The sequence below is a fragment of the Sphingobacterium siyangense genome (assembly GCF_023277505.1).
Lineage (GTDB): Bacteria > Bacteroidota > Bacteroidia > Sphingobacteriales > Sphingobacteriaceae > Sphingobacterium > Sphingobacterium siyangense.
Window position 1 is genome coordinate 2,651,093 of sequence record NZ_CP080574.1, and the last position, 115,343, is coordinate 2,766,435.

108 protein-coding genes (2 of these 108 running past the window's edge) are annotated in these 115,343 nt (G+C 39.8%); 68 read left to right on the forward strand and 40 right to left on the reverse strand.

The features are described from left to right. On the reverse strand, positions 1-282 hold the 5' end (the start) of the coding sequence (locus tag K2F45_RS10660) for a helix-turn-helix domain-containing protein (protein ID WP_248933525.1). Its footprint begins 597 nt before the window's first position; 282 of the gene's 879 nt are visible here — the first part of the coding sequence; the start codon lies at positions 280-282; its stop codon lies beyond the left edge, outside the window. 477 nt (positions 283-759) lie between these two features. Between K2F45_RS10660 and K2F45_RS10665 the strand changes: the two genes are divergently transcribed. Together K2F45_RS10665 and K2F45_RS10670 are read left to right on the forward strand one after the other, a co-directional pair. Beyond that, complete coding sequence (locus K2F45_RS10665) at positions 760-1,644, forward strand: AraC family transcriptional regulator (protein WP_248933526.1); 885 nt, start codon at positions 760-762, stop codon at positions 1,642-1,644. A 131-nt stretch (positions 1,645-1,775) separates the two neighbouring features. Continuing rightward, the gene (locus tag K2F45_RS10670) at positions 1,776-2,927 is read left to right on the forward strand and encodes an iron-containing alcohol dehydrogenase (protein ID WP_248933527.1); all 1,152 of its coding nucleotides are present in this window, start codon (positions 1,776-1,778) and stop codon (positions 2,925-2,927) included. 153 nt (positions 2,928-3,080) lie between these two features. Here the strand turns inward: K2F45_RS10670 and K2F45_RS10675 are convergent, their stop codons facing one another. Beyond that, the gene (locus K2F45_RS10675) at positions 3,081-3,494 is read right to left on the reverse strand and encodes a hypothetical protein (RefSeq protein ID WP_088161191.1); all 414 of its coding nucleotides are present in this window, start codon (positions 3,492-3,494) and stop codon (positions 3,081-3,083) included. 12 nt (positions 3,495-3,506) lie between these two features. Next, positions 3,507-4,286 (reverse strand): AraC family transcriptional regulator, encoded by a 780-nt coding sequence (locus K2F45_RS10680; RefSeq protein WP_075992143.1) that lies wholly within the window; start codon positions 4,284-4,286, stop codon positions 3,507-3,509. A 92-nt stretch (positions 4,287-4,378) separates the two neighbouring features. Here K2F45_RS10680 and K2F45_RS10685 point away from each other — a divergent pair, with 92 nt between their 5' ends. From K2F45_RS10685 to K2F45_RS10710, 6 genes are all read left to right on the forward strand, one after another. After that, the gene (locus K2F45_RS10685) at positions 4,379-4,630 is read left to right on the forward strand and encodes a hypothetical protein (protein WP_075992144.1); all 252 of its coding nucleotides are present in this window, start codon (positions 4,379-4,381) and stop codon (positions 4,628-4,630) included. Then, positions 4,617-5,951, forward strand: coding sequence for a TolC family protein (locus K2F45_RS10690; protein ID WP_088161192.1), 1,335 nt, complete (start codon positions 4,617-4,619; stop codon positions 5,949-5,951). Before K2F45_RS10685 ends, K2F45_RS10690 begins: the two co-directional genes overlap by 14 nt. Before the next feature lie 10 nt (positions 5,952-5,961). Further along, a complete protein-coding gene (locus K2F45_RS10695; RefSeq protein WP_075992146.1) occupies positions 5,962-7,008 on the forward strand; it encodes an HlyD family secretion protein in 1,047 nt (348 codons plus the stop codon). A gap of 2 nt (positions 7,009-7,010) precedes the next feature. Further along, on the forward strand, positions 7,011-8,600 hold the full coding sequence (locus tag K2F45_RS10700) for an MFS transporter (protein WP_248933528.1): 1,590 nt from the start codon (positions 7,011-7,013) through the stop codon (positions 8,598-8,600). A 274-nt stretch (positions 8,601-8,874) separates the two neighbouring features. Next, positions 8,875-9,462 (forward strand): Crp/Fnr family transcriptional regulator, encoded by a 588-nt coding sequence (locus K2F45_RS10705; protein WP_248933529.1) that lies wholly within the window; start codon positions 8,875-8,877, stop codon positions 9,460-9,462. Between the two features lie 54 nt (positions 9,463-9,516). Next, positions 9,517-10,224, forward strand: a complete 708-nt coding sequence (locus K2F45_RS10710) for an MBL fold metallo-hydrolase (protein WP_159728437.1) — start codon at positions 9,517-9,519, stop codon at positions 10,222-10,224. Between the two features lie 90 nt (positions 10,225-10,314). Here K2F45_RS10710 and K2F45_RS10715 read toward each other — a convergent pair whose 3' ends face one another. After that, positions 10,315-10,785, reverse strand: a complete 471-nt coding sequence (locus K2F45_RS10715) for a DinB family protein (protein WP_088161196.1) — start codon at positions 10,783-10,785, stop codon at positions 10,315-10,317. A 124-nt stretch (positions 10,786-10,909) separates the two neighbouring features. Here K2F45_RS10715 and K2F45_RS10720 point away from each other — a divergent pair, with 124 nt between their 5' ends. Then, positions 10,910-12,550 (forward strand): hypothetical protein, encoded by a 1,641-nt coding sequence (locus tag K2F45_RS10720; protein ID WP_157698425.1) that lies wholly within the window; start codon positions 10,910-10,912, stop codon positions 12,548-12,550. A 187-nt stretch (positions 12,551-12,737) separates the two neighbouring features. On the opposite strand, the gene K2F45_RS10725 is transcribed toward K2F45_RS10720, so the two are convergent. Together K2F45_RS10725 and K2F45_RS10730 are read right to left on the reverse strand one after the other, a co-directional pair. Further along, a complete protein-coding gene (locus K2F45_RS10725; RefSeq protein ID WP_088161198.1) occupies positions 12,738-13,679 on the reverse strand; it encodes a hypothetical protein in 942 nt (313 codons plus the stop codon). Between the two features lie 9 nt (positions 13,680-13,688). Then, complete coding sequence (locus tag K2F45_RS10730) at positions 13,689-14,168, reverse strand: hypothetical protein (protein WP_075992154.1); 480 nt, start codon at positions 14,166-14,168, stop codon at positions 13,689-13,691. A 274-nt stretch (positions 14,169-14,442) separates the two neighbouring features. On the opposite strand from K2F45_RS10730, the gene K2F45_RS10735 reads away from it, so the two are divergent. Continuing rightward, positions 14,443-15,189, forward strand: a complete 747-nt coding sequence (locus K2F45_RS10735) for a nucleotidyltransferase domain-containing protein (protein WP_075992155.1) — start codon at positions 14,443-14,445, stop codon at positions 15,187-15,189. Further along, positions 15,186-16,253 carry a DNA polymerase beta superfamily protein gene (locus K2F45_RS10740; RefSeq protein WP_088161199.1) on the forward strand — a complete coding sequence of 356 codons (1,068 nt, stop codon included), beginning with the start codon at positions 15,186-15,188 and terminating at the stop codon, positions 16,251-16,253. The genes K2F45_RS10735 and K2F45_RS10740 overlap by 4 nt, the downstream gene beginning before the upstream one ends. A gap of 122 nt (positions 16,254-16,375) precedes the next feature. On the opposite strand, the gene K2F45_RS10745 is transcribed toward K2F45_RS10740, so the two are convergent. The 9 genes from K2F45_RS10745 to K2F45_RS10785 all read right to left on the reverse strand — a co-directional run bounded on the left by K2F45_RS10745 (position 16,376) and on the right by K2F45_RS10785 (position 24,015). After that, positions 16,376-17,140, reverse strand: coding sequence for a LytR/AlgR family response regulator transcription factor (locus K2F45_RS10745; RefSeq protein ID WP_075992157.1), 765 nt, complete (start codon positions 17,138-17,140; stop codon positions 16,376-16,378). Then, the gene (locus K2F45_RS10750) at positions 17,121-18,137 is read right to left on the reverse strand and encodes a sensor histidine kinase (RefSeq protein WP_248933530.1); all 1,017 of its coding nucleotides are present in this window, start codon (positions 18,135-18,137) and stop codon (positions 17,121-17,123) included. The genes K2F45_RS10745 and K2F45_RS10750 overlap by 20 nt, the downstream gene beginning before the upstream one ends. A 120-nt stretch (positions 18,138-18,257) precedes the next feature. Next, on the reverse strand, positions 18,258-18,656 hold the full coding sequence (locus tag K2F45_RS10755) for a DoxX family protein (protein ID WP_075992159.1): 399 nt from the start codon (positions 18,654-18,656) through the stop codon (positions 18,258-18,260). A 26-nt stretch (positions 18,657-18,682) separates the two neighbouring features. Beyond that, complete coding sequence (locus tag K2F45_RS10760; protein ID WP_248933531.1) at positions 18,683-19,726, reverse strand: alpha/beta hydrolase; 1,044 nt, start codon at positions 19,724-19,726, stop codon at positions 18,683-18,685. A 43-nt stretch (positions 19,727-19,769) separates the two neighbouring features. Next, positions 19,770-20,210 carry a hypothetical protein gene (locus tag K2F45_RS10765; RefSeq protein ID WP_248933532.1) on the reverse strand — a complete coding sequence of 147 codons (441 nt, stop codon included), beginning with the start codon at positions 20,208-20,210 and terminating at the stop codon, positions 19,770-19,772. Next, positions 20,207-21,187 (reverse strand): heme-binding domain-containing protein, encoded by a 981-nt coding sequence (locus tag K2F45_RS10770; protein WP_248933533.1) that lies wholly within the window; start codon positions 21,185-21,187, stop codon positions 20,207-20,209. Before K2F45_RS10770 ends, K2F45_RS10765 begins: the two co-directional genes overlap by 4 nt. 127 nt (positions 21,188-21,314) lie before the next feature. Next, complete coding sequence (locus K2F45_RS10775; RefSeq protein WP_075992163.1) at positions 21,315-22,088, reverse strand: DUF1223 domain-containing protein; 774 nt, start codon at positions 22,086-22,088, stop codon at positions 21,315-21,317. Positions 22,089-22,121: 33 nt separating this feature from the next. After that, the gene (locus K2F45_RS10780; protein ID WP_075992164.1) at positions 22,122-22,580 is read right to left on the reverse strand and encodes a protein-disulfide reductase DsbD N-terminal domain-containing protein; all 459 of its coding nucleotides are present in this window, start codon (positions 22,578-22,580) and stop codon (positions 22,122-22,124) included. 136 nt (positions 22,581-22,716) lie between these two features. Next, positions 22,717-24,015 carry an epoxide hydrolase family protein gene (locus tag K2F45_RS10785; RefSeq protein ID WP_075992165.1) on the reverse strand — a complete coding sequence of 433 codons (1,299 nt, stop codon included), beginning with the start codon at positions 24,013-24,015 and terminating at the stop codon, positions 22,717-22,719. Between the two features lie 378 nt (positions 24,016-24,393). On the opposite strand from K2F45_RS10785, the gene K2F45_RS10790 reads away from it, so the two are divergent. After that, complete coding sequence (locus tag K2F45_RS10790) at positions 24,394-25,341, forward strand: alpha/beta fold hydrolase (RefSeq protein ID WP_248933534.1); 948 nt, start codon at positions 24,394-24,396, stop codon at positions 25,339-25,341. Positions 25,342-25,758: 417 nt separating this feature from the next. Here K2F45_RS10790 and K2F45_RS10795 read toward each other — a convergent pair whose 3' ends face one another. After that, complete coding sequence (locus tag K2F45_RS10795) at positions 25,759-25,980, reverse strand: hypothetical protein (protein WP_075992166.1); 222 nt, start codon at positions 25,978-25,980, stop codon at positions 25,759-25,761. Positions 25,981-26,295: 315 nt separating this feature from the next. Between K2F45_RS10795 and K2F45_RS10800 the strand changes: the two genes are divergently transcribed. Beyond that, positions 26,296-27,153, forward strand: a complete 858-nt coding sequence (locus tag K2F45_RS10800; RefSeq protein ID WP_248933535.1) for an AraC family transcriptional regulator — start codon at positions 26,296-26,298, stop codon at positions 27,151-27,153. A 76-nt stretch (positions 27,154-27,229) separates the two neighbouring features. Further along, positions 27,230-27,946: an FAD-binding oxidoreductase gene (locus K2F45_RS10805; RefSeq protein WP_248933536.1), complete on the forward strand. Its 717-nt coding sequence runs from the start codon at positions 27,230-27,232 to the stop codon at positions 27,944-27,946. Between the two features lie 193 nt (positions 27,947-28,139). On the opposite strand, the gene K2F45_RS10810 is transcribed toward K2F45_RS10805, so the two are convergent. From K2F45_RS10810 to K2F45_RS10820, 3 genes are all read right to left on the reverse strand, one after another. Further along, positions 28,140-28,985 carry a sialate O-acetylesterase gene (locus K2F45_RS10810; protein ID WP_157626030.1) on the reverse strand — a complete coding sequence of 282 codons (846 nt, stop codon included), beginning with the start codon at positions 28,983-28,985 and terminating at the stop codon, positions 28,140-28,142. Between the two features lie 14 nt (positions 28,986-28,999). Then, positions 29,000-29,557 carry a TetR/AcrR family transcriptional regulator gene (locus tag K2F45_RS10815; RefSeq protein ID WP_075992168.1) on the reverse strand — a complete coding sequence of 186 codons (558 nt, stop codon included), beginning with the start codon at positions 29,555-29,557 and terminating at the stop codon, positions 29,000-29,002. Between the two features lie 728 nt (positions 29,558-30,285). Further along, positions 30,286-30,744 (reverse strand): tetratricopeptide repeat protein, encoded by a 459-nt coding sequence (locus tag K2F45_RS10820; RefSeq protein ID WP_248933537.1) that lies wholly within the window; start codon positions 30,742-30,744, stop codon positions 30,286-30,288. Positions 30,745-30,897: 153 nt separating this feature from the next. Here K2F45_RS10820 and K2F45_RS10825 point away from each other — a divergent pair, with 153 nt between their 5' ends. After that, positions 30,898-31,335: a PD-(D/E)XK nuclease family transposase gene (locus K2F45_RS10825; RefSeq protein ID WP_248933538.1), complete on the forward strand. Its 438-nt coding sequence runs from the start codon at positions 30,898-30,900 to the stop codon at positions 31,333-31,335. Positions 31,336-31,818: 483 nt separating this feature from the next. Beyond that, entirely contained in the window at positions 31,819-32,205 is a 387-nt protein-coding gene (locus K2F45_RS10830) for a hypothetical protein (RefSeq protein ID WP_075992173.1), read from the forward strand. Positions 32,206-32,495: 290 nt separating this feature from the next. Here the strand turns inward: K2F45_RS10830 and K2F45_RS10835 are convergent, their stop codons facing one another. Next, entirely contained in the window at positions 32,496-33,404 is a 909-nt protein-coding gene (locus K2F45_RS10835; RefSeq protein ID WP_075992174.1) for a hypothetical protein, read from the reverse strand. 213 nt (positions 33,405-33,617) lie between these two features. Between K2F45_RS10835 and K2F45_RS10840 the strand changes: the two genes are divergently transcribed. The 21 genes from K2F45_RS10840 to K2F45_RS10940 all read left to right on the forward strand — a co-directional run bounded on the left by K2F45_RS10840 (position 33,618) and on the right by K2F45_RS10940 (position 67,110). Continuing rightward, positions 33,618-33,935 (forward strand): hypothetical protein, encoded by a 318-nt coding sequence (locus tag K2F45_RS10840; RefSeq protein WP_075992175.1) that lies wholly within the window; start codon positions 33,618-33,620, stop codon positions 33,933-33,935. Positions 33,936-34,521: 586 nt separating this feature from the next. Beyond that, positions 34,522-35,940 carry an NADP-dependent phosphogluconate dehydrogenase gene (gndA, locus tag K2F45_RS10845; RefSeq protein ID WP_075992176.1) on the forward strand — a complete coding sequence of 473 codons (1,419 nt, stop codon included), beginning with the start codon at positions 34,522-34,524 and terminating at the stop codon, positions 35,938-35,940. Positions 35,941-35,948: 8 nt separating this feature from the next. Next, positions 35,949-37,430: a glucose-6-phosphate dehydrogenase gene (zwf, locus tag K2F45_RS10850; protein ID WP_075992177.1), complete on the forward strand. Its 1,482-nt coding sequence runs from the start codon at positions 35,949-35,951 to the stop codon at positions 37,428-37,430. Between the two features lie 17 nt (positions 37,431-37,447). Further along, positions 37,448-38,158, forward strand: coding sequence for a 6-phosphogluconolactonase (gene pgl / locus K2F45_RS10855; protein WP_075992178.1), 711 nt, complete (start codon positions 37,448-37,450; stop codon positions 38,156-38,158). 132 nt (positions 38,159-38,290) lie between these two features. Further along, the gene (locus K2F45_RS10860) at positions 38,291-39,409 is read left to right on the forward strand and encodes a TlpA family protein disulfide reductase (protein WP_248933539.1); all 1,119 of its coding nucleotides are present in this window, start codon (positions 38,291-38,293) and stop codon (positions 39,407-39,409) included. 160 nt (positions 39,410-39,569) lie between these two features. Continuing rightward, positions 39,570-39,854, forward strand: coding sequence for a hypothetical protein (locus K2F45_RS10865; protein ID WP_075992179.1), 285 nt, complete (start codon positions 39,570-39,572; stop codon positions 39,852-39,854). Positions 39,855-39,885: 31 nt separating this feature from the next. Further along, positions 39,886-40,677 (forward strand): hypothetical protein, encoded by a 792-nt coding sequence (locus tag K2F45_RS10870; protein ID WP_248933540.1) that lies wholly within the window; start codon positions 39,886-39,888, stop codon positions 40,675-40,677. A 190-nt stretch (positions 40,678-40,867) separates the two neighbouring features. Continuing rightward, positions 40,868-41,461 carry an RNA polymerase sigma factor gene (locus tag K2F45_RS10875; RefSeq protein ID WP_248933541.1) on the forward strand — a complete coding sequence of 198 codons (594 nt, stop codon included), beginning with the start codon at positions 40,868-40,870 and terminating at the stop codon, positions 41,459-41,461. Positions 41,462-41,550: 89 nt separating this feature from the next. After that, positions 41,551-42,633, forward strand: coding sequence for a FecR family protein (locus tag K2F45_RS10880; RefSeq protein ID WP_248933542.1), 1,083 nt, complete (start codon positions 41,551-41,553; stop codon positions 42,631-42,633). A 67-nt stretch (positions 42,634-42,700) separates the two neighbouring features. Then, positions 42,701-45,742 (forward strand): SusC/RagA family TonB-linked outer membrane protein, encoded by a 3,042-nt coding sequence (locus K2F45_RS10885; protein WP_248933543.1) that lies wholly within the window; start codon positions 42,701-42,703, stop codon positions 45,740-45,742. 11 nt (positions 45,743-45,753) lie between these two features. Then, the gene (locus tag K2F45_RS10890; protein ID WP_248933544.1) at positions 45,754-47,445 is read left to right on the forward strand and encodes a RagB/SusD family nutrient uptake outer membrane protein; all 1,692 of its coding nucleotides are present in this window, start codon (positions 45,754-45,756) and stop codon (positions 47,443-47,445) included. 6 nt (positions 47,446-47,451) lie between these two features. Next, positions 47,452-49,458, forward strand: coding sequence for an FAD-dependent oxidoreductase (locus K2F45_RS10895; RefSeq protein WP_248933545.1), 2,007 nt, complete (start codon positions 47,452-47,454; stop codon positions 49,456-49,458). Positions 49,459-49,464: 6 nt separating this feature from the next. Then, positions 49,465-51,114 (forward strand): FAD-dependent oxidoreductase, encoded by a 1,650-nt coding sequence (locus K2F45_RS10900; RefSeq protein WP_248933546.1) that lies wholly within the window; start codon positions 49,465-49,467, stop codon positions 51,112-51,114. A 31-nt stretch (positions 51,115-51,145) separates the two neighbouring features. After that, positions 51,146-52,984 carry a carbon starvation CstA family protein gene (locus K2F45_RS10905; protein ID WP_248933547.1) on the forward strand — a complete coding sequence of 613 codons (1,839 nt, stop codon included), beginning with the start codon at positions 51,146-51,148 and terminating at the stop codon, positions 52,982-52,984. Positions 52,985-53,228: 244 nt separating this feature from the next. Beyond that, entirely contained in the window at positions 53,229-57,215 is a 3,987-nt protein-coding gene (locus tag K2F45_RS10910; protein WP_248933548.1) for a hybrid sensor histidine kinase/response regulator transcription factor, read from the forward strand. Between the two features lie 169 nt (positions 57,216-57,384). Next, positions 57,385-60,513, forward strand: coding sequence for a SusC/RagA family TonB-linked outer membrane protein (locus tag K2F45_RS10915; protein WP_248933549.1), 3,129 nt, complete (start codon positions 57,385-57,387; stop codon positions 60,511-60,513). 4 nt (positions 60,514-60,517) lie between these two features. Beyond that, positions 60,518-62,095 (forward strand): RagB/SusD family nutrient uptake outer membrane protein, encoded by a 1,578-nt coding sequence (locus K2F45_RS10920; protein WP_248933550.1) that lies wholly within the window; start codon positions 60,518-60,520, stop codon positions 62,093-62,095. Positions 62,096-62,118: 23 nt separating this feature from the next. After that, positions 62,119-63,045 (forward strand): DUF5017 domain-containing protein, encoded by a 927-nt coding sequence (locus tag K2F45_RS10925; protein ID WP_248933551.1) that lies wholly within the window; start codon positions 62,119-62,121, stop codon positions 63,043-63,045. A gap of 83 nt (positions 63,046-63,128) precedes the next feature. Further along, positions 63,129-64,397, forward strand: coding sequence for a glycoside hydrolase family 88 protein (locus K2F45_RS10930; RefSeq protein WP_248933552.1), 1,269 nt, complete (start codon positions 63,129-63,131; stop codon positions 64,395-64,397). Position 64,398: 1 nt separating this feature from the next. Next, positions 64,399-65,808 carry an alpha-L-fucosidase gene (locus tag K2F45_RS10935; protein ID WP_248933553.1) on the forward strand — a complete coding sequence of 470 codons (1,410 nt, stop codon included), beginning with the start codon at positions 64,399-64,401 and terminating at the stop codon, positions 65,806-65,808. 60 nt (positions 65,809-65,868) lie between these two features. Further along, positions 65,869-67,110, forward strand: coding sequence for a glycosyl hydrolase family 28-related protein (locus K2F45_RS10940; protein ID WP_088161236.1), 1,242 nt, complete (start codon positions 65,869-65,871; stop codon positions 67,108-67,110). Positions 67,111-67,304: 194 nt separating this feature from the next. Here the strand turns inward: K2F45_RS10940 and K2F45_RS10945 are convergent, their stop codons facing one another. Next, the gene (locus K2F45_RS10945) at positions 67,305-68,600 is read right to left on the reverse strand and encodes an outer membrane beta-barrel protein (protein WP_248933554.1); all 1,296 of its coding nucleotides are present in this window, start codon (positions 68,598-68,600) and stop codon (positions 67,305-67,307) included. A gap of 61 nt (positions 68,601-68,661) precedes the next feature. Between K2F45_RS10945 and K2F45_RS10950 the strand changes: the two genes are divergently transcribed. The 10 genes from K2F45_RS10950 to K2F45_RS10995 all read left to right on the forward strand — a co-directional run bounded on the left by K2F45_RS10950 (position 68,662) and on the right by K2F45_RS10995 (position 81,159). Further along, positions 68,662-69,195 carry a helix-hairpin-helix domain-containing protein gene (locus K2F45_RS10950; RefSeq protein WP_248933555.1) on the forward strand — a complete coding sequence of 178 codons (534 nt, stop codon included), beginning with the start codon at positions 68,662-68,664 and terminating at the stop codon, positions 69,193-69,195. A gap of 69 nt (positions 69,196-69,264) precedes the next feature. Beyond that, complete coding sequence (locus tag K2F45_RS10955) at positions 69,265-69,717, forward strand: hypothetical protein (RefSeq protein WP_248933556.1); 453 nt, start codon at positions 69,265-69,267, stop codon at positions 69,715-69,717. Positions 69,718-69,939: 222 nt separating this feature from the next. Further along, a complete protein-coding gene (locus K2F45_RS10960) occupies positions 69,940-70,890 on the forward strand; it encodes an Rpn family recombination-promoting nuclease/putative transposase (protein ID WP_248933557.1) in 951 nt (316 codons plus the stop codon). Positions 70,891-71,901: 1,011 nt separating this feature from the next. Beyond that, the gene (locus K2F45_RS10965) at positions 71,902-74,745 is read left to right on the forward strand and encodes a PAS domain-containing hybrid sensor histidine kinase/response regulator (protein ID WP_248933558.1); all 2,844 of its coding nucleotides are present in this window, start codon (positions 71,902-71,904) and stop codon (positions 74,743-74,745) included. A gap of 138 nt (positions 74,746-74,883) precedes the next feature. Continuing rightward, on the forward strand, positions 74,884-75,843 hold the full coding sequence (locus K2F45_RS10970; protein WP_145330374.1) for a helix-turn-helix domain-containing protein: 960 nt from the start codon (positions 74,884-74,886) through the stop codon (positions 75,841-75,843). Between the two features lie 90 nt (positions 75,844-75,933). Next, a complete protein-coding gene (locus tag K2F45_RS10975) occupies positions 75,934-77,127 on the forward strand; it encodes an MFS transporter (protein WP_075992199.1) in 1,194 nt (397 codons plus the stop codon). 178 nt (positions 77,128-77,305) lie between these two features. After that, on the forward strand, positions 77,306-77,674 hold the full coding sequence (locus tag K2F45_RS10980; RefSeq protein WP_248933559.1) for a nuclear transport factor 2 family protein: 369 nt from the start codon (positions 77,306-77,308) through the stop codon (positions 77,672-77,674). 133 nt (positions 77,675-77,807) lie between these two features. Next, complete coding sequence (locus tag K2F45_RS10985) at positions 77,808-78,563, forward strand: helix-turn-helix domain-containing protein (RefSeq protein ID WP_075994746.1); 756 nt, start codon at positions 77,808-77,810, stop codon at positions 78,561-78,563. 35 nt (positions 78,564-78,598) lie between these two features. Next, on the forward strand, positions 78,599-79,750 hold the full coding sequence (locus K2F45_RS10990) for an FAD-dependent oxidoreductase (protein WP_248933560.1): 1,152 nt from the start codon (positions 78,599-78,601) through the stop codon (positions 79,748-79,750). Between the two features lie 356 nt (positions 79,751-80,106). Continuing rightward, positions 80,107-81,159 (forward strand): DUF5694 domain-containing protein, encoded by a 1,053-nt coding sequence (locus K2F45_RS10995; protein WP_088161254.1) that lies wholly within the window; start codon positions 80,107-80,109, stop codon positions 81,157-81,159. 349 nt (positions 81,160-81,508) lie between these two features. Here the strand turns inward: K2F45_RS10995 and K2F45_RS11000 are convergent, their stop codons facing one another. Further along, positions 81,509-82,651, reverse strand: a complete 1,143-nt coding sequence (locus tag K2F45_RS11000; protein ID WP_075992204.1) for a TlpA family protein disulfide reductase — start codon at positions 82,649-82,651, stop codon at positions 81,509-81,511. A 180-nt stretch (positions 82,652-82,831) separates the two neighbouring features. Between K2F45_RS11000 and K2F45_RS11005 the strand changes: the two genes are divergently transcribed. Then, positions 82,832-83,005: a hypothetical protein gene (locus tag K2F45_RS11005; RefSeq protein WP_157626040.1), complete on the forward strand. Its 174-nt coding sequence runs from the start codon at positions 82,832-82,834 to the stop codon at positions 83,003-83,005. Here the strand turns inward: K2F45_RS11005 and K2F45_RS11010 are convergent. The 8 genes from K2F45_RS11010 to K2F45_RS11040 form a co-directional block, all read right to left on the reverse strand. Then, positions 83,002-83,850, reverse strand: a complete 849-nt coding sequence (locus K2F45_RS11010; protein ID WP_145330388.1) for an alpha/beta fold hydrolase — start codon at positions 83,848-83,850, stop codon at positions 83,002-83,004. The genes K2F45_RS11005 and K2F45_RS11010 overlap by 4 nt on opposite strands. 42 nt (positions 83,851-83,892) lie before the next feature. Next, complete coding sequence (locus tag K2F45_RS11015; protein ID WP_075992207.1) at positions 83,893-84,366, reverse strand: PaaI family thioesterase; 474 nt, start codon at positions 84,364-84,366, stop codon at positions 83,893-83,895. Positions 84,367-84,433: 67 nt separating this feature from the next. Next, positions 84,434-84,964: a DinB family protein gene (locus K2F45_RS11020; RefSeq protein ID WP_075992208.1), complete on the reverse strand. Its 531-nt coding sequence runs from the start codon at positions 84,962-84,964 to the stop codon at positions 84,434-84,436. A 10-nt stretch (positions 84,965-84,974) separates the two neighbouring features. Further along, complete coding sequence (locus tag K2F45_RS11025; RefSeq protein WP_248933561.1) at positions 84,975-85,514, reverse strand: hypothetical protein; 540 nt, start codon at positions 85,512-85,514, stop codon at positions 84,975-84,977. A 140-nt stretch (positions 85,515-85,654) separates the two neighbouring features. Then, on the reverse strand, positions 85,655-85,783 hold the full coding sequence (locus K2F45_RS27360) for a hypothetical protein (protein ID WP_276521452.1): 129 nt from the start codon (positions 85,781-85,783) through the stop codon (positions 85,655-85,657). A 15-nt stretch (positions 85,784-85,798) separates the two neighbouring features. After that, positions 85,799-86,251 (reverse strand): VOC family protein, encoded by a 453-nt coding sequence (locus K2F45_RS11030; RefSeq protein WP_145330392.1) that lies wholly within the window; start codon positions 86,249-86,251, stop codon positions 85,799-85,801. A 52-nt stretch (positions 86,252-86,303) separates the two neighbouring features. Beyond that, a complete protein-coding gene (locus tag K2F45_RS11035; RefSeq protein WP_248933562.1) occupies positions 86,304-86,738 on the reverse strand; it encodes a GNAT family N-acetyltransferase in 435 nt (144 codons plus the stop codon). 98 nt (positions 86,739-86,836) lie between these two features. Next, positions 86,837-87,433 carry a TetR/AcrR family transcriptional regulator gene (locus K2F45_RS11040; protein ID WP_201668677.1) on the reverse strand — a complete coding sequence of 199 codons (597 nt, stop codon included), beginning with the start codon at positions 87,431-87,433 and terminating at the stop codon, positions 86,837-86,839. 206 nt (positions 87,434-87,639) lie between these two features. Between K2F45_RS11040 and K2F45_RS11045 the strand changes: the two genes are divergently transcribed. Together K2F45_RS11045 and K2F45_RS11050 are read left to right on the forward strand one after the other, a co-directional pair. Beyond that, entirely contained in the window at positions 87,640-87,900 is a 261-nt protein-coding gene (locus K2F45_RS11045) for a hypothetical protein (RefSeq protein WP_088161260.1), read from the forward strand. 229 nt (positions 87,901-88,129) lie between these two features. After that, complete coding sequence (locus tag K2F45_RS11050) at positions 88,130-89,671, forward strand: DHA2 family efflux MFS transporter permease subunit (RefSeq protein ID WP_248933563.1); 1,542 nt, start codon at positions 88,130-88,132, stop codon at positions 89,669-89,671. A 216-nt stretch (positions 89,672-89,887) separates the two neighbouring features. Here the strand turns inward: K2F45_RS11050 and K2F45_RS11055 are convergent, their stop codons facing one another. Together K2F45_RS11055 and K2F45_RS11060 are read right to left on the reverse strand one after the other, a co-directional pair. Then, complete coding sequence (locus K2F45_RS11055; RefSeq protein ID WP_145330396.1) at positions 89,888-90,769, reverse strand: DJ-1/PfpI family protein; 882 nt, start codon at positions 90,767-90,769, stop codon at positions 89,888-89,890. Between the two features lie 305 nt (positions 90,770-91,074). Next, the gene (locus tag K2F45_RS11060) at positions 91,075-91,353 is read right to left on the reverse strand and encodes a hypothetical protein (RefSeq protein WP_248933564.1); all 279 of its coding nucleotides are present in this window, start codon (positions 91,351-91,353) and stop codon (positions 91,075-91,077) included. A gap of 383 nt (positions 91,354-91,736) precedes the next feature. Here K2F45_RS11060 and K2F45_RS11065 point away from each other — a divergent pair, with 383 nt between their 5' ends. The 9 genes from K2F45_RS11065 to K2F45_RS11105 all read left to right on the forward strand — a co-directional run bounded on the left by K2F45_RS11065 (position 91,737) and on the right by K2F45_RS11105 (position 100,294). After that, a complete protein-coding gene (locus tag K2F45_RS11065; protein WP_075992216.1) occupies positions 91,737-92,393 on the forward strand; it encodes a response regulator transcription factor in 657 nt (218 codons plus the stop codon). Positions 92,394-92,476: 83 nt separating this feature from the next. After that, entirely contained in the window at positions 92,477-92,962 is a 486-nt protein-coding gene (locus K2F45_RS11070) for a CinA family protein (RefSeq protein WP_248933565.1), read from the forward strand. 440 nt (positions 92,963-93,402) lie between these two features. Next, positions 93,403-94,005, forward strand: coding sequence for a DMP19 family protein (locus tag K2F45_RS11075; protein WP_248933566.1), 603 nt, complete (start codon positions 93,403-93,405; stop codon positions 94,003-94,005). A 16-nt stretch (positions 94,006-94,021) separates the two neighbouring features. Continuing rightward, positions 94,022-94,495 carry a hypothetical protein gene (locus K2F45_RS11080; RefSeq protein ID WP_248933567.1) on the forward strand — a complete coding sequence of 158 codons (474 nt, stop codon included), beginning with the start codon at positions 94,022-94,024 and terminating at the stop codon, positions 94,493-94,495. A gap of 551 nt (positions 94,496-95,046) precedes the next feature. After that, a complete protein-coding gene (locus tag K2F45_RS11085) occupies positions 95,047-96,048 on the forward strand; it encodes an L-histidine N(alpha)-methyltransferase (protein WP_075992229.1) in 1,002 nt (333 codons plus the stop codon). Between the two features lie 12 nt (positions 96,049-96,060). After that, positions 96,061-97,254, forward strand: coding sequence for an ergothioneine biosynthesis protein EgtB (gene egtB / locus K2F45_RS11090; protein ID WP_248933568.1), 1,194 nt, complete (start codon positions 96,061-96,063; stop codon positions 97,252-97,254). Between the two features lies 1 nt (position 97,255). Further along, positions 97,256-98,176 carry an ABC transporter ATP-binding protein gene (locus K2F45_RS11095; RefSeq protein WP_248933569.1) on the forward strand — a complete coding sequence of 307 codons (921 nt, stop codon included), beginning with the start codon at positions 97,256-97,258 and terminating at the stop codon, positions 98,174-98,176. Further along, positions 98,173-99,738, forward strand: a complete 1,566-nt coding sequence (locus K2F45_RS11100) for an ABC transporter permease/substrate-binding protein (protein WP_248933570.1) — start codon at positions 98,173-98,175, stop codon at positions 99,736-99,738. Before K2F45_RS11095 ends, K2F45_RS11100 begins: the two co-directional genes overlap by 4 nt. Before the next feature lie 283 nt (positions 99,739-100,021). Further along, positions 100,022-100,294: a hypothetical protein gene (locus K2F45_RS11105; RefSeq protein ID WP_248933571.1), complete on the forward strand. Its 273-nt coding sequence runs from the start codon at positions 100,022-100,024 to the stop codon at positions 100,292-100,294. A 67-nt stretch (positions 100,295-100,361) separates the two neighbouring features. Here K2F45_RS11105 and K2F45_RS11110 read toward each other — a convergent pair whose 3' ends face one another. The 3 genes from K2F45_RS11110 to K2F45_RS11120 form a co-directional block, all read right to left on the reverse strand. Then, complete coding sequence (locus K2F45_RS11110) at positions 100,362-100,856, reverse strand: hypothetical protein (RefSeq protein WP_248933572.1); 495 nt, start codon at positions 100,854-100,856, stop codon at positions 100,362-100,364. A gap of 182 nt (positions 100,857-101,038) precedes the next feature. Further along, a complete protein-coding gene (locus K2F45_RS11115) occupies positions 101,039-101,827 on the reverse strand; it encodes an Fpg/Nei family DNA glycosylase (RefSeq protein WP_248933573.1) in 789 nt (262 codons plus the stop codon). Between the two features lie 10 nt (positions 101,828-101,837). Next, positions 101,838-102,038, reverse strand: a complete 201-nt coding sequence (locus K2F45_RS11120) for a DUF2188 domain-containing protein (RefSeq protein WP_248933574.1) — start codon at positions 102,036-102,038, stop codon at positions 101,838-101,840. 93 nt (positions 102,039-102,131) lie between these two features. Between K2F45_RS11120 and K2F45_RS11125 the strand changes: the two genes are divergently transcribed. From K2F45_RS11125 to K2F45_RS11135, 3 genes are all read left to right on the forward strand, one after another. Beyond that, positions 102,132-102,314 carry a DUF3606 domain-containing protein gene (locus K2F45_RS11125; protein WP_075992235.1) on the forward strand — a complete coding sequence of 61 codons (183 nt, stop codon included), beginning with the start codon at positions 102,132-102,134 and terminating at the stop codon, positions 102,312-102,314. Between the two features lie 4 nt (positions 102,315-102,318). After that, entirely contained in the window at positions 102,319-102,576 is a 258-nt protein-coding gene (locus K2F45_RS11130; RefSeq protein ID WP_075992236.1) for a hypothetical protein, read from the forward strand. A 119-nt stretch (positions 102,577-102,695) separates the two neighbouring features. Next, positions 102,696-103,142: a hypothetical protein gene (locus K2F45_RS11135; RefSeq protein ID WP_075992237.1), complete on the forward strand. Its 447-nt coding sequence runs from the start codon at positions 102,696-102,698 to the stop codon at positions 103,140-103,142. A 26-nt stretch (positions 103,143-103,168) separates the two neighbouring features. On the opposite strand, the gene K2F45_RS11140 is transcribed toward K2F45_RS11135, so the two are convergent. Next, positions 103,169-103,636 (reverse strand): hypothetical protein, encoded by a 468-nt coding sequence (locus K2F45_RS11140; RefSeq protein WP_075992238.1) that lies wholly within the window; start codon positions 103,634-103,636, stop codon positions 103,169-103,171. Between the two features lie 343 nt (positions 103,637-103,979). Here K2F45_RS11140 and K2F45_RS11145 point away from each other — a divergent pair, with 343 nt between their 5' ends. Both K2F45_RS11145 and K2F45_RS11150 read left to right on the forward strand, forming a co-directional pair. Next, complete coding sequence (locus K2F45_RS11145) at positions 103,980-104,216, forward strand: hypothetical protein (protein ID WP_075992239.1); 237 nt, start codon at positions 103,980-103,982, stop codon at positions 104,214-104,216. A 147-nt stretch (positions 104,217-104,363) separates the two neighbouring features. Further along, positions 104,364-104,621: a hypothetical protein gene (locus K2F45_RS11150; protein WP_145330417.1), complete on the forward strand. Its 258-nt coding sequence runs from the start codon at positions 104,364-104,366 to the stop codon at positions 104,619-104,621. 5 nt (positions 104,622-104,626) lie between these two features. Here the strand turns inward: K2F45_RS11150 and K2F45_RS11155 are convergent, their stop codons facing one another. Continuing rightward, a complete protein-coding gene (locus tag K2F45_RS11155; RefSeq protein ID WP_075992241.1) occupies positions 104,627-105,580 on the reverse strand; it encodes a helix-turn-helix domain-containing protein in 954 nt (317 codons plus the stop codon). An 83-nt stretch (positions 105,581-105,663) separates the two neighbouring features. Here K2F45_RS11155 and K2F45_RS11160 point away from each other — a divergent pair, with 83 nt between their 5' ends. Together K2F45_RS11160 and K2F45_RS11165 are read left to right on the forward strand one after the other, a co-directional pair. After that, positions 105,664-106,836, forward strand: a complete 1,173-nt coding sequence (locus K2F45_RS11160) for an FAD-dependent monooxygenase (RefSeq protein WP_248933575.1) — start codon at positions 105,664-105,666, stop codon at positions 106,834-106,836. A gap of 3 nt (positions 106,837-106,839) precedes the next feature. Then, the gene (locus K2F45_RS11165) at positions 106,840-107,235 is read left to right on the forward strand and encodes a hypothetical protein (protein WP_248933576.1); all 396 of its coding nucleotides are present in this window, start codon (positions 106,840-106,842) and stop codon (positions 107,233-107,235) included. Positions 107,236-107,519: 284 nt separating this feature from the next. On the opposite strand, the gene K2F45_RS11170 is transcribed toward K2F45_RS11165, so the two are convergent. Continuing rightward, complete coding sequence (locus K2F45_RS11170) at positions 107,520-112,028, reverse strand: AAA domain-containing protein (RefSeq protein ID WP_248933577.1); 4,509 nt, start codon at positions 112,026-112,028, stop codon at positions 107,520-107,522. 262 nt (positions 112,029-112,290) lie between these two features. Here K2F45_RS11170 and K2F45_RS11175 point away from each other — a divergent pair, with 262 nt between their 5' ends. After that, complete coding sequence (locus tag K2F45_RS11175; RefSeq protein WP_248933578.1) at positions 112,291-113,037, forward strand: hypothetical protein; 747 nt, start codon at positions 112,291-112,293, stop codon at positions 113,035-113,037. Positions 113,038-113,118: 81 nt separating this feature from the next. On the opposite strand, the gene K2F45_RS11180 is transcribed toward K2F45_RS11175, so the two are convergent. Continuing rightward, positions 113,119-113,646, reverse strand: coding sequence for a DUF4468 domain-containing protein (locus tag K2F45_RS11180; RefSeq protein WP_248933579.1), 528 nt, complete (start codon positions 113,644-113,646; stop codon positions 113,119-113,121). 152 nt (positions 113,647-113,798) lie between these two features. Next, positions 113,799-114,038 carry a hypothetical protein gene (locus K2F45_RS11185; protein ID WP_248933580.1) on the reverse strand — a complete coding sequence of 80 codons (240 nt, stop codon included), beginning with the start codon at positions 114,036-114,038 and terminating at the stop codon, positions 113,799-113,801. Positions 114,039-114,243: 205 nt separating this feature from the next. On the opposite strand from K2F45_RS11185, the gene dinB reads away from it, so the two are divergent. After that, a protein-coding gene (gene dinB, locus K2F45_RS11190) for a DNA polymerase IV (RefSeq protein WP_248933581.1) crosses the window boundary here: on the forward strand, positions 114,244-115,343 show its 5' portion. Its footprint extends 82 nt past the window's final position; the window shows 1,100 of its 1,182 coding nt (coding positions 1-1,100); it begins with the start codon at positions 114,244-114,246; its stop codon lies beyond the right edge, outside the window.

The following is a 115,343-nucleotide window of genomic DNA, read 5'->3' on the forward strand; positions in this document are numbered from 1 at the left end:
TTCCGAAAACAAGCATGTATAACCTGCATAGGTCGTAGAAATGGTTTCCCAGGAATAGGGGATATGCGGGTTCCCAAAAAATAGTATCGTGCCTTCTTGTTCAAAGCTTTTATCTGCGTAATGAATCTTACTTTTACCAGTTGTAAGGCATATTTTAAAGAAATCTTTACGACTATAAACACGTGTAGCATTACTGTCATCCTCAATCTGAAATGCTTTAAAACCCTGCAATCTCAGTTCACTATTGAATTCAGAGACACTTCGGACTATTTTTGTTTCCATAGAACAAAGTTAAGAAATTCAAATATAACGTTGTATTTAGTGCAAAAACAACCTAAATAAACGGCTGTATTATCTCAACGGCTGTATTATCACAGTGCTAAACTCGACCTTTTTTAATTTTATCAAACCAATCACTTCAAGCATTTGTCTATTTATTGACGATCGATTCAATTTAGGAAGTTTAGTTTCGGTTGGTTTAATTGTATGGTCAGGTTTAAGGCCTGGCCATTTTTAAGCTTAGGTTTAGGGATTGGGCTTTTAGAAAGTATACTCCGATCCATAAAGAATTCGTTTATAATTTAGTTAAGGGGCTAGTCGAAAGATTAGTCCTTTTTTTTAAAATTAATGAACAATTCTCACTGGATAACGTTCATTGAAGAGCTTCGAATGTTCTGATGTGAAGGAGAAAAATAGGCTTTCTATTCACGCTAGCTTGACGAAAAAGTAAATTTGACGAATTCAGAATAAATGCTTATCATGGCCTCTATGATAGTTTATCATCTAAAAGATATACAATATAAAGCTGAAAGGGCGATCACCCCTTTTCATATTTTTGATTTGGACAGGGAAGCTCTCGCAGCTTATAGAGAACCTCATACAAAAGACCATTTTTGCCTTTTGTTTGTTAAAAAAGGTCGGCTCAATCTGCAGGTGGAAGACCGCCGTTATACCGTCAATGCACCTCATATATGTGTCATCTTTCCCGGTCAGCTCTCCGCCAAAGAGTTGCTAAGCGACGACTTTGAAGGCAAATTGATCCTGTTTGACGAAGTACTATTCTGTTCGGATATCCTGAAAAACGAATTGAGTATTTACAACTACAATATCTCCGTAAAGCTCAATCATATTGAATTGCCCGAGGCAGAAACCTCAGAAATAGAGATGCTGCTGGAGCAGGTCGAAAAATCATATCAGGATTTAACATCGATCAAGAAGGAGCAAGCGCGTTTCTACATCAAAATCATCTTACTCAAATTGGTGGAATTTGTCCATACCAAATGGGGAAACAGCCAGCTCAGTAATGAAAACGCAAAGATCTATGGTAAATTTCTGGAATTGTTGGAAAGGCATTATAAAACGGAGCGTACCGTGGGCTGGTATGCAGAAAAATTACAGCTGTCTCCAAAAAAGTTAAATGAAATTACCCGCAAGATTGCAGGACTGACCTCTATAGAAACCATTCATGCGCGGATTATGAATGAAATCAAACAATTGCTGCTGTTATCCAACTACTCGCATAAGGAGATTGCCTTTGAACTCGGATTCAATTCACCTGCGGCACTGAACAAGTTTGTGCGCGCCAAACTGGACGAAACGCCAACCAATCTGCAGCAGCAATTGGCGCAAATGTATAAGACTTAAGTCTATTATGCGATTTGATGCGTTTCTGTCCTGTGGTTGTTTGGATCAAATGTATATCATATCGTAAGTAAAGTATAACATTTGCCTTCCCGGGCACAGTAACTTTGCATCAGAAATTTAATGTAAAATATATGAGCAAGTTATTTGTTGCCAGCGAAGTATTCCACGGGGCTGGTACATTGTCGGAATTGAAAAATCTAACTGGAAAAAAAGCCATCATCGTAACTGGTGGTCAATCCATGAAAAAAAGCGGAACTTTGGACCGTGCCATAAGTTATTTGACCGAAGCAGGATTGGAAACTGCTGTTTTTGACGGTGTCGAAGAAGATCCATCATCGGCGACAAGCCTTCGAGGTGCTGCAGTGATGACTGATTTTCAGCCCGATTGGATCATTGGTCTAGGAGGTTGCTCTGCAATTGATGCGGCAAAGATGATGTGGGTGTTTTATGAATATCCCGATGCAAATTTTGAAGCGATGACCCAACCTTTTAACGTGCCAACATTGCGTCAAAAGGCTAAATTCATTGCCATTCCATCAACAAGCGGTACAGGTACGGAAACCACAGGATTGGCTGTGATTACTGATCGGGAAAAAGGAGTGAAGTATCCAATCGTATCGTATGAATTGACGCCGGATATCGCTATTGTCGATGGAGAGATTTGTGCCACGATGCCTGCACATATTACCTCCAATACTGGTTTAGATGCTCTTACACACTGTGTGGAAGCCTATGTGTCCAACATCGAAAATAACTATGCCGATGCCTTGGCTAAAGGGGGACTGGAAATTGTTTTCGAAAATCTGGAAGAGGCGGTCAATAACCCGACAAACATTAAAGCACGCCAAAATATGCACGATGCATCTTTTATGGGCGGACTGGCTTTCAACAATGCCTGGTTGGGTATTGTCCACTCTCTCTCGCATCAGGCAGGTGCACTCTACGGCGTCCCTCACGGAGCTTCCAATGCGATATTCTTGCCTAATGTGATCCGTTTTAATCAGACAGCTACAACAAGATATCCTGATTTGGCTAAACTTGTCGGTAGAGATTCGGCCGAAGGATTGGCACAGGAAATTGAAAAACTAAGAGCTGCGGTCAACAATATTGGCTCCCTTAAGGCATTTGGCATTTCCAAGGAAGACTGGGAAAAAAATCTGGATTATATGGCCCAAAATGCTTTGCAAGATCCATGTACTGGCTTTAACCCGCGTAAGCCTAGCCTACAGGACCTAAAAGACCTTTATAGCGCTTGCTACGAAGGTGTGATTTACGAGAATTAATCGAACAGACCACAGAAAGCGGTTGTAGCGAAAGTGCGCAATCGCTTTCTTCTGAATAAAAAGCACTGCTCCAGCTGAAACCGCAACCAATATCTTATAAACGAAACTAAGTTTCAATCGTTTAAAATAAAAGATGCTGTATCGATAAAGATGCTATCGATTGAGGATGATCGCCATTTTGTCTTCTTCGGGCATGGACATGACCAGTACTTGGGGAATAAAGCAATACGCTATTCCATCAATCTTCGAGATATCCATATCGACATAGTTAATCATGGAATCAATTTTAACCCCGTATTTTATAAGAGAAGAATAAAGTTCATTGGTCACCTTTGTTGCTTGCTCAATGCCGCCCATGCATTCAATTATACGGGGCGATGTTTGACTTAGAATACCTTCGATATCTCCGGAAATAGACGCTTTTGTCATGGTTGAAAGTGCTTCCCTAAACTGCGGATCTTTTTGAGCAGAGCTTATATGGTGAAAAATAGTAAATAATGTAATTAACAAAAATGTTCTTTTTCGCTGAATGTTTTTAAACTTGTTGAACCAATTGTTGCTTTGCATAATGGAAAGAGGCTATTTCGTTTTAAATTCCGTAGGTCTCATATTGGTGAGCAGATAAAAGTTATTGCTAAAAGCCGCTATATTTGAATAGCCAATCTCGTAGGCAATCTCAGTCATATTGAAATCTGTATCGTTGATTAATTCCATTGCCTTAATAATTCGTAGCATTTTTAAGTACTGAACAAATGTAATGTGCAATTTATGCTGGAATAATCTGGTGAGACTGCGAACACTCATTCCTGATTGCTGAGCAATCATCGCTAAACTTAGATTTTCATTTAACCGATTTCTAAAACTGTCGATTATGGTATTGAGCCTTTGATCGTCTGTTGTAGGAAGTTGTATGGAGAATTTTTTGAGATTTTCTTTTGATAATACGCCTTTCAGCGTATTTAAAAATTCATACTCCCACGAACCTTTGTAATAATCACCTTGCCACTTCTCACTAAATGAGAGCATTTCTGCCAGGAGCTTACTCACTGGATAAATGCCCAATTCCTCATAAAAATTACCAGCACTTTCTTCCGGAAAATAGATATTGATAATAAACAGGTCCTGCGTATTGAACATCAGGTTGTGCCGATAATTTTTTGGTATCCAAATATAATGATTTGAGGGAATATAGAAGTCCTTTTCGTCAGTCTGCAAGTAAGCAATCCCGCCATAAACTAATAACAACTGAGCTTTATTGTGCTGGTGAGCAGGCAAACGCTGCTCCGTTTGCTGTCGCATCACGAGGATTGAATCAGGGTTTTGATCAACAATATGTATTATTTGACTAAGAATTTCCATGTGGCCAAATTTAATAAATATTAGGCTAATTATATGAAACCATACTTCGCCATGCTGGATAATTTTGCCGTGTAAATAATAGTAAAGTCATTATGAAATATAAAATTATAACATCTCACAAAGATTTTAAACTTGAAACACAAGCTCAAAAATCTGATAATAAATCACATCATTCAGATGAAGAAATTGACAGTGCATATATCTTCTGGTTTGCTTATGGGTATAACTATGCTTTTATGCCAATGGTAGATTTAACTTTTGCCTTTGATGAATTGAAAAAGATCGTAAAACCATGGCTAGTAAAAGGAAAGAAATATATAAAGAAAACCGATGAAACAATATAGAACAGTCCCTATTTTGGGCATATTGTTAGCCCTATTTGTACAATCACTCTATGCCCAGCATATAGAAAATGCGCGGGTATTAAGTTTGGAAGAAATTTGGAAAGTAGCCGAAACAAATAACCGTCAACTGAAACTATCCGACCTACATCTCCAGCAGAGCAATTTAGAAATATTGGAAGCGAAAGACCGTTTGTTGCCGGAACTTTCGGTTGGTGGAGATGCAAAACTCAATTCCAAATTCCTGATCTATGACAATGGATTATTTTCTTCTCCACAGGATGTGCCTGTAAAAGGTTATGGTTATGGCGTGGGTTACAACCTGAACGTCAATCTTTACAATGGTGGTAAAGACAAAAGAAACATTGTCATGAAAAAGGAAGAAGCGGTACGCATACAATATGAAGTTGATCTGCAAAAGCACAGTGTAAAATATAATGTTGCAGCGGCTTACTTTGATCTATACAAGTTTCTGCATTTCCATGATTTTCTTGATGCAGAAATCGGCGCAGAAAAAAAACAACTGGCACTCGTAGAAAGCCTGCATAAAAACGGCACTGTGCTAAAGAGCGATGTATTGAGAACCTCCGTAAAATTAGCTCAACTGGAGCTCAGCCTTTCTGATGTTACGAAGAAGATTGAAATCGCTAAACAACAGGTCAATATCCTGATGGGGCGTGAAAATGATGCTGAGCTGGCAATAAAATACCAAGATACAATCGAGTTAAGCGCTATCACTGAAGGTGACTATGAGGATTATGTAGACATCGCTTTTAACAAATCGCCGGCATACAAGATCGCCTATAGCACTGTCAAATTGAGCGAAATGAACATCAAGCAGGTAAAAGCGATGCTGTTACCTAAAGTCTCCTTGTATTCAACTTACAATTACACCTATCCGCAGATTTCATTCTATCCGTATTCTAATGATTTATGGGGATTTGGTCAGACAGGGGTTAAAGTCCAGTTTTCTATCGATAATCTATACAAAAGCAAGCATTCCATCGCTCATGCCCAAGTGGTCAGTAATGAGGCAAGAGAAAAAGCGAACATTAAAAAAGATGAAATCTATCTTCAGGTAAAAGAAGCTTATTTGCAGCGGCAACAGGCTTTGGAGAGTATGGAAACAGCGGAGCAAAATATCATTAAAACCGCCGAAACTGTTCGTGTTATCAGAAGTAGCTACATAAACCAGGAATCACTTCTTACCGATCTTCTAGAAGCCGAAAATGCTTTACTGGAAGCTAAGTTTAATCTGACAACGGCACAAACAAACGTCAAACTTACGCATATCAGGCTATTGGCAATTATCGGAATTCTTTAATACAAATATCATGAACAAAAATAAAACAGATAAAATTGTTGTAAGCTTAACCAAATGGTTTGGTATCACATTATTCGTAGGAATCATTATTTGGGCAGTAGCTTATTTTTTTGAGGGATATCGCTATGAACAGACCAACGACGCTCAGATTGATGCCTATCTTTCCCCGATAAACGCAAAAGTAGGGGGCTATATCCGTAAAATATATTATAAGGACAATCAGCAGATTAAAAAGGGCGATACACTTGTGGTGATTGAATTGGATGAGTACGGGCTGAAAAGAGATGCTGCGTCCGCAGAACTCATGAGCTCACAGGCAAAATTACCGATCTTGGCGGCAAGCGAAGGAACGCAGGTTAAAAGTATTGCAGTCATCAAAGCCCAATTGGGAGGTGCTAGAGCGCGATTGAATCAGCAGCAAAAAGAATTTGACCGGTATAAAAATCTACTGGCGGACGAATCGACCACACAACAAAAATTCGACAACATCAGTGCTACTTTATCCATCACCCAATCAGATTATGACCAGACAAAAGCTTCTTTACAGGTCGCCGAATCTAAACTAAACGATTTCAGGGTACAGCGCAATGCCATAGAGGCAGAGATAAAGATAAAAGAAGCACTTCTCGAAAGACAAGAATTGGACATTAGATATACCGTTATCACAGCACCTTTTGATGGACAAATTGGGAAGAAGACCATTCAGGCAGGACAACTGATACAGCCCGGACAGACTTTGGCATTCTTGGTGAACAGAGCCGAGGAAAAGTGGGTAATGGCAAATTTTAAGGAAACACAGATTGGGAAATTCAAAATCGGTCAAGCGGTATCTGTTGAAGTCGATGCTTTTCCAAATGAAAAATTCACAGGTACAATCGAATCCCTTTCGCCAACCACAGGCTCCCGTTATTCGTTGCTTCCGCCAGATAATGCTACCGGTAATTTTGTTAAAATCATCCAACGTATTCCTGTTCGGATTAAACTGACCGATATGTCCGAAAAATTAACTAAGCTTTCTGCCGGAATGAATGCGAATGTTTACGTTTTAAAAAACTAACGATGCAAGCACATAAAATACCAATTTTTAAATCCTGGGTATCAGAATGGATGGCAAGGTCCGTCATATTTGCTATTCTCATGAGCAGTCTGTTTAGTTTTGCCTTTTACGGAAGTCCGGTTGCTGCGATGGGCTTTTACGGAATACAAGCTACCGATGTACAATATGGTATGGTCGTTATTTATGGTTCTACCGTAGCCTTTCTGGCTCTGGATTTTAGAATCGTAAAATATTTCGCACCAAGGGAATATCTACTGCTGGCACTTGCGGTAAATGCACTATGTGCTGTGGTCTGTTTTTATTTCAGAGATTGGGCATTATTTGTTTTCTGTCAGTTTTTGCAGGGTATTACCTGTGCATTGATGTCGGGAATTGTGTTACAGCTTATTTTTCCACGGTTACAGTCTGTACGTGCCCGTGTGATTGCTTATAGTCTCCTTTATGGCAGTATACAAATCGCTGTACCATTTTACTCCATCTATATCAGTGTCGTCATTCATTTCTTTGATTTCAACTGGATATTCTACGGATTTATTATTGTAGTCATTATGCTGACATGTGTTGTTTTACTTACCATGAACAGTAAGGCCCGGTTTACTAGAAAAATACCTCTGTATCAGGTGGACTGGATAGGCTATTTATTTTATGTGTCTTTTATCTTGATAGTTGGATACATCCTTGTGTACGGACGACAATTGGGATGGTTTGATAGTTCATTAATCAGTACACTTTGTTTAGTTAATTTAATTATTCTTTCTCTTTTTATTAGCAGAGAATTGAAACTTAAGCGACCATTAATCAATTTACAGATCTTTAGAACAAAGAATTTCGTTATTGGGCTTTTGCTTCTTTTTACCTTTTATATCTTTAAAGGAAGTACTGGGCTTGCCTATGGTTATCTTGAAGCGATTTTAGGAAACCATCCACTGAGTACCATTCCGATATGGATTGCCGTAATTGTTGGAACTGTTTTGAGTATGTTTATCATTTCCCGATTTGTCTTGATGGGCTATAACCTGATCCGGATGATTATTGTTGGTTTTGGGTTGATGGCAGTATATTATGCCTATATGATACTATTTGTTTCTGTACAGGGCGAAACAGCCGATTTCCTTCTGCCCATGTTTATTTATGGTGTGGCAACAGGTGTATTGTTTGTTCCGATTGTTTCATTTGCGGCATCGTCGGCGCCTTCCAAAATCGCCGTCCATGCCTCTCTGATTGGTATATTTTCAAGGTTCATAGGCTTTACAGCTAGTCTGGCACTTAATAATGAGCTTCAATTATTTGCAAAATCATCCGTAAGGGAAAAGGTGCGGGAATCGCTCACCGAAACCAGCCCTCAATTGCCTGTTACCTTACTGCATATTCAAAACCAGTACATAAATGCAGGCAGTGATATGTATACGTCAAAAACAGTATCTTCCGGCTATTTTAATCAAATGATCGGTCAGCAAATATTGGCTCGCGCTATCAGGGACTATTATGATCTGATGTTGACAGGTTTGATTTTTGTCATCATTATTCTGCTGCTTTTGCCTCAAATTCAACATGTTGTTTTGAGATTAAGAAAAGGAAATGTTCCTTATTAAGGTATTGTTATTTCAGAAATTATCAAAGCAAAGTATTATGTAATTCCAAGGCCGGGATCGAACACTTGGCGCATGAGCCTATAGGCTACAAGATTACGCAACCGATTTCGTTTGAAGGAAATTTTCTGATCCCAAATTTTATAAATAATTTGTCGTAATGACGCCTTTTTTAGCAGTCAAATGTGTTAATGCAATTATTCTTAATTTTGTATGCCGGATTTGGTATAGGCTCCAAATTTTTTAAGATCAGCAATAGAGGACAAAATAAGATGATATGACGGATGTGCTTGAAAAATATCTATTCTCGATAGAGATGTTGTCTGCTGACGAAATAAATTTTTCTGTTCAGTTCTTCAAATCACTTGGTTTGAAGAAGGGTGATTTTTTTATTCATATGGACGAACCCTGTCGTCATATTGGATTCATATCCTGTGGTGCGGTAAAAGCATATGCTATTGACAAGGAAGGTAAAGAAAATATAACCTGCTTTAAATTTGAAAATGAATTTGTAACCTCATTCCCTGAGTTTGTCGCTCAGGAAAAATCCAGAAGGAGCATCAGGGCTGTGGAAGATAGTATAATCCATAGGATAAGCTATACTGATTATCAATACCTGCTTGGTCAAGTGAATTCTTGGCACAAGGTTATACAAGCTGTGATGGAACGGGAATATAGCCAAAAGGAACAATATCTCCTGAATTACAATAATAAGTCAGCTCTGGATAAATATCACTATGTTCTTTCGAATGAACCCAAGCTTGTTCAGCGCATAGCGACACAGGACCTGGCATCCTATTTGGGCATTACACAGAGATCTCTTACACGGGCGAAGGGACAAATACACAGCCCCAAAGTATTATAGGACAAATGTCCTTATGTATTTCTGTTCAGTGATATAGATTTGCACAAAAAAGCTATGTTACATCAAATTGCCCAAGAAGTGTTCCATGTTCCATTGATGCCACGAAACAGTATCAACTGCTATATTGTAGAGGGTGTATTGGTTGATTGTGGGATACGAAGTTCATACAATGTGCTGAAGGATGCCCTTCAGAAAATACCTGTCCACCAACATGTACTTACGCATGCGCATGCAGACCATCAGGGCTGTAGTGATCAGCTCTGTGATGAGTTTGGAATACCTTTACTTTGCCATGGAAATGAAGTGGCTAGGACAGAAACAGGTATGGTAACCAATGACTACCCAAATCCCAAACATTGGATCGCAAAACTTCAACAAAAATACTGGGCAGGACAGGGTCACAAAGTCGACGGTACACTCGTTGAAAATGATAGCATCGGAAACTTTCGGGTCATAGAAACTCCAGGTCATTCAAGCGGTCATATTTCTTTATTTCGTGAGCGAGATGGTGTATTGATAATCGGGGATGCCGCTACAAATATGAACCTGCTCACAACAGTGACTGGCCTAGGGCTCCCTCCAAAAATATTCACGTCGGATCAACAGCACAATATTAGATCGCTTCAGAAGTTGGCAGGACTGAATCCCTCCATCATATGTTTCGGTCATGGCCCGGTGATGCGAAATACGGACCGAAAGTTTGAGCAATTTGTAGCGGAATGCGTATCGTTGTTCAATTCGCGAACCACGGCCCCTGTATGAAAGTAAAAAACAAAATAAGAAGTTCCTTATTTCTTGAGATGCTCTAGTGAATTTTTCAAATTCAGAACTTTTATGAAAACTGGAAACATCTCATTGCCTTAGAAGTTTTAAGTAAGTTAATATTATTCCGCTGTGCTCGGCTTCGTGAAAGTTAGCCGCTTGAAGCGCCTGGATGTGATTATTGATGGAGAAGCCAATTGGTAAGCTGAATGGTTGGTATTCAACAAATATACCCGATGCTAAATCTTTACTAAGTTGGTTTACTGTATAAAGCAATAGATGTTTTATTTCATCAAGGTCTGGCGTATTTTTCCAAGTACGCGGTGCAGTTCCAATTTTGAACGTTTCCATAAAATCCTGTGATATATGCATTGGAAGTCCACTACGCATATACATATGTCGCTGTTGGGAAGTGATACAGTGACCAATTTGCCAAACGATATTATTGTTAAAGCTTTCTGGAATCTTAAATAATATGTTATTATCAACTGTTTCTATTAATTGTAATAACCTGGTTCTGCTAGCTTTTAAAATTTCAAATTCAAATAATTCATTCATCATAGTATTGGTTAATATTTTAAATTAATTTAATAAAATCATTGTGAATTTCGTCTGATATGCATATATTAACTAGTAAATATTCAAAGTCCTGTTAATAAATGTTCTAAACCAAAATCTTATAATTGTGATTCATCTCAAACTAAATATACACTGTAAGATTTTGGTATTTATTTTTTTTCTTTCTAGCTGTACACCTGTAAATAGACCAATAGCTAAATTAAATAAGTTTACTCAAGGGGGAATGAATCAATTGACAAATGATTCATTAGGACTAAAGATTGATTTCTATGGGAACGCAAACCTCGGATCTAAGTATATAGATTTAAAAGATGTCAGGTCTGTTTTTCGAAAGAGAAAAATAAAGTTTCCATCAAAGAATATTGTTTTGTGGGGTACATATGATGTGACAAGAAACCCGATGTATTTTGTGGGTAGTTTGGAAACTTTTTTAAATGTCTCAAAGTTCACTGCAGATACTTCTATGTATCATTGTATTTATTATCGAAGTATTCAGAAAAATAGAGATAATATAATAAGTAGTGTAGCGATCCCATATAAAAAAGATTCATTTCTTTTGATTAGCGAGGTTAGGACGGAAATCACCGATATGCAAGAAAGTGCTAAGGATGTTTTAAACAGCATAAAAACTTCATACAATTTTTTGGCTTACGGAGCAAAATTTGTCGAGCAAAAACCAGATGAAGAACCCGATTATTTTAGTATAGCTGAATCAGCTTTTAAAGATAGGGGATATGTTAACTATGTATATCCAAGAGATACCTTAGAAAAGCTTGTTCTGGAAAACGAAAACAGCCAATTTGCGAACGAATTATTTAAATCATATAGTTCGTTTCTTGGTGAAAGTGTTCAATATGATAGCGCGACTAAACAAGAACAACAAGCAGTCGAAAAAACGGCTGTTACAATCGACGAGATAGTCGAAAAAATTAAGGCACATCGAGTGCTTATGTTTAATGAGAATCATTTACAACCACGCTGCCGTTTGTTAATCAATCTTTTGCTACCAAAACTTTCCAAAGAAGGTTTTAATGTCCTGGCTTTAGAAAGTCTATCCGAAGATGAAGACCGGATTAATAGATTGGGATTCCCAAATGTTGAGAGTGGATTTTACACTAGGGACCCTAATATGGCGAATCTCATTAGAACGGCAAGAATTTATGGCTTAAAAGTGATTGGATATGAAGATTTTGGCAATGCAAGTCAAAGAGATCTTCAACAAGCTAAGAATCTTATTCAAAAAAGTGAAATCGCTACAAAAAATCAAGTTAAAGTTATTGTATTAGCCGGAGGAGGACATATTGAAGAGGGGGATACCGGAGAAAATAAAAGTATGGCTCAGTATTTTAAGAAACTGACTAAAATTGATCCCTATACGATTAATCAAGTTAAATTTTTAGCTATGCAAGAAATTAACGATTCAATATACGTTATGGATAACAAGGTGTTGAATGGTAATGACTTGTATTTATCAAATAATCTGAATAGCGATAAAATAGTGATTGGATCCAATGATTTAAATCGAAGATATCTTCTATTAAGTACTGATTCGACCAAATCAGGCAAATCTGCCATTTACATCTATCATGAAAAGGAATATCAATTGGATAAAACAGCGATCCCAGTTTACTTGTCACTTTCTCAAGAGGATTCATTACAGATAGAGCTTCCAAAGGGAATATATAGATATCTCAAGAGAGATTACTATGGGGCTATAATTCATCAAGAAATTATTGAAGTGGAATGATAAACTGATATGAGTTTTGGTCAGAAGAACTGGAAGCCGCAACTTATCGGTGTATTTTGGGAGCACTGTAAATTTTTTCTTGAAATACTTCTTCATTTAAATCATATCAATCTTGAAGGGTAATTCAAATAGATAACCAATAGTTAAACTTAGGAGTCCGCTTTTAAATTTAGGCATTAAAATTAAATTACTCAGCGATCATCACCTTTTCCTCCCTGATATTATTTAGAAAATCCGTGTATTTTATGGGTAGCTTTTTTCTGTGGTAATAAAAATAGAAGTCAAATGAGCCCCCGATGATTCCCTTATCCGGAGCATATACAAATCGATCAATTCCTCGCTCAAAATCATAATTATACTCATGTTGTGTCCAATCGACATAGGTCCAAAACTGATATCCCGTTCCATGCTGTGCTAAGGTGATTTTTTTGGATAGGTATTCTCTTCTGTCCCGGGACCAATCTAAAAAGGAGAGCGGGTCTTCACCTATCAGATATAAAGGGAATTGTAAACTAGGATAAGCGCCTTTAAAAATTTTTTCGAATTGAAGTACACTATAGGTCGAATCTTGGGTATTGATAGTCCCATAGACATTCGTAAAAGCTTGCGGACGATTGCGGACTGCATAAAACTGTAACAAACAATACTTTGGTGCATAGTAAGTATCTCCTTTTTTTATAATTAGCTTATACGCATTATAATACTTTGTTGTTTGCTTCACCGTGTTGTTGAAGTACGATAACGTATTTTTTTTATGAAGCTCTTCCAGATCTTTAAAGTTAATCATTGAAGAACGAACAGTATCGGGGTTGATTTCATACCAATCTTCTGAACCATCTAAATGAGGTAGAATGGAAAATAGCATGATATTATAATCATGTTGTCCATTATATATACCCTTGTTACCAATAAACGTCTGTACCCTACTCATTACATTAAAAAGATGCACTTCACGCTTGATCTTATATAGCGGATAGGTGTTTAACCTAAAGGATGACGTTACAAACTCTTTGGTATCTTCTTCAAAAAGGAAATATTTGGTCTGACTAAATCCTTCAGTATAGAATAATAGGTAGATAACGATCAACCAAATTTTATTGCACTTTGTTCTAAGCTTAACAATGTTCATTTTTGACTGTTATTTGAATTCACCATCCCATTTTAAAGTGATTCTGTTCCCTGCATTGGTCTCGAATTTTAAAATTTCTCTATTCCCATATTTTTTGGTTACCAATGTTCCCTTGGTAACGTTGATTCTGTCGGTTTGTCCGTAATCTTCCTCTAATTTATAGGATACATCTATAGCATTATTTTTCACAATCGTTGAGACAGAATTGATAAAATAGCTGCCAGAAGAAAGTTGATTGTTACGGGTAAAGAACAGTAATTTTATGCTATTTTTACTAGTCGCAGAGCTAAAAGTGTACAGATGATTTATTCCGTCTACTAGCTTACCATCAACAATTAGATTTCCGATCGATGTTTGTTTAGATCCCTTATCAAAGGCATAAATAGCTTTGTTTACTGTAATTGTACCTATGCCGTTTTCTTTTTCTTCGTTTTTTTTACATCCGGTAAAAAAAGAGACTATAAAGATGACTGGAAATAAAAATTTCATATATGGTTTTATTGGGAAACTCAAATCTATATATTATTGAGTATTAATGCAAGTCGGTGTTTTAGGTTTGACGAATGAAAGAGTTGCTACCTTATGTTACGCAATCTATCTGCGTACTTTTATATTCCTATGTAAGGTTCGATTTTTCATGGAAAATTATATGCCTGATATTGAGTGATCTCCTGTTGTTTTTATGCTCTTTTTTTAATGCGCAAAAAGGCTTCAGTATCGCAATTGATCTTTGTGTTAATGAAAAATTAAAAAACACGAAGAAATGAAAGCACATATCATCAAAAAGCTCATGGAAATAGAAGCGAGCGAAGGAATACGTATACTTTTCGCCTGTGAATCAGGAAGTCGGGGCTGGGGTTTCCCATCAATCGACAGTGATTACGACGTACGTTTTTTTTATGTGCGAAAAGCGGAGGACTACACCCGCTTGTTTCCGCTGGCGACCGAAATGCGATTTCCAATAATCGATGACCTCGATATGGTAGGTTGGGACCTCTTTAAAGTACTCACATTATTGTATAAGAGTAATGTGAGTCCATTTGAATGGATACAGTCGCCAGTCGTCTATTACGAGTTTAACGGATTCAAAACAAGTTTTAGGACAATGATCGGAAATTATTTTGACGCACGTAGGCACGCCCATCATTATTTAGGGATTGTCCGTAGCAAAATTGAAGATCTCCAACGAGAAACGAATAAGCTCAAGAGCTTATTTTATATCCTAAGATCTTTACTTGCAGCAGACTGGAATATCACCTATCGCAGTTATGCGCCTATGACATTGGCAGAACTATCCGTATTATTGCCTGATGTTGTAAAAATGGAAGTGTTGGAATTGCAGCTGTTGAAGAGTCAAGTAGATGAGGGGTTTATATACAACTGTTCGGCGACCATAAGCAATTATATTGAAACAAGGTTAATAGATTTAGAGCATCAAGTAAAACAGGTTCCCGTATCTGTATCGGATAAGGAAGGACTGGAGAATTACTTTAAAACCGTATTAAGATGACTATAGACGAACTTCGAGATAGCGGGCTGATCCTGTTTAAGGCCGTTGTCGGTAGCCGGGCATATGGATTGGCCACAGCATCTTCCGATACCGATATAAGGGGGGTGTTTTATCTGCCCCTGGAATATTACTTGGGCGGTCAATATATTGCGCAGGTTGCAAACGCAAGCAATGATGAAGTTTACTATGAGCTTGGGCGCTTTGTGGAGCTTCTTTCAAAGAGTAATCCTACTGTATTGGAGCTTTTGGCTAGTCCTACCGATTGCATACTATACAAAGATCCTCTGTTTGATCAATTTAAAATGCAGGATTTTATCACCCGAGAGGCCGCAATGACCTTTGCGCAATACGCCATGGTACAGGTGCGGAAGGCAAAAGGATTGAACAAGAAAATCAACAATCCGATGGATCGAGAACGTAAAAGTTTACTGGATTTCTGCTTTATCATAGCTGGTAATGGTAGTTTATCGTTAAGAGCCTGGTTAAGCAAGCAGTTGTGGAAACAGGAAAACTGTGGTTTAGCGAAGATCGAACATGCAAAGGGGATGTATGCCCTGTATTATGATGAGACTCAGACTTTGGGTTACAAAGGCATCGTTGCTACATCAGAGAGCACTGAGGTTTCCTGCAGTTCTATCCGTAAGGAAGAAACACTTTGTGCGTACCTCTTTGTTAATCACGAAGCTTACTCTTCGTATTGTAAGTCCTATAATGAATATTTTAGTTGGGTTTCAGAACGCAATGAAGCGCGCTTTCGAGGGACAATGAATCACGGGCAGGGCTATGATGCCAAAAATATGATGCATACCATACGTCTATTGCAACAGGCAAAAGAGATTTTGTCTAAAAGTGAACTACAGGTACAACGTTTCAATAGGGAAGAGCTCCTGCGCATCAAAAATGGTGCTTATAGCTATGATGAACTTTTTGTCTGGTCGCAAGAGCTCTTTCAGGAAGTGCAGGAACTCTGCTTGCACAGTTTACTTCCGGCAGTGCCAGATCAGGATAAGCTAATGCAGCAATTGGTTGACATGCGTAAGCAGCTTTATCAGATCAAGCTATAATTCCTAATGCAAGGATCTAATCTGTTATTCCAAATGATCTTACGAACTTTAAATTAGATCGAAGACCAAAACATGTTAACTTTTAAGTGGACATATTCAAGCATAAAGCGGACATTTGTATCTTAACGATCTTCCAGCCAACTGAGGAACTGGGCGGTCTTTTCTTTGCCTATAAGCAGCTTATGGTCTGTGTGGACAGTCAATTTGACATATAGTTTCCTGGCGAAATAATGTTCAACCTCTTTAACGGCCGAAAAACTGATTAAATACTGTCTGTTCAGCCGAAAAAAATCTTTGCCAGATAATTGGGTGGCCAGCTGATCCAGGGATTGACTGAGATCAAAATGCTCACCCTTAAAAGTCACCATGGTCGGAGAGGTGTAGTTAATATAGATAAAAGCAATATCTTCTGTCTTCACCGTCATGTACTTATTGTTTTTGAACACGAGAAAGCTCTTCTTTTTATTGTCTTCGCCACTGATCTTCTGGATCAGTTCAACAAGATTATTTTCGGTGGTTTTCTGAAAGAAATTCTTGAAATTATCTACCTTTTCAAAAGCGTTTTTTAAGTCTGTTTCTGAAAAGGGTTTAAGTAGATAATCAATTCCGTTCTCTTTTATAGCCTCCATTGCGTATTCACCAAATGCTGTGCAAAAGATGACAGGACATACAACCTTTACCGACTTGAATATATCAAAACTGATCCCGTCAGAAAGTTGTATATCCATAAAGATAAGATCCGGCGTGGCACTGTCAGAGAGGTAATCTATAGCTCCTTCAACGCTCTGGATCTTTGCCATGATCTTAGACTCTGGACGAAGTTTCGATATCAGGTTCTCGAGGGAACGGGCAGCTTTAATCTCGTCCTCAATTATTAGTATGTTCATATATAATGGGAAGTTTTATAGTAAATGTTTCAGTATCCATTAGGATACTGATCTCCTTTTCGGATAGATGAAGATAACGCTGGTTGATATTTTCAAGTCCTAAACCGGTAGAAGGTTCCGGTATTTTCCTGGGCTGTATATTATTGCTGACAATAAGGTAATCACCTTCCTGCCCAATGGATATATGTAGGGGTTTCTCAAGTGAAACTATATTATGTTTAATGCAGTTCTCTACCAAGAGCTGCAATGTAAAAGGAGGAATAAAACTTCCATAAATTTCACGTCCTAGATTCATTGAAACAACTAAACCTTCCTCAAAACGTGCTTTTAATAGGTAAATATAGGAGTCCATGATCTGTAGCTCCTCTCCGAGTGGAAGTAGGTTCAGTTTGAGGCTGCCCAAAGTAAACCTGTAAAAATCAGCAAGCTTGATGATAAATTCCGCTGACTGAGTGTCATTGCTTTCCACCATGTATTTTAACGTGTTGAGACTGTTGAACAGAAAATGCGGATTTACCTGCTGTTTTAAAAGCTCATACTGTGCTGCGAGGTTCGCGGACATCGAACGCTCAAGTTCCCGTACCACCTGCTGGTTGAGATAAGTCTGGTATAGGAGATGTATAAACATATAGAAAGTCAGGTTGATGAGTACACCTCTGACCTCATACATCAGCATTTTAGGTCCAAAATTGAGATGTGAAAGGATGTAATACTGTATTGAGGAAAGTAGGAACATCAATACCAAACCAACTCCTAAACCTCTGAAAAGTTGAGGTGATATCACATTTTTGCTGCCCGTTTTCTTTGTATAGGCTGGTATCGAATAGATATTGTAATACCAGATCAAAAGAGCAAAACCCGTGGTTACACCAAAGTCCGCAATACCCTCAGAAAGAATAAAATTATGGTCCACAATCTTTGGGATAGATGTTAGTATACCCAATGATATTGAACTGATCCAGATTAGTTTATGGGATATATAAAAAGGTGTCTTCATATTTTGCTTACCGTTGTTAAGCTGATAATGTTTTATATAATTTGCTGGTATTTCGGGCTGTTTGAAATGCCAGCAAATTAGCGAAAAATGTTTTATATCTAAATACCTGATACTTGTAATTTAAGTATTTAGATCTTTTGCTGTATAAATGACATGATTTATCCTATTAAATGAAAAATAGGTCACTGAAAGTATAGTAATGGCAACGCATGTATCGATTACGGAAGAAGGTTCAAGAACAGCAATTTTTGAGAAGAACGCAAAAATAATATCAAAATACATACCTGCGAAAACCCATTCCTTAAGCCTTTTAAATCTATTCGGTATCAGTAATATAGTAACACCTAAAATTTTGAATACGCCGAGAATGTATATAAAATGCGCTGGATAGCCTAATTTTTGTGTGATGTCCCATACTGCAGGGTTATGTGTCAGTTCAAAAAAGCCGCTGAGCCCAAACCATATTGATATCAGGATACTTCCTGCAAAATAAATCTTTTTGTATGTTGAATTTTTCATAATATTTTTTGTGATTAATTTCTTTATTATTTAGAAAGTGAGTCGGCCTCAATAATGGCATCCGCAAATTCTTTGGGAGCTTCCTGTGGCAGGTTGTGTCCGATCCCACCCGTCAGGTTATGGTGTTTGTACTTTCCTTTATATTTGGAAGCATAGTTTTCAGGGAGTGGAAACGCCGCACCGTTGGCATCACCTTCCAGGGTCACGGTCGGTACGGTGATATCCGGTGATTTGGCGAGCTTTGCTTCAAGTTCGTCGTACTGTTTCTCTCCGGGAGCCTGCCCCAACCGCCAGCGATAATTATGGATCACGATAGCAACATGGTCAGGATTTTCAAACGATCTGGCCGAGCGCTGATAGGTTTCCTCATCAAAAGACCATTTCGGGGAGGCTGTTTTCCAAATTAGTTTGTTAAAAGCCGCTGTATTTGCTTTGTAACCTTTGTAACCCCGCTCCGTTGAGAAATAGTACTGGTACCACCACAAGAATTCAGCAGCCGGTGGAAGTGGGATTTCATTTGCTTTGGGGCTTCCGATCAGATACCCGCTTACAGCAACCAGCGCAGAAACACGCTCCGGCCAGAGGGCTGCCATGATATCGGCAGTCCTGGCGCCCCAGTCAAAGCCCCCAACAACAGCTTTATCTATTTTCAGGGCATCCATGAAGGCGATGATATCGAGCGCCACAGCGGACTGCTGTCCGTTACGTACAGTCTTTGGAGAAATAAAGGTTGTTGTTCCGTAACCCCGGAGATAGGGCACAAGTACTCGGTATCCTTTTGCTGCAAGCAATTCAGCGGATTTTTCAAAACTATGGATATCGTATGGCCATCCATGGAGCAGTATAACGGGCTTCGCGGTTTTTGGACCGACCTCTGCGTAGCCTATATCAAGCAGTCCTGCCCTTATTTTTTTTGTATGCTGGAATGCGGAGTCTACGGTGTTGTCAGCCTGTACATGTTTATCCTGAGAAAGCTGTTGGGCGTGGACTAATGATGCACCTGCTGTGGCAAGCAGGGATAACGAGAGGGTGAAAATCACCTTTTTGCCAAAATTTGCTATTGTATTCATTGGATCTGTTTTTTGTCGATTTTAAATTATTGAGTTGAAGCTATCATTGTGGAAAATTTACGGGATCAGTATCCATTATGTCGGCAATACGCTGCTCTCTGGATTCCCCGGAGGGCATTTCACCATATTCTGTGGTATAGTCCAGTTTGCCATCGCCGCCGGCTTTTACCGTCTCTACACGCAAGAGTTCACCATTTACTTTACTCCCAAAATATTGCGGATCTTCCATCATTTTATAGGTAACAAGCTTGAGGGAAACGCGGTCGTGACTATGTCGGGCTCCTTCCAGGAGGGACAGGGCTTCCTTATTCCCGTATAATGCCGACATCGTCTGCCTGTCCGTATTAAAAGATGATGAGATAAATTTCAGTTCGCCGGGTTCAAACATGAACCGTATTTTTACATTCTCTTTATCTGATATGTTCTTGCTGCATGAGCCGAAGATTAAACTACATAGAAATAGTACGGATAAGATCTTTTTCATTTTTGGACAGTTTTTAAATATTGTTGGATCATTTTTTTGGAGTTCACTTTCGGTGGAACATTGAACAGGTAACCCGTCGATTCTGCGAGCTGCCTATGACAGCTGATACAGGACTGTTGAGCAAACAGTGCGGTCTTTCCGGTAGGTTTTAAATCTTGACCATTGAATTTCGCAAAACCCCAGCCTTCGGTTTCCTTATATGTTTTTCCGTCTTTTACCATGTACTGCATGTTTACGAAATCTCCGGGCACGATATCTCCATTGGATTTTCGGGTCTGTTTAAAAACCGCCTTGGCCACTGCACTGCCATCGGGCCAGGGGTGGAAGTCTTCCACTTCGATAGCGCGGACTGCGATGTCATTTCCGTAAATCACGCGTATTGTATTGTCGATAAGCGTGCTCATCCCGATCACTTTCCAGTTCTTAAAATCGGCATTGTACGGGATTCCGTTCGGCGATACTGGGGCAAGGTCAGCTGTTGTTTCTAGTACGTTCGCAATACCCTGATGTGCAGGTAGCAAACCATCTCTTGCGGATAGCGAAAGGGCATATTGTTTTATGGTCGCTACTTCAACAACAGATAGTTTTGAGTCCGGATGTGTGAGCGCATAGGAAGGCAGGGGCATCTTACCCGCGTTTACCATATTGTAAATGGCATAAAATTTACCTTTCTGTTCCGCATCGGAGAGCTTATCCCACTCGGAAAAATTCATCACTTCCCGTGCACGGTCAATATCCCTGTTCACGATCCATGATACCGGGGCAATTTTATCAAAGAACGATAGTCGCTGCTCATTGGAATGGCAGTTGAAACAGGAACGTTCTAGGATAAGCTGAACCTGTTTGGGCACATTTCTGATATGTCCGGTTACGGCTTTTTGTTCAACGGTTCTATTGAAAAATTGGAGAGGGATAAGACCGACCACAATGCAGATGAATATGGTGGGTATCAGTTGGAGTCGTTTTAGGAGTTTCATGATCTTTGCTCTTGTGTTATGTTAAAATTAAGGTAAAGTACTACCCTAGGGAAGCTCAAAACAGTTGGACCGGACATATTGCATGTTGAATTCTTCTTTTGGATCCCCGAAATCGACAATCCATTTCCTAAAGGTTTATGCTTGTGGCAGCTAGTATTTCTCCGGATTTCTTGTTCTGCTCGAAAGCGATGATTTCCCATGCATGACCGGTTTCCGGAAGTTTAACAGAAAAACTGTCCTGGGCTTTAGTGCCCATGCTCTTCAGCTCGCGTACAACCTGCACATGGGAGAGGGCTTTTCCGGCGTTCTCTCCCGCAGATACCTGAGAGGAAGCGTGTTTCTGGACAAGAGCGACGAGAATGTCCGAATTTTTGGAGCTAGAGGATGATACATAAGCGATCTGGATATTTTTGCCTTCGGCTTTCAATACTTTTAAAGCAAGGGTTTCAGTATGTTGTTGCAGCATCGCGGACTGGATGCCGCTGATGACTTTGTCTGTTTCCGATCCGACCATTTCCTGTCTGCCATTGATGACCAATTGGGGGGTATATAAGGTACTTAGATTCATCCATGTGGCGTACTGTTTCTGTCTTTCGGTAAAACTGCTTTTGCTGAAGCGATCTTTCCATCCCTGATGATCCCAGTAATCGACATGAAAGGCCATGATATAAAGTTTTTTATTCAGGTTATCCTTCTCAAGTTTTGCAATAAGCTCATCTGCGGGAGGGCAACTCCAGCAACCTTCTGAAGTAAAGAGCTCGACCACGGCGAAGCTTTTGTCGGAGTTGCTGCTTTTGATCTTTTTGAGGTTTTTATCATCATTGATACCCTTGAAGGCCATGATCAGGGCAATGATCGAAGGCAGGCTCAAAACGTATAGTATTTCTTTTATTGATTTCATGATCTAAATTTTTAAGCTGTTTATAGTTTGTTGTTAGTTGAAGATTTTTAGGGAGAAGCCGAAATCCTGTGGCGGAACACATACCTGATCGCTGCACTGCATAAACTGAATGGTTCCCCGGATTGTTCCATTTTTGCCCTTTAATCTGATCTTCTGACCGAACTCGACCTCATTTTCAAAATAGGTAACTGGCATGCCTAGAAGTTTATCAAACTTCAACAGTGGGCTGGGCTGGCTCACATTTCCCACCAATTGGTAAGATCTGTCAGGCTCGAATTTAAAATTCATCTTGATCGGGCTCAGGGGGCTGTTGCCCAGTGCATACATATGCCATCCGGGGGCGATCCTGGCCTTCATCCGGATTTCGCCTTCTTCGGGGGATTTCCTTTTAAGCGTGCATTCCCATGTCACCTGACCAGATAAGGTCTGTCCTTTTGAGTGTGAGCAGAACATCATCAAAACTGTCACTACTAAAATTGCTAATCTCTTCATTTCTATATTTTTAATTATTAAACCTTAAATTCTTTGTACAAATAGACCGGAATTATGCTTTTGCTGCCACTGTAAACTGCTTGAAATAGACGTTTTAAGCCCTGAAATGGACAGTTTGGATCATAAAGGAAGATCATCACAGTTGATCCCGTAGCGTTTTAAAAGCGTTCCTCATTTCCTGCGTGAAGAGCTCCGGCTGTTCCCATGCCGCAAAGTGCCCACCTTTTGGTGCGATATGATAATAGTATAAAGAAGGATAAGCCGCTCTCGACCAGCTTTCTGGTGCTTGATAGATTTCATGCGGAAATACTGAAATAGCTACAGGAATTTTTATGCGCTTTGTTTGCTGATGTTCGGAACTGAAATTGTTGTTATTATTTTCCCAGTAAAAGCGGGACGAGGATGCTCCGGTATTGGTTAGCCAATACAATGTTATATCGTCAAGGATCGCATCGCGGCTAATTACTTTTTCTGGCCGGAGGTTACTTTCTGACCACTCAGCGATCTTTTCGTATAAAAACGCTGCTAGTGCAGTTGGAGAATCAGAAAGCAAATAGCCTGTAGTTTGTGGCCTAGTCACCATCATCCCGCCATACGCTGCGTTTCTGCCAAAGAAAGTGCGCATTGAATTATAAGCCTTTGTTTCTTCTGGAGAAAGGCTTGTCGGAGCGGGATCACCGGCGTTGATTGGTTTTATCAGGTCTGCAGGAATTGTGGCCGGCATAGTCAGGTGGATACCCAATAGCCCCGAAGGAGCCTGTCTGGCAAGCGCGTTGGAGATTACAGACCCATGGTCTCCACCTTGAGAAACATATTTTGTGTAGCCCAGACGTTTTACCAAAATATCCCAGGCTTTGGCAACACGCTCTGGGTTCCAGCCAAGTTCTTTAGGGATTTCGGAAAATCCATATCCTGGAATTGCGGGAATGATAACATCAAAGGCATCTTCAGCTTTACCACCGTATTTGACGGGATCTGTCAGTGGGCCTATAGCATCGATAAATTCCAAGGGTGACCCTGGCCACCCATGTGTAAGGATAAGGGGTAAGGCACCTTTTTCCTTTGAACGCACGTGGATAAACTGTATGTCAAGTCCATCAATCTTGGTGACAAACTGTGGCAGCGCGTTCAGTTTGTTTTCAAGCTTACGCCAGTCATAGCCATTTCCCCAATAATTGATCAGTTCTTTTAACTGGGCTAGTTGTATGCCCTGTGATTCATCGTTTACCGTTTCGCTATCTGGAAACCGGGTCTCCGAAATACGTCTTTTCAGTTCATCAAGTTTAACCTGTGGAATATTGATCTTGTAAGGTCTGACACCAGTTTCTGCGTTTACGCTTCCCGTTTTTGCTATGGTGCGCTGTGCAATCGTAATTGTAGGAATACATAGTGCGCATGTCGCTACCATAAGGATTGTTGTTATTTTTGTCTTCATTTCTTTTTTGTTTTAGATTTTACGATCTGATTTCTTTTGTTGCAACAAATGTATGTGGGTCGGCGTGGGTGTTAAACGGAGAATAGGTTCAAGTGGACATATTCACAGGTGAGCTGGGAGTTTTAAAGCTCGAACAGGAAGTTCCATTTTTATAAATCGGATTGAAAGTAAGATATCGGCAGATAAAAGAAACGGCTATGAAGGTTTTTGATAGAAAGCATTGTCCTTTAATGAACGTAGTGGTACTTTTCTATGAAACTATATGAGCCGCGGAATTGACTAATTCACTTACAAAATTGTCCGGTTCAACTGTTTTGGGTATGTAGTGCTTTGACGATCGTTTTAAGTTTGCTTCATAATCATTAAAACAATAATAAAATGAAGACAATCAGAAAATTTACTATCGCAGGCGTACTATGTTTAAGCCTTTTTTCCGCAGTATCGATTTCGTGTAGCGACGATAATGATTTACCAATAGAGCAGGAGACGACCATTGTAAATCACAAAAATGCGAAGACCAGCTTTATCAATGTGAAAGGAACAGATTTCGCTTACCGAAGTTGGGGTAAAGATGGAGGAATTCCGCTAGTATTACTACCTGGAACAGGTGGTTCTATGGATGATTGGGATCCTGCGGTGACCGACGGTCTAGCGAAAGAATATAAATTGATCATATTTGATAATAAAGGAGTGGCATCTTCCAAAGGAGCGACCCCCAATACTATCCAGGCAATGGCTAACGATGCCATTGATTTTATCAGAGCAATGAATTTTGGGAAGGTCAATATTATGGGATTTTCAATGGGCGGATTCGTGGCTCAAAGAATTGTTTTGACGGATCCCGAACTAATTAATAAAATAATTTTAGCTGATAGTGGGCCCAAGGGAGCTATTGGTCTTTCCAATCTTCCAAATATAATTGCTGGAAGTGCAGGACTTAGTCCCGAAGATTCCTACTTAAAATTCGGATTTACCGATTCACAGTCAAGTATTGCGTCTGGAAAATCATCTTATGCTAGAGTTCATCAACGGATAATTGATAGAGATCCAGTGCTTAGCGATGCTAGTTCGTCTGCTCAGTTTACAGCTGTACTAACCTGGGCACAGCCAGACCCCGGAGCACTGGATGAAATTAAGGCTATCAAAAAACCTGTTTTAATCGTACACGGTGATCAGGACCTTCCAATTTCCATTCAAAATGCCTACAATATGAAACAAAATTTAGAAAACGCTATGCTTTTAGAGTTTTCAGATTCGGGGCACGCCGCATTTTATCAAAATTATGAGACTTTTTTAACGAAGGCTATTGCATTTCTTGCTCAATAGGTTATCTGAAAAAAAATGATAAATAGCTAACAGGTTTTTCGTTTGAAACGATTATTAAACAGTAAATTGCAAAAGCACGTTATTTATTAATGGTTTTAAATTATGATAAAAATACTAAAAGTGAAGCCCCTTTTCTTAGGCTGCTTTACTTTTAGTATTATATAGCGCTTTCGTTTTTAATATTTTCAAAGAAGGATAATAAGGAGAGAAGTAGTTCGACCGAACTTCCTCTTTCCCCGCCAAGTGCGGAACTTTTTAAAATAGTGATTTTGAAAGAGATTCTGATAAGTAACGTTTCAAATGAAAAGAACATCGATGTTCTCCTGTATATACAGATCAAAATTTTATTTTGGCAATAGCATATATTCCTCCGCAACCACAGTGAAAGATGATATCTTGGATGGGAACTCCTGCCAATTAAGCTTCTAATTCTGTTATATTATTTTTGATACTCTTGAACATAATAATATAAGGCAAAAAGATGAGAATATAAATTAACAGCGGATTTATCCCTTTTTCTGTCACTTGTGTGTGTGCTGCCACAGCTCCGATCACCGATCCGTTTAAAAATAGACAAAAAGCGACAATAATAATGGCCTTAACCTTAATAATTATTTTTCCAATTTTTAAGTCTTTCATTTTACTTTAAATTTAAAAATGCTATTATCGAATGTTAGCATTCGATATACATTCGCAATTCATCAATCTTCAAAATTCGATGCATTAAGGCTAAATATACGATTTTGTGTAGATAATTTGCTGAAAGTGAACAGAAAAAAAATAATTTAGCTTGAAATACGCAAAGTGTTCTGACCGAACTTGGTGGCTTAAAGACTAGGAAAATACTAACTTTGTGTCCCTACTGCAAAGCTTTTTTTGTGAATAAATAGATCGGTTGAACCGTTTATAGGGCATTTATTTTTTACATTTGTATTTAACCATAGTTTAAAATCTATGCAAAAACACAAGGCATCTATTCCTGTCAGAAGTTGGGACAGCGATTTTGGTAATGGAATAGCTGTTGTTCGTATAGCATCAGAAATTCCCGGGAGTAAAGAGTTTAATCATGCACATCGACACGACTATCACCTTTTCGTATTGCAGGAAAGTGGTATCTCGCATACCGAAATAGACTTTAAAAAATATTTGATAGATAAGCCAACTATACTATATCAATCGCCAAATCAGGTTCACAGAGCCTTGAAAGTCGAAAATATAAGTGGATTTATTTTAACAATATCCAATGAAAACTTAAATGCGGATTACCTAAAACTATTGCAGCGCAATACACCTATCGAGCCATTATCGTTATGCTCACGCACAGATTTAGCGATTATCCAAGCGTGTTTTCTTTTATGTAGAAACCTGTATGACAGAAAAGAAGACAAGTTATATCATTTGCAGCTGAAAGACAGTTGCAATACATTGGTTGCCCTATTTATGTCGCAGTTCCTCAAGCAGTCAAAACCAGCAGATAAATTGTCGCGTTTTGAAATAATTCAGAAGGCATTTTCAGAATTGCTCGAGCAAAATTTTGTGCATATGAAACGCCCCGCGGACTATGCCGAAGTATTAAACATCTCCGTTGCTTATCTAAATGAATGCGTAAAGAACGTAACGGGTTTTTCTGTTTCACATCATATACAACAACGTATTATTTTAGAGGCAAAGCGCCTGCTATATCATTCCGATAAATCTGTAAAAGAGATTGCAGCTGAATTAGGTTACGATGACTATCCCTATTTTTCGCGACTGTTTGTGAAAGTTGCAGGAATTACCGCTTTGACATTTCGTAGCAAAAACCACGATTAATCCAATATCTACTCTTTTCCGTTCTATATTATAAGATTGATTCTATTGTACTTTGCTTCGAACAAAATATAATACTATGCCAAGTGCACCAAAATGGTTATTTGATACCTTAGAATTCTTAACGCCCAAGCTACCGTTGACAGAAGTTGTCGAAACGGTCTCTTTATCAAAATCTGTCAAGAAGATTTGCTTTAATGGGGATTTAAAAAATGTACAATTCGCTGTAGGTTCGTTCATCGACTTTAGAATTAATGCTACAGAAGCTCGAAGGTATACCGTTTCTTATGCAGATACTGAAAAGGGCTTGTTTGAATTTATTGTTTATTTGAATGGTAAAGGTTGCGGAAGTCGTTATATGGCAGATTTAAAAGTGGGCGACAACATCGTGATGTATAAGCCAAGAGGGTTAAGCAGATATTATGATAAAACGGTGCAAAGATTTGTCATCTTTGGCGATGAGACTTCATTAGCACTAGCTTGTTCTTTCCTTCCTATGTTAAAGAAGAATAAGCATCAATTTGTGTTCCTTTTTGAATTGGATGAAGAGAATAAAAACGTTCCAGAATTATTAGGCTTGGAAAATTGCCTGATATTCTCCAAAAACTTTTTGGTCAGCATGGAGGACTGGGCAGGCAAGCTACCAATGATCAATACGCCGGACTGGGAAGAGGCCAACTTCGTGTTGACGGGTAACGTAAAATCGGCTCAGCAGTTTAGAAAAATCATTAAAGCAAAAACCAATAGCCATGTTTTTTTACATGGCTATTGGTTAGCGGGTAAAAAAGGATTATAGGTCAATGCGATTAAACTGTGCGTATTTATTTGTATTTTTAGTCCTGTAGATGACACAGGTGATTGAACGATGTTTGTAATCCGTAATGCCAAGTGCGTAGCTGAATAAGGTTGATACCACCCATAACTGATTGTTAAGGTTTTTATATTCTTACTTTATTTTTTATGCCATTTGGATTAACATGAATCTTGAATTATTTATCGATCAATTTCAGTTGATGCTGGAATTCACTTAACGAGATTTTCCCGGATGCAAAGTTGACATCTAAAATAAACTTCTTTTCGTTGGGGGACAGTTCACGTCCATAAATCTTCCCTAGTAGTTCATCTTCGTCAGGTAAAGCTTCGGTTACATCTGCTGCATTTAAAAATGCCTGATAGTATCGTAGTCCGAACTTTCTAAGCGACGACGCGTTGAAATGAATTTGGTCTTCGTTTGCAGTTAACCCTTTTGCCGAAACGAAGTTACAATTGTTGTGCGATGCTGCATATTTTTGTAAGGCGCTATTGACCAAATGGTAATCATTGAAATGCGCTCCAAATAGACCATAAGGCAAAAAGTCGCCTATCGCGCCGATAATCAGGGGAACTTCAGGAGCCCCTAATTGCTTCCGTAGCTCATTGACTATACTATCAAACTTTTCACCGTATTTTGCGGCCAGTTCGGCGGAAGAATCATTTTCTCCCTGATGCCACAATATTCCTGTCAACTGGCTGCTACGTTGAGCAAGTTTAGCCTGAAAAATAGCGTGGTCAAAGAGCGCGCCACCAACCTGCCAGTCATTTAAGCTGGTACCGCCATCAGCACAAGGGATAAGGCCGATCTCCTCGCCAATGTGATCCGCATGCCAGGAGGCAGCAAATGATGATGCGAGCCCCACACCAGCCATAGGCCTGTCATTGTGTATGGGTTCGGCCATTATCTGCCAGCGTCCATTGCGAAGCATCTTTATTGATTCGTTGATGATAGGCGGCACTGAATCCGGAATTCCGCGGCCGGCCATATTTGATTGCCCTATTAGCAAAAAAGATTGTATCATAGTTGATTATATATTTAAGACTCCACAATTCCTATACTGCGGCTAAATGATAGCCAGGCAAATTTTTTAAGATCATTCGGAGCGACGTCACCAGAATTTAAAGCCTTCACACTTGCTCTTGCCACACTGGCAAAGAGATGTCTGATCCAAGCTGAGGACAAGCGATTGTCTATAATGTGTTTCGCCTGCAGCTGGGGAACTATAGCAAACCACTTTTCTTTTGCTTGTTCATAGGCAATAACTTTTTCTTTGTCCATCGCTGCCACATCAACCTGCCTCTCCTCAAGGGCGTGTAGGAAAATATATTTTACACCGCTGTCGATAGCTGCGTATAGCACTGCTTCCAATTGTTTGACCGGATCAGTATTGCTGTTAAATGCAGAAACCATAGTGATATACCAGGTTTCAAGCATATCTACATAGCAGGCAGTTATAAGTGCATCTCTATCCTTAAAATACCGATACAAAGTTCGCTTACTGATTTGTGCAACCTCGGCTACTCGCTCTAAAGGAGCATGAAAGTCTTCATTTAAAACTTTTACTGCACTATAAATTAGCTTTTCCCTATTCATTTGGCACAAATGTATGACAAATGTCTTATATATGTGTTAGTTTATAGGTGAAATTATAATTTATTGGCCCAATTGTCATTAAGTATCGTTAAAATTCCAAAGGGAATTATCACTTTTTAACAACCCTTTGTCAACTTTTGAACAATATTTCAAAGGAAATGAACAGATGTAATTCCAACTGATCTTACTACCTTTGGGTTAGATCGAAGTCCAAAGCCGGTTAACATTGTAGTAAGCGAATTAATCATACCTTCTCAATCTTAAATAAGATCCCAGTAATTATTGCAGCGATCGAATAATATATGGCCCACTCCATTGATCCCATTGTTAGTGCCATTGTCATTGCAATTCCAGCCAATGTAATCAGTATTAAAGTCATTTTGATCCAATTGACATTGAGTGTATTGCTCTTGAACCAATAGAATGCCAGTGTACAACATATCAACGTAGGAATAGAATATATTGTGCTATAGCAAAGCCAAAGTAGCGAAAAGAGGATCGTTTGACCAATACCGGAAAAATTTAATGGGTTAAATCCTGGGGATATAGTCACAAGCGTAGTACCCAATAATAAGGTACCTATCCAATGCTTAAAAATATAAGACCATCTTAGACTGTGTAACATAACCGGTGTCATAAGATCGAAAACTCAAAAACCACGTTAAGTTTGTGGTAGTTATTAAAACTGGTAAAGTTCATTCTAAAATTATCTAAATATCCTGTTAAAGCTATTTTATAGGCCTCTGTTCGACTGAATGACTTTCTAAAGATGAATTAGCTATGTTTTCTCTCAAAAACTCCTGTGCTCGGACTTGCCCCAATTCAATTAATTGATTTAAGATCTCGATGGCTTTTTCGGTCTGCCCCGTTTCGTTATAAATGGCTACTATGTTGTATAATGCGTCAACATTTATTTTTGAAAGGTCAAAGCACTTTTCTATCTTTAGACTTTGGAATACATCCTTTAAATGCGGTACAGCTAGTATTTTACTACCATCTAATCTCGTCACATCAATCTGTATCCAATTATTTCTGAGATTGTTTAAATCAACTTGAGCAGAGGCATTATTGGAAAGCAATACGGCTAACAAAATGAATAGGTTAATAATGAGTACCTGATAACATTTTCTCAATTCAACAAGGCTTACGGTTAGTAATGGAAGCTTTTTCGCTAGGCTTTTCATCATTTGGTCAAATATGCATTAACGAAAATAATAATTTATCCTTAAAAAATGTGCCATTGATTTTAGATGATACTTTTTACGACGATCTAGGCTTTATCTATATAGAATCCCGAAGGGCTCTATCGTTCCTAAATAGAGAAATAAATTAATGATAAATTGGTTAACTTTGTTAAAGCTGAGGCAGAGTTAGTTAATGATTTACATCGTTGGCTGTATGTACTCAAAAATATGTCTTCGCTAAATGGACTTTCCATTTATTTGCGTAAGCCTATTTTTGAGAATTTATTTCAGTTAGCAGAGTATAGCAAACTAAAATTGGAGGAACGAGAGATGTACAACGCAAGTTTAAGGAATAAATGGGATGCGGATAGCATCCGAAGTAGTCAGGAGGAGCAATTGAAACGAGCGCGCGAAAAAGCAATGGCAGAGGGAAAAGCAGAGGGAGAGGCTAAAGGAAAAGCCGAAGGAAAGGCGGAAGTAATAAAAAATCTTTTGTCTTCGAATAAATTTTCGATATCGGAGATAGCCGAATTAGCGAACGTCACTGTAGAGTTTGTAAAGCAGATCGAGGCAGAGAAGTCTAAAGGAAAATAGAGAATATAACCATATAGGGTTTTACGGCCACTTGGATACTGTCTAAGCGGCCTTTTTTCTTTTTATAGGTTAAGTTGGTTTCTTAATCAATACCATTTTGAATAGGCTCTCATTTAAATGAAAATATTTGTAAGGCCGAAGAGACGAACTCAACTTTTTTATAAAAAGATCAAACGAAATCGAATCAACCATTGTTATACCAATACTTTCATAAATTAGGTTAATAACAGGTAGTAAAAACCTTGAGATCCCCCTCCTCAAGGTTTTTTATTTTTTTAAAAACTGACTATCCTATTATTGGGATCATAACTATATATTAGGGCTGGATCCATCCAGCCTTTTTTCTGATATAAATGTTATCTTAGCGCTATGCTGAACAATCTCTTTGAACAAGTCAAGGTTATGAAGCTTTCGATATGGGAGGGATTGCCGCCATTGCGGAGTGATACGGCACAGACTTCGTTGTTTTAAATTAGCTATTTTATGGGAAGTTTAACAAAATATGTATCAAACGATCGTCCAGAATTCGCCGTACTTATCGAAGATGACGATAAGGTTTGTTATGCATACTTATTGAATGAGGAAAGAATAGTTGGAGATATTTGGTTATACAATAGCGTTCCTACTCCCAGAGAATCTGAATGGCATAAAAAGGAGAATCTACCGTTTTTAAATCCTGCTGAGTTTGTCAAAGAAAACCTTCAACCATTTGATGCGAGTTCGCCTGTTGTAGTGACCTGGGATTTTGGGGAAGAAACGGTGGCCAATATATTTCTAGCGTCCAGATTGATCGCAAAGCTAACTCTGGGATCTTGTCCGGGTTGGTCTAGTCTTGTCACTAAAGATGGGCCTTTGGCGCAGAAGATGTAACATTTTCATGAAACGAATTGGACGAAGATAGAAGAAATATACAAACACATAGACGAATAATGATGAAATACTTTTCAAGTCTTATCCTTTTGGCAGCAGTGATTTTTACAAAAGCCCAAATAAAGCTTGAACAGAAAGACTTCAATAATTTAATGGCTATAGGTGATCCCTTCTTTTGAGGTTATCCCTTACGTCAATGTGTTGTTAAATGCCGGGGCGCAAGGCTAATAAAAAAGGAGTGGATAATTAATTTGCACTAATTAACACTCAGTGATCGTTTTAACGCCTAGTTATCGTTGAAAAGTAAATGAAGAGCTAATTGTAAGTGTCATATCCCCAAATTTTAATTTTCTTTCTTCCTGAAGGGCGGATTTATCCGCTGTCAGATAGCCTGTTTTATAATACTTGAAAATTGAGCCAAAGCGATTATCGAGTATCCTGAATTTTTTTCCATGCTGCATGTAGGTTAATTGTAGGTAAAAATCATCCTTTTCTGGAAAATCAAATGTTGGGATAAAAATAGGATCGGTAATGGCGAATGCTATTTGAGATGCGCCCAATTTCAACGCTTTATTTACCTCTGTTTCTGCGATTGGTTTTTTGCTATTCTCAGCGTCTTCCAAAGAGTTGTATAACGATACAACGGCATCAAAGACTTCGTCTTCTTTAAAAGAAGAAGTCAGATATGGACTATGCGATGAGAGCTTATCAATCACAATTGAGTCAATGGATTTTATGGTTGAAATCTCCACGATCTTGGACGCCGAATCCAATGCCATATTCAGTGTTTCACTTTCTATTTCATTTTTGAAAATATATTGCGTTAGTCGGTATTTACCCACACTTGCAATATCGAGCTTAATATCCGACTCCGATTCCGTTTTTACAACCCTCTTATTATCCAAATCATATAATACCCATTTTACAACAGGAGTTCCCGAGTAATCCTGTTCTATTTTATTTCTTACTACTTTTATATCACTTTTGAAAGCTGCTCCTTCATAAGGGATATAAGCTATGTTGGCAGGCATAGCAGAGAGCTTGGGAGGAACAATAATAGTAGGGTCTTTTAGCTGTTTGCCTTCTGGATTTACATATACAAACCCCGCTTTCAATACCTCCTTACCTTGGGTAGGATCGATCTCTTTCTTACAACCTGTTAGCAATAGGGCGGAAATTAAAATAAGGTAATAGCGCATACTATAAATTAATTGGTTCAACAATCTAATATACTAAATATATTTGTTAATTTACGTTTGGAGAAATATTGAGGCCGATGTTTTTTATTAAAGAGAAAAATAGATTCAATCAAATATACGAGGAAACAGAATAGCTATAAATGAACGATGCGATGCTGTTTAATAAATAACCTCATAACCAACGATATATTAAAAGAAATTATACTGGTAAAAATGAAAAAAATACTTTTATGCGCTCTTTTGTCATTTTTCGGCTTAAGTTTAACCCATGGACAGCAATTGAAGCCTTTATATAGTAAAACGGATACTTTGCCTAAGGTTGTTTACAAAGATCTTGATGAAAGACCTTTGCCTAAGATAGAGATGCAAGGTAGAACCTACTTAGGCGATGCTATGCGATCATTAAAACCTGAAGAGGTTCAATCAATAGATGTTGACAAGACAAGGCAGGTAATGATCATTGAATTAAAGCCTGGATACCATCCTATTTTAATGAGCTTGTCGGATATTAAAAAAAATATACAAATCTAAAATCTGAACATGTCATATTCCGGATTGAAGATCACTTTGTACAGCACGATCCAAATGAAGTTCTTGTCGATGAAAGCAATATTATGTTAATTTCTATTTCTCCCATTAAGTTTATTGGTGACTTAGAAGATTTATTTATGGTGACATTAGTGTCGCGGACGGATAAGAATCTTAAAAAACTAAATGAAATCCGTATTCGCTAAGCATTATTACACTTAGCCAAAGCGACATCTAGCTAACATAGCCTCCCTTGACGGTCAATAAGGGCGGCTGTTTTAATTAGCTTGTCGAAGATGCGCGGGTTTTTATATTTTGCCGAATCTTGCAGAAGAAGGATATGGATAACTGTTTGGTTAAGTTAGCGTATGCTGGTACTAAAATAATTTTGAATTCGGATATGTTAAGTCTTGTATTGACTAGCCTTGTTTAAGGCACTCTTCTTTTATATTGGAAGCTCGTAACCAAATAACTAATGATATTTTCCAGTTGATGATAACTAAGTCAGAATTGAAAGAAAATTTTAGATAATTTTTTTGCTGGCATGCATTTCAGTAAATTTGATGCATAAACTAAACTTTAAGTAAGAATGGAAAAGTATAATTACGGGGTCATTGGTCTGGGTGTAATGGGAAGAAATCTGCTTTACAATATTGCCGATAATGGTTTCTCTGTCGTAGGATTCGATTTAGATGAAGAAAAGGTAATCGAACTTCGTAAAGGAGTTGCTTCAGGTACAAAGGTTGTTGGAACTGTTTCTCTAGAGGAATTTGTGTTAAGTTTAGACAGTCCGCGAAAAGTTATTTTGATGGTTCCTGCAGGTAAACCGGTTGATGCTGTTCTTGAAAGCATAACACCGCTTCTGAGTCCAAAAGATATTGTCGTTGATGCGGGAAATTCTTATTTCAAAGATACCGAGAGACGTATAGCTGATTTAGCTTCTAAAAACCTTCATTTTATGGGAATGGGAGTTTCTGGAGGAGAGCAGGGGGCAAGAAGAGGACCGAGTATTATGCCGGGCGGAGATTTGGAAGTTTTCAATTTGGTGAAGCCTATGCTGGAAGTTATTTCGGCAAAAGTAAAAGGGGAGCCCTGCACCGCTTATATGGGAAAAGGAGCTGCAGGGAATTACGTTAAAATGGTTCACAATGGTATTGAATATGCCATCATGCAATTAATCAGTGAAGCATACGATTTACTGAGAAAAGGAGCTAATCTTAACAATAACCAATTGTATGAAGTTTTCAAAAGTTGGAATGAAGGCGAGATGAATTCTTTCCTTATTGAAATAACAAGAGATATTTTCCAGCAAAAAGATGATGTAACAGACGGTTTTCTTGTCGACAAGATTTTAGATAAAGCAGGAGCAAAAGGAACCGGAAAATGGACCTCCCAGGAGGCTATGGAAGTTGGAGTGTCTATTCCAACCATCGATATTGCAGTAACATCAAGAATTTTATCCGCTTACAAAGATGAGCGCGTGAAAGCTTCGCAATTATATGCTAAAGAAGAAGTACAAACTCCTGAAAATATAGAATTGTTCATCAAAGAGGTGGGGGATGCTTTGTATTTATCTACTTTAATCAGTTATGCGCAAGGATTGGCATTATTGGTAAAAGCTTCTGAAGAATATCAGTTTGAAATTCCGTTAAAAGATGTTGTTAAAATCTGGAGGGGTGGATGTATCATCCGTTCGGTTTTATTGGAGAAATTTTATCTGGCTTATTCAAAATACGAGAACTTATCTAATATTTTATTGGATCAGGAAATTTCAGAAATTGTAAAAGATAAAATTTCTTCATTAAGAAAAACAGCTGCTTTTGCTGTATCAAACGGAATTCCAAGCTTAGGAATTCAGTCGGCTCTAGGGTATTTCGAAGCTTATACCACAGCATCTTTACCTGTAAACCTGCTTCAGGCGCAGCGTGATTATTTTGGTGCACACACTTACCAAAGAACTGACAGAGAAGGAGTCTTTCATACCTCATGGCAAAACCCAAATAACTGAATCTAACAATGAGTGACAATACAATCCTGCATCCAACAACGATCGTTATTTTTGGTGCAACAGGGGATTTGGCAAAAAGAAAGCTTTTTCCTGCCTTCTATAATTTATATATCGATGGCAGAATGCCAAAGGGGTTTAATATTTTAGCTTTAGGAAGAGCCGAAAATACGGATGAAAAATTCAGGGCTTATATTAAAGAAAATCTGGAGAGTTTTTCCCGGAAGGCTGTAATCAAGGAAGACTGGGCTGGTTTTCAGGCTCACATCAGCTATTTTCAGCATCAGCTTGATGAAGAAAGCTCTTATCAGGATTTATATCAGAAACTGGAAAATTTTGATAAGGTGTACGGAATGAGAGGCAACAGACTTTTCTATTTGTCCATTGCACCAAACTTTGTATCTGTAATTTCAAATCATCTTAAAAATACGTCAATAGCATCTGATCCTGCAACAGATCGAATTATTATCGAAAAACCTTTTGGTCACAATAAAGAATCTGCCATTGAGCTAAATAATCTTCTTTCACAAACTTTCCAGGAAGAACAGATTTATCGCATTGATCATTATCTAGGTAAAGAAACCGTTCAGAATATTTTGGCGTTCAGGTTCGGAAATTCAATTTTTGAACCTCTTTGGAATCACAGACATATAGAATCGGTACAGATTACGGTTGCCGAAGAAGTAGGTGTGGAAACAAGAGCCAGTTTTTATGAGCAGACAGGAGCTTTGCGCGATATGATTCAGAACCATCTTTTGCAAATTCTTTGTATGGTTGCTATGGAACCTCCGGCTTCACTTGAATCGGGTGAGATCAGGGATCGTAAAGTTGATGTTTTAAAATCCATCCGTAGGATTTCTCCCGAAAAAGTAGATCATTATGCGGTAAGAGGACAGTACGGACGAGGCAAAGTAAATGGGGTAAAAGTAAAAGGCTATCGCCAGGAAGAGGGAATTGCTCATGATTCCAATACGGAAACATTTGTCGCTATTAAGTTTTATCTGGATAATGAAAGATGGGAGGATGTTCCTTTTTATGTTCGTACCGGTAAGAAGATGAAAGAAAAGCATTCTTATATAACGATTCAGTTTAAGCCACTTCCAAATTCTACGTTTTCAGAAAGCAGCTCGCTTCTGTCGGCAAACCGATTGGTTATTAATATCCAGCCACAAATGGACATCAGATTGCAGTTTATGTCTAAAAAGCCAGGCTTGTCTTTAGAGCTTAAACCTGTGGAGATGATTTTCGATAATTTTGCCTGTCAGACCGATACGCCCGAAGCTTATGAAACTCTTTTATTGGAAGCACTCGTGGGAGACCTTACACTGTTTATGCGCTCTGATCAGGTACAAGAAGCTTGGGATGTGATAAAAACGATTCAGGAAACCTGGGAAAAAACCAAAGATCCATCGTTCCCAAATTATGCTTCAGGAAACTGGGGCCCTGATGACAGTGATGCACTGGTAGAGCGGCAGGGACATCAGTGGGTTTAAAATCTAATGAAAAGAGAATGAATATTACGATATTTAATAATCTGGATGCTTTATATAAAGAAGCAGCAGATACATTTGTTGAGCTTTCGAAAAAAGCGATTCAGAAGCATGATAAATTTGTGGTCGCGTTGAGTGGTGGCTCTTCACCGAAAGCCATTTTTAGTTTATTAGCTACTCCCGAATATGCAGATAAAATAATTTGGAACAAAATCTATTTTTTTTGGGTAGATGAAAGATGGGTTTCTCTTGAAGATGAGAAAAGTAATTTTAAGATGACTTTGGAAGTACTTTTGAATAAGGTTCCGGTAAATGAAAATCAGATTTTCCCCATGTATAAAGAGGGAATTGAGCCTGAAAATTACGCTAAAGCATACGAAGCTCAAATCAGAAATGTTTTAGGAGCTGACGGTATTTTTGATTTCATCCTTTTAGGAATGGGTGATGATGGCCACACAGCCTCTCTGTTTCCAGGAGAAAAGATCTTACAAGAAAAAGAAAAATGGGTTGATGCCTACTATCTAAAGCCACAGGCAATGTTCAGAATTACTTTGACTGAACCTATTATCAATAAAGCTGAAAATATTCTGATTGTTACATTTGGTAAATCCAAGAAAAACGCTTTGAATGAAGTTCTTAATGGTGTATATAATCCTGAACTATATCCGCTACAGTTAATTGAAAAAAAAGCAGGAGTCCAGATTTTTACCGATAAAGAAGCTGGAATTTAATATCATTTGACTATACGGGACGTCTAGCCAAAAAGGCTCCCTTAACGATTGACAAGGGTGCTTAAGTACTCTTGTCAATACAGTTATAGCCCCTTAGGGAAATATTGGAACATTATTGCTAATAAATTTACAATGAGATTTTTGATTTTAATTTCGATTTTCTTTTCAATCTTATGCTCTGCAAAAGGTCAATCAAACAATAAATCAGTTATTAAGGGAGTGATAGATACTATTCCTCACACAATCTATTTTGTTAAATATAAAAATCAAGGAAATACGATCTCTGATACGGTAGCATTAGATGATAAAAGCAATTTTAAATATACAGCTATAATCTCAGAGCCGACAATTTTCAACATATCTATTAAAAATATTTATAATAAAAATTATATCGGTGATTTTGTAATCTATTCATTCTGGATAGAACCAGAAAAAACGATTGAATTTAATGGCTATAAAGGCTGGCTGATTAATGGCGCCAAGGGTTTAATTCCTATGTCTAATAAATTTGATATTAAAAATTCCTCTTTAGATAGTATTGAGAGATTATTCAACAAAAATAAATTAACAGCAATTAAAGCAAAAACAGAACAACTCGGCCGTAACCTGGCAAACAATGAGTTGATTGAAGTAATTCGCGAACTTTCCGATTCATTTATATCTAATCACCCGAATAACTATTACGGACTTTATTTGATAAGTAATTTCCCGGATAATACAAATAAACAACTAAATGATAGAAATAACATGTTCAAAAAGATTTCGAATGATTTACAGAAAACATATCTTGGCGAATCAATTCTCCAAAAAATAAAAATTAGTAAAATATTTGAAATTGGTGAAATGATGCCTGAGTTCGAACAAACAGATACGATATCGAAAGTCGTTAAATTATCCCAATTTAGAGGTAAATATGTGCTGGTTGACTTTTGGGCATCCTGGTGCGCGCCTTGTCGAAGAGAAAATCCTAATTTGGTTAAAGCCTATCAAAAATACAGAGGTAAAGGATTTGAGATTATAGGAATATCATTAGATGAAAATAAAGAAGAATGGCTAAAAGCTATACGCAATGACGGATTAAAATGGACGCAGTTATCAGATCTAAAATCTTTTAAAAATTCAGTCGCTCAACAGCTCTCTATTCAAGCTGTCCCTGATAATTTTCTAATTGATCCAAATGGAGTAATTCTTGCTAAAGGACTTAGGGGTGATGACTTGAGCAAAGAATTAGAACGAATTTTCAAATACTAAATCACTCAATATTTAGCATATGCTTTTGAATTGAGCCCAACAACTCAAAAACTCTATTTTATCATAATAAAAAGAGATAGAAAAGGGATTTTTCATCGAAGATGACGATAAGGTCTGCTATGCTTACCTTTGGAAAGAAGGCGAAAATATTATTGCCCATGTGTGGCTATACAATGTAACACCAACTCCGAGTGAGCCAGAATTGCAGATAGAAGAAAATCACCCCTTTTTAAATTCTGCGGAATTTGTTAGAGAGAATCTCGACCCATTCGACGCTTGGACGCCTGTTGAAGTCACTTGGGATTTTGCGGAAGAAATACTAGCTAAGATATTTTTATCCGAAAGATTGATCGCGAAACTTACCGTAGGGGCACGTCCGGGTTGGTCTAGTCTTGTAACGAAAGACGGACCGTTGGCGAAGAAGATGGCGGATTTTCAGCATTAAATCGTAATTTTATCTTTCAAATACACTGACAATGACATTTCTATACCAATATCTTCGTTTTTATGGGGTGTTAGCGGCCTTCATATTTTCCTTCAATGTTTCTGCACAAAAGCAATCCGGGGTGGACAGCGATGCATTGGCAATTCAGTTCGTTGATGGACAACTTCCTGAAGGCAACTATACCGCAGCGGTGTTGGGAATTCCCAGGCCGAATGCAGCACAGCTTGCAATTGTTGGGAAAATGAAACAAGCCATGAAAGCCAATGAAGATTGGTTTTTCAAAACCATGAAGGAGTTAAAACCCGGAGAGCCTATACCATATCACAAAAATCTAGGTATTAGCGAAGAAGAGTATGCTGCTTTTATGGAGTTCTCCCAATCTACCAAAATAGACAAAATAGGGGCGATGGAGCTCAAGATCATTCGCAAGGACAATAGTATCCATTTCGAGCCTAAAGACTTCGGCGATTATTTGAAATATCTAGTCATTGATTTGAAAGACCAGAGGGTTAGGGTTGATAGTCTGGGCTTGGAATATAAAGGACAGATCAGTATGGATGCCAAACAGACAACATTGGTCGCAGGGCCTTGGGCAGGTTACTCCTGGCAACTCGAAGAATTTAAAAAAGACGGACAATTAATTTCAGATCCGAATAAAGTCGTTCCTGCAGAAATGGGAGAACTGGATATAAAGTCTATAAAAGTGTTAATAGGCAAACTCGATCGTATCGATCAATGTTTTCTTTATCTCAAGAGTAATATTGTCTATAAAGGCCATGTGCTGGCAAAACAGGATATTGCCCTTTTATTAACGAAAGAATAAGCCAATTTTTAATTAAGGAAACTAGGGAAGATATGGCCCGAATTCTCTCCTTTTAAGATGTCATGTTTTGCGGTGGGGAGGTCAATTTGTATGAAATATAAAATTTTATTTGGGGTACCAATGATTTTGATTTAGTAAATTTATCACTATATTAAGTTCGTCGTTCGTACCAATTATCAGAATTTGCCAAATGAAATCTCCTAAAGAAGCTGCTACACTGGAAAAACTTAAAAATGGAGACCTAAATTCGTTTAATGAAATTTATTTCCATTATTCGCCAAAGATCTATGTGAGATTGATCAAATTGGTGAAAAATCAAACTATTGCAGAAGAAATCTTACAAGAAGTATTTACCAAAATATGGCTCCAACGTGAAAAGATTGACCCTAATAAGGGGTTTGTCTCATTTCTCAATCATATTGCGGACAATTTGGCTATGGACTTTTTTCGAAAAGTGCAAAGAGACAAGGCTCTTCAATTGGAAATATGGGCTTCAGCCATAGAACTGTATTATCATACCGAAGAAAAACTGTTTTTCAAAGATAAGCAACAGATGTTGACCAATGCAATCGACTCCCTGAGCCCCAAACGAAAGGAGATTCTGACCCTCAATAAATTTGAAGACAAAAGTTATAAAGAAATAGCCGATTTACTGGGCATCTCAGTATCTACTGTGAGTAATCAATTGGTGAGTGCACTAAAAGATATCAAAAAATATATTCAAGAAAACTACCGAGATGAGTATATAATCAGTCTTTTTGCAGCCTTTTTATTCAAACTATAAAAAAAATAAAAAAAGTAATAGTGTGATTCTCTTTGTCAAACGTATAGAGTAACAAATACAGCAATGTATTGAACTAATTATAGTAAATTTTGAAAGAGCAATCCTTTAAAGATCAATTGTTGGCGTATATCCACAACCGCTTGGATGCGCAGTATTATGAGTCATTTTTTGACGAAATGGCCAAGATTGATACTGCAATTCTAGAGTTATGGATCACTGAGATGCTGGATCAGGATGAAGGACAAGTAGTACAACAAATTCCGTTACTAGATTTAAGCATGGTTCATCGGAAAGTGCTCGATCATATCTATGCCGTAGATCCGCCAAAACCTATGCTCATTCGTAGCATAAGCCCGTGGGCCTGGGCTTCCTGTGCCGCCGTGCTACTCTGCGTACTGTCGGTTCTCTTTTTGAAAAATTTCTCGACCTCAACAAAAGAACAGGTTACCTGGTATGAAAATAAAAATGCTTATACAATCAATGCTCAGCTTCCTGATAGCACGACCGTTATCCTTTATCCACAGGCTAAAATCGGATTCGAATATACTGGCAGAGGCCACCGCGATGTACATCAGGTGCAAGGTCGGGTTATTTACAAGGTGTACAAAAACAAAAATGCACCTTTTCAAGTCAATTACAGAGGATATTTGACCACTGCCTTAGGCACCATATTTAGCGTAGACCCCAAGGATACCGATCATGTACTAATAAAACTAATGGAGGGCAAAATATCTGTCGGATCAGTTACGGCAGATAGCCGAAATTTAATATACCTCCAACCAAAAGAAGAAGTATTGGTTAACTTAAAACTTCAGCAGATGATTAAGTTTTCGGAGCCCGAATTGACAAAATCTCAGCCTGCCCGTGTGGATAAGGAGCTAAGGAAACTTATACCACAGCTAACTGCCAATGTCGAATGGACCAATCAGTCTGTCAAATTTAACCAAACCAAAAACATTCAACTCTTAAGAGTAATCGAAAGCCTTTACGATGTTTCGATTATATGTGATAATCCTGATTTGCTCAACAGTTCATTTACAGGAAGTTTAAATAGCAAAGAATCGCTAGCTAATTTCTTGACCAGTTTCTGTCAATTGAACGATTGTACATTCCAAGTGAACAATGGTATTGTCAACATCAGCAATTCGAGAAGAAAGGAGGACGTACAGTAGGAGAGAATCAACCCAACGCGGAAAAATAAACCAATATATAAATCAGAATAACCAACTGTAAACAATTATGAAGCATATTCTAATCAAATTAATGCTCGTGGGATTGCTATTTCCATACTTTTCTGTAGGATTTGCGCAATCAAACCTGAAAGTAAATGGTAAAATAGTTGACAACGAAGGGAATACATTGCCCGGCGCAACTATTGATCTTGTCCACGAGAAGAGCAGTAAAAAACTCCACTTTGTGGCCGATAACAACGGATTGTTTGTTTTAACTCCACTTGTTGCTGGCGAAAATTATACGATCTATGCCCACCATCTCGGCTACGATACCGATTCTGTTAAGCATTTTGTGGCAACCGCTACCAGCAAAAACACCGTGCTTATCCGTCTGAAACCAAATACCGGAATGATAGACGAAGTTGTTGTCGTCGGCTATGGTGTTCAGAAAAAGGTGAATTTGACGGGCGCTGTTTCCGCCGTATCGGGAGAAGATCTGAACAATAGGCCCGCAGGGCAAACCTCTTCGGCCCTTCAAGGCATGGCCTCGGGAGTCACCGTCACACAGCGTTCTGGCAAGCCGGGAGCGGACGGTGCGGATATCCGTATCCGCGGTATCGGTACACTTGGCAACGCAGCACCTTTAGTGCTGATTGATGGGATCGAAGGCTCTATCAATAATATCGACCCCAATTTAATAGAGAATATTTCCATATTAAAAGATGCCGCCTCCGCATCGATCTACGGTTCGAGAGCTGCCAATGGTGTCATCTTGGTCACGACCAAAAGGGGAAGTTCTGATAAAGTCGCTATTGCCTACAATAATTATTTCGGTTGGCAGTCGGCGACCAATATGCCCAAAATCGTCAATGCCCTGGATCATATGCTGCTGACTAATGAAGCGTATACCAATGTTGGTGCGAGTCCATTATATCCGGAGGATATCATTGCCGCCTATCGAAGTCAGGGCAATGGTAGTTCGGACGAGTATCCCAATACCAATTGGCAAAAGGAATCGTTGCAGGGGAATGGATTTCAGCAAAGCCATTTTGTGACAGTAAATGCAGGCACAAATAAAGTAAAAATGCTGACTTCGGTCGGTTATTTCGACCAGAAGGGGTTGACACTGAATAGTTCGTTTAAGCGCTATACTATCCGCAACAACGTGGATGTTAAATTCTCAGATAAGCTCGCCGTTAAATTTGACTTTCAATACGTCAATCCGATTGTCACCTCACCCGCAGCGAGTATTGAAGAGCTTTTTCAGTGGATGAGCAGTATTCCCGCCAATCAATCCTTTAGGAATTCTAATGGTAGCTGGGGACTAGGTTGGAATGGTAATAATCCCGTCTCGGCGGCGGCTGATGGCGGTGTTGCGACCAACAAAAGTCCATTTGGTAGTATCAACGCATCATTGATCTACAGACCCAAGGAATGGTTGACTGCCGAGGTCAATTATGCACCGAAATATGCGACGCAGGTAAATAGGAATTTCCGAAAAGCAGTGCAGTCCTATTTTCCAGACGGTACGCCGAGCTTCTCGGTCCCTGTGCGTACAGCACTTACCCAGTACAATAGCCAGGAACTTTTTAATAATATGCGAGCGACCCTTACGCTAAACAGGGATTTTGGTCCACATCAGTTTAAAGCATTGATTGGTGGTTCGCGCGAAGACTACAAGATTGATTACACTCAGGGTTTTAGGGACACCTATGTTCTCCCTGACTATGAAGTGCTCAATGCTGGGTCGGCACTGAATCAGTCAGCTACGGGAAGTGCTTCCGAGTGGGCGTTACAATCATTATTTTCCCGGATCAATTACGTTTTCAAAGATCGTTATCTTTTGGAACTCAATGCACGCTACGATGGTTCCTCCAGGTTTGCCAAAGGTAATCGTTATGGTTTTTTTCCGTCGGCATCTGCAGGATGGCGTTTTTCTGAGGAGCAGTTCCTAACCGCATCCAAGGGCTGGCTTACAGAAGGAAAAATCAGGGCATCATGGGGTAAACTGGGAAATCAGAATATCGGGACCTATCCGGCCGTGGCATCTTTAAACCTAGGTTCGTATACATTGGGCAATGGCATCGTCAATACGGCAGCGCTAAATGATATGTCCAATCCTGATATTACATGGGAGTCTACTGAGGAGAAAAATATCGGGATTGATCTTACCCTATTTAAGCGATGGACTATTACCGCAGATCTATACAACAGAAAAACCAGCGATATATTATTACAGCTGGACATCCCGCTCATCATTGGTTTGAATAAGCCTTATCAAAATGCGGGCGTGGTCGAAAATAAAGGTTGGGAACTTTCCATGGGCTATCGGAGTGATCCGGGCAAAGCCTTTAAATATAATTTTACGTTTAACCTCTCTGATGTCAGAAACAAAGTGTTGGATATGCGGGGAATCAATCAGACTGGTCTAACGGTCAATCGGGAAGGCTACCCCATTAACTCGATCTTTGGTTATGTTTCGGAAGGCTTTTTCCAGACGACCGACGAAGTGAAAGCGCATGCCACACAGTTTGGTACCTTGGCTCCGGGAGACCTCAAATATCGCGATCAAAATGGCGATGGCGTAGTTAATGAATCCGATAAGGTCATTATCGGGAGTACGATTCCACGATATACCTATTCGCTCAATTCTAACTTCAGTTTCAAAGGATTCGACCTCAGTTTTCTGTTGCAGGGTGTGGGAAAAGCCGATGGCTACCTCTATGGTGCAGGTATACAGCCTTTTACAACGACGGGGGCAATTGGGGGGACGATCCGTGAGGACAATAAAGACCGATGGACGCCTGACCATACTGCTGCTAAATATCCGCGCCTGGCTTTCGGACAGAATAACAACCAGCAGTCCTCCCAGTTTTGGATGAAAAATGCTGCCTACCTTCGGCTGAAGAATTTGCAGCTCGGCTATTCATTCCAGGCGGACCTGCTAAAGTCTATCGGACTGAATAGGTTCCGGGTATTTGTCAATGGCTCAAACCTATTCAGCGTAGACAAGTTTTGGGACGGTTATGACGTCGAAGCACCTGTAGGCTATGGTAACTTTTACCCACAGGTAAAGGTGTATTCTTTTGGATTGGATATTACATTATAAACTTGGCATGTATGAAAACTCTAAATAAATTCGTATTATATACGCTATCGATTGCAGTTCTCCTTCTGGTGGGGGCATGCGAAAAATACCTGGACAGATCTCCCTTGGATGGTCCTTCGGACGAAAATTATTTCAAAAATCAGGATGAGCTGATATTGGTTGTCAATGGTTTGTACAGTGCCCTTGCATTTCATCCCATGGACGACATGCCTATCAACCTCACCCTTGATGATGCCACCGATATTGGGTGGGATCGTAATACCTCTGATTTACAAGCTGTGGGAAGGGGAGATCACGACAGCAACAATGGCTACATCCGGAATATCTGGACCAATTCCTATAAGGTCATTGGCAAATGTAATTTTATACTCGACAATATCCAGAAGTTGGATGGAAAGATGGATGCCAATCTTCAAAAGCGTTATAAAGCAGAGACACAGTTTATCCGGGCCTATGTCTACCAATATTTGATTGATTATTTCGGTGGAGTGCCTTTGGTCACGAGCGGTCTAAGCCTTGCTGATGCCAATGTTCCGAAAACATCTAAGGCTGAAATTGCGAGCTTTATCCTCAAAGAACTTGATGAAGCTGCTGCTATTTTACCGGTTAGCTATGGCTCGACCGATATTGGGCGTGCGACCAAAGGGGCAGCATTGGCCATACGCGCTCGGGCAGCACTCAATAATGGGCTGTGGGAAGAAGCAGCGCGTTCTGCCAAAGAAGTCATGGACCTGAAAGTATACGCCTTACACCCCGACTTCGGCCAATTGTTTACCTATGATGGAGAGGCATCCAAGGAGATTATTTTTGCTTTTCAATATCTACGATTACAAAAAACAAAGACCCACAGTGCTACGCGCGGATTTCTGTCACGCAACGCACAGGGAACTTCCAACAAAATTCCGTCACAATCCATTGTTGATAGTTATCTCTGTACCGACGGATTTGCCATTGATAAATCTTCCAGATTTGATCCTAAAAAACCATTTGCCAATCGGGACCCGCGTCTGGGTTATACCATTGCTCTTCCCGGCAGCACGTTTTTTGGTTTTCAGTTTGAGACCCATAAAGATAGCATAACCTGCTGGAACTACAGCTACAATACTTCTACGGCAGTACGCATCCAAAATCAGGACGCGATCAATGCCTATGCGACCTTTTCTGGTTATTGCTGGAAAAAATATGTCGATATCAAAGACAAGGACTTTACCATGGAATCGGAGTTAAATATTATTCAGAGCCGATATGCTGAAGTTTTGTTGATTTATGCCGAGGCGATGATCGAAAGCAATAAGATCGACCAAACGGTGTATGATGCGATCAACAGTATTCGGCAGCGTCCTAGCGTTGACATGCCAGTAATATCCAGCGGTAAAACGCAAATTGAGCTGCGCGAGATCGTACGCAAAGAAAGACTTTATGAATTGACCAATGAGGGCTTTCGTCTGGTCGATTTGAGGCGTTGGAAACTGGCCGATAAATTCATGAATTCAACATTCTATGGCCGCATTCCAAAAGGCTTGCTGGCCAATGCGCCGACGATCGATGAAGATAGTTACGTGAATTATAAAAACGTTGCTAATCAGAAAGACATGCGGGTTATCGAGTTACGCAAGTTCGATCCCAACAAGAATTACCTTTGGCCGATCCCGAATATTGAAATTGTAACCAATAAAAACCTGGAACAAAATCCAGGCTATTAAATTCCAATGATGATGAGAAAAACACTTTTAATGACCATTGGCCTTTTGACTATGTTTTGGCATGTAGTCAAAGGGCAGACCGACAGAAAGGTAGATCTATGTATCTATGGTGCCACTTCAGCCGGAGTAATAGCCGCCTACACCGCCTCACATGCCGGAAAATCAGTGTTACTGATTGATCCGGGCACACGGGTAGGTGGGCTCAGTTCTGGTGGATTGGGGCAGACGGATATCGGGAATAAATATGTCGTCACAGGGCTCGCCCTTGATTTTTACCGCAAAATGGGCAAGCACTATGGCAGTTTTGAACAATGGATTTTTGAACCGAAGGTTGCTGAATCTATTTTTAAGGACTATCTGGCACATGCTGGCACACAAACACTGATGGGGCATCGTTTGATAGGTGTAGAGACTGCGCATCGTTCCATCAAAAGCATAACTTTGCTTCCGAGTGAAAGCAGGGAAGGCAAAAATATAACGGTTACGGCCAACGTCTTTATGGACTGTAGCTATGAGGGGGATCTTATGGCCAAAGCTGGCGTGTCCTACCATGTGGGGCGGGAGTCGAATAGTACCTATGGTGAAACGATTAACGGAGTGCAATTGCTTGATGGTCATCAGTTTCCGGACGGTGTAGATCCCTATAAGATAAAAGGTGATCCGGGGAGCGGTGTTTTATGGGGGATCAATACGGGGCCCTTAAAAGAAAATGGAACGGGAGACGCCAAGGTTCAAGCCTATAATTATCGGATCACATTGACCAATGTCCCTGAAAACAGAATAGCAATCACCAAACCCCACAATTACGACGCAACCAAATATGAACTCTTAAAGCGGCAAAAGGAGATACAGCCCTGGAAGAGTATCCAAGACGTATTTATCTGGAGTCTTATGCCCAATGGAAAGACTGATATCAATAATAGAAATGGATTTTCAACAGATATGATTGGCATGAACTGGCATTACCCTGAAGCCGATTTTTTCGAACGGAAAGAGATTATTCAGGCCCATGAAGATTACACCAAAGGTCTTTTATATTTTGTCGCAAACGATCGTTCGGTGCCGGAGCCGATCCGAAGCGAATTCAAAAAATGGGGCTACCCCAAAGACGAATATCCTGACAATGGACATTGGTCACCGCAATTATATATCCGCGAAGCCAGAAGGATGATTGGTGATGTCGTCATGACCCAAGACCACTGTCAGGGCCGAAAAGTCGTGTCTGATGGGGTAGGTTATGCCGCATACACCATGGATTCGCACAATTGTGACCGAGTGATCGTCAATGGCATGGTCAAAAATGAAGGTAACGTTGAGGTTGGCGGATTTTCTCCCTTCCCGATTTCCTACAGAGCGATCGTCCCCAAAAAAGAAGAGATCAATAATCTTTTGGTCCCGGTGTGCTTGTCGGCAAGTCATATCGCCTTTGGTTCCATTCGCATGGAGCCTGTATTTATGGTGCTGGGGCAGTCCGCTGCTGTGGCAGCCTGCGATGCAATTGACAACAAAACTGCCGTTCAGGATGTTGATATAAGACGCGTGCAAAAAATATTGCGTGACAACCCAAAGGCAGATGGCCGTAGGGCCGATTATATCATTCATGTAGACGATAAAGATCAGGTTATGTTGAAAGGAAATTGGCGTAAATCCGCAAAAAAAGGTTATGGCATGAGTTACCAGGAAGCCGACAGCAACCCCGGGGCCATGGCCCGTTTTACTCCCGGTAAAGATTTTTCCGGTGGAAAATATATGCTGTACAGTTATTTTCCTAGAACCGCCGAAAGCACCGAGAGCGGGACATTCATTATCCATACAGGGAAGACAAGGATCGAAAAAACAATAAATTTTAAGGAAGTCAATATCCTCGGACAGACCACAAGTACTTGGGTAGCGCTCGGCGAATATGTTTTTGAAAAGGGAAGAAGTAAGCCCTATGTTGAGATTACCTCGGACGCAAAAGGCATATTGGCTGCAAATGCCATCTTGTGGGTTCCCGTTTCAGACCAAAATTAAGTACATATGCAAAAGATAAAAATAGGGTTAAAATTAATGTTTGTCTTGGCTTTTCTGCAGGTTGAGGCCCAGCATTCGACCACGAAGGTAGACGTGGTCGTTTACGGCGGTACACCGGCAGCCATCACCGCTGCATTGCAAGTAAAACAGGCCGGCAAATCTGTGCTACTCTTATCACCAGATCAGCATTTGGGGGGTCTGAGTTCAGGCGGACTGGGTTATACCGATACTGGCAATAAAGCAGTTATTGGTGGTCTGGCCAAAAAATTCTACCAGGATGTATATAACCATTACTCCAGGGAATCGAGCTGGAATTGGCAATCCCGGGCCTCCTTTGGCAATCGTGGACAGGGCACCGTCGCGATGGATAGTGCGCATCGGACGATGTGGATTTTTGAACCCCATGTAGCCGAGGACATTTTTGATTCTTGGGTGCGGGATCATCAGATTGATGTTGTTCGTGGGGCATATTTAGATCGGCAGGAAAGTGCTATCGTTAAAGAAGGCACAACCATCAAGACCATTAAAACGGTAGACGGAAAGATCTATGAAGCGAAGATATTTATTGATGCCACTTATGAAGGTGATCTGATGGCGCTGGCCAAAGTCAGTTACACGATCGGGCGGGAGGCCAACCACACCTATGAGGAGCAGTGGAATGGTGTTCAGACCGGAGTCTTTCAGCACAGGCACCACTTTATCGCTCAGATCAGCCCCTACAAGCGCGAGGGAGATCCGAGCAGCGGCCTGGTATACGGCGTTTCAGCACAAGATCCTGGGCAATATGGCGCAGCAGATCAGAAGCTGCAAGCCTATTGCTTCCGCATGTGCCTGACCAATGATGCTCGCAATCGGAAGCCCTTTGCCAAACCTATTGCGTACGATCCGCAGCATTACGTTTTACTACAACGTTTATTTCGCGCGGGCTGGGACGAAGCCTTTCAAAAATTTGATCTGGTGCCCAACCATAAGACCGATGCCAATAACCATGGTCCGTTCAGCACAGATTTTATTGGGATGAATTATAATTATCCCGAAGCAAGCTATGCCGAACGCAAGTCCATTATCGAAGCCCATCGCCGGTATCAACAGGGCCTATATTATTTTATGGCCAATGATCCTTCCGTCCCAACAGCAATCAGGACAAAGATGGCCGAATGGGGGCTGGCAAAAGATGAATTTGAAGATAATGACAATTGGCCTTGGCAATTATATATACGAGAAGCCAGGCGGATGCTAGGACACTATGTGACGACCGAACACAATATTTTGGGCAAGCGCAAAGTAGAAGATCCGATTGGCATGGGCTCATATACCTTGGATTCGCACAATACCCAACGCTATGTGACCAAAGAAGGATTTGTCCAGAATGAGGGCGATATTGGTGTCCATGTGCCAGCACCTTACGCCATTTCCTATGGATCGATTATCCCAAGAAGCGATGAATGCAGCAATTTACTCGTTCCGGTCTGCCTCTCCAGTTCGCATATTGCCTTTGGTTCTATCCGTATGGAGCCCGTATTTATGGTATTGGGGCAGAGCGCAGGAGCTGCTGCGGTATTAGCGCTTGATAATGATGGGGTTGTGCAGCACGTGGATTACGGCATGTTAAAAAAACAACTGCTGGAGTCGGGCCAAGTATTGGAAAAAAAATAATATATTGAAATAGAATTATACTGGATATCGGATGGATTTAGATCATATGAATGCCCTTACACTGGTTTTTGCATCAATTTTAATTTTTGCAATCTCCTACCGTTTTTACGGGGTCTTTATGGCGCAGAAAGTACTCCGGCTCAACGATGCCATCACGACGCCAGCAGTCGAGTTTGCTGATGGCCATGATTATGTCAAGACAGACCGCAAGGTGTTGTTTGGACATCATTTTGCTGCCATAGCTGCTGCAGGGCCATTGGTAGGGCCAGTACTTGCGGCCCAGTTTGGCTATCTTCCCGGTGCACTCTGGATTTTGATTGGTTGTGTCCTGGGCGGTGGTGTTCATGATATGGTTGTCCTGTTTGCTTCTGTACGGCACAAAGGGCAAAGTCTTGCTACCATTGCGTCCAAGGAGATTGGCACCGTTGTCGGCGGGATAGCCGGTATAGCCGTTCTGTTTATTCTAATCCTGACCTTGGCCGGACTGTCACTGGCCTGCATCAGCGCCATGCACGAAGCCCCATGGTCCCTGTTTACGATTATTCTGACCATGCCAATTGCCATATTTATGGGACTATTGATGCGCTATAGAGCCAGATCCGTTACCTTGGCAAGTATATTAGGGGGAATATTATTGATCGTGGGAATCATTGCAGGCCATCGTTTGATGGAGATCCCGGTCATTTACAACCTTTTTGATTGGGATGTCAAGACCATTTCGATTGCGATTGCTATTTACGGGTTTTTGGCTTCGGTGCTACCCATCTGGCTGCTTCTTGTTCCAAGGGATTACCTTTCCACCTACCTCAAGATTGGCACGATTCTGATGCTGGCCGTGGGCATTGTCTTTGTGCATCCGATAATCCAAATGCCTGTGCTGACCAATTTTATTCATGGCGGCGGCCCTGTGATCGGCGGGCCTGTGCTTCCATTTATTTTTATCGTGATCGCCTGTGGGGCAATTTCGGGTTTCCATGCGATTATTGCCACAGGCACGACACCTAAGATGCTGGGCACCGAAAAAGAGATACTTTTTGTAGGCTACGGCGCGATGTTGGTGGAAGGATTTGTGGCCTTAATGGCCTTGATCGCAGCATGCACCCTGTTACCGGGCGACTATTTTGCGATCAACACACCAGTCAGCGACTATGCAAATTTTCTGGCACGGCATCCCGAATTAAAAGCCGTGGATCTACAGCATTTTTCAGATCGGATAGGAGTAGACCTCCATGGCCGTACAGGCGGAGCTGTTTCCCTTGCCGTGGGGATGGCCCATATTTTTGATAAGGTGCCTTTTATGGACAATGTGATGGCTTATTGGTATAATTTTGCCATAATGTTTGAAGCCGTGTTTATCCTTACAGCTATCGATGCCGGTACACGGGTCGGACGATTCTTTTTGCAGGAAATGCTGGGTGGTGTTTTTCCGGCTTTTAAAGACAAGGATTGGAAACCGGGCGTCTGGTTATGTAGCGCTATTTTCACTTTTTCATGGGGCTATCTTGTTTTTACGGGAAATGTAAGCAGTATTTGGCCGCTATTTGGAATCAGCAACCAGCTGTTAGCTGCCTGTGGGCTTATTGTCTGTACGACGATGCTTATTCGGATGAATCGGGGGAAATATGCCTTAATTACGGCAATTCCGGGCGTATTTATGGCCGGTATCACCTTTTGGGCTGGCTATCTACAGGTCACGGATATTTATTTGCCCAAAGGGCAGCTGCTATTAGCGTTTTTAGCGATCTTGGCTATGCTCCTGATGCTGCTTGTCTTTATAGGCACGTTCCGAAAATGGTATCAGCTGTTTAAAATTGGAGCTAAATTTATCGACCAAAATGGAGAATCTGTAAAGGAATTGGTTGATCGTTAAGCGGAAAAATCTTCCATCGCGAAGACTACATCGACACAGACCGGAGGATCAGCCCGGAGGATATTACCTGCATTGCTTCAGAAGGCTAAATTTTTAGCCGCTTCATCAACAAGCGATACTGGTACGCAAACCCCAAAATATACGCGATACATCTTTTATTTGTGGACCAACTAATGGCAGGTAATTTTTCATTCATTGCAGAGAAAATCGTATACTTGTCTCTACTACCAGTTGAAGGATCTAAATGACAAAAAGATATGTCCAATGCATTATTTATTTAACGCTAATCTGCTGTTTATTTGCACAACATGCCCTGGCCCAGTATCATTTCGGTAGTCTAACTTATGATAAAGGGCTCTCGAATAGCACCGTATTGAGTATATGCCGTGACAATGCAGGCTTTCTCTGGATCGGTACCAGGGACGGACTTAATAGATACGATGGTAACCGCATTAAACAGTACCGTTCGGATAATAGCGATGTTAACACCATTTCCACGAACAACTATATTTACACCATTGTTGAACATCCGCGCCAAAAGACCCTGTGGATCGGAACACAGCAGGGCCTAAATATTTATCAGCCTAAACAAGACCGTTTTCAGCGAATTAACTTTGAGCATGTCAAACCTAAAAATAGCAACCATTTTGCCGTTTTAGCAATTTATTTTATTGAATCTAGCGTCTTACTCGGTACAAATAATGGTCTGATGTGCATTAAAAATGCCGATCATCCCAAGATAGAAAACGTGAATATTCTCCCCGGACTGGAAATCTACTCCTTATTACAGCTGGGAAGAAATATCTTGATCGGGACCAACAGGGGATTATATCTTTGGCGGGATCAAAAAACAATTGAACCAATTAAACTAAGTCATACAAATAGCTTAGCGATATCCGTGAAGGATATCAAGCGAGTGGCTACAGATAAAATCTGGATTGCTACGGATGGACATGGTCTTTTTGAATTGGACATCTTATTTCAGCAGATTGCGCATTATACAGGTAAAACGGGACTATCAAGTGATTATGTGCGAGCGATAGCGATAGATAAAGCCAAAAATATCTGGGTAGGGACAATGGAAGGAGCCAATTTGCTACAGCCCGACGGTAGTCAGATACAGCAGATAAAATCGAGTGCCAACAATCCCTTCAGTATCAATGATAATTCCATCAAGACGATTTATATTGATCGGCAGGGTATTGTTTGGATGGGGACAAATTTTGGCGGAATAAACTATCATCATCCGTCGGTGTATCCCTTTAAGGTAGATCTGGCAGACGGCAATTTCAAACATCTGAGCGGAAATCTGGTCAGCGCCATTGCCATTGACGATGATGAAAATACTTGGGTTGGAACAGAACGGGACGGGCTGAACGTGCGCAAAAAGGATAGCGATGTCTATCGGAAAATAGAGCTCCGGTCCAATACTGTCAAATGCCTGCTCACAGATGATAAATATATTTACGTGGGTACGTTCGGCGCAGGGCTGGCTCGCATCAGCCGTCAAAATACCGCAGATATTCGCTATTACAATATTACCGGTGAAAATGGCATTACGCTGCTCCAAAATTACATCAGCAGCATTAACCGGGATCGCCTCGGGAACATTTGGATCGGGACCGGTAACAAAGGCTTACAAATGATCAATAGTCAATTTACGACTGCTATTCAACCTACCAGCACTTTTACAAAAAATACCGCCAACAATTATATCAAGCACATTTTAGCCAGCCGAAACGGTAGTCTATTTATTGGAACGGCCCAGGGGCTTGGTCAACTCCGCAATAGTGCTGAACAACAAGGAATCTATCGTTCTGAGGATCTTATGAAAGATCATTATATCAACACGCTTTTTGAAGATAGGACTTCGCAGATATGGATTGGGACGCAGGAAAAGGGGCTTTATAACTATAATCCGAAAACAGGAGTGGTAAACAGGGTGGAGTTATTTCCAACGCGTAGCTATTACCATGTGTTAGGGATTGCCGAAAACAATGTCAACGAAATTATTATCTCCACAAATAATGGACTCGTGTTTTACAATAAGCTGACTGGAGCAAAACGCTATATGGATATTCAGGATGGTTTCCCAACAAATGAATTCTTACCAAATGCCATTTTTTGTCGGGATGGGCAGCTGCTCGTCGGTTCGCACAAAGGCTTAATCAGTCTCGATGTGTCTCATCACCAGTCAAATGCGGGGGTACCCAAATTGTTGATCTCGGGCTTCTCTATCAATGGTCTGAGCAGGACGAGAGTCGACAAAGTGTTGGGCTATCTAAATCCGGACCGGGCGGAAGAAATTGCACTGAAACATGACCAAAATACGTTTACGATCGACTTTAGTTCAGACAACCTTATCAATCCGCAGAAAAACAGCTATGCCTATAAAATTGAAGAACTCGAAAAAGAATGGAATCTGACCGATCAGCCCTCCATAACTTATACCAATCTGAGCCCCGGACGATATACGCTTCGGTTAAAGACGGCAAATAATGACGGACTATGGAGTAACGTGAGCAAATCTGTGGTATTCAACATTGCTCCGCCTTTTTATAAATCTATCTGGGCCTATACTGGGTATACAGTGCTACTGATGGGCATTGTCTATTTTTTCTACCGCTATAACCTGGACAAAAAGCAGCTTAAAACAAAGTTATATTATGAAGAAAAACTGCATCAGGATCAAGCAGCACTGATGCAGTCAAAGCTTGATTTCTTCACCAAGATCAGCCATGAAATCCGCACGCCGCTGACCTTAATTCATGCCCCGATAGAGAAAATATTGCTGGATAAAAGGCTCGATAGTCAAGTGGATGTGCAGTTACAACAGGTGAGACGTAATATTAAGCGGCTGCTACATTTGACGCAAGAACTATTGTCTTTCAATAAAATGGATGCCCAAAAATTGACCTTGAATAAAGTTGTTATAGACGCAACAAGTTATTTTGAGAATATACATCAATGCTTTGTTGTGATAGCCGAAGAATCGGGTATAAGCTATGTCTTGGATAACCAATTTGAAGGTTCTTTTATGGCTGATCCCCAACAGCTTGAAAAAGTATTGCTCAACCTGCTTTCCAATGCTTTTAAATTTAGGAGCGAGCATGCTCCCAGGGTTCAACTTGTCATCCGTCAGCGGAACGAAAATCTGTTTATCCATGTGATGGATAATGGTCAAGGTATCAAAAGGGAAGACCGGGAGCGCATATTCGATACCTTTTACCAAGCTGATGCGGGAAAAGGGAAGGAAGGCTGGGGAATCGGATTGTCTTTCGCCAAAGAGCTCGTAGAACTGCATCAAGGAAATCTCTATCTTGACAATCCACTGCAGCTGGGCCAACAGGAGGGCACCGTATTCACCATATTGTTGCCGGCATGTATCCGGCGCCAGCAAGGGATACCGACGGAAATTATTTCGGAGACAAGTACGGCTGAAAGTACCGCGGCCTGCATTCCGGACTCGACCCGGGATTATCAGCTGCTGATCGTGGAAGATAATGACGAACTCCGTTCTTTTCTGCTCAACCATCTGCAGACATGCTACAACGTAAGTGCTGCTGCCAATGGAAAGGAGGCGCTTGCGGCAATTGCCGATAGCATGCCCGATATGATTATAACAGATATCGCGATGCCCCAGATGGATGGCTACACGCTGGTGAAATCCATCAAAGCCGATCCGGATACAGCCCACATCCCCGTAATTATGCTGACAGCCAAAGGAGAGGAGCAGGATAGTATCATTGGTTATCAAAGTGGCATCATCAATTATGTAACTAAACCATTCAACTTACAGGTTTTAGATCTTCAGATTTTCAACACCATATCAGCATTAGAATTGGTTAAAGAACGTAACCGACGCTATTTGCTGTTATCTAAACGTGATGAAAACATAAGCAATGCTGCTGCGGCTTATTTGGATAAGTTAAGAACGATGGTCGAAGCACATATCGCCGAAGCTGAGTTTTCAGTTGCGACTTTAGCGGAAAATATGGGACAGAGCCAAAGTGCGCTGTTGAAGAAGGTCAAAAGCCTGACAGGCCTCAGTGTTGCCGAATTGATTAAAGATATCCGTCTGAGTGTCGCTGCCAATCTCCTGATACAGTCTGATCAGGTCGCATCTGTTGCCTATTCCGTAGGATTCAACGATCGAAAGTATTTCAGTAAAGAATTTAAAAAGAAATTTGGTGTAAATCCCACTCAATATAGGGAAAATAGCTTACGCTAAGAGATTTTACCCCTATATTTCCGATTTTTTACCCCCTTATTTTCCATAAAGATCCAAATATTTGTCAAGCTTCTTTCTACGACAGAAAAAAGCTATGGGCAAATACTACCTCATGTCGGATTGCCCGAAAACCAATCATAAAGTGTAATCAATTTATTAAATGTAAAATATGATACCGCATCTAAAAACAATCGTATTGGGAGCGACCTGCCTGTTCCAAGTTCCGCAGCTCTATGCACAAAAGCAGCAGATCAGCGGAATAGTAACCGATATAGTTACCGGAAAGCCATTGCCCGGTGTAAGTATTTTGCAAAAGGGCTCCGGTACAAAAGGAACCACGGACCTTAATGGCCGCTTCTCTTTTCAGGTCTCGGACACTTTAGCTGTACTTATCTTTAGATTTATCGGTTATGATGAACAAGAAGTTGCTGTAAAAGAAGCTAAAGTACTGCAGATAAAACTCGTACAGACCAATAAATCCTTAGATGAAGTTGTGGTAATTGGGTACGGTGAAGTGCAACGAAAAGACCTTACAGGTTCTGTGGGATCAGTCAATATGCAGGATATCAAGAAGGCTCCCGTTGGTTCTGCATTGGAAGCATTGGCCGGTCGTGTAGCCGGCGTACAGGTCACCTCAGAAAGTGGTAAACCGGGCAGTGAAATGAACATTGTGATCCGCGGGGCCAATTCCCTGACACAAGATAATTCACCCCTGTATGTCATCGATGGTTTTCCAATAGAAAATGCGAACAGCAATGTCCTTAATCCGGATGAAATCGCTTCGATCGAAGTGCTGAAAGATGCATCTGCCACTGCGATATACGGTGCACGTGGTGCCAATGGTGTTATTTTGATCACGACAAAAAAGGGCGAAGCAGGAGCTCCACAGATCAGTTATAATGGCTATATAGGATCGCAGCAGATCATCAATAGCATGGATCTGATGAATGGCTATGAATTTGTCCGTTTGCAGGCGGAACGCGATCCTGTAGGCGCGCAGCTCACTTATTTTAACGATGGCAAGACATTAGAAGACTATAGGTCTGTACCGAGCAACGACTGGCAGGAGCATATTTTTAGGGATGGGGTGATGCACAACCACAGCCTTTCGGTGATGGGCGGGAACAGCAACACAAAATATTCCGTTTCAGGTAATATCTTTGGTCAGCAAGGTATTATCATTAATTCGGGATTTGACCGTAAACAAGGCAAGATCACGCTCGATCAGAGTTTTCAGAAACTAAAAGTCGGTATCAATGCCATGTATACCGGCACACTTACTGATGGTAGCAATCCCGCGGCTCCTGAATCGGCATTCTCCGCCATGAACTACCTGATGTACAGCGTATGGGGCTACCGGCCCATTGCTTTTGCCGATGAAGATCTTTTGAATGATCCAACAGACGATCTCGCCAATCCCACCAACGACTATCGGTTCAACCCCATACTTTCTGCTCAGAATGAGCTCCGCAAAAACTACAATAACCGGCTTATCGTGAACGGTTATGCAGAATATGCGTTCTCGCCGACACTAAAACTGCGGATTAATGGCGGTATTAACAATTCTGATACACGGTTGGACACATACAACAATTCACGCACCCGATATGGTTTTGCCGGAAGCACAAATGGCGTAAACGGTTCGATTCTATACACGCAGAGCAACACTTGGCTCAACGAAAACCTGTTGACCTACAACAAAAAATTTAAAGACCATACCCTGAATGCGGTTGTTGGGATCACTTTTCAGGGCAACAAGTACCATAGGTATGGCTTTTCCGCCATTCATCTGCCCAACGAGATCAAGGGGCTGGCAGGCCTGAGTGAAGGGGTGCCCCAACCTGTCACCTCTCTGCAATCGGAATGGTCCATGCTCTCGTATCTGGGCCGTGTAAACTATAATTACAAAAGCCGCTACCTCCTGACCGCATCGTTTCGGGCAGATGGCTCATCCAAGTTTGTTGGCAATAACAGATATGGGTACTTTCCCTCTGCTGCATTCGCCTGGCGACTGATCAATGAACCCTTTATGAAAAATCAGCAACTTTTCTCGGATGCCAAACTGAGACTGGGTTATGGAATTACAGGAAATAACAGGGTGGGTGAATATGCTTCTTTTTCGCCTGTGTACTTTGAAAATACCAGTGTCAGCACCAACGGTTACTATTCCTGGGGAAATGAGCTTTTACAAGGGATGTACCTTGGTATCGGAACACCGGATCTGCGCTGGGAAAGTACGGCACAGCGCAATGCCGGCATCGATCTGGGGCTTTTTAAAAACAGGTTGATGCTGACGGCGGATTATTACCACAAACGCACCTATGATCTCCTGCTCTATGCAGCATTACCCTCCACCACGGGCTATAGCAATGCCTTTAAAAATATAGGTGAAACGAGCAACAAGGGGATTGAATTAACCTTATCGGGAGATATCATCCAAAAAGCCAATTTTAGCTGGAATAGTTCCTTCAACATTTCCTTTAACCGAAATAAAGTAGTTGAACTTACCGAAAATCAGGAAAGCCTGACCACGGCACTGGCCTGGGATCAGGATTACAGAACTACTCCGTTATATATTGCCAAAATCAATCAGCCACTCGGACAGATGTATGGATACCTCTGGGATGGTGTCTATCAATATGAAGACTTTGACCAACAGCCCGATGGCAGTTACCTCTTAAAACAGACGGTGGCGACCAATGGTAACACACGTAGCTCGATTCGCCCCGGCGACGTGAAGTATAAGGATCTCAATGGGGATCTGGTAGTGGATAATCTTGACAGAACAGTGATCGGACGTGGATATCCCATTCACCAGGGGGGATTTGCGAATACCTTTAAATACAAGAATTTTGATCTCCACTTATTTTTTCAATGGTCTTATGGAAACGATATTGTCAATGCCAATAGGCTGTTGTTTGAAAATGGCAGTAAAGCACATCTCAATCAATTTGCGAGCTATGCGGACCGCTGGACACCGGAAAACACCTCCTCTACCATGCCCCGTGTGGGTGGCCAGGGGCCTAATGTCTATTCGACCCGCATTATCGAAGACGGCTCATACCTGCGTCTGAAAACAGGATCTATAGGTTATACTTTTGATAAGGGGCTGTTAGACAAGTGGAAAATCAAAAGCCTACGTATCTATGCCTCCGTACAGAATATATGGACACTTACCAATTACTCAGGATATGATCCCGAGGTTGCTGTGTACTACTCGGCGTTGACGCCCGGCTTTGACTATTCGTCCTACCCAAGACCCAAAACCTTTGTATTTGGTATCAACCTTAATCTGTAATCTTATGAAACTAGCATTAACAAAAAAATATAAACATTTAAGCTTCTTGTGTTTAGTGGCATCGACTTCAATTTTTTCAGGATGTTCTAAATTTTTGGACAAGCAGCCCTTTGATGTGGTCAAGGAAAATTATTATCAGAATGAAAAGGAGGTGATGACCGGACTTGTTGGCGTATACGATATTCTCGGCAGGGAAGACTTTTACGGATCCACCTATTCGAGCTATCTGACCCTGGGTGATGAGGGGGCCTATTTTCGCTCGTCTTATCTCGCTGGACCAGAAATCTATAGTTACGATGCTTCTAATCCAAAAATCAATGATATCTGGCGATTTCTGTATGAGGGTATTGAGCGGGCCAATTTTTTTCTGAGCAAAATTGAGTCCGTACAGATGGCTGCCTCTGATAAACAGGCTGTGATAGGTGAAGTCAGGTTTTTGCGGGCCTATTACTATTTTATTTTGGTCAGCAACTGGGGGGATGTTCCTTTGAAAACAGCGCCTACAAGTTCGGTCAGTAATGTCAATATCGCACGTACGCCGCAGACGGAAGTTTATAACTTTATTGTGCAGGAGATGGAAGCAGCGGATTCCATGGTCAAGGACATTCAGGTGTATGGTCATGCTGGCCGCGTTTCAAAATCTGCCGTCCGGGGCATCTTGGCTCGGGTATACCTAAAAATGGCCGGAGCTCCGCTCAATGACGCATCCAAGTATCAAAAAGCATTGGAATGGTCAAGCAAACTGGTCTTTCCACAAGGGGAAGATTATAAACATAGCCTTGTCGCGGATTACAAAAAGATCTTTACAGATATGGCGGCAGACCGGTATAATATCAGCGAATCCATCTGGGAGGTAGAATTCTATGGCAATCGCAGTGGTGATTTTGAAGCTGGGCGCATTGGCAATCAAAGTGGCATACAGACCAGCGATGAGGGCAAGGGCTTTAGTTATGGTCTGTTGGCTGCCACGCGCAAGCTCTTTGAATCTTACGAACCCACAGATAAACGCCGGGACTGGAATATCGCCAGTTATCGGTACAACCATGCCAACAACTTGATCACAGACTCCGTATTCTATACGGCAGCGGAAATTGAACGTCGGCATGTCGCCAAATTTAGAAGAGATTACGAGATCTTAAAGCCTAAAAACAGGAATTATACGCCAATTAATTTTCCGCTATTACGTTATGCTGATGTCCTATTGATGTTTGCTGAAGCCGAAAATGAAGTGAATGGCCCCACGGCCCGTGCCAAAAATGCACTTCAGGAAGTACGTGGCCGTGCACATGCTTCAAACCGGAATGATGAGCTAACCAATGAAAGCGAAATGCGAATAGCTATACGGGAGGAACGCTTTCGGGAATTATGCTACGAAGGGTTGCGGAAATTTGATCTCGTACGTTATGGTACTTTCATTGCCGAAATGAAACTCGTTGCCCAACAGTATAACCAGTTGGCACCGGCCGATTATCGGTACATGGCATTGGCTTTCAATAATGTCAGTGATCGGGATACGTATTTCCCTATTCCGATCAACGAGCTATCGCTGAATAACCTGATGACGCAAAATCCCGCATGGTAACACCAGATAATAATGTGAAAATTATGAAAAGATATATTTATATAGCATCGCTTCTCGTACTGCCGATCCTACAATCATGCGAGAAAAAAGAGGCCATCCCTTTGAACTTAGAAGTCCATACGGATAAAAATAGCTATAAAGTTGGTGAGCAAGTGTTGTTCCATATCAGTGGCAATCCCGACCAGCTGACGTTCTTCTCGGGTGAAGAAGGCCATAAGTACGTTTACCGGGAGCGTACAAAAGCTATTCCACAGGCTGTGACACTGGAGTTTTCGAGCAACCGCCGTTATGGTACGGATGCGCAACAGCCGAATTCTCTCCGCCTACTGGTATCGCAGCAATTTGCAGGAGTTTATCAGCCTGATGCGATCAAGGAGAGCGACTGGGTGGATATTACAGCCGCATTTACGTTATCTGGCATCCAGGCCAATGACGCTACCTACATATCCTCGGGACAAGTTGATCTGTCGAAATTAAGTGCGTCGGGTTTTAATCTGAATGCGAATACCATGGTTTATTTTGCTTTTAAATACACCGGGACTACCGGATCGACACAGCCCCGCTGGTGGATCAATCAGTTCAGCCTAAATACCGAAACAACAGAAGGCATCACCTTGCCGATAGCGGATCTGCAAGGTGCAGCCTGGACCTCAATCGGTCTGGAAAATTCTTCTGTCTCCTGGTTATTAAGCAGTGCGGGGCTACGCTTTCAAGGCGGCGGAGCAACAATAGGCTCCAATCAGGTGTGGGCTATCTCAAAACCGCTGGACCTAACCAGTGTGACACCGGATAAAGGGGTGGCGCTCAAAAATATGAGCACCCGGATGGATACCTATGCTTACACTTTCACAGCTCCCGGGACTTATGAAATTACTTTCGTTGGCAGTAATAGCAATGTGTACGGAGAATACCCTGTAGTCAAAACAGTCGAACTGGAAGTGACGGAATGAAACCGACGCATGCGGAAAAAATAATCCGACATTGCCCCAAAAATATAATATACAAGAATCAACAGCGCAGTAAATAAAATCTTATGAAGCAGACACATTATCCTTTTGGACTTAAAATGATATTCTTATTTCTTTTGACAACCTTCTTTTCCTGTGCGCAGCAGCGCACCAAGCAGAACAGTTCCGATTTTGTGGCTGCCGACTTTACGCGAGCCAGAGCGCAATATGACCTGCTCCTTGATAACAGCAACTTTCCTCGGACGTTGGATACAACAGGTCATGTGGTGGGAACCGATGAATGGGATTGGACAGGCGGCTTTTTCCCGGGCGGGCTTTGGTATATATACGAGTATACAAAAGACCCCCAGGTCAAAGCTCAGGCCACAGCATGGACCGAAAAACTGGAAAAGGCGAAGGATCTGACTCAACATCATGACATTGGTTTTGTGATGTACTGTTCGTATGGCAACGCTTTACGGCTGGAGGACGATTCTACAAAGATCAAAAAATACCAACAGCTCCTCATACATTCAGCAGAGTCTGCCCTGAAGCGCTTTGATCCGAAAGTTGGACTGATCAAATCCTGGAATGAAAAAGCTTCCTGGGACGGAAAAACGGTATGGAAATATCCGGTGATCATCGATAATATGATGAATCTGGAGCTGTTGTTTTTTGCATCAACATTAACTGGAGACCCCAAATACAAAAATGCCGCCATCAGTCATGCCGACCATACCCTGAAGAATCATTTCAGACCCGATTACAGCACTTACCATGTGGTGGACTATGATCCCAATACGGGAGCAGTCCTGCATCAGCAGACCAATCAGGGCTATGCCGACAATTCAACCTGGTCTAGAGGGCAGGGCTGGGCAATCTATGGCTATACGCTGCTCTACCGCGAAACCAAGGACAGTAAATATCTGGATGCAGCCAGGAAAGCGGCAGATTTTTATATGGATCATCCCAATCTGCCAAAGGATAATGTTCCCTACTGGGATTTTAATGCTGGCCAGGAAGGGTACCGACCGGATGTGGATTATGCAAACCGAAAGTTGAACGATATACCACGGGATGCGTCGGCAGCGGCACTGGTCAGCGCAGCCTTGCTGGAATTGTCTACCTATACGACCGGAACAGATGCCAAACGCTATTATGACTTTGCCGAAAGCACGTTGAAATCGCTCTCCTCCAGCGAATACCTGGCTGAAAAGGGGACCAATGGCGGCTTCATCCTTAAGCACTCGACAGGAAGCATGCCACATAAAAGTGAAATTGATGTTCCGCTTATCTATGCAGATTACTACTTTTTAGAAGCGTTGCTACGTTACAGAAAACTAAATGGGGCCTAGTATGAAGATTAAAACGATACTATTGTCGTACTTTTTGTTGGGCTGTTCGCTATGGTCGTTCGCCCAGCAACAGCCTATGGGCAGCTCCGATAAGATGGCCTGGTGGTCAGCATCCAGATTTGGACTGTTTATTCACTGGGGCCTATATTCTCAGACTGCCGGTGACTGGAATGGCAGGCCAACGCGGGGCGGCGAACATTTTATGTTATATGAAAGGATCCCACTGCAACAGTATGCGCAGATCGCCAAGGATTTTAACCCTACTGCTTTTGATGCCGATACCTGGGCAAAGGCCGCCAAGGGGGCCGGCATGAAATACATTGTCGTTACAGCAAAACATCACGATGGGTTTGCCATGTTTAATTCCCCCAGTAGCGATTATAATATTGTCCAACAGACTCCCTGGCAGCGGGACCCAATGCGGGACCTGGCTGATGCCTGCAAACGTTATGATTTAAAACTTTGCTTTTACTATTCTTTGGGGCGGGACTGGGCAGATCCGGATGTCCCTACCAATTGGCCTAGTAAGGCCGGGCGAAGCAACTTCTGGGATTATCCGAATGAAGACGCCAAAGATTTATCAAAATATATCGAGCGAAAAGTAAAACCACAATTACACGAATTATTGACACAGTATGGCCCCGTTGGTATAATATGGTTTGATACGCCCGAACTCTTTACTAAAGAACAAAGCACAGAAATCCAACAGTTCATTCATGATTTACAGCCCAATTGCATCATCAATAGTCGTATCGGCAATCAGCTGGGCGACTACGAAGTCGTTGAGCAAACCCTAATGAATAAAGCAAAGGGCAAATGGGAGGCCTGCATCACAATGAGTCGCAATTGGGGTTTTAATAAGCATGATACAGTCTGGAAAAGTCCCGAAATATTGGTTAGAAATCTTGTGGAAGTTGTTAGTAAAGGTGGAAATCTGCTGCTGAATATCGGCCCGAAAGGGGATGGTACCTTTCCTGTGGAAAGTATGGCCCGATTACGGAGTATCGGAGATTGGATGAACCTTAATGCAGAGGCAATATACGGGTCAGGCGAATGGAAAATACAAAGCGAAGGAAACCAATTACATGAGGAGGAAACGGAGATTGCGGGGCAACAAACGATCAAAGATGCCGAAAATGATGCAACCTCAAAAGAAATTGTGTCCGACATCCGTTTTACGACAAAGGATGGCTTTGTCTATGTGTTTGTACGAAGTCCAAAAACCGACTTTGCAGCGGTAAAAAGTCTGGCAGCAGGTCAGGCGCGAATAGCGAAAATTACGCTATTGGGAAGCAAGCAGAAAATCAAATGGAAACAGGACGCTACAGCATTACATCTTCCTGTTCCTTCGGCTACAGGCGGAGAGATACCTGTTTATGTTTTCAAGGTAACACTTGTTGGCCAGTCATAAGGCTATACAGCGTTATCAATCAACGGAAAGAAAGGATATTCACAACCAAATTATAACCAGATGAAAAAGATCATTTTCAGTTTTGCGGTACTCGGTCTGCTGCTAAATTCTTGTTCCAGCCCATTGGACGGACTCGATTCCACAACAGTGACCAATGTCTCCTTATACGGTAGTTCTGTAGCAAACAGCAGTATGTCCGGCTCTGGCCTGGTTTCTGCCGGGATGACACTGGCAGAAATCAATGCTGTAATCGAACAGGCAAGTGCCGGCGATACCGTGTGGGTGGAAGCCGGTACTTATCTTATTGATGGTGCCCTGTTGATGAAGCCCGGTATTACGCTTATGAAAAGCGGAAATACAAACCCCATATTTGATGCGCGGGCATCGGACAGTCAGCTGCTTCGGCAGACCTACAGTGCGGCCAATGTTGCTGGCTGTACATTCTCGGGCATTACATTTTGGAATCTGACCTTCTACATCAATAATGCGTCTGACGTTACTTTTAAATGGTGTATTTTTGACTATGGTATTAAAAAAGCAGGTAGCAACAAATCGAATGATCTGCATGATGCTTACATTCGCCTGATCGGCACGGATAAAGCGACCGTTTCAAACTGTGTATTCTCCAGGAGGCAGGGAAACAGTGGAAGAGGGGTGTGGAACGGGTCGGGCAGTACAAATTCAAAGGTCATTGACAATACCTTTGGCAATGCCGGCACAACGGGCTACTTTATCACGGCGATCAATGATAATTCTCAAAGCAATAGCCTGATCAGTGGCAATACCATTTTACGCAATGTATCTTTCAATAATGAAGATGCCAATACCGATCATGGTATTTATGCGCATAGTTTTAACGGTCTGACGATACAGAACAATGTGATCAAAGGCTGGCCGGCGAATGGAAGCGGTGGTGCTATTAAAGCTCGGAACGGGCAGAACTTGGCTATCCTCAACAATGAATTCCATACTTCGGGGATTTTACTGTATATCTATATTGAACCTTCCTCGTACCAGTATCTTAAAAATGTACAGGTCACGAACAACAAGATTTACCTAGATTCATTGATCGGAGGCATGTATGGTGGAATCGGCTATTGGCGGCAGAGCGGCGTTACCGGGCAGGAAGAGTCAATTCTGATATCCGGCAACGAGATGCCAAATGGAGCAATTAGTATTTCGGGATCCAATGGCTTTAGTAGCGCGCAGTTTAATCTATCGGGTGGTGGGGTGTTCAACAATGATCTACACCTGCCTTTTCTTTCGCTTGCGGCAGGTGTAAGTCAATCGGGTAATTACTAACGCCAATAGCGACATCTTTGTACCATCGTAATTTACGGGAATCGCCTCCTTAGGATATTCTTTGACCTCGTAGTCTTGTTCCATTTTTTTAGTATAAATCCAGTACGTTTTAGCAGGGATCGCCTGGCTTATGGTTAATATTACCAAAACTGAAATAATATTTTAGTGTGAAAATGAGAGAGTTTACTTATCTTCTACTTATTACTATTTTTTCCAAACATACGTGGATAGTAAGCTAATGATAGCATGAAAAATCTTCCCATAGCATTTGTGCGCTGCTGTGATAAAGTATTTGCGATGTTCTTAACAGTAAAAAGTCTATTTTGGTTGAGAATATCATTACCAGAAAGGGAAGCCTCAAGATTGTTCTTTTTTAGCATTCTATAACTTACTTTAATATTGAAAATTGAATAATGTTGATTATCACCATAAAACTTATTATCGTAATAAGCGAAGTTGGAAATAAAGGAGAGCCGCCTGCTTACATTTATAAGAGTATTACCCTCGATCTTATGCGATTCACTTTTTATCTTTTCTGAATCATTATTCTGTCTGCTGGAGAGGTTCTTGTAACTATAATTCAGCCCTAGATAAAAGATATCCAAATGACTAAATAGAGTATTAAATTCTATTCCCATCGAAGAATTTAAACTTTTTTCAAAGCTCTGCTGCCCTGCGATATATAATATATAAAAAGGAACCTCTGAGGCACTCCAGTACCCTTCCATTTTGAACTGGAGTTGATCCTTCTTAAATTTTATTGCCCTTGCCAAATTACCCCTAAATATAATTGATCTATTGCGATCTACATTTGTCGGTCTGATAATAGTGCGTCCGCTTGAATCAAACAGCATGCTATATGAAATGTAGTTTTTGGTCATACTCATGCCAGTAGATAATCCATAATAGAACGGGTTTTTATTGAGTCTCTTCTGTTTAAAATCCAGTAGAATCTCATTTTTTCGTGAAGGTTTAAGTTCTGGATTACCCAAATAAAGTGAATATATCTGGATAGTATCGACGACGGGGAATAATTGATCTGTAGTAGGGAAATCGAAGCTTCGGTTATACTTCAAATCAAGTACATTTTCAAATTCGCCAAACTGTAGATTTCTATAATTAAAGGATATCTCCGGACTGAACAGTGTAAAGTAACGGTCAAAGTTTTGAAAATTACGATCTGATCTATTTCTCACATCATAAATATTGTACTTGGCTGCAGCTACGATCTTTGCCGTTTTCTGGTATCTGTCGCTCAACATTTTTAAGTATGTCTTTTCAAAACTTAATCCGGCTATCCAGTTGATTATCCGTTCGTTACGATCATAAGATAGATCGTTGCTTTTTGATTCATGCCCAATTGAATCAATATCAAAAACTGTATTTCCTACTTTTCGATTAATGATGTTCAAATCACTGGTTAGAAACAAGTACTTATCAAAACCAGGAGTAGCCAATAGATTCCAAAAATTCCCCCATTTGCCAGCCAACCTTTGATTGGTTTCTTTTATAAAATATGGTATACGACGATTGGCAAAAAAATTTGATAATGTGTCAATTGAAGAAAAGAATATGTTGCTAATGAAGATCGCCAATGCCTACGGCGGGCTCGATATGGCCGATGCCGATGTACTCCGGCGGATGATGTCGGGCAAATATCGTAGCAAGGACCACCTGATCGAAATTGAGGATAAGTTCTTTTCCAACTGTAAGGCCAAAGGCTATGACGAGAAGACTAGCCGCGAGATATGGTGGCAGATGGAGAGTTTTGCTGGCTATTCGTTTAACAAGGCACATTCAGCATCTTTTGCCGTAGAGAGTTATCAGAGTCTTTTCCTCAAGACCTACTATCCTTTGGAGTTTATGGTTGCGGTGCTCAACAATTATGGCGGGTTTTACAATCGTAAGGTCTATGTCAATGAAGCACGAATTTCAGGGGGCAATATCTGCCTGCCCTGTGTCAATCAGTCGGTCTTTAATACCTCCATTCAGGATAAGGATATTTACCTGGGTTTTGACTGCCTGCTCAATTTGGAAGGTAAACTGGCTCATCGTATTATTGAGGAGCGTGAAGCCAATGGCTAGTACACGAGTCTAGGAAACTTTGTCAAACGGACACAGACGGGTATTGAGCAGGTCGTTATTTTGATTCGTGTGGGTGCCTTGCGTTTTACAGGGACGGGGAAAAAGCAATTGCTGTGGGCAGCTCACCTGATGATGAGCAAGCATAAGCCTGTGGCAGCAGGTATGGCGCTCTTTGAGACCGAAAGTCGCAAGCCTATTCTTCCCCCTTTGGAAGAAGATATCTTGGAGGATTATTACGACGAGATGGAGCTGATTGGCTTTTGCGTAACGGGTACGCTATTCGAACTTACCAAAAGCGATTATCGGGGCGATATGCCTGCCAGGGAACTTCATCTGCACGAAGGGAAAATAATCCGCGTTGTGGGCGATTTTGTCTGTGAGAAATTTGTGAAGACCAAGCGTGGCGACCTGATGAAATTCGGAACCTTCCTTGATGCCGAGGGACGCTTTTTTGATACCGTCCATTTCCCGCAGAGCCTAGCCAAATATCCACTCCGTGGAGCAGGAGTCTATTTGGTTTAAGGCAAAGTTGTTCTGGAATACGGTTGCCCTTCCGTTGAGGTGATCCGCTGTGGCAAGATGCCGCTAAAACCCGATCCGAGGAGTGAATAGGACGAAAATGATCTTCATCGGGGAACTTGTTTTAATTCATATACATACTAACATTTTAATACTAAAAATATTAGTATTAAAATGTTTTTTTACTTATATTTGTATTGTTAACCAATTTAAAAACAATGTATTATGAGTGAGTTGAAACAGTCGAAATATATCGATATTACAACAGATTATGGATTTAAAAAAGTTTTCGGATCAGATACCAATAAAGATCTTCTGATCGCTTTCTTAAACGAACTGTTTAGAGGACGCAAGATTATTGCCGACCTGTATTATAACAAAAATGAGCATGTCGGGGATACAGAGGATATCGGTACCGTTATTTTTGATCTGACCTGTACGGCAGACAATGGCGAACGTTTTATTATTGAAGTGCAGCGCACGGCGCAGGATAATTTGAAAAAGCGCATGCTTTATTACAGCAGTAAATTGATAGCGGATCAGGCACCCAAAGGCAACCGAAGGGCTTGGAATTATGCAATTAGTGAAGTTTATATCATTGTACTGATGGATGGATTTGCAATGCCTGATGCGGGGGATGAGCAGTATTTTCTGCACGATATTTGTTTATGTTATCGAGATCATGGTAAAATATTTTATGACGATCTAGGCTTTATATATGTGGAATTGGTTAACTTTGTTAAAGCTGAGGCAGAGTTAGTTAATGATTTAGATCGTTGGCTTTATGTACTCAAAAATATGTCTTCGCTAAATGGACTTTCCACTTATTTGCGTAAGCCTATTTTTGAGAAGTTATTTCAGTTAGCAGAGTATAGCAAACTAAAACCGGAGGAACGAGAGATGTACAACGTAAGTTTAAGGAATAAATGGGATGCCGAGAGTATCCGAAGTAGTCAGGAGGAGCAATTGAAACGAGCGCGCGAAAAAGCAATGGCTGAGGGAAAAGCTGAAGGAAAAGCCGAAGGAAAAGCCGAAGGAAAAGCCGAAGGGAAGGCGGAAGTAATAAAAAATCTTTTGTCTTCGAATAAGTTTTCGATATCGGAGATAGCCGAATTAGCGGACGTCACTGTAGAGTTTGTAAAGCAGATCGAGGCAGAGAAGGCTAAAGGAAAATAAAACAGATTACAATATAAGATTTTAAGGTCACTTGGATACTGTCTAAGTGGCCTTTTTCTTTTTTATAGGTTAAGTTGGTCTTAGACAATACCATTTTGAATAAGCTCTCATTTAAATAAAATAATTGTGAAGCAGGGAATACGAACTCAACTTTTTTATAAAAAGATCAAACGAAGGCGAACTAACCATTGTTATAAGAGTACTTTCATAAATTAGGTTAATAACAGGTAGTAAAAACCTTGAGATCCCCTCCTCAAGGTTTTTTTATTTTTTTCAAACGAGTAAGACATTACAATTGTTTCTTATACGAAAAATGAGAAGATTGCTTTTGCTGGCTTGATTTGCACTTGTTAGGCCAGCATTTTTTTGAAACCGACTACCCATTATTGGGATCATAACTATATATATCAGGGCTGGTTTATTCCGGCCTTTTTTGTGCCGACACAATCAGTATCATAGGGCTTTTGAGTTCGTCTGCCATTCAGGCAACATGGTTAACCATCTCCATGTTAGGCTGTGGTCCAGTAACTAAGTTGATCGCAAAGTTATGGGCCAGCAGGGTTGTAAGGTATGTGGTAAGTGTCCTATGTTATTTTATTACATTGTTTTGTAAAAAGTGTGTTTCCCGCCTTGCTTCTCCAAAGTAATGGTCTACGGGCCAGTACAACTTGTTTGCGGCTGCATCGTAGATTCAGTCTTGGTCGGGTCTAGTAGTGAATATCGGATACTCAACAGAAAACACAAAACTGCCGCCCGGCTTTAGCCAACGGTTGATATGTATGCGGAGCAGATCAAAGTCTTTGATGTAATGGAATATAAGGGAACAGATGACGCATGATTCCGCGTATGCCTAGTTCTCCAAAATATTTTAATTTGAATTAATTCTTTTTTTATTAAAAAACTATTCAAATAAAATTGTTGTTTTGTTATAAACTTTAAATTTCTATAGCATATTACAACCTTATGCAGAATCAAAGGTACCCTAAAAACGATAACAGTGACCACCTCATCATGGATAATGATTATAAGTTAGTCGCTGACATGATTAAGAAAGATCTTTTTGGAGTGCTCCTTAAAGCGAAATTGATTTGTAATACGGAAATGGCGGTGTTGACTTTATTCGACAACAGTAAAAATTTTGTACGGACCTATTTTCATGATGTCGATGGAAATATAAGTATCGATAAAGTATTTTTGGACTATGTGTTTGATGACAACGGCACGCTAGAATTTCCAGACCTTAGCAATGAACTTCCTTCGCAGCGCAATTCAGTGATTTTCCAGAATTTTGGAATACTGTATTATTATGAAGCACCACTCATCAATCACGAAGGAAAAATAGTTGGTTTTTTAAGCGTTATGGATAGTAGCTCAAACAAGCTTTCTGATAATCAACAGACTCTTTTTTCATTATTGTGCACAGAAGTTCTTGGCTTACTTCAAGAGAAAAACCAGCGCCTCCAGTTAACTAGTAAATTGGAATATGCGAAATCTACACTAGACATGACCAGTCAGGTGGCCAGAGTGGGGAGCTGGGAGTATGATTTAGTTGATGATTATATCGATTGGTCTGAAATGACAAAGATTATTCATGGGGTTCCAAAGGATTATCGTCCAACTATTAAAACAGCAATTGAGTTTTATAAAAATCCTCAACATAGGATTAAAATTGTTCAGGCTATCAATAGTGCAATCGCTACAGGAGCTTCATGGGATCTTGAATTAGAAATTGATACCTATCAGGGTACAAGCTTGTGGGTTAGAGCACTAGGGAAAGCAACTTTTGAAAAAGGGAAGTGCGTTCGACTATATGGCACTTTTCAGGATATTGATAAACGTAAACGTTCTGAGGCGGAATCGATTCGTTCTAAGAAATTGCTCGAAGATGTGTTGAATGCCACTACTGCAGTCGCTATCATAGCAACTGACGCAGAAGGGTTGATAACACTTTTCAACCGGGGCGCAGAAAATTTATTAGAGTATAAAGGTAATGAAGTGATCGGTAAAATTACGCCGACATTATTTCATAGCAGTAGGGAAGTTAAAGATCGAGCGAAGGAACTTGAAAGTAAATTTGGGTATCCGATTAGTGAATTTAGGGTGTTTGTCGAGATGGCAGAGCGCTACGGATCCGAGCAAAGAGAATGGACTTATATAAAAAAAGATTTTACGCGACTTTACGTATCTCTAGCAGTCACTGCAATGCGCGATATTTCTGGTCAGATTATAGGTTATCTTGGCATTGCCACAGACATCACGAAGATTGTTCTTCAAAGAGAAGAATTAGAGAAAGCTAAAAAGCTTGCTGACCAGGGTAGCGTGGCGAAGTCAGAGTTTCTCGCTAATATGAGTCATGAAATTCGTACACCTCTTAACGGAATTATAGGTTTTACGGATTTGATGAGTCGAACAAAACTAGACGATACACAAAAAGAATATGTTTCTATTGTCGATCAGTCTGCTAATCTTCTTTTGAGCATCATAAACGATATACTTGATTTTTCTAAAATTGAAGCCGGCAAATTGGAGCTTTCGATTGAAAAAAATGATTTGTATGAGATGTTTGCTCAGGTTACAAGTTTGATTGACTTTCAGTGGAAGGCCAAGAAATTGGATTTTCGGGTAAATTTATCAGAATCGCTACCGCATTATGTTTGGGTTGACTCACTTCGACTCAAACAGGTGCTCATGAATCTTCTAAGTAATGCAATAAAATTTACGGACAAGGGAAGTGTTGCACTACATGTCGATGTACTATCCTCGGACGAAAACTCCACCACGCTGCGCTTCAGTGTAACGGACAGCGGAATAGGTATTAAACCAGAAAAACAGCAAAAAATATTTGAAGCATTTTCTCAAGAAGATGCTTCAATAAGCAAGAGATTTGGCGGAACAGGGCTTGGACTTAGTATTTCAAATCAATTGCTAAAAATGATGGATAGTAAACTAAAATTGGAGAGCGAATATGGGAAAGGGAGTCAATTTTATTTTGAAATAACATTAAGGTCGCAAAAGGGGGATGTGTATGAATGGAAACTTTTAGAATCCTTAAAGGTTATGATAGTTGCCCGACAAGATGCCGATCGAGCTAATATTGCATTGATGTTGTATTTGAAGAAAGTTAATGTCTCGTTGGCCGATAACGGATTTGAAGTTCTTCAAATGTTGGCCAAAGGTGAGCGGTATGATGCGATTATTATTGATAATGATCTACCTATAATGAACGGTATCGATACGATAAAAAAAATTAGGGAAAAGTCACTCTACAAAGGAGTTGGACAGCCCGTAGTTTTAATGTTATCCGTCCTTGAGACCAACCCAGCCCGTATTGCTGAAAGCAGCCATATTATTCATTGTATTAATAAACCAGTTAAAGTAGATCAACTGTATTCAACATTAGTTGCTGCATTACAGCAGGATGAAGAAACGATCAAATATGCCGAAAAAGAAACGGCCTTTTTGGAAAGAAAATACAAGATTTTAATTATTGAAGACAACAAATTTAATATGTTGCTTACTAGAACCATTGTACAGAATGTTCTTCCCAATGTGGAAATCATAGAGGCGGTCGATGGGGTAATGGGATTTGAATTGTTCAAGGAGAATAGGCCTGATTTGGTCTTCATGGATATACAGATGCCTGAAATGAATGGTTATGAGTTAACTGGATTGATTAGAAGAAATGAAGAGGGGAGGATACATACGCCAATTATAGCATTGACAGCCAGTAATATTAAGGACGAAAAGGAAAGGTGCATTTCGTGTGGAATGGATGATTTTGCTGTGAAGCCTTTTGTTAAAGAAACATTGCTGGAGCTTTTGAGAAAATGGTTGATAAATGACAGCAATAACTAGGTATGAAAGACTTGTATATGATTTAGTCAATAATGGCTATTCGGGTTAACGAGGTTTAAACTTGTCGCTAAGTCAAAGTTGATAATTCCTTTATTTTATAGCGCGCTATTGGCTAAATTTGATAGATTTCTTTAATGCATGAAAAACAAAAAGACACAGGCTTTAATTCCATGGCTCGATACCATTAGTCAATTTTTCGATACTTTTAGGATTGGCACAGCGGTGAATGATTTATTTAACGTCATGCGGATTGAAGACCAGGCAAAAGGCAAATTGCTTTTCATGCCGCTTTTCCGAGGTAATTTTTTTCGTATTTTAATCTGCAAGACACAGGGGCCCAGATTCCTGCTTCCTGACGAAACCATCTATACTTCAGCTAACAGTATTTACTTCGCATATCCCGGTAAAATGGAAAGCTGGCAGCGTGAGGAAACGATTTATGGCTATCTCATTTGTTTTACGTCCGAATTTGCTGGAATAGACCCTCTAAAACCCAAATTTGAAAAAGATTACCCATTTTTTATGCGTGGGGCCAATTCACTTCTGAGGCTTTCGCAGCAAGATATGGACAAGGTATCGCATACAGCCGAAACGCTGCTTCTTGAAATGAAATCGGGACAGGAGGATAATTTTGAAATGATGCAAACTTTATTAAAGGTATTGCTTATCCAAATCCGTCGTCTGTATTATAAAGATAAGGAGGTAAAAACTCCTTTTCAGTTAAAACAGGCCTCCCTGATGGTCAAGTTTAGAAAAGTGCTCGATGCTTATGCTATTGACGCCCCCGATATACGAAAAGAAGGAAGGCCAACGGTTCGAAAAATCGCAGATGAACTGAATCTCACAGCTAGCCATTTGAATTTTTTAGTAAAAAAATATACCGGGCGCACGGCGTTGTTTCATATTAATGAAAAGCTAGTGCTGGAAGCAAAAAGTCTTTTAACACACACCGATCTGCAGGTGTCAGAAATAGCTGATCTATTACAATTTAATGAAGCAAATTATTTTAACCGGTTTTTTAAAAAGATGACGGGTCTAACTCCTACAGCATACCGTCAAGACGCTTTGCAACTTATGAAAAGTCCACTTACTATTTAAATCGATAAAAAGTCCAATTATCGCCTCAATCCGTATAAGTCTTCTGCGGCGAACATTCTTGAAATTTGTATCATTTAACAAATAATAGAAATGTACAAATTAATTACAAATGACAGAACGGCCACAGACGTATCTATGTTCCCGGTTTATATTCTTTCTTTGGCAACTTTCATTGTTTTTTTTCAGGGATTCATGGTCGCGCCATTGCTTCCACTGCTATCCGAACAGTTTGGTACGACTACCCGGCATGTGAGTTTTATTGAACCATCTTACCTGCTCGGCTATGGATTGTTTACATTGGTATATGCGCCTCTAAGTGATCGCTTTGGCAGGTTCCGGATAATTACGCTGTGCCTAGTCATCTTTTCTGTATTGACATTACTGACCGCTTACGCCCATGGAATTAACCAGATGATTTTCCTTCGTTTGCTGACCGGCATCGGTGCCGCCGGTATTGCCCCCACAACCATTAGCTGGATCAGCGATCGGTACCCGTACGAAAAACGGGGGCACGCGCTTGGGATATTCTTTGGTAACATGGCAGGTGGCACAGCTTTCGGATCCAGCGCAGGCGCTTTGATCACATCGCTAGTCGGTTGGCAATGGCTTTTTATTGGCGTCGCGAGCATCGCGCTGCTTATTTTGTTGCTGATTGTCATGTATCAAAAGGACATATTTAAAGCAAATGAGATGATCCGTGGAGTTAAGGAGAACATTTTCCTCGTCTTCTGTAATATCCTGTCGAGCGGAAGAGCTAGGCATACCTATTTCTATGTTTTGTTTAACGGGATGTTCCATGGTGGTATTTTTGCCTGGCTGGCTTATTTTTTCTATAGAAACTATGGCCTCGACGAATTACAGATTGGGCTAGCCTTGTTGGGGTATGGTATTCCGGGCCTATTATTAGGTCCACTACTCGGAAAGCTTGCGGACCACTATGGAAGACAGAGAATAATACCTTTAGGTTTATTTTTGGGGGCACTTACCGTATTGCTGCTCAGCCAAAATCTAAATCTTGCAGCATCCTGTGTTTTAGTGGCTTTACTTTCACTCGGATTTGACCTCTCGCATCCTTTGTTTGCTGCTATTGTCACCACATTCAGTGCGCAAAAAGGAGCGGCGACAGGACTTTTTGCATTCTTTCTTTTCTCGGGTTATGGCCTTGGGAGCCTTTTACTGAGCCTGATTATCAATATCGGTCTGGAAAGCGCATTCCAGGTGTTCGGCGGGTGCCTTTTACTGGCAGCGATTTGCGCGATATTTGTTTTTAGGAAAGAGAAGTAGTTACTTAAATGCTGATCTCTGTAGTTCGTCATAGCATTGAATATATCTTATTTCATCGTTTAAAACAACTTGTTCCCCTGAGTGGTTTTATGAACGTAGCGGCGTATCATACTGATCACTATAACATTTAAAACGTGTGGACCGACAAAAATTGATGATTCAAAACAACTAGCTGAAAATGAAAAATATAACGATTTTACACACAGCCAATGAATTTATTGCCAAAGGAGATTATGAAAGCTTCTTAGCTTATTGTACTGCAGAGACGAAATGGGTTTTTATAGGTGAGCGTATTCTCCATGGGAAAGAAGAAGTTCGCGCTTATTTGAAAGAGTTCTATCAGGAACCGCCGGTTTTTGATGTGGAAAAATCTATTGAGGAAGGTGATTTTGTTATGGTGACCGGAGAAATTCGGTTGAGAAATAAGGACGGAAAATATGATCATTTCGATTATTGCGACATTTGGCGATTCGAAGATGGAAAAATGGCAGAGCTTAAAGCATTTGTCATTGAAAAACAAGGATCGCCGCTACCCTCATCCGAATAGGCTTAGTGTTTGATCTATTTCATATTTGATTATATAATAATCCTTAATTTTGATTGGAGGTGTGGGACTTTTAACCTGATGTGCCGTAATAAATTTTGAGAGGAAGGTTATGGCTTATAAACGGACTAAAACAATGGAAAATGAATTAAAATACCAAGCAATAAAACCTGACAAGTCGTTAGCGGATTTTGTTGAAAGCTTTTGGCTTTTACAAAACCAATCGGATTGTAATAGAGAGGTTGTAGTATTGCCAGACGGAAGAGTTGATCTATTTTTCACGCAATCTGCAACAGAGTCTTTCCACGTGACGCTTTTGGGTATCCAAACTCAGCCGGGGAAGGCTATCATTGCGCCTTTGCGACAGACTTACGCCATCAGTTTTAACCCGCTTGCAGTCCAATCTGTTTTTCAGACCAACATCGTCAACTTGGTGGATAGGGCAACTCTCTTGCCTCCCAATTTTTGGAACTTTAGTGCCGACGACCTGAATAACTTTGATTCGTTCTGTGCGAAAGCGACAAATAAAATACAGTCGCTTTTGCCGCTTGAAGTTGACAACAGGAAACGGACACTGTTCGACCTCATTTATGCATCAAACGGGGCGATTACAATTAAAGAACTTGCCGCGCAATCGTTTTGGAGTCGGCAACAAATCAACCGTTATTTCGATCAGCAGTTTGGACTTACGGCAAAAGCATATTGCAATATTATCCGCTTCCGTGCTTCCTTTCAGCATATCAAAGAAGGCAAATTGTTTCCACAACAAAACTTTGCCGATCAATCCCATTTTATTAAAGAAGTCAAGAAACTTGCTGGTGTTTCACCAAAAGAACTGTTGAAGAACCAAAATGAGCGTTTTATACAATTTTCAACGCTCAGGCCCACGTAATTTTGTTCAGTCAAAAAAAATAAATTTTACTGGATATGAAATTACAAGACAAGAAAGTTGCAGTTGTTGGCGGTGGTCCTGGCGGACTCACATTAGCCAAACTCTTACAATTAAAAGGAGTAAATGTAACCGTATATGAACGTGATAGCAATAAAGAAGTTCGCCAGCAGGGAGCCACACTGGATCTGCACGAAGAAAGTGGTTTGGAAGCTCTTCGAAGAGCAAATTTGATGAACGAATTTAAAGCTAGTTTTCGACCCGACGCGGGACGTTTAAGGGTGTTGGACGAGCAGGCCATTATCAAAATGGATGAGCACGAGCTTCAAGATAAGGATCAGGAAGATCGCCCTGAAATTGATCGTGCCCCTTTGCGTGATATTTTAATAAACGCACTGCATGAAGATACCATTGTTTGGGACAGTCAGTTTATTTCAATGGTAAAACAGGATCATGGCTGGCTGCTGCATTTCAAAAACGGAAAATCTTTTTACGCTGACCTTGTCATTGCAGCCGACGGTGCAAACTCAAAAATTCGCCCTTACCTAACCGATATTAAGCCGATTTATTCTGGCGTTACAATTGTTGAAGGGAATATCTACGAGGCCGAAAAAAACACACCGAAACTTTGGGAAATAACAAAAGGCGGAAAAGTCTTTGCGCTTGGAAACGGACAATCCATTATTTTAAGTGCAAAAGGAGAGGGCAGTTTATCGTTTTATACCGGTTGTAAAGTTACCGAAAATTGGACGCAGGAAAGTGGCATTGACTTTAATAACAAGCAACAGGTTTTTGATTGGTTTAAAGTCGCGTTCTCCTACTGGAGCGAAAAATGGCATGAACTTTTTGCAAGTAATGAAATTTGGTTTATGCCGCGACCACAATACCACTTTCCGTTAGACCAGACTTGGACAACATTATCAAACTTGACCATGCTTGGTGACGCAGCTCATCGTATGCCGCCATATGCCGGTGAGGGTGTAAACCAGGCGATGCAGGATGCTTTTGAATTGGCCGAGAATCTGACATGCGACCATTTTCCGGATATTCAGACTGCAATTTCAAATTACGAAAAACAAATGCGGGCAAGGGCGGCAGCAGTAACAAAAGATACGTTGCAAAACACTGAAATATTGCACGCTGAAGACGGACTTGATAATTTGCTAGCGATGTTTACCGAGCGGAGGTAAACATCGCTCTGCCATTTCGTAGCAAAAACCACGATTAATCCAGTGGATAAGCAAGCTACTAATGGTCAATACCCCGGATTGGCAAGAAGCTAACTTCGTGTTGACGGGTAACGCCAAATCGGCTCAGCTGCTTAGAAAAGTCATTAAACAAAAAACCAATGGCCATTTTTTTTTACACGGCTACTGGTTAGCGGGTAAAAAAGGATTATAGGCAGATGCGGTTAAACTCTACGTATTTATTTGTATTTTTAATCCTGTAGATGGCATAAGTGCTTGTAAGCTAATTTGTAAACGGTAATGCCAAGTGTGTAGCTGAATAAGGAAACATCCAATAACGAAACAAGAAGGCACAAAATATGAAGTATATCTTTTATTTATTTTTCTTAATCTCGATCAACGCAAAAGCACAGGATATTGAGGTTTTATTAATCGGTGTTTCCCATGATTATAGTAAATATCCTACCCAGGATTTTTCCAGCATCCATCATAAAATTAGAAAATTTAAGCCTGACGCCTTTTTTGGCGAGTTCCTGAGTAGCGAAGACGAGCGGTTGCTGATGGATTATTGGTGCAAACAACCGAATATAAACCGGCTAAACAAACTTAAGAGCAATCGACCTATAAAAGAGGTATTACTGCAGCATACTATTGACAGCTTGAAGAAACGATCCAATCAGCAACCCAATGATTATCGTGTAAAAGTCGATTTAGCGCATGCCTATTATCTTGATCAAGATGTGGCAAATGGGCATTATCAATTTTGGCAAGTTTATAATTTCCTGCGGCATCAACCTAATGCTGAAATAGAACATGATATCGAAAAATTGCTTAGCCCTGGGGCAGATACCACTGGACGAAGTATGAGAAGGCTAAAAACTTCTGAGTATGCCTATATCGCCTTCCCGATGATGCAGGAGCTAGGCATCGAGGAACTGATGGCTATGGATTGCCAGGACTATGATCTGAATTGGCAAGCATCGTGGGGAGCATTTGACGCGAAATTTGTCTTGTTCAGGAAAGATATGGCCGATTCCTCTAAAAATCAGTTAAAATCAGCCTTGATAGCTATTAACAAGGGTTTTGAGAAATATGCTCATGTCGAAGAGTCTTCAAATAGGGTAACGGAATGGTTGAATACGGATGAGGCCGCGGAGATTTCCGCCTCGGGAGATTTTTACTTGCCTGTTCTATATAATATGAATGGATTTCCCAAAGAAGAAATGCTGTCAAAAATACATTGGTGGATTATGAGAAATGAGGGCATGTGCCATAATGTTGTCAACAGGGCTAAGGTAGTAGGGGCGAAAAGAGTTGTAGTCCTAGCTGGGGCCAATCATCGAAAGTACATGCAGGACATTTTCAAGACGATGCCTGCTGTAAAAGTGAGCAACATCAATGAAGTTGACTAGTAGAAAAAAGAATAGGCTGGTATAGCGAAAAGGAAATCGACGAGAGCAGCACCATATTTAAGCAGCACCATTTTAATTTGTATTCTCTTTAATCCGCAAGAACTCTCATGAGCGGACTCTTCGAGCATCGCGCAGTGAAGGGCCGGATAAGGAGAGTGTGTTATTTTATTAGTTTTAGGGAATAGATCTTAGTACTACAATCGATATTTGTGTTAATGAAAACTTATAAAAGCATGAAGATATGAAAGCAAATATCATCAAGAGACCTTAAAAATATAAAATACCTTCACGTGCACAACTTCAAGAAACCAACTGACCTATAGTTCGTCAGGCGGATACCATAGTATAGTTACAACGTATTTAATATGTCACGAAGTTGATCAATTTTAAAATTGGATCGGACAACCCTGTTTTCCTTTGTATTAACGATGACATAGCGTGGAAATGAATATATACCCAATTCCTTTTGAAGGTTGGGGTAATCTCTGTTCTCAAAAATGTAGTTTTCATAGGTATAAGGATGTTTTTCCAAATACTGCTTCCATGTTGTAAATTTGTCATTAACAGCTATGCCTAAAAATTTAAATTTTCCATTATCCTTATATTCATTCACGATGCGCTGTAGCTCAGGGTGCTGAGCTATACAGGGGCCGCACCATGTACCCCAAAAATCAATAACTAGGTATTCAGTACTATCGTAAAGTTCCCTGATATATTTTTTTTCTCCACGCGAGTTTATTATGGTAAAATTGGGGACAGGTACATTTTCTTTTGGTTTATATAATGTAACCATATCCTGATATTTTTTTAAAACCCGTTCACTGTCAAAATATGGAGAGTTTTCTTTCTTCAGCAGCTGAATGAGCTGATAAATCGAATCTTTATGTTGGAATACAGTACTAGAATTGTAAAAAGATAAGCTAGGGTATTCCAATAGAAATGTGAGATGCTCTTCGCTGAGCTTATTTGCCGAATATTTTGTAAAAATTTTCAGGAATTCGGTCATTCTATTGTTATCACCCTTAATCTGTTCCTCTAAAACTGGAATATTGGTTAAATCGAGCGTTTTTGCTGTGGTTTCAAATTCAGTAAATTGTTTGTTCAAATCGCTTCCATATACTTTTAATTGATGTGTGTTTATATTTATATCCATCGTTAGATCATTGGAATCAATAATAAAAGAATACAAGAAGTTTGGTGGGAAAATCTGGTGTCTACGGAAAAAACTGGAGAAATCCTCTCGGTTTGTGAATACACTGTCTGATAGGGCTAGTTGCGCAAAATTGAAATGACCTTTATCAAGAATCTTGTTTATTACAAACTCGCAAGTTCCACTTTTAACTTCCGTTTTAAAGACATCATTATTAATTAATACGTAACTATATGCTGGTAAGGTATCCGCATAGACTTTAAATTTTAAACGAATGTTTTGGCCATAATTATTGCTGATTGCCAAAAAGGTGAAAATGAGAACGAATAGGAACTTGGTCATAATTTCTTGTTTAAATTGAAGTTAAAGACAAAATATGAAAAATAGTGATAATAAGTGCTCTTTTTAATGTATCTATCCAGATTCTTCTAAAGAATTTGCAATCGTAAGGAAAGCATTAAGTATACCTTGTTGATTTGTATCCAATTCTTTAAGGTATTTTTCCTCTGAGGAATAATGGAAATGAAAGAACAACAGATGGCTCAACGATCCAATCGTTGGTTTTATCAACAGTTTCCGCCCATTCGATGGATAGCGAAATCCATCGGAAAGGATATAGATTTCCAGGTTATCAAATGGAATCTTGAGATGACTTTAGTTTATTTGCGTATTCATCAGAGTAGTGCAATTAATTAGTGTTTTGTTTTGTTTAAAAAAGGGAATATTCGTGGTACCAATCCAGTCAAGACATGTCCCATTTCCGGGATGACTATTATGGTAAAGTCTGTCACAATATTTTGCAATCTCCTGGCAATTTTCTGGGTAGAGCGTATTACATCCTGCTCTCCGCCGATGAATAACACTGGCATAGTCAAACGACTGAGTTCGTCATCTGAAAAAATGTATTCTTTTTCTATTCTCGCATTAAAATTGGTTTGTATTAAATCCATAAATGAAATAATCTTATTATCTACACGCTGGCTTCCCAAGACCAGTCTATTGATCCTGATACGTCCAGTTGTTCCCAAAAGGGAATAGAGGATGGCTTTTATGATAAATGTTGTTTTGGTAGGAATTATTCCTGCAGGCGTCAGCAAAATCAGCCGGTCAACTAATTCAGGATAACTTGTTGCAAATCGCAATGACAACCATCCTCCTTGCGATAATCCGACTATATTTGCCTTGTTGATATTGAGGCTGTCGAAAATCTCTTTTAGCCATTCTGCGAAATCTATTGTTTCATAAGAAGGTCTGGTTTCTGCACTCTTTCCTGCCTCTCCGATAATGTCTATTGCTATGACTTTATATTGTTTTGAATATTCGGCTATGTCGGATAACCATGACGTTGCATTAGAAGACGCGCCATGCAGTAAGATGACGATTTCTTGGTGTTGACTTCCTGCCTCCAAAAAATGGGTGCCACCAAAAGTTGTTTTCAAGACATTGGCTTTCAAATTCAATGACGAATTTGTTATTGCATCGTCGTAAGCCCGGATAATTTTGTTTTTTGCTTCAGGGCTTTTAAAGACCGTTTTATTCATGAATATTTCTGTATATAATGTTGTTGTATAATAAGAACTGCATTACCGTCCTTTCGCTTTATCACCTCTTAAAGTCATGACTGTACTCGTTACCATAGCTGCTGTTTTGCCATCACTGCGAAAAATATCGCATCGGTAATGATTTAAGTTTTTTCCATTATGCAAAGGCGATGCTTTGGCAGTAAGTATATCCTCGAAAACTGGCCGGTAAAAATTGATTTTCAATTCTACGGATGTAAAAGTTTCGCCTTCCTGAATAAGAGTCGAATGTGCGGTTCCGATGGCTGCGTCAGCCAATTCGCAAAGCAGTCCTCCGTGAATGGTTCCCTGTTGGTTACTGTGCAGTTCTTTTGTAGTATTGATCTGAACGGTCGCTGTACCTAAACCAGCCTCTATAATGTTTATGCCCAATGTTTTTGATATTGGTGTCGGGTAATGCATATGCGTATGCATATCGCCGGTAATTTCACTTTTTATCAATTTATTTAGGTAATCTAGTATTGATAGTTTTGCCATATACGGAATTATTGTATTTATATAAATAAACCAGTCAGTCTTTTTTTTAATAAAAAATTATATTGTTTTACATGGTTCCTATTATTGACTTGATGGTGTGCAAATGGTGCAAATCATGCTCTGCAACAAAATGCATCAGGTCAATGATATTCATGGGTTGTTGTAACCTCGGATGCATACTTGTCTTCAATAAATCTTCTTCACTCAATTTCTGAAGCATTACAATTGTTTTTTCTCTTTCGCTGACTAGATCGTTAATAAGCTCTTCAACCACCATTTTGTTGAAAGAAGATTGATCAGTTGCTGTATTGCTTAAATCGGCAGTGGACATATCCGGTTTTCCTTTCATTATATCTCTAAAACGGATTCGCCATAGATCTTCTAAAAGGATTAAATGTCCTATATTCTCATTGACAGACCATTTATCTCCCATTTTGCGGGTTGAAACTTCTGTAGGACAACTTTTCAGCACTTGATTTAAAACAGCCGGAAAATCTTCAAGGAGTTTTAGAAATTCGTCAAAATATTCCGAGCCTGTGTTTGAATCAAATTGTCGATCGAACCATCTGACAAATGATTGTGGCTTTACTTCTTTCATTACTATAAATTTATAGGTTATTACTGCTTATCCATTCTTTGGCAGGTATTATCCACTCGTCTAATGCCCTGAATAGAAAACCGTGTTCCATACCTGTGTTGAGAGTAATTTCTTTAAAAGATTTTAAATCAGAATTTTTAAATCTAAGTTGCCTTGATAATAACTCAGCGTCAACATCGGTTTTTTCATTAATCGATAAAATCTTCCCGTAGAGCCTGAGCTTTTGATCTTTATTCATCGAATCATTTTTAAAGCTTGAGCCAATAAAAACAAATTTCAACGCTGGATTTTTGGCATAATAGGAGATATATTGAGCTATATAACCTCCCTGAGACGTTCCAACAATTGAAATATGGTCATAAGGAACTCCATCGCTGTGTAAGCTGTCAATTTTAAGAATCATTTTTTTTGCATATTTCTTGGGATTAGTGCCGACCTTTCTTTTTTCAGATAGTATGACAGAATTTTTAGATTGAAGTTTTTCTAAAATAGCTGTATATGCCGCTGGTCCGTATTTAGGATGATGTGCATTTAACGGATTTTCTTCCAAAAATTTATTATGCAAAAAAAATACATACTTATTTTGAGCATGAACAGCAAATGGAAGAAATGACAGATAAAGAATTATTAACCTGAAAAACATATAATTTGAAGAAATAGCTTATTTTAATTTAAGGACAATATAAAATTTTATTGCTCCGTATCTACAAGATTCTTTTTTGAGACATCCAGGTCATAAAAATCAGAATGGATATGAGCTTCTGTGCTGGTATTCCAAGATTCCCTGTTTATTTCCAAATAATCGTCTTCTTCATTCATATGGTATCTAATCTATTAAAGTGAATTGATTTTTTGCCATTCTTTGTAGCTAAGTACGCCAAGTTCTGGCTGACATTTACCTTTTAGAATATGGATAAATTCGAGTTGATTTCCGTCCGGATCGTCAAAATAAAGAGCAAGTGCGGGCATCCAGGCAAAAACCATTGGTTCATTGCTTCCATCTTTGAGAAAATTATAGGCTTTTAATCCGTTTTTATCTAAAAAAGTATTTGCATTATTTAAAATAAAATCTTTGGAACAGCTGAATGCAAAATGTGTTTTATGGAGATCTCCTTGTTGTTCCCAAAGTCCGAGCATGGCCTTTTTATTTTCTCCGATCCAAAGAAACGCAATCGGCCGGGTTTCATCATAGTGCGCAAACTCAAGTCCCAATATTTGAGTATAGAATTGCACTGCGTTTTCCAAGTTGCTTACTTGAATGTGTGTCTCATATAATCCTTCAATCATTTTTATATATTTTATTATTAATAATTATAGTGTTGTCATAATTATGACCATTTCATCTTAGCATATGAATAATCGGATAATCTTTACCAGAGCCATCTTTTTCGGATCTCCCTGCTTCTCTGAACCCTAATTTTTCATAAAATCCTCTAGCCTGATAATTTTGCTCATTAACATCAACCTTTGTAATGCCTTGCGTTTCATCCATAAATTGAAATAGATGCTTTCCATATCCTTTGCTACGGTAGTCATTGTGAATAAAAAGCATTTCGAGGTTTCCTTCTGATACCGATGAAAATCCGATAGATTTCCCATTTTCAGTAAGGATAAATACCTCGAGGTTAGGGAGATAATCCTTTGGAATAGCTCGTTTAAAGAAGGAAAGATCTTCCTCAAGCAAAAAGTCGTGAGTTGCTCTTACAGCGGATTCCCAGATTTCCATGATTCCTGGATAATCTCCGGTTGTTGCGAGCCTGATTTGTGTTGGCATAACTTTAAATGGTAATTTAGTTTTAATGATATTCTATTCGTTTTTTAGCATAATATTTATGAAATAAACCGATCGGTCTTTTCATAAGCAAAAAAAAATTATGCTTTCAGATTCCTGATCATTCTCTCTAAATAGGACATTGCTATATTAAGCTCTGTCATATGCTTGTTGACCTTTGCCTGCATAAAAGCACCTTCGATCATCGAGATCATCACTACAGCAATTTCGGTAGGGTCGGTATCTGCTTTTATTTCATTTCTATCTATGCCGCGTTTGATTTGATTTTCGATAGATGTTTTCCAAAATGCCAGGGCTTTTTGTACGCGTTTCTGCAGTGCCGGATGTGTATCATCAGCCTCCGTGGCAGTATTTAAAATAGGGCATCCTGCCTGCAAATAAGGGTACCTAAAATAGTTCTTGTAGGTATGAGGATAAACCAACAACCTTTCAAGTGAATCTTTAGTTGCTAAAATACGTTCTTTCATATGCTGCGTTACCTTAGCAAAATTATAGTCAAATACGCTTAATGCAATCTCATCCTTATTCTCAAAATTACCATAAACGCAACCTTTCGAAAGACCAGTGGCGCTCATTACATCTTTTATGGATGTACCCGCATAGCCTTTCACATTAAAAACGGTCGAAGTTTTCTCTATGATAAGCTGTTTGGTATTTTCGGATTTTTGAGTTTTCATCAGTGATAATTCTTGCCCAGAACAAAGTTAATTAAAAAAATAGAACGACCGGTCTTTTTTTAAAAAAAGATTATTTGGATAATGCCTCAAATGTGGAGTCTTTAATATGTAACAAATCAATAAAATTGTGAAATAATATACCGAACGGTATTATATTTTTATATATTTGTACACGATTAAAGTTTTTGTCAATAGTAATTGTCAAGATGCCAAAAGCAGAAAAAACAAGAGAAATTATCATTCAGAGATCAGCACAGGTATTCCATATTAAAGGATATGAAAATACGGCATTAACTGATATTCAGAAAGTGACTAAACTGACTAAAGGACCGATATACGGTAATTTTTCCGAGCGGAATGAATCGGCAGTTGCAGTATTTCAGGGTAACATCTCGATTGTGTTCAACCGAATCAATAAATGCATAAATGATGCTTCAACTTTGTATGGCCACAAAATAATACGATAATAATTTATGAACAATCTCTTAGAATTAACGATCGAGGCACATGGAGGAATTTAAAGTTGGAATATGTTTACTAATATATCTGCCCATCTACAAGTTGATGGGCTAACTTGGATTCGGAAACAACAGCCGGGGCAACAATACAGAAACAACCTTAACTATATTAATGATTTTATTTAAACATTTATATACCATTTGGTATATAAATGTTTAAATAATTATAAATAAAAAAATGAATCGAATACTCTTGATCATCACCGTTATATCAGCGGCTATCATGGAATTGATTGATACGTCTATTGTCAATGTGGCAATCAATCATATGAGCGGAAGCTTGGGGGCAACATTGGAAGATACTTCTTGGGTGGTGACTTCTTACGGCATCGCAAACGTTATCATTATTCCGATGACGGGTTTTCTTGTGAATAATCTGGGGCGAAGAAACTACTATATCGGATCCCTTGTACTGTTTACATTATGTTCTTTTATGTGTGGCAACGCCTCAGGTATATGGGAGCTGGTGGCTTTCCGCTTTTTTCAGGGTATCGGCGGAGGGGCATTGCTCTCTGTCTCTGCGACGGTGGTCTACGAATGCTTTCCAAAAGAAAAACAAAATATTGCGAGTGCCCTGTTTGGTATCGGTGTTTTTATCGGACCGACGATCGGGCCAACACTTGGTGGACACATAATTGATAACTTTTCCTGGGAATGGATTTTTTATATTAATATTCCTATTGGCATCATTACGGCTATTATCTGTTATCGGATTCTTCCGGAGTCGCCAACCAGAAAAAAGGTCAAAGAAATAGACTGGGCAGGAATCTTATTATTGATCGTAGGAATTGGTTCTTTACAGACCATTCTTGAACGTGGGGAAACAGAAGATTGGTTTGAAACCCGGTATATCATCATACTTGCAGTTATTGCATTTTTTTCACTTCTTCTTTTTGTTTACAGGGAACTTACCACAGCACAGCCTGTGGTGAAATTATCTATTTTAAGATCTCCTTCATTAAGTATTTCTGCGTTGCTCACTTTTATTACCGGTATGGGGATGTTTACTTCCATTTATCTGACCCCTGTATTTGCTCAGCGGCTTTTACAGTTTACCCCATCAATGGCTGGTTTAATGCTCCTTCCTGGATCTATTATAGCCGTGTTTGCGCTGATAATTACAGGGCGTGCGCTACAGAAAGGTGTACCACCTGCATTAGTTGTATTCATCGGCTTCTGTTGTTTCATCTATTTCAATTGGTCGATGTCCAGGGTAACTTTAGAAGTCCCGTTCACGACAATATCAGTTAATTTGATTTTCAGGGCACTGGGAATGGCTTTGCTGACGGTTCCCCTTTCTACACTTGCAATTTCGTCATTAAGATCCGAAGATATACCGCAGGGAACAGCCATAAATAATATGATGAGACAGCTGGGCGGGTCTTTTGGTATTTCTATCATCAATACGTTTATTGTCAGAAGAATGGCCCAGCACAGGTCAGGTTTAGTTTCAAACATCACCTACACAAATAATTCAGTGGTAGAAAGACTGAATAAGTATACAGCTCTCTTTCAAACTAAAGGTTTTGGGCATGGTGATGCGCAGCATCGGGCCATCGGCCTAATGGATATGATTGTGCAAAAACAGGTTTTCATGTTAAGTTATATCGACGCTTATCTTTTCATCGGGGCGGCATTTGCACTATCTCTACCTCTGCTGTTATTTTTCTCCATGCGGAAAAGTAATAAAAAAATTGTGGTCGCAGCAGCTGATCATTAGTAAAATTAATCTCAAAAAATAAGAATATGAACACAAAAACAACTCAGTTATTATTTCTGGCGGTACAGCCGGAATAGGTTTGGAGCTTGCCAAGCCATCTGTAGCATATGGAAATAAAGTGATTATCAAGAAGCAAAAGTTCAAGGGAGGATTTTGCATATTTGACACATGTGCTTTCAAAACAGAATATAGACCTTTTATTTGAAAAAAAATCGCCTATCCATTTTCCACTTTTGATTTTTCATCGGCGAGAAGTTCATCTGCGCAGAGTTTCCCGAATTTATCAGCCGCTAACGGACTATCTGCAGTAATTAATTTTCTGTCAACGTGACAATCGCCGGCAATTTTTTTATTCAAGATTTCGATCCCAAGCTGTTTGAGTTTTTCGCCATAAAACCAGGGCATCTCGCCGGGCTGGTATCCACTTTCTGGCAAAGTCTTATCCATTTCATCAGGAAACGAATTAATCTTATATCCCTTAAAAGGAAAATCAGCGTCTCCGCAATCTGCTACGCTTAAGAGCGCTGCGGGACCATGGCAGATTGCCAATAGATATTTATCTTCCGCTACTACCCATTTGATAAGTTCTTTGACATCATTATTTTCAGGTAGTCCGAGCATTGCGCCATGCCCACCTGGGATAAAAACGGCAACGTAATCAACATATCCTTTATTCGTGTCAGCTATAAAATCTCTCAGATTGTGCGGGTTTGAAAATTGCGTATTATACTTGTCGAGGATTTTACCGATGTTTTCATCTTCATACGGCATAGCCCACATCTCAAATTTTACAGGAGCACCTGTTGGTGTGTAGAAGTCAACATCAAATCCAGCCTGTTCGAAATGAAGAATCGGAACCAGTGTTTCGACCGGATGATTGCCTGTTGAAAACTTCTTTCCATTTTTCATGGTCATATACCGTTCTTCTGTGCAGAGCACCAGAATCTTTTTTCGGGTGTCCTTATTGCTATCACTGTACTTTTTTTTACTGTAATTTGTCTTGGTCGTAACCATCGTCTTTCTTGAAAAAAAAGAAGGTTCGTAACCAATGCCGTCAAATACAGGCTCTTTGCTCAAATCGTTTGAAAATAATGACATAGTAATATTTTTTATTGTTTGTAATTCGTGCTATTGAAAAGCTTCGAATGTCAAACTTTCCACACTTTATAAATCTTTAAGAGATAACAATATCCAAACCCGTGCGGTTTCGCCTAAAAAATATTTGTAAGAAAACAGCCCCCAAACAAAGTCGTCAAACAGTCATGGTTGAAGAAAAAAAGGTAGTCTCGCAGGGTAAATTGAGTTGTCAGCAGATCTCAAAAATTATCATGGAATAGATGTCCAAAATAAAAGTTCCAGTACTTAAGCACATATTGATGCAGCTCGGGCCTGTGAGTTCAATTTTAAATGCTTCCATTGTTATCTAACTCTCTTTCGTCTTCTTCCTGTTCGTCAATTTCAGGAAATTCATTTTCTTCTTCGTTTCCTAGTTCTCCGTCGATGCCTAAATCATCCTGATCGGGCATTTCTAGAGTTTCATCGGATTCATTCTCTGATAATTCCTCTTCAGGATTATCTGGCACATCGTTCGGAAGATCCTCGGGGCCCTGTTGTGCGACAATTGCGAATGCAACGATAAGTATACCTTGATACCGATCCTGCGTAATTTGTTTTTTTTTCATCTTTTAATAAATATATAAAGTGAACCTTCTTGGGATCGGTTTCGTTAACTGATAAACTACGCAATATAAGTCATTTAATACTTGAAATCACTGTAATAGTCTGATGAAGAGTATTAACTGCGGAGATTAAGTTTGAGCAATGAGGATCTAAATGCATCGAAAGTTCATAATCCAATTTTAAGTGCGATGGAAACCTTTTATAAAAAATAGAAGGAAATGTTTATACGAGAAATTGCACTATATATTTCATGGAAGGTAATAATACCTGGGCTTATAAGTAATTATTACAAATTTTAAAATATAGATTTAAAACTTTCTGGTTATGTAAAAATGGCAGGCTAATTGTTCTGAAATATATATAACACACGATTTTCTCTACTACGATGTATAAAATATTACTTGTTGACGATCACACATTGGTAAGGAACGGCTTTAGGCTAATATTGGAGTCACATAAGCAGCTCTCCATTATTGGGGAGGCTGGAAATGGAGTTCAGGCGCTAGAATTCTTAGATAAAAGCGAGACACCTGATCTTATAATTACGGATCTCAAAATGGAAGAGATGAGTGGCATTACATTAATCCATAAAGTGAAGGCCAAATATCCTGAAATTGACGTTGCTGTTTTATCAATGATCGAGGATAACAATACCGTGGCTGAAGCATTTAGGGCGGGGGCAGTTGGCTTTTTATCGAAAAATTCGGATTATGACGAACTTGTTCAAGGTATATTCAACATATTACAGGGTAAAAGATATATTTCAATGGAAATAGGTCTATCCCTCCTCGATCATTTTCAGCTAAATAGTCCTATTTATATCGATAAAGAAGCTATTTTCCATCGCTACGATATTTCTGAAAGGGAATTAACGGTTTTGGAACTGATTTCACGTGGTTTTACGAACGCTGAAATAGCAGATCAGATATTTCTGAGCAAACGAACAGTTGAGGGGCACCGGCAGCAGCTGATTGATAAAACAAAAACAAAAAATACAGCTGATCTAGTGCGGTTCGCCTTTCAAAATAAACTGCTACAATAAATGCTTACGGTCAATAATGGATTTAAGATTCCGTGTAGATAAAAGGTCTGCTAAGGCTATAGTTTTAAATTAATAAGTATAAGATGGAACTCGATAAGGAAGTAATTCAACGTATTGGCAAGCTACTTGATCGTAAGACTGTCGCAACGGCCGAAAGTGTAACAGCTGGACAGCTTCAGTTTATGCTGTCCCAGATCGAAAATGCTGCAGTTAATTTTAAAGGTGGGATTACAGCTTACACGCTTGAAGAGAAAGTAAATTTATTGGGAATAGACGAGGATGAGGCCAGAGAAAGTGATTGCGTGTCGTCTCAGATCGCAGAAGATATGGCGCTGCAGGCATCACACTTGTTCAATGCTGATTTTGGTATAGGTGTTACCGGTTACGCAACTCCGGTGGAAGAGTCAAATTTTAAGTTGTATGCATATTTTGCAATATCCTATAACATGCAGATAATCGTTTCCGAAAAAACAGTATTGAAAAAGAACTTCTTAGGTGCAAAAGCACAGCAGAAATATGGCGAAAATATTTTGGTCACCTTTGAAGGTATACTTGCAAAGCTATTTTAGTGATTTTTCCTCTCAAATTTATCGTAGGTGGTTTACAAAAAATAAAAAAAGGCCGGTGACATGAATCCCCGACCTTTATAACTACTAAAACAAACTAACTTAACCTGGTGAAGAACATAATTTTGATAGAATAGTTCATTATTTTCCAAAAAAAGGACTAACCTTTCGATTAGCCCCTTAACTAAATTATAGACAGATCCATTTAGGACCGGAAAATACGTTTAAAATGGCCAGGCCTAAAAACCTGACCATACAATTAAATCAATCAATCTGAACTGATACGTAACGATCGACAACAGATGGACAATTCTTTAAAGAGCTTGGTTTGATAAAAGTGAAAAAAGACCGAGCCTCAGTAGCAGCCATCCTTTTGCAAGATACATAAAACACGAAAGTATGGCAAATCAATGATTATATTTGAGTAATAAAAAGATTTAAAGATGATAAAATCAATGCGAACACCGATTATTACCATTGGAATTATAATAATGATTTTAAATTTGTTTGGCTGTTCTGAACGTACGAAGCAAAATAATAACAAGCCATCAATTCAGACTCCATTAACCGAGCAAATTATTGATACGACATCGGATGACATGTTATTGGAAGTCGTTTATGATAACCTCTTTCGTAAGTTATCTGCGACATATGATAAAGAATATGAAATCGTCTTGTCTTGGAACAAATCTAGACAAGCAATTTATATGATCAGCCGATTAGAAGCAGAAGTAAATAATGGTGGTTATAACCAGTTTTATTTTAATTCAAGCGGTCAATTTGCTGCTGCGCTGCCAGAAGCGTTGAAATTAGTTGGCGCTACTAAATTTGCTGATCTGACCGAGCGAGCAAACAGCACTTTTGAAAAGGAGAAATCGAAAATAACCGAAGCACAGGATGGTACGGTAGAAGGTTTTAGTAAATCTTATGAGAATAATCCGTTAAACAAATTTGACGAGGAATTTTACAAACTTAATGACGTTGAAAACTTGCAGAAAATTCAGGTTGACTACATCCGAAAGAACAAGAAAGAGTTTACTGATTAAATCCTATCTTAGCCCTATGCTGTACAATCCCTTTGAACAAGTTACCAAAAGTTCGTTTCGTGAGCTCGTCGAGTCGGGCTATGTCGACTTTGTGCTGCAGCGCTTTGAGTGGCCTGATGTTAAGGAAAAGACAGGTTTTCTGCTCACGCCGTATGATGATAAGGAAGCTGCCGATCAGCATGCCCATCAACTGGGGGCAAAGGAGGGGAGAGCGTTGCAGCTGCCGCAGGATGCCGATAAGATCGAAAGTTTGTTGGAAACAGGATCAGGCTATCGTATTTTTCTCAATCGCATCAAGGAGGAGAACTGGGATAAGCGTATGCTCAAGCTGTATGAAAAAAATATTGTCAATTACCTGCGTACCAAGACCAGGTTTCAGCGCAAAAATCCGATCGATATCCTATTCTCCTTAGCATACGGTCGGGTAGTGGCTACCATTACCGATGGGCAGACCAAAAAGAAAGTATTTGCTATCGAGATCCTTCGGTAATCAGATCCGGTCCGAACTAAAAAGCAGTCATTTTCTTGTCGTAGGGCAATCCGTATTTACAGTACAAATTGCGTATATTCGTATCAAAGCCAAACAAAAAAGGATACCATTAGGTGCTGGGATATTAGCCTCCATACCGATATTGAGATTATCAAAAATACCTTTCCGCAATTGCGGAACGAGCGTCGTCAATTGGATTACAATTATGACTATCTGGAAAACGTGCAGGCCATTACCTTTCCCAAATATCCGATCCTGTATAAGGATTGCCACCATTGGGAAGTGATACGGCGCAGACTTCGTTGTTTTAACTAAAAATGTCGGAAGGATAATCTTTAGTGTGGTTCAGAAAGTTACTTTGTTAATATTTTTTAAAGAACGGAATTCTTTCAGCCAATGACTGTGCTGTGTAGTCCTGACGTTCTACTCTTCTCATGTTCTTCTCTTGTCGTTACAGATCGAATATTTCAACAGATTGGATTATTCTGAAACTATTCGCTCATTTTGCCTGTTATATTGCTGTAATAAAAGACCGCAAAAACCATAGAGTTATGAGTTTACAATTAAATAATGTTCTACCGGTAAATAGTGCTGTACCTGAGATCGAAAAGTATGAAGGGATTTTTCACAAGGACGTGATAGAAGGTTTAAATACTTATCCAAAGAAATTATATTCAAAGTATTTTTATGATCCCATTGGCGATCGACTTTTCCAGGATATCATGCATATGCCCGAATATTACCTGACCGACTGCGAGCTCGAAATATTCCGCACAAAAACCTTTGAGCTAGCGGATTTAATCACTACTGATGAATCCGATTTCGACCTGATAGAACTCGGTGCAGGTGATGCCCTTAAATCAAGTCATCTATTACAACATCTCAGCGCAAATCACACCTCATACTCCTATATGCCTATCGATATATCGGGCAATATTCTTTCGTTATTAGTCGAAAAATTAGATCGTGACATCCCAAATTTAGACATTGTACCGCTTGAGGGAGAGTACTTTGAAATGCTTGACCAAGCGATGAAAATTTCCACACGGCGAAAAGTAGTATTATTTTTAGGCGGTAATATAGGTAATATGGATATGGACGAAGCCCAGCTTTTTTGTGCCGAAGTGCGCCGTAAACTAAGCCCCGGTGATATGATTATAATCGGTTTCGATCTCAAAAAGAATCCACACACCATTCTTTCTGCTTACAATGATAAAGCCGGAATCACGTCGGCCTTCAATATCAATTTATTGAATCGCATCAACAGTGAACTTGAAGCTGATTTCGATACCCAATATTTTCAGCATTATCAGTCCTACGATCCAATTTCTGGAGCCTGCCGCAGTTTCTTGGTCAGCCTAACCAATCAACACGTCCATATTAAGGGTGATTCCATATTTTTTAAGGAAAATGAATTGATTGACATGGAAATTTCTCAGAAATATGCTCCTGAGGAAATACAGCGTATGGCATCCTTAGCAGGATTTCAGCTGATCGCAAATATTGAAGACAGCAAAGGATGGTTTGTTGATTCGGTATGGAGGGTGTCCTAATACGTTTTATTTATGAAAAATATACAAACTGCGCTTATTGAAATGTCTGAAAAACAACAATGGATCGATAGCTATCTTGCTATACGGGCATATTCGGAAGAAATTTGCCAACCGTTGGAAACCGAGGATTATGTGGTTCAGCCCATAGGAGATGTTAGTCCTCCAAAATGGCATCTTGGACATACCACTTGGTTTTTCGAAACATTTATTTTACTTCCGCATCTGCCAAACTACCAACAATTCGACGCTGATTATAATTTTGTGTTTAATAGTTACTATGAAACAATAGGAGCAAGGGTGATTCGTACAGATCGAGGAAATCTGAGCAGACCGTCCGTGGCAGATATCTATAGATACCGCAAATGTGTGGACAAGTACATGATTGAGTTTGTGGATGGTGGATTTTTGACAAATGATCTTCTGGACATCTTCGTTCTAGGATTAAATCACGAACAGCAACATCAAGAATTGCTGCTTACAGATATCAAATATATACTTGGGCACAATCCACTTTTTCCTGCATACGGCAGTACAAAAGCCGCTATCAGTTATACTGCAGCTGAATCAGCGTATGTCAAATTCGATGCTGGGATTTATGAAATCGGATATGAAGGTCCGGGTTTCTGTTTTGATAATGAGAAAGGCAGACATAAGGTTTATCTGAATGACTTTGAAATTGCGAGTGATTTGGTGACAAATAAGGAATATATGGCTTTTATGGAAGCTGGTGGGTACGCTGATTTCAGGTATTGGCATGCCGAAGGTTGGGACTGGGTAAAACGGCGTCAGGCTCGGGCTCCCTTATACTGGCATTTGATGGATGGTCAATGGATGAATTATTCCTTAGCGGGGTTGATGGAAATAGACCATGAGGATGCAGTTTGCCATGTCAACTTTTATGAAGCTTCCGCATTTGCAGCATGGAGGGGAATGCGGCTTCCGACAGAGGCAGAGTGGGAAGTCGCGGCAGATTATGTCAATTGGGGACAGCGCTGGGAGTGGACCAATTCTGCATATCTACCTTACCCCGGATTTAAAAAGGAAGCTGGTGCAGTGGGCGAGTATAACGGAAAATTTATGGTTAACCAAATGGTCTTGCGTGGAGCCTCTATTGCAACACCTAAAGATCATAGCCGCAAAACGTACCGAAACTTTTTTCAGACGGCACTGCAATGGCAATTTACAGGTATTAGACTGGCGAGATAATATGATAGATATCGTCTCCATTTCAAAATTCTTCAATGGAAAGGTTGCAGTCGATCAGATTTCCCTTCAGGCCAAGGAAGGCGAAGTTCTTGTTCTGCTAGGGACCAGCGGTTGTGGAAAGACGACAACCCTAAAAATGATCAATAGACTTATCGAACCCGATAGGGGTCAGATTTTTATTGCTGGAAAAGATATCAGGGAAAAACAAGTCCAAGATTTACGTAGGCAAATTGGTTTTGTCATGCAGCATGCTGGTCTTTTTCCACATTATACGGTTGCACGCAATATTGCTGTAGTTCCAGAATTGCTGAAATGGGAAAAAAAGACAATAAGCCTGCGTACTGTGGAGCTACTTCACAAATTAAACTTAGGCGAAGACATCCTCCGACGTTATCCTCATGAACTAAGTGGAGGCCAACAACAGCGCGTAGGCATTGCTAGGGCACTGATAGCCGATTCACCAATTCTATTAATGGACGAGCCCTTCGGAGCGCTGGATACTATAACCAAAGCAGATATCCACGCAGAGTTTAGGTCTTTGGAGGAGATACGCAGTAAGACGATCATCCTTGTTACGCACGATGTGCCGGAGGCTTTTGAACTTGGGCAGCGGATCTGCTTAATGGACAAGGGGAAAATTGTGCAGATTGGAACCCCAAAAGAGCTGTTATATAGACCTGCAAGTGAATTTGTAACCAATTTCTTTGCCGAAAACCGCCTCTTATTGGAGTATAAAGTGGCTACCTTACAAGAACTACAAGGTATTACCGCGATAGATCCTTTTATCTCACGTTATGGATTTACATTACGCACAGATTTATGGCATGCCACTCAAGTTCTGAGTATGCATACAGAAACGGCGCAAGCCTATGAAACGTTAGTGGAGGCATTTAACAACTATCGAAAACAACAAGTGGTATGAAAGCGCAAAGTCTTTGGCAATTTATGCTCGAACAACAGGACAAGCTATTTACCCAGATAAGCCAACATCTTGGGCTTACATTTTTATCTTTGGTATTTGCAATTCTTATCGGTGTGCCACTAGGAATACTGATCTCGAGAAAAAGAAAATTTGCTGCTATTATTTTAGGTTTTGCAGGTGTTTTGCAAACCGTTCCGAGTATTGCATTGTTGGGCTTTCTTATTCCGATCTTAGGTATTGGAGCCATTCCTGCCATTGTTGCACTATTTATCTATGCACTTTTACCCATCATTCGGAATACCTTTACAGGCATTACTGGAGTTGCCTCTAGTATCGTGGAGGCAGCCAAGGCGATGGGTATGACCACTTGGCAACTGCTTCTCAAAGTAGAGCTACCACTGGCCATGCCAGTGATTGTCGCAGGTGTACGCACAGCGGCAGTGATCAATGTTGGCGTAGCTACCTTGGCATCATTTGTTGCCGCCGGGGGCTTGGGTGAATTTATTTTTGGCGGTATATCCCTTAACAACTCCAACATGATTTTGGCCGGCGCTATTCCTGCAGCATTACTAGCAATCCTCTTGGACAAAGGCATTGCACTCATACAATATTCCTTGGTACATATCAGAAGCCGACAGACCTATATTATATTGGGTATATTCGCCGCTGTTTGCATTTTAAGTATGCTTTATATGGGTATGAAGTCTAATGACAGTCAGATCAAGGCGGGTTTTACACCAGAGTTTATGGGACGTCAAGATGGTGATCTGGGACTTCGCAGTAGCTATGGCCTTCAGGTCAACCCACTTGTTGTAAGCGACGCTATTATGTATAAAGCCGCTTATGAAAAAGATCTTGATCTCATTAGCGGATACTCAACCGATGGGCGGATCAAGGCATACGACCTGTTTGTGCTAACAGATGATAAGAAAATTTTCCCACCTTATTTTGCAGCGCCAATTATAAAGACGGCAACACTTCAGAAATTCCCAAAGCTGGAAGAAACAATGAATCTGCTGGCAGATAAGTTCAATGATTCGGTCATGACGGATCTAAATTATAGAGCCGATTTTTTGAAGCAGACGCCAGAACATATTGCAAAGGACTTTCTACTGCACAACAACCTTTACAAACCACCTGGTTCAGGGGGCACTGGTACGATCAGGGTAGGGTCGAAAATTTTTGCGGAGCAATATATTTTAGCTGCGATATACAAAATGCTGATTGAAGGCCATACCAATTATAAAGTAGATACAAAGACGGGGTTAGGCGGGACCAAAATATGTTTTGATGCTTTGATGAGCGATGCGATTGATTGCTATGTAGAGTACACCGGAACAGGCCTTTTGGTGTTGTTAAAACCAAATCAGCAGGTATTAGGAAGCGTATCCAAAAGCCCTTCCGATACCTATAATTATGTGAACAATGAGTTTCAGAGGCTGTACGGCATCAAGTGGTTAAAACCTTTGGGATTTAATAATGCTTATGCGCTAATGATGCGGCGGTCTCAGGCCAGAGAACTTCATATTGAAAGAATTAGTGATTTGAAAAAATATTACTAAAAGTGGTATAAAAACTAAATCAGAAAGTCAAAAAATGATGTTCCGAAGCATTTCTCCTGTATGATTACACCTCATAAAACTCATACAGGACAGTTTTAATAGTTATATATAAAAAGGAGTAACCACCACGAGTCTCTTGATTCGGGAATGGATCCGATGCAAGCGATCAGTCAGATTTAGTACTATTAGGATCTGCCGCTAAGCACAAAAAGTTAATGACTTTTGAACCATATGGGTTGTATTTCTGTTCCAAAGTAAAGACAACCGTATATAGCTTTCGAAGATGAAATTTGTCAAAGTAAATCGAGTCGTATTAACCGCGCTGCGAGCGATGGGGTATAATGTCCTAATTTCACCTGTCAATGTCCAGGATCCACAAAATATTACCTGGAAGGCGATATGGGTGGATGACGTAGATACCTGGATCAGGAGTTTGTATTGTGGGCATGGAAGTACGGCTCTTCCTAATATTCTGGACGTTGATTATGTATTAGCCAATGTTCCCGAGTGCTATTTGTCGGGAAGTGTATTTATAGAAAGTGATAAGGTCCATTAGTCTATAAGTCCGCTTGGTTATTTGGCGTGAATATCTTCTGTTTAAAGATTATTGTGACTACATTTTTTTAAGAGATCCAGAGGTTAAAGAATCGTTGTATGATTACCCATTTACCATTCACTTTTTCAAGCAGAAATGCATCACCGTTTCCACATAAAGGGCCGCATATATAGTCAACCGGCACGTATGCTTTTTTGCGATTATACCCTATAATGGGAAGGTGAAAGTAATAAATGCTTTGGTTGCGGTCCATCCTGTATTTATCGGCGTCATCAACAGTGTACGCTGCTTTGATAACGGCTGGAATCGGGATGATTGCCTTCCTTTCGTTCATCTGATTCAGCATATCCAGCGAATCTGTGAGCTGGTTATCCAGTATTTTCATCAGCTTCTGTGGATCGACGTTGTAAAAAACATAATTCCTGTCATGCAATGATGAGATAGAATCTCTCATAAACTTGTTATGAATGAACGCCCTTCGTTCTCCTTCACGTTGCAGTTTGATACCAGCTGAATCGTCAGACAAAATTGTTTCTAAAATGGAAACATAGTCTTGTTGCATTGAGCTGTCATTGTATATTTTGGACTTATTATTTTGTACCGGTGTCATTGTACTTTTACACATTGTACAGCCCTGGAGAACTAAAAAAAAGAAGATAATATATAGATTATTCATATGCAATTAGTTGCTATTATTTCCGTACCAGATCTGTGCCAAAAAACTTCACTGAGATAAGTAATTCTCTAGTCGTATCCTGTGCTATTCGAAAACTTTTTGTTGCTCTGTGTATTAGTAGTTCTGCCGCTAATTTTGGTTTGCAATATTTCATGACCCTTACCATCAACCTTCGCATTTTTGTTATGAACTTTCATGAAATCCCTTATCTCACCGTTAATGATTTCAGGATGCTCTTTTAGAATCTGCTGTTCGGCATTTTCCAGTACCTCCTTAATTGCTTTGGCAAGATGTTGAACCTTCTCTTCGGGGATTTTGTTTGAAATTGAAAGTGGTGATATCCCTGCTTCATACAGGATTTCGTCGGCGTAGGCATTTCCAATACCGCCAATGACGTTTTGGTCCATCAGGAGAGTTTTAATTTTGGCCTTGCTTGATTGCAGCAATCCGAAAAGTAATTTTGGATTTAGCTTTTCAGAAAGTGCATCCATCACGTTTGCATGTTCAGGATTCAATTCTATATATGCCATCCTCTGAAAGTCGGTAATGGATAGCGTGCCACCATCCTTAAACTTCATGGAAACTAATGCATACTTTGGGTTTTCGTCTTCAGAATATATCAGTTTCCCATGCAACATGAGATGAACCGACAAGGTAGCATCTTTGCCAAAATCAAAAAAAAGCCTTTTACCTTCCCGATAAACTTTGACGAGTTTTTTGCCCTCTAGAGTTTGCAGCTCATTCAGGCTGACTTTGGTTTTTTGTTTGTTGTGAATGGCAGCTTTTTCAAGCACTTTACCTTTAAGCATTTTTGTGAGATTTTTGTTGAAGGCCTGTAGGTCTGGTAATTCTGGCATAGTTGTCGATTTAATAATTTGTGTACTTCTTTCTACTCTCTTCTTTTACCTTTTTAAAATGCTCCCTCGCTTTTTTTAGGCCGGTTGCTATGGCAATTCCTTCTTCGGCGCCTTCCTCAAGCAAAGCGTTTGCGATTTCAGTTTCTTTCTCCCGGATGTTGACCGGTTGATTTTTATATGATGGTGGATAATCTCCATTATACCAAGGCATAATTCCTCCTTTTTGTATTTAGAACAACATCAGAATAGTGATAGTTTTCAAACTCTATTGGCTGGCGGTTGTTCTATTCCAAAAACATTTATTATGACAGACAATAAAAATAAAAAAGATGCAAGGGACCGCAATCAGGTAGCTGGCGGTGAATCTTATGAGGTAGATTATTTGGCAAAAGAACTTGGCGTAACCCGGCAGCAAGTCGAAGAGGCCATCAAAAGCGTTGGCAATGGTCGTGAGGATGTTATTAATTATTTGAAAAATAAAAAATGAGAATATGGGAGCTATAGCAACATTCACTGGAATTCCGGTGACAAATAACATAGGAGTAGAAAAATACTGTGATTTTGAAGTAGGACAGGAGGGGCAAAACGGACCATATGCCCGAATTACGATGGATGGCTGCCAGATGATCTTAGATGAAGATTTTGGTTTTATAGAGGGCGATCTTGCGGAAGAATGGAGGGAACCCGCTATTGCCAAACTTCTTCTTTTACTGGAAGTAGACCGAAACCGAGATGGAACTTTGAGCTAGTTAATTTGTTCATTACTTTTCTCAAGTTTAATTATGATATTCAGGTTAAAAGGACTCTACAATATATTAGCGGGGATTTGACCGGGTATTCAGGATCGTATTGAAAGATAAAAATAAATATGACTGGTATTAAGAAATCCAAAAATGAGCTGTTAAAAGATGCACGATTGCAGGAGCTTGAAGGTAAAACTGAAGATGCCATCAAAAGCTATATCCTGGTTATAAGGAAAGCACCATTACAAGCAGGGGCATATAACAGATTAATGATTCTTTATCGAAAGCTCAAAGAATATAAGAAGGAGCTAGCCATTATTAAGCAGGCTATTGCTGCCTATGAGAAGGATTTTAAAGACGATCAACAGACCTGGAAGAAAGCAAACAGTAAGTCTGCACGTCTCAGTCTTAGTTTAGCTAAATCTATGGGGCTTCTCAACGATAAAGGCCTTCCCGTATATGAAGAATCTCAGATCATCAGCTGGAGAAAGCGCATGGAGGCCGTACAGAAAAAAATTAAGACACCAGCAAAGCCACAAAAAAAGAAACCGACAAAACGTTTAAAAAAGTAGCGTTAAACACACAAATAATCTCGAAATTATCTATTATCATCTTTTCTCCATTTTAGCTCCCCGTGTTGAATCATTCCGATGTATTTTTGTACCTGGTCGTCGGTCAGTAGGCTGTTGTCCTCAATATGATAATTGAAATTCTTAGTATACTTGTCGTGCTGGATGCTGCCTACATAAGCATTGTTCAGATAAATGTGCCAAAGACTGTATTTTTTCGCGCGTACCTCGACTACCTGGCGCACGCCATGGTGGTAAAATAGCTCCGGTACATCGGTATCGAATCGCAAGATCAGTGCATCGATACATGCTTCCTTTATATCATCTGCAAGTTCTCCAAACGCAAGTTCCCAAACTCCCTGAGACTTTCTGAAAACATAAAAAGCAAGCCCATTTTTGTTGTAAAGATGATAGTCTTTCATGCCCATGCTTTTATCATGCACAGTCATTTGGACATACATAACGCGATTACGGCAAAAGACTTCAAGAGGTTTCATGGATCAAAAATACTAATTAATTTAGTAAAAATAAATGATCAAATTGTGGTAATTGTATCTTTCAGTGTCACTACACTCCTTTGTACTTTATTTTTGTGATCTTTTTTTACAATTATAAATACTGCTAACAGAGAGATTTTCCTGCCTTGATACTGCTGTTGTGCATAAACCGTATATATCATGGTTCTAAATATTTAAGAAAGAACAAGAGCTGTGGCATATAGGTTTATCAATTGGTAAATAGTGGTGAGCCAGCAATTTTAACCGGCTAGCGTATACACACGAAGATCAAAATAAAAGTTGTAACCCTCCTTTTAGCCCACAAATTCCGATATACATCAGTATGCCTTTGTTCTTGCCGGATTTTGGCGAAGAAATAGTCGCTAAGATATTTTATGCGGACAATGGATTCGATTCTGACTTTTACAATGATATGGCTTGGAAGGGATTAACAGGTCCTAAAGCTTTTATGAAGCTCTCGGACACGAAAAGAAAACGTATAATAGATCGTATTAAAGCTGAACAGTATAAAGTAGAAAACAATGATACAGTTCAACACGGTCAACCTGCGGGATGTTAAAAATGTAATCTTATCTTTATTGTTTATAAAAGTAATTTTTTTATCGAGTCGATTTTAATGAACAGATTTTTTACAGTTTTATTATCTATAATTTTTATAACTATTGGTTGTTCTCGGAGAATGTATAATGAAGATCCGATTAGGAGAGTGCAACGATATAACAGCGGTGGATTTGAAGTGCAAGCTTACACAGATGTGAATGAAAGTAACATGTATGAAAACCTAATTGTATCGGGGGTAATTAGATTGGGTGACACTAATGAAAAAGCAAGCAATACATCTGTGAATTTTAAATCTGAAAAAGGGGAACTAATTGGAAGTACCGTTACCGACTCAGATGGCATATTTAAAATGGAGCTCTCAACCTCTGATTTCTCCGGTAAAGTAGAATTTGCAAAGGGATAAGGTATTTACATTCTATTTTTATCCTGCCACTTCTTTGGTTTTAATCCAAAGTGTTTTTCAAACAACCTTCCGAAATAACTCAGATTGCTAAATCCTACTTGATAGCCAACTTCTGAAACTGAAAGATTTTCCTGCTGTAATAGTCTTGCTGCTTTTTGCATACGAAGATGATTGTAATATTCGTACATTCCTTTTCCAAAAACTTGTGTAAAAATCCTTCTTAGTTTTAGCTCATTCATTCCACCTATTTTTACCAGTTCATCTTTAGATAGGGATTTTTCCAGATTTGATGCTATCGTATTCCGAACCAAATAAACCGCATCAATTTCAGCGTTGTTAAGATGGAAATAATCTGTTTTTTTTCTTTTTAATAAATTGCTGAAAAGCAGATAAATAAGTTCAAGTGCTTTTAACCGATAAAAAGCTTGCGGTAAAATGTTTTCTATTGAAAGGTCAGCTAATTGAGCAATTAAATCAGTCATTTCAGGTGACAAAAATTCTTCTATCCAAAAGGTTTTTTCTATATCAAAAAGATAAGACAATTTATCTGCATCATTTCCTACAAAATGTTTCAGGTATTCCAGCTCAACTAAAATGCTGATTTGCTGTACGTGGACATCTTTAGGAAATAACACTTCACTTTCCAAATGTGAAGGTATAATACGAACATGAGGCTGATTGTTCAAAGATCTTTTACTAATGGCATTTGCCGATTTTTTGTTAATAAGAATATTTTGAAACGAAATGAGTAGTCCTTTTTCTATTGTCCTGATTGGTTTTCTTTTATAAGCAAAAGTCTTGCTGGCAATTAAAGAGCGAACCATTATTAACATCTCGGGCATCAAGTCCACAATGTTCAATTCGTTGAAATTCAAAAATTTTATCTCATTTTCAATGGAAGATAAGGAGATGCCAAGTTTTTCAGCAAGTTTTCTCATTTTACGCTTTTCATCAAACATAATTTTTTGGACTATTATTAGTTTAATTTGGGCTATTTTATCTGTAAATATAGAAAGATATTTGCTGTATAAAAATGAAAAAAATGAAAAAAAATATTATTATTTCAGGAGGTGGCATCGCTGGATTGACTGTTGCAAAACTGTTGAGCAAACAAGGGCATAAGGTGACTGTTTTGGAAAGAGCGGCATCATTCAGTAAGTCCGGATTTCTTATTTCGCTTAAGAGTTTTGGCGTTCGTATTATTGAAGAATTAGGATTAGCAGAACAATTACAACAAGCATCGTCACCCTCTGAATTTGTAAATTTCAGGGAGTCAGACGATTCAATTATACAAAGTCTTAGCTATGAGAAAATGAACGAGAATATTGAACGTTCCGTTCTGATAACGCGAGGCGGATTGCATCACGTTTTATACAACGAAGTAAAAAATGAAGTGAGTATTCATTTTTCATCTTCTGTTGAAAACGTAATGCATGATGAAGACAAAGTCCAAATATTACTCAACAACGGAACTGTGTTGGAGGCCGATCTCCTTATCGTTTCAGAAGGGTTACGCTCTACGACAAGACAAAATTATTTTCCGGAAAGTACGCTAGAGGATTTTAAATTTGTTTATATGGGTGGACGATTGAAAGAGCATCATTCTTATGAGGTTGGCAAATTCAATATCTATATTGATGTGAATAAGATGCTGTCTATTTATCCCATTGCTTCCGATGAAATAGCCATTCAGTGCTATTTACATAATACAGGAGATTTACCATCTGTTCAAAATAAAGCTAATGAAATACTCAAAACATCTTTTGCTGGGTATAATGAAGATATACAGCATTTGTTAGGTCGCTTCGCGGATAACGGTCTAATGTTTATTGATAAAATGGGGATGGTAAATTCATCCACTTTAGTAAATCGTAATGTGGTTTTATTGGGAGATGCGGGGTATTGTCCCACTGCGCTATCGGGAATGGGAGCATCATTATCAATTTATGGAGCAAAGGCGCTAGCTCATTTTATTCATCAAAATCCGAATGATTTAAAAACGGCTTGTTGCAATTATGATACCATGATGCAGCCAATAATTCAGAAATTTCAGGCTAATGCAAAAAATAATTCAGCATCATTTATCCCTGATAGTAAAGAAAAATTAAACTGTTTTGTCCATTCATTCAGAGCCGCCTCTGAGGCTGATGTGCAAAAAATAATGATTGATCCAATTGTATTAACGAAAGACCAGTTAAATTTTAAAATCAATTAGATAATGAATTTTAGAAAGATATTTTCCGTCATAGTTGGATTCGGAACGATAGGATTAATGAGTTCTGTTTTTGCAAAAATGCAAGGCTTGCTGTTCACGTCATCTTTAGAAATATTTACCAGTAAGGAAATCGCTGCCACCAATTTTTCCCAATTTATCATCAAACTTTTTTGTGTTTGGTTTAGTTGTGTGTTGGGTGGAATGGCTACTACGAGGATATGGGGCAAGCCAAGAGAAAATCTTATAGTTGGTGGTTTAATAATACTGGTCGTGGGTTGGCTATGGTTGTCGTCTGAAAATCCTATATGGTTTTGGGTATTGCTGATTTTAGGTATTTTACCCTGTGTATTTTTAGGATATCGAGTAACTTCTATTATATGTAAATTTCATATCAAATGACCATGCGATTCTTAGTTGCAAATTGACCACCTGATTTTTTGGCGAAACTAGATTTAGTGCTGTAGGAGTAATGTCATCAAAAGCGATAATTAATATGCATCTTTTAAGTTATCAAGCCTGAACGTGAGATCAGACTTCGTCATTTGGTGTGAATAGCTCCCTTTTAAAGGTTATTGTGGTTACGATTGTTGCCTCGATAACCTTTAATAGGAGTCGGGAACCAATGAGATAACATTATTTGTGCTGGTTACCTGCGAATTATCGGTTCTATCAATGGCGATTCGCTAATTATCATTTATATTGATTTTCGTTCCCACATGCACGTGGTTGTTCAAATTTGCCTCTTCTTCATCCTGTTGACGAATAAAATCAAGTAGTCGCTTCAGCTCTCCATCGGCATCATCCCACCATTTAATTGACCATATCCTATGAAATACAAAACCATATCTTTCAAGTTGCTCCTGTCGGAAACTGTCCCAAGCATAAGCTTCCGGACTGTTATGATATTTCGCGCCATCACACTCTATTGCGATGAGTGGTTTGTGGCTTGTTTTTGATTTGACAACGATATCAATCCGGAAACCGCCTACGGAATGCTGCTGTTCTAAACGATCGGCACCGATATGCTGTGCAAGTTGTTCGAATACTTCATCTTCAAATGGAGACTCAGACCCCAAGCTAAATTCTGCTGGCTCATACAGTTTATCTGTACAATACTGACTCAATAGCTGGAGAATGCCCTTTCGCAATTCGTCATTACCCTCACTTACCGCTTTCGCATAGGTAAAGTAAGCGTACATAATACCACGGCCTTTATTGCCCTTCTGTTGGATAAGATTTGGGTACTGACCAACATACTCCTGCGGGAAAGAAGTACATACATATACCTTTGACCGCGCTCGAGTGATGATTACGTTCAACATACGATGTCCTTTACCTTGTATAATCGGACCAAAGTTTTGACTAAACGAACCGTCGGCTTTTCGCCCAAATGTTGTGGATAGAATGATAATATCCCGTTCGTCGCCCTGAATGTTTTCGAGATTTTTAACAAAGAATGAATCTCCCGCCTGCGCCATTAAACTGTCGAATGCAGGGTCATTCTGGCGAACTGCACTCAGTTCCTCAAGGATCAAGTTGCGTTGGTAAATATTGAAAGTAGCAACACCCACGCTTGGAATACTGTCTTTAGCTTCCTTCATGATCTGTTGTAACAATTCGACCACTCTCAATGCCTCTTGTTTATTTACTTGTCCTTCATACAATCCATCAATCTGTAAATATTCGATAGGAGTGTAGTGCTCCTTCGCCGGAACAGGCATCAACCTATTTCCGTAAAACGCATGATTAGAGAAGTCGATAAGATAAGGGTGTTTCGAGCGGTAATGGACTTTTAAATAAGACTCCACAAACCCTTTGTCTACAGCATAAGCTAGTAAGGATTCACTATCTGCAAGGTTAAGCTGAGCCGCTTGTAGCGCAGTCCGATCAGAAAATTCATCTTCGGAGTCTTCTATCTCATCATCGATCGGATCAAGTAGCGCTCCACTTCCTTCGAAGTAAGAGGAGGGAGCCATCTGGTGCTTATCACCGGAAACAATTTTTGCTTTTCCCCGGATCAGGGCCGCGTAAGTATCTTCGAGACGCAGCTGGCTGGCCTCATCGAATATGACCACATCAAAAATTCCTTCCTCCAGTGGTAGGATAGAACTGCAGACCGATGGATTGACCAATAATACTGGAAAAAAATTAGTAAATAGTTCAAATTCTCTGTTCACAATAGTGCGGAGTGAATTGCGACGCATTCCCTTAGCTCCCTTTTTGTTAAACAAACTATTTATGTTGTGTCCTCTGGCTTTAAAATGTCCGACGGCTTCCGCTTGTTTTTCTGTCCATAAGGCAATAACACTATTCAGCTGCGCATGGTTAAACTCTTGTTTTTGCTGTTGATATTGTTGTAGTTGGTAATCGCTTTTTGGCAATTCCTGTGGCTCATTTGTCGTGAGTATCCAATACAGATACCAGCATTCAAATGCTTTAGCCCAATGATCTTTAAGATGTATGGCGATTCTGGTAATAAGCCTTTGTTGCGCTTCGTCCACTGAAAGGAAAAATGATTTCCACTCATGATAGACACGGAAATCACTCATATGGTCACTGAACGATGTGATGGTATGCTTAATCTTATCACATAGTTCCTGTGCAGCCTGAAGACTTGTATACGATAAAAATACCCCGTTTGTTATATTTCCCGTTAACTGGTTACTTTCAATATCGTCAAACGAGCTTTGTAGACTTTTATAGGCATCAGCGCGTGCCGCGTAATAGTCACGAAAATTATTGTAATGCCTTAATTGAAAAGTTACTCTTTCAGTTAGATAAGGTACTGCCTCAATCAAGCTGTTGATATCGGTAACAGCTGTCGTTGGAACGATGTTATAATCAGCGATTAGCATTTGCTCTATACTATCCAATTTTTGAAGTAGGGGAGCTATTTGCCCTTTTAGTTCACTCAGTTCAGCATGAAAATGATGATCATTAATATTAGACAAATAGCTATTTATCGTATGCGGGTATTGCTCTTTCCAAGCAGCTGTCTTTAGTCTGAGTTCCTCAATATTGTTTAGATAAATGGATAAATCACTCGTTTCCAAGTGATCGTTATATTGATGTTCAATATAATTTTTCTGAATATGGGCTGATCTTACCTGCGCTATACGATTCTTTAATTCGATCCTCGCTTGTTTTATTTGTTTATGCTTTCCCGAGAATATGCTCAACAAACTTGTTTTGAATTTTGCACCACTACTATTATCCAATAAATTATTGCCATATTGCGCAATGCTTGACTCAGCGTAGGCGAGATAAGTTGATATTGCATTGCTTAGCGATGAATGATAGCTGCTATAATGTTGTTGCAAAGCATCTTCATATTGTTTGAAAAATTGTTCTGCTTTAATCCGTACTGTTTGTAATCCTAAGACAATTTCATTTATTCGCTGTTCTTGAGGAAAAGTGGATGGTAATAGCTCTTCTTTAACTGAATCTCCAATACAAAATGCTAAATAGGACTTAAAATCCTGCTGCATTATCGCGGGGATGCCACTCAAAAAATCATCAGCCCACTGCTTTCCACTCCTTTGAAGTTCAGCAATAAGCTGTTCAATAGGCGGTAGCTGTTTATGCGCGTATGCAATAAAATCTTCAATTCTTACACGCGATGGCCCAACCTGTTGATCTATAAATAGATCGTCTGCCAATGGTCTAAATATGGCATGAACCTGATGCGATTGCTTAAATAAATTATGGCTACGCTTTAGAACAACAAGTGTCCTTTCCAATTCTGTATGATCCTGAGCAAAATTAAAATCCTCTTTCGGTATAATATTCTTGAGCGGTACTTGATTAAAGTGTTTTAATAAAGCCAAATACCTTCCGACGATCTGTGGCCAACTCTTATCGCCGTATACCGTTTGAGCTAAGGCAGCATGCTGTGCGTTGATAAGTTCAGCTGATTCCTTGAGTTTTGATTTTATCGCATCATATTGGTTTTGGGCTTGCCTTACTGAGATGTGAAACGGAACTCCGATCTGACGATCTCTGACGGAATCAACGATCGCTTCACGCGCATCGTTTACATCATCAATTACACCGACTAGCGCGCCGATCTGAGGATTCGTACGTTCGATATTTGCTTTAATGACATCAAGCGCTGTTTTCTTTTCGCAGACGACAAGACATTTCAGTCCATTGGCAAGTGCATTTGTTATCAGTGCAGTTAATGATTGACTCTTTCCCGTACCTGGGGGGCCTTGTATTATTTGATTCGGTTCATTTCCAAGAGCACTTATTATGGCCTGTTGGCTTGGGTCTGTATCTACGGCACTGAAAGGTGTTGTCGATAAGCTTTCCACTTTAAGCTCATCAAATTCAAAGGCATCGAAGCGATCCAATAAGCGGGAAATGTCGGTAATAATACTTTCTTTTTGCGCTCTGAACAAACCAAAAATACCACCAAAATGAATGTAAGCTTTGTTATTGGCGATAACATCTATCTGGGACGCTTCGGGTAATACATTGATAGCTGTTTCAAAGTTTTTGCTTAGCACCTCGAGTATCTGCTCTTTACTATTTGAATTGAGTGCTTCCAGTACTTCAGCACAAGCGTTCATTAATTCGTTGCTATCAATCAGTGCGTCATCTAAGACCTCATTGGTCAGATTGGGGAGTGTGATGTCATCTTCACTTTTGATAAAAGAAAGGAGGACTTCATTGATACTGATCGGGTGAATATCTGAATCCACTATTTTTCCATTTGCTTGAACCACTTTATTGCGCAAAAACGACCATTCATTGACTTTGTTTTTAGATTTAACGGCCTCTAGTTGCCAAATAAATAATGGGGCTTTTATGATCTTAGCAGGGTCTTTTGAAGATCTTTTTATAAGTATCGGATAGCCGAACCCAAGGGTCTTCATCCCATGTTCTTTAAAATAGTCTTCATTTTCTATGATAATGGAGTTCATTCGTTTAGAAATGATGGTCAGTTTCTTTTGAGCCTCCGCATCTTTTTCATTGAGATCTATTTTATCAAATGATATCTTAAATTCAAAGTTTGCTTTGGTCAACAAGGTATCCAAAAATGATTTGGCGAGACCATCCTCAATGAGGTCGAGCTGCTGTAGGTCTAACCGTGTGGCCAACCTTCCTGGCAATGCATTTAAATGAATAGATCGGGCGTTACCGCCTTTTAATTTACTTTGTAAAGATTGCAGGAAAATCTTGGATGACATAATTGTAATATTTGTATTTAACCTAAGATACAAATATTCGGTATAATCAGCAATCGAATCAAATTACCTTATCAATGCCTGTCAGCATTTTAATTAGACACCCCAGCTTCATCGCAAAGATCCTACACGAGATGGTTCAGGTAGGCGTACGACATCAAATAAATTTATCTGGTTCTGTACTAATTAGTTAATTGACACAGGATTGTTACAGGAGGAATTTTTTCTTAATTTCGAACCGTTATAGTTATAATTCATTCCATTTATGCTGTTCATTTATACACGTTACGAGTACGTTTTAGGAAGTAAAAATATCACTGCAACATTAAAAAATGAGACCATACCTCAGAATTTCAATCTTAGTATCATTACACCTGCGACCAAATTTTTAGGGTTTCCAGTTGGAGGAGGTCTGGTAAAAATGTCTCGTTTAGTCAATCAGTACGGGCAGGTCATCCACGCAAGAAATTATTCGCCTGAAATAAAAGAAGAGGTAAAGAAATTTAAGAAGACACTAGAAATTCCCTATTTCAAACTTTGGAAAGGGTATTTGATTATAGCATCGATAGCAATTATCGGATCTATTATTTATGGTATTAAGCTGAACATCGACGGCAAAAAATATCGGAATGAAAAAGAAAGTCTTGCTAAATCGGCTCAACAATTACAGGCAGGACAACTATATGGGGCAAGTTTCTTTACCGATGCTGAAGGAAATAACATCCAAGGTTTACCAGCAGGTTGGGTTAAGATTCTAAAGATAGAAGGAGATACAATTTTTGTCCAACGGTCTAAAAAAATATCGGATCGTGCGATGTTTGAAATGAAAGATTTGGAATCAATTAAGCCAACATCGGATGAAGATTGGAATAATAGGCTCGAAAAAATGAATTATACGCTATTTAAAGAAGCTGTGAACAATAAAAATTTATCCGGTATTGATTTATCTTATATTGGTGCAGATCACGATAAATATTCTGGCGTTATTATGTCTTTTAAAGGCGTTGAATAATATTATTTCTAGAATTAAAACTGGAAAAATGGGATGATAGCTCGCAAGTTTATTGTCTGGAAGAGAAGAAATACATCGAAATTACCAATTATCAATATTGGTTGATTTTTCAATAATGGATTTGATCAGCCCATTAAAGTACGCGTTTACGAATTGATGTTTTTTCTCATTTTTGGGGCTACCGTTGCCTTTGAAATAAAATTTTTTCACGTTCATTTTATTCCAAGTACCGTTGTAATTCATAATTTGAGCACTAAAAGTTGGACTATTGATTCTTATTTTACCATCTTTAAACAAAAAAGACAAGGTATAATCGACATCATAATAAGCAATACCCGATGTTTTAAGTCCTCTTTGTTGGTAAGCTGCTAAAGTTATCGCCTGCCCGGGAACCAAAGTCAGGCCTTCTTTGGGATTGGAATACAAGCTATTGATCGACTTTAATACATTATCGTAAAGTTCTTGCTGTTTAACGCCAGGAACTTCTACTACTGTATAATCTAGATTCTCTTTAGAAACGAAACCTGTTGGAGCTAGGGTGAAATATTGTGAAAATGCTAAATTTGTCAACAGAAGCAAAAATATTCCGGTAATGATATAATTTTTCATATTAAATTGTTTTAAAGAGAATTAACTTAGCCAACTTTACAAAATAGTTCGTTAGTCGCATCAATGTTTCTGCAATGTACTTCTTTGTAAAAGAAAATCCAAAATTAAAGGTTTGGAGAATTTAAATTTGTAGATCAAACAAGGGAGGCTTTTTATTTCCCCCGTTTCTGCTTGACCAGCAAGATCCAATCATCTTGCGCGCTTTCTGTACCCACCAATAATAGCGCATCGTCTATTGACAATAAATCGTCCTCCCAAAGTGGGGTTGTGCAGGTTCGAGCGAGCAATTGCTCCAGATTTCCTTTCATGGGTTTATAAGCATGCGCACCGGATTTCCGCCATAAGTAAGTGAATCCTTCACCCTTCAAATAGCTGAGTATCTTTTCGTTCATAGGTCCCGTTTTGTAATAAACAGCACAACCGCGATCTTGTTTAAGTCAACGACCGACTATAAATTATATCGCTGACAATGAATGTGATAAAAATTAAACCATTGTGCCTTCTTGATTGTTTGCTAATAATATTAGTAATTTTGAACTGAGCAACTACCAAATTAAGAGAAGCCGAGGGACGGCTTTTTGATACAATTGAAAAAACATGGAGAGGAGTATAGTACATTGTGATCTCGATACATTTTTTGTATCTGTAGAGCGCTTGCAGAACAGCAATCTTATCGGAGTACCTGTGCTCATAGGAGGAAGTAGTGACCGCGGGGTAGTTGCATCTTGTTCCTATGAAGCCCGCAAGTTTGGGGTGCATTCGGCTATGCCGATGCGGCTGGCGCTGCGCATGTGTCCAGAGGCGGTGGTCGTACGCGGCGATCACGATCGGTACAGTCATTATTCCGGTATCGTTACACAGATTATCGAAGAAGAAACACCCATTGTTGAAAAAGCCAGTATAGACGAACATTACCTTGATGTCTCTGGTATGGACCGCTTTTTTGGCTGTTGGAAATGGACACAGGAACTCCGCCAGCGTATTATCCGAGAGACCGGATTGCCCATTAGCTTTGGCCTGTCTGTCAACAAGACCGTCTCCAAGATTGCCACCGGTACTGCCAAACCCTGTGGTGAAAAGCAGGTGCAAAACGGAGCTGAAAAAGGTTTTCTGGCGCCGCTATCCATCCGGAAGATCCCCATGGTCGGCGAGAAGTCCTTTACCCTGCTCCGCAATATGGGGATCTCCAAAATCGGAACCCTACAGCAGATGGAGGTGTTCACTATGCAGAAGGTCCTCGGGGAAAACGGAATCAACATCTGGCGTAAAGCCAATGGGCTCGATGATTCCCTCGTGTTGCCTTTTCGGGAGCAAAAGTCCATGTCCAAAGAAAATACCTTTCAGCAGGATACCATCGATATGGATGTACTCCGTCGCACGCTGATCAGCATGGTCGATACACTCGCTTTCGACCTGCGCAAAGAGCAGAAGCTGACGAGTTGCGTCACCCTCAAGATCCGTTACAGCAACTTCGATACCCATACCCAGCAACTACAGATCGGCTATACCAATTCGGATCGAAAGCTTACCGATGTGGTACTTTCACTGTTCAAGAAACTCTATAGCCGCAGGATGCTGATACGGCTTATCGGGATCAAATTCTCTGGTCTGATCTATGGTTCCTATCAGACCGATCTCTTTGACGACAGTGCCGAGGAGGTCAACCTTATGCAGGCCATGGACAAGATCCGAAAACG

Coding starts and splice junctions, on each gene's coding strand:
- K2F45_RS10665 (WP_248933526.1), top strand. CDS start 760: ATGGCCTCTATGATAGTTTATCATCTAAAAGATATACAATATAAAGCT.
- K2F45_RS10670 (WP_248933527.1), top strand. CDS start 1,776: ATGAGCAAGTTATTTGTTGCCAGCGAAGTATTCCACGGGGCTGGTACA.
- K2F45_RS10675 (WP_088161191.1), bottom strand. CDS start 3,494: ATGCAAAGCAACAATTGGTTCAACAAGTTTAAAAACATTCAGCGAAAA.
- K2F45_RS10680 (WP_075992143.1), bottom strand. CDS start 4,286: ATGGAAATTCTTAGTCAAATAATACATATTGTTGATCAAAACCCTGAT.
- K2F45_RS10685 (WP_075992144.1), top strand. CDS start 4,379: ATGAAATATAAAATTATAACATCTCACAAAGATTTTAAACTTGAAACA.
- K2F45_RS10690 (WP_088161192.1), top strand. CDS start 4,617: ATGAAACAATATAGAACAGTCCCTATTTTGGGCATATTGTTAGCCCTA.
- K2F45_RS10695 (WP_075992146.1), top strand. CDS start 5,962: ATGAACAAAAATAAAACAGATAAAATTGTTGTAAGCTTAACCAAATGG.
- K2F45_RS10700 (WP_248933528.1), top strand. CDS start 7,011: ATGCAAGCACATAAAATACCAATTTTTAAATCCTGGGTATCAGAATGG.
- K2F45_RS10705 (WP_248933529.1), top strand. CDS start 8,875: ATGACGGATGTGCTTGAAAAATATCTATTCTCGATAGAGATGTTGTCT.
- K2F45_RS10710 (WP_159728437.1), top strand. CDS start 9,517: ATGTTACATCAAATTGCCCAAGAAGTGTTCCATGTTCCATTGATGCCA.
- K2F45_RS10715 (WP_088161196.1), bottom strand. CDS start 10,785: ATGATGAATGAATTATTTGAATTTGAAATTTTAAAAGCTAGCAGAACC.
- K2F45_RS10725 (WP_088161198.1), bottom strand. CDS start 13,679: ATGAACATTGTTAAGCTTAGAACAAAGTGCAATAAAATTTGGTTGATC.
- K2F45_RS10730 (WP_075992154.1), bottom strand. CDS start 14,168: ATGAAATTTTTATTTCCAGTCATCTTTATAGTCTCTTTTTTTACCGGA.
- K2F45_RS10735 (WP_075992155.1), top strand. CDS start 14,443: ATGAAAGCACATATCATCAAAAAGCTCATGGAAATAGAAGCGAGCGAA.
- K2F45_RS10740 (WP_088161199.1), top strand. CDS start 15,186: ATGACTATAGACGAACTTCGAGATAGCGGGCTGATCCTGTTTAAGGCC.
- K2F45_RS10745 (WP_075992157.1), bottom strand. CDS start 17,140: ATGAACATACTAATAATTGAGGACGAGATTAAAGCTGCCCGTTCCCTC.
- K2F45_RS10750 (WP_248933530.1), bottom strand. CDS start 18,137: ATGAAGACACCTTTTTATATATCCCATAAACTAATCTGGATCAGTTCA.
- K2F45_RS10755 (WP_075992159.1), bottom strand. CDS start 18,656: ATGAAAAATTCAACATACAAAAAGATTTATTTTGCAGGAAGTATCCTG.
- K2F45_RS10760 (WP_248933531.1), bottom strand. CDS start 19,726: ATGAATACAATAGCAAATTTTGGCAAAAAGGTGATTTTCACCCTCTCG.
- K2F45_RS10765 (WP_248933532.1), bottom strand. CDS start 20,210: ATGAAAAAGATCTTATCCGTACTATTTCTATGTAGTTTAATCTTCGGC.
- K2F45_RS10770 (WP_248933533.1), bottom strand. CDS start 21,187: ATGAAACTCCTAAAACGACTCCAACTGATACCCACCATATTCATCTGC.
- K2F45_RS10775 (WP_075992163.1), bottom strand. CDS start 22,088: ATGAAATCAATAAAAGAAATACTATACGTTTTGAGCCTGCCTTCGATC.
- K2F45_RS10780 (WP_075992164.1), bottom strand. CDS start 22,580: ATGAAGAGATTAGCAATTTTAGTAGTGACAGTTTTGATGATGTTCTGC.
- K2F45_RS10785 (WP_075992165.1), bottom strand. CDS start 24,015: ATGAAGACAAAAATAACAACAATCCTTATGGTAGCGACATGCGCACTA.
- K2F45_RS10790 (WP_248933534.1), top strand. CDS start 24,394: ATGAAGACAATCAGAAAATTTACTATCGCAGGCGTACTATGTTTAAGC.
- K2F45_RS10795 (WP_075992166.1), bottom strand. CDS start 25,980: ATGAAAGACTTAAAAATTGGAAAAATAATTATTAAGGTTAAGGCCATT.
- K2F45_RS10800 (WP_248933535.1), top strand. CDS start 26,296: ATGCAAAAACACAAGGCATCTATTCCTGTCAGAAGTTGGGACAGCGAT.
- K2F45_RS10805 (WP_248933536.1), top strand. CDS start 27,230: ATGCCAAGTGCACCAAAATGGTTATTTGATACCTTAGAATTCTTAACG.
- K2F45_RS10810 (WP_157626030.1), bottom strand. CDS start 28,985: ATGATACAATCTTTTTTGCTAATAGGGCAATCAAATATGGCCGGCCGC.
- K2F45_RS10815 (WP_075992168.1), bottom strand. CDS start 29,557: ATGAATAGGGAAAAGCTAATTTATAGTGCAGTAAAAGTTTTAAATGAA.
- K2F45_RS10820 (WP_248933537.1), bottom strand. CDS start 30,744: ATGATGAAAAGCCTAGCGAAAAAGCTTCCATTACTAACCGTAAGCCTT.
- K2F45_RS10830 (WP_075992173.1), top strand. CDS start 31,819: ATGGGAAGTTTAACAAAATATGTATCAAACGATCGTCCAGAATTCGCC.
- K2F45_RS10835 (WP_075992174.1), bottom strand. CDS start 33,404: ATGCGCTATTACCTTATTTTAATTTCCGCCCTATTGCTAACAGGTTGT.
- K2F45_RS10840 (WP_075992175.1), top strand. CDS start 33,618: ATGAAAAAAATACTTTTATGCGCTCTTTTGTCATTTTTCGGCTTAAGT.
- gndA (WP_075992176.1), top strand. CDS start 34,522: ATGGAAAAGTATAATTACGGGGTCATTGGTCTGGGTGTAATGGGAAGA.
- zwf (WP_075992177.1), top strand. CDS start 35,949: ATGAGTGACAATACAATCCTGCATCCAACAACGATCGTTATTTTTGGT.
- pgl (WP_075992178.1), top strand. CDS start 37,448: ATGAATATTACGATATTTAATAATCTGGATGCTTTATATAAAGAAGCA.
- K2F45_RS10860 (WP_248933539.1), top strand. CDS start 38,291: ATGAGATTTTTGATTTTAATTTCGATTTTCTTTTCAATCTTATGCTCT.
- K2F45_RS10870 (WP_248933540.1), top strand. CDS start 39,886: ATGACATTTCTATACCAATATCTTCGTTTTTATGGGGTGTTAGCGGCC.
- K2F45_RS10875 (WP_248933541.1), top strand. CDS start 40,868: ATGAAATCTCCTAAAGAAGCTGCTACACTGGAAAAACTTAAAAATGGA.
- K2F45_RS10885 (WP_248933543.1), top strand. CDS start 42,701: ATGAAGCATATTCTAATCAAATTAATGCTCGTGGGATTGCTATTTCCA.
- K2F45_RS10890 (WP_248933544.1), top strand. CDS start 45,754: ATGAAAACTCTAAATAAATTCGTATTATATACGCTATCGATTGCAGTT.
- K2F45_RS10895 (WP_248933545.1), top strand. CDS start 47,452: ATGATGATGAGAAAAACACTTTTAATGACCATTGGCCTTTTGACTATG.
- K2F45_RS10900 (WP_248933546.1), top strand. CDS start 49,465: ATGCAAAAGATAAAAATAGGGTTAAAATTAATGTTTGTCTTGGCTTTT.
- K2F45_RS10905 (WP_248933547.1), top strand. CDS start 51,146: ATGGATTTAGATCATATGAATGCCCTTACACTGGTTTTTGCATCAATT.
- K2F45_RS10910 (WP_248933548.1), top strand. CDS start 53,229: ATGACAAAAAGATATGTCCAATGCATTATTTATTTAACGCTAATCTGC.
- K2F45_RS10915 (WP_248933549.1), top strand. CDS start 57,385: ATGATACCGCATCTAAAAACAATCGTATTGGGAGCGACCTGCCTGTTC.
- K2F45_RS10920 (WP_248933550.1), top strand. CDS start 60,518: ATGAAACTAGCATTAACAAAAAAATATAAACATTTAAGCTTCTTGTGT.
- K2F45_RS10925 (WP_248933551.1), top strand. CDS start 62,119: ATGAAAAGATATATTTATATAGCATCGCTTCTCGTACTGCCGATCCTA.
- K2F45_RS10930 (WP_248933552.1), top strand. CDS start 63,129: ATGAAGCAGACACATTATCCTTTTGGACTTAAAATGATATTCTTATTT.
- K2F45_RS10935 (WP_248933553.1), top strand. CDS start 64,399: ATGAAGATTAAAACGATACTATTGTCGTACTTTTTGTTGGGCTGTTCG.
- K2F45_RS10940 (WP_088161236.1), top strand. CDS start 65,869: ATGAAAAAGATCATTTTCAGTTTTGCGGTACTCGGTCTGCTGCTAAAT.
- K2F45_RS10960 (WP_248933557.1), top strand. CDS start 69,940: ATGAGTGAGTTGAAACAGTCGAAATATATCGATATTACAACAGATTAT.
- K2F45_RS10965 (WP_248933558.1), top strand. CDS start 71,902: ATGGATAATGATTATAAGTTAGTCGCTGACATGATTAAGAAAGATCTT.
- K2F45_RS10970 (WP_145330374.1), top strand. CDS start 74,884: ATGAAAAACAAAAAGACACAGGCTTTAATTCCATGGCTCGATACCATT.
- K2F45_RS10975 (WP_075992199.1), top strand. CDS start 75,934: ATGTACAAATTAATTACAAATGACAGAACGGCCACAGACGTATCTATG.
- K2F45_RS10980 (WP_248933559.1), top strand. CDS start 77,306: ATGAAAAATATAACGATTTTACACACAGCCAATGAATTTATTGCCAAA.
- K2F45_RS10985 (WP_075994746.1), top strand. CDS start 77,808: ATGGAAAATGAATTAAAATACCAAGCAATAAAACCTGACAAGTCGTTA.
- K2F45_RS10990 (WP_248933560.1), top strand. CDS start 78,599: ATGAAATTACAAGACAAGAAAGTTGCAGTTGTTGGCGGTGGTCCTGGC.
- K2F45_RS10995 (WP_088161254.1), top strand. CDS start 80,107: ATGAAGTATATCTTTTATTTATTTTTCTTAATCTCGATCAACGCAAAA.
- K2F45_RS11000 (WP_075992204.1), bottom strand. CDS start 82,651: ATGACCAAGTTCCTATTCGTTCTCATTTTCACCTTTTTGGCAATCAGC.
- K2F45_RS11005 (WP_157626040.1), top strand. CDS start 82,832: ATGAAAGAACAACAGATGGCTCAACGATCCAATCGTTGGTTTTATCAA.
- K2F45_RS11010 (WP_145330388.1), bottom strand. CDS start 83,850: ATGAATAAAACGGTCTTTAAAAGCCCTGAAGCAAAAAACAAAATTATC.
- K2F45_RS11015 (WP_075992207.1), bottom strand. CDS start 84,366: ATGGCAAAACTATCAATACTAGATTACCTAAATAAATTGATAAAAAGT.
- K2F45_RS11020 (WP_075992208.1), bottom strand. CDS start 84,964: ATGAAAGAAGTAAAGCCACAATCATTTGTCAGATGGTTCGATCGACAA.
- K2F45_RS27360 (WP_276521452.1), bottom strand. CDS start 85,783: ATGAATGAAGAAGACGATTATTTGGAAATAAACAGGGAATCTTGGAAT.
- K2F45_RS11030 (WP_145330392.1), bottom strand. CDS start 86,251: ATGATTGAAGGATTATATGAGACACACATTCAAGTAAGCAACTTGGAA.
- K2F45_RS11035 (WP_248933562.1), bottom strand. CDS start 86,738: ATGCCAACACAAATCAGGCTCGCAACAACCGGAGATTATCCAGGAATC.
- K2F45_RS11040 (WP_201668677.1), bottom strand. CDS start 87,433: ATGAAAACTCAAAAATCCGAAAATACCAAACAGCTTATCATAGAGAAA.
- K2F45_RS11045 (WP_088161260.1), top strand. CDS start 87,640: ATGCCAAAAGCAGAAAAAACAAGAGAAATTATCATTCAGAGATCAGCA.
- K2F45_RS11050 (WP_248933563.1), top strand. CDS start 88,130: ATGAATCGAATACTCTTGATCATCACCGTTATATCAGCGGCTATCATG.
- K2F45_RS11055 (WP_145330396.1), bottom strand. CDS start 90,769: ATGTCATTATTTTCAAACGATTTGAGCAAAGAGCCTGTATTTGACGGC.
- K2F45_RS11060 (WP_248933564.1), bottom strand. CDS start 91,353: ATGAAAAAAAAACAAATTACGCAGGATCGGTATCAAGGTATACTTATC.
- K2F45_RS11065 (WP_075992216.1), top strand. CDS start 91,737: ATGTATAAAATATTACTTGTTGACGATCACACATTGGTAAGGAACGGC.
- K2F45_RS11070 (WP_248933565.1), top strand. CDS start 92,477: ATGGAACTCGATAAGGAAGTAATTCAACGTATTGGCAAGCTACTTGAT.
- K2F45_RS11075 (WP_248933566.1), top strand. CDS start 93,403: ATGATAAAATCAATGCGAACACCGATTATTACCATTGGAATTATAATA.
- K2F45_RS11080 (WP_248933567.1), top strand. CDS start 94,022: ATGCTGTACAATCCCTTTGAACAAGTTACCAAAAGTTCGTTTCGTGAG.
- K2F45_RS11085 (WP_075992229.1), top strand. CDS start 95,047: ATGAGTTTACAATTAAATAATGTTCTACCGGTAAATAGTGCTGTACCT.
- egtB (WP_248933568.1), top strand. CDS start 96,061: ATGAAAAATATACAAACTGCGCTTATTGAAATGTCTGAAAAACAACAA.
- K2F45_RS11095 (WP_248933569.1), top strand. CDS start 97,256: ATGATAGATATCGTCTCCATTTCAAAATTCTTCAATGGAAAGGTTGCA.
- K2F45_RS11100 (WP_248933570.1), top strand. CDS start 98,173: ATGAAAGCGCAAAGTCTTTGGCAATTTATGCTCGAACAACAGGACAAG.
- K2F45_RS11105 (WP_248933571.1), top strand. CDS start 100,022: ATGAAATTTGTCAAAGTAAATCGAGTCGTATTAACCGCGCTGCGAGCG.
- K2F45_RS11110 (WP_248933572.1), bottom strand. CDS start 100,856: ATGCAACAAGACTATGTTTCCATTTTAGAAACAATTTTGTCTGACGAT.
- K2F45_RS11115 (WP_248933573.1), bottom strand. CDS start 101,827: ATGCCAGAATTACCAGACCTACAGGCCTTCAACAAAAATCTCACAAAA.
- K2F45_RS11120 (WP_248933574.1), bottom strand. CDS start 102,038: ATGCCTTGGTATAATGGAGATTATCCACCATCATATAAAAATCAACCG.
- K2F45_RS11125 (WP_075992235.1), top strand. CDS start 102,132: ATGACAGACAATAAAAATAAAAAAGATGCAAGGGACCGCAATCAGGTA.
- K2F45_RS11130 (WP_075992236.1), top strand. CDS start 102,319: ATGGGAGCTATAGCAACATTCACTGGAATTCCGGTGACAAATAACATA.
- K2F45_RS11135 (WP_075992237.1), top strand. CDS start 102,696: ATGACTGGTATTAAGAAATCCAAAAATGAGCTGTTAAAAGATGCACGA.
- K2F45_RS11140 (WP_075992238.1), bottom strand. CDS start 103,636: ATGAAACCTCTTGAAGTCTTTTGCCGTAATCGCGTTATGTATGTCCAA.
- K2F45_RS11145 (WP_075992239.1), top strand. CDS start 103,980: ATGCCTTTGTTCTTGCCGGATTTTGGCGAAGAAATAGTCGCTAAGATA.
- K2F45_RS11155 (WP_075992241.1), bottom strand. CDS start 105,580: ATGTTTGATGAAAAGCGTAAAATGAGAAAACTTGCTGAAAAACTTGGC.
- K2F45_RS11160 (WP_248933575.1), top strand. CDS start 105,664: ATGAAAAAAAATATTATTATTTCAGGAGGTGGCATCGCTGGATTGACT.
- K2F45_RS11165 (WP_248933576.1), top strand. CDS start 106,840: ATGAATTTTAGAAAGATATTTTCCGTCATAGTTGGATTCGGAACGATA.
- K2F45_RS11170 (WP_248933577.1), bottom strand. CDS start 112,028: ATGTCATCCAAGATTTTCCTGCAATCTTTACAAAGTAAATTAAAAGGC.
- K2F45_RS11175 (WP_248933578.1), top strand. CDS start 112,291: ATGCTGTTCATTTATACACGTTACGAGTACGTTTTAGGAAGTAAAAAT.
- K2F45_RS11180 (WP_248933579.1), bottom strand. CDS start 113,646: ATGAAAAATTATATCATTACCGGAATATTTTTGCTTCTGTTGACAAAT.
- K2F45_RS11185 (WP_248933580.1), bottom strand. CDS start 114,038: ATGAACGAAAAGATACTCAGCTATTTGAAGGGTGAAGGATTCACTTAC.